Raw genomic sequence first — 110,660 nt, 5'->3', positions numbered from 1 at the left:
AGCAAACCCCATTGGCATCGGTCAATCCTGAAAGCAGTGCGGTTTACTTCGTCCATTCGTACATGGCTGTTCCTACCGATCCTTCCCACCGGATTGCCAATTGCCAGCATGACGATACTTTCGTTGCTGCTGTGATAGGCCACAATAATGTGTGGGGCGCACAGTTCCATCCCGAAAAGAGTGGCAAGGTAGGTCTTTCTATCCTTTCCAGCTTTGTGGCAATGCAATGAAGATTCTTGCAGTAGTACCGGCCAGAGGCGGCTCGAAGCGGTTGCCCGGAAAGAATATCAAGTTGCTGGGTGGGCGGCCGTTAATTGGCTGGACTATCGAGGCTGCGTTGCAAAGCGACGCGACCTGTGCAGTGCTGGTTTCGACCGATGATGCTCAGATCGGCGCTGTTGCGCAGGCCTTCGGCGCAAGCGTGCCGGGATTGAGGCCTGCGCACCTGGCCACGGATACAGCGACGAGTGTCGACGTTGTACTGCATGCTCTCGACGTATATGAGTCAGATCATGGTCAGGTAGATGGAGTGTTGCTATTGCAGCCTACATCTCCGTTTCGCACTGCAGAGTCGATACGCCGAGCGGTCGCACTGTTCCGGGAAGATGTCTCTCGCCCGCTGGTCAGTGTGTGTGCCGCCAGCACGCACCCCGCCTGGTGCTTCAGGCTCGAAGGCGATTCCATGGAGCCTTTTCTGGGGTGGGAAAATCTCTCCAGGAGGTCCCAGGACCTTGAGCCTGCTTGGACGCTCAGCGGTTCGATCTACCTGATTGCCCCCGATGTGCTACGTGAGCACAGGCGTTTCGTGCTGCCCGGCACGGTGCCGATGATGGTTTACGACAACCTCGAGTCAATTGATATCGATACCCCTGAAGACTGGAGCGCGGCGCTGCTGGCCTTGGAGAGCCTGTCATCGACGGAGCCAGTGGGCGCGCGAGGGGATTGAGTTGGTTTGGGCATGCTGGATTTATGCTCAATCAAGGCAGGCACGCAGCGCTGCTGTCTGAGCTGTGGGTGCGTTTTTGCGCGATGGGCTGTTCAAGCAGTCTGACCGCAGCAGTGTACAAGCAGATGGTCTTGCCCAACACGTTACAAAGTATTCGAAGGTGATATGGAACAGTTACGAGCCTCACTGTTGGCGCTGCCGAGGCGCCGCAAGCGCCTGCTTCAAATGCTTGTGGATGTACTGGTGGTGTGGGTTGCGCTTTGGCTGGCGTTCATCGTCCGGCTGGGTATTGATGAGTACGTTGCGCCGATCAAGGCGCACCTGTGGCTGTTTGCATGCGCCCCGATCGTGACCATCCCCCTGTTTGTCTACTTTGGCATGTATCGGGCGGTGATGCGCTATTTCGGCAATGACGCATTGGTCGCAATCTTCAAGGCCGTCAGCCTCTCTGCATTGGTGCTGGGGGTGATTGTTTACTGGTACAGCGATCACACACGCATCGTGCCGCGCTCGATCATTTTCAATTACTGGTGGCTGAGCCTGGTAATGGTGGGCGGATTGCGCCTGGCCGTTCGCCAGTATTTTCTTGGTGACTGGTTTGCCGCCACGCAACATGTGCCTTTTACCAATCGCAACGGTGGTCTGCCCAAGGTAGCCGTCTACGGAGCAGGCGCCGCAGGCAATCAATTGATTGCCGCTTTGCGCATGGGCAAGCTGATGCGACCTGTGGCCTTTATCGACGACGATGCAAGTATTGCCGATCGGGTGATCTCTGGATTGACGGTCTATACACCTGACAATATCGAGAAAATGATCGAGGTAACCGGTGTAGAGGAGGTGCTGCTTGCTATTCCTTCCGCGACACGTGCTCGCCGACGTGAAATCCTGGGCTTCCTCGAGGGGCTTTCGCTGCATGTGCGCAGCGTTCCCGGCTTCATGGACTTGGCCAGCGGCCGGGTAAAAGTCGAAGATCTGCAGGAAGTGGATATTGCCGACCTGCTGGGCCGAGATGCCGTACCAGCACAGGATGACCTGCTTGAACGTTGCGTCAGCGCAAAGGTAGTCATGGTCACGGGGGCCGGAGGGTCGATCGGATCGGAGCTGTGTCGGCAGATCCTGATGCTCAGGCCCAAGGTGCTGGTTCTGTTCGAGCATAGCGAGTTCAATCTGTACAGCATCCTCTCGGAGCTGGAGCAGCGTGTATCGCGAGGTTCGCTATCCACGCGGTTGCTGCCCATTCTTGGTAGCGTACGAAACCCGGTGCAGTTGCTCGACGTAATGAAGGCCTGGCATGTCGAGACGGTTTATCATGCGGCTGCTTACAAGCATGTGCCGATGGTTGAGCACAATGTGTCGGAAGGGCTGCTGAACAACGTAATCGGTACGTTGTATACCGCTCAAGCAGCATTGCAGGCGCAGGTTGCCAACTTCGTTCTGATTTCAACTGACAAGGCAGTACGCCCCACCAATGTCATGGGCAGCAGCAAGCGGTTGGCCGAAATGACGTTACAGGCGCTGAGTCGCGAGCTGGCGCCAGTCTTGTTCGAAGACAGCAGCAATGTGTCGCATGTCAACAAGACGCGTTTCACTATGGTGCGTTTCGGCAATGTGCTTGGCTCTTCGGGTTCGGTAATTCCGTTGTTCTACAGGCAAATCCAATCCGGTGGCCCGTTGACGGTCACTCACCCCAAGATCACGCGTTACTTCATGACCATCCCGGAAGCTGCACAGCTTGTTATCCAGGCAGGTTCAATGGGGCGGGGCGGGGATGTGTTCGTGCTGGACATGGGGGAGCCGGTGAAGATCGTCGAGTTGGCAGAAAAAATGATTCACCTCTCAGGCCTGAGCATCAAATCCGATGGTAATCCTCGCGGAGATATCGCTATCGAGTTCACCGGACTGCGCCCTGGGGAAAAGCTGTACGAAGAACTGCTTATAGGCGATGAGGTGGTCTCTACCCGCCACCCGATGATCATGAGTGCTCAGGAGGACCATCTGCCGTGGGACGAGCTTAAGGAGCGCCTTAGTGTATTGTTGGCGGCTCTTGCCGAGGATGATTACGCGCGAGTTCGTCAGCTGTTGCGCGAAACGGTAAGCGGTTACACGCCCGATGGTGAAATCGTCGACTGGATTCACCAGCAGCGCCGCCTGGAGCCGTGAACCTGTAGCCAGGCGCTTATCATCCCCTGGGCTGCAACATGATAGGCAGCTTCAGCCTTTTATGCGTAGTTGCACGGCGCTCAAAGCCCCATCGGGGAACGAGCAGCCGGTATCGACATAGACGACATTGCCCAGTTCCGTTATCCCCGGTACGGTCGAGTGCCCTACATACAGACGCTCGACTCCGCTGATCGGGGTCGGGTCCTGTCGAGTTATCCTGGTCCTTGAATACATGGCTTGCTGGTATGCCGCAAGGCGCGTGGGGGTGTGCTCGGAGCACAGCAGTGCCACAGCGCTGTTCCAGTCCAGTTGGTCTTCCCAGCCGGGCAGCTCGGCGTGAATCACGCCGATTTTTCGTTGATTACCCACTGCAACTTCAATGGCCATGGGCAGTTTAGCGAGTGCATCGATCACAATCTGCTGGCGCTTTGCGTCAAGCTGATAGAACCATGCGCCGCCATTTCGCGCATGTCTGGCGGCGTCGCCCGTGCCTGCTGCGTGATCGAGAACCATCTGTTCGTGATTCCCTCGCACCGCATGGAACCAGGGATGCTTCAGCCAATCCACGGCCTGTTCGGAAAAAGGGCCGCGATCAATGAGATCCCCGGTACAGAACACTCGATCGAGGCTGGGATTGAAGCGATGGCGCAACAGTAGCGCCTCGAGCTGCTCGAAGTGCCCATGGATGTCGCCTACGATGAAATCGCGCCCTGCGTTGTTGAGGTCAAATGAACGCAGGTGCGCACTGGTGGAGGTGTGGTGCAATTCGGTACTCGGGTGAAGGTTATCTGGCCTGCCATGCACTGATAGCAAGCATTTTAGATGCGAGGCCTGGTTGGTGACGAAACCGGGCCGAAGAAAAAACGACGCTCCTTGCGGCCCACGTCCAGGTGCTTGCTCTGCTTGTACACCTGTTCGAAACGGTTTGGGTCAACACCAGCGTATGCGGCAAGGGCTGATTCGACCAAGGCGTCATAGGCCGCTTCGGTGATGTACCTGTAAACCTCGCGTCTGTAGAAGAATCCGAATTGGAATCCAAGAGTTTCGCTAAGACACTCAGTGTTTTGCGCAAAGCAGTTCTCTAGATCGATCGCGTAGGTCGGGGCTGTCCCATCGTTGCTAATCATGACATTCGCCGCCCACAGGTCCATATGATAGATGCCGTTGCTGTTGAGCGAAAACAACAACTCAAAGGACGCTTCTATCACTCGGTGGATTTCTTCAGGCTTTGACTGCATCCACTGGAAACCATCCGTGTAGCCCTGCAGCATCTCGGTAATGATAAAGAAATCTTTCACCAGGCCCAGCCTGGATTTGGTGTAGCCATAGCCCACCACGGCTGGGACGCGCGCGCCGCGGCGATGCGCCTCCGAAGTGTTGAGCAGTTCTTCGATCGGCCAATCGTACATGCCGCAGCGTTTGCGCGCACCGCGGGCAAAGCGGAATTTTTTCGGGAAGGTCTCGAGTACTTGACGTTTGGCGAACAGAGAGCCAGCGCTGCCGGCAATCGGGGCGCTTGTGCGTTTCGCCAGATCGTTCAGGCTGAGCAGTTGCTCGAAAGCCTGGGCTACCACCGAATTGAACGGCACCTTCAGGTGGAAGGTTGAGCGCTGATGTTTAAAGGTAAATGGGTAACCATCCAGCAGGCTCTTGCTATCGTCAAGCACCAGTACTACACCCTGTGGCAAATTGCTATTAGGTCGCCGAAATGTAACATTTCCTACACATTTTTACATATTTTTCACATCTTGTTTTAATCGATTTGCTATTGACTCTGGATGTGCGAGCAACCACCCGCTAGGTTTTACAGGCAGCCAAGGAATCGCTGCCTTAGCAAGCTCACACACCAAGGAGTGCCACCGTTATGCGCAATACCTTTCTTGTTTCTCTGCTGCTCGCGCTGCTCAGCGCGTTCTCGCTGCCGTCGTTTGCGGCGGCCACCAAGGCCGCGGGCGACTTGCCAGTCACTACAGTCAGCGCAGCGCTCGCCTCAACCACCGTCAACCTGAACACTGCCGATGCGGCGACACTGCAGTCGTCGCTCGCAGGTATCGGCAAGGCCAAGGCTGAAGCGATCGTGGCCTACCGCGAAGCCAACGGCGCGTTCGAGTCAGTGGATGAGTTGCTGGAGGTGAAGGGGATCGGCCAGGCGCTGATCGAGCGCAACCGGGACAAACTGGCGGTCAAGTGACCTGAGGAGGGGCGGGTCGGGCAATGCTCGATCCGTTTTCATCATCAAATGGCATGGGCCCATCGCCGGCAATGCCGGCGCCTGCAGAAGGCGGGGAAGCGCCACGCTTATCGGTCTTGCGCGTCCTTGGCATCGGCTTCGGCATTGCGCTCATGCACGCGCTTGAGTTGCTCTTCGGTCAAGGGCAGCTTCTTCGCCGTATCACGCAGCATCATCAAACCACCGACAATCGAGCCGATGGCAACCAGCAAGATCAACCAGGCATACCAGGGCATGAGCTTCTCCTTATCGACGGCGAATGGCGCCGCCTCTGTGATGTTGGACTCGACACGAGCGTCGATGGTTCAAGTATAAGAGGCCCACCACCTGGGGGCGAATTCGCGATCACCGGCCCCCATTGGCACTGCGCATCGGCTACAATGCGCGCCGATTTCGACTTGCCCAGAGAGCCTGCCCATGTCCGCCTGTCAGACGCCTATCATCGTCGCCCTGGATTTCCCTACCCGTGACGCCGCCCTGAAACTGGCCGATCAGCTGGACCCCGCGCTGTGTCGGGTCAAGGTCGGCAAGGAGCTGTTCACCAGCAGTGCGTCGGGCATCGTTGAAACCCTGTGTGAAAAGGGCTTCGAAGTGTTCCTGGACCTCAAGTTCCACGATATCCCCAACACCACCGCCATGGCCGTGAAGGCCGCAGCCGAAATGGGCGTGTGGATGGTCAACGTGCACTGCTCTGGCGGCCTGCGCATGATGGCAGCCTGTCGCGACGTGCTGGACCAGCGCAGCGGGCCACAGCCGCTGTTGATCGGTGTGACCGTGCTGACCAGCATGGAGCGTGAAGACCTCGCCGGTATTGGCCTGGACATCGAGCCGCAGGAGCAGGTGCTGCGACTGGCCGCCCTGGCCGAGAAGGCCGGCATGGACGGCCTGGTGTGCTCTGCCCTGGAAGCCCCGGCCCTGAAGGCCGCGCACCCGTCGTTGCAGCTGGTGACTCCGGGCATTCGTCCTGCCGGCAGCGCCCTGGACGATCAGCGTCGTATCCTTACCCCACGCCAGGCGCTGGACGCCGGCTCCGACTACCTGGTAATCGGTCGCCCGATCAGTCAGGCGGCTGACCCTGCTCAAGCGCTGTCTGCAGTGGTAGCCGAAATTCGCGGCTAAGCGACCCGGTTTTTCGCCAGCAAGGCTGGCTCCTACAAGGAGGAGCCGGCCTTGCTGGCGAAGTCGTTCCTCTTATACCTTCAACACCAGCTTGCCAAAGTTTTCCCCGCTGAACAGCTTCAGCAGCGCTTCGGGAAAGGTCTCCAGCCCCTCGACAACATCCTCCTTGCTCTTAAGCTTGCCGCTGGCCAGCCAGCCGGCAATTTCGTTGCCTGCCGTGCCGTACTTGGCCACATGGTCCATCACCACGAAACCTTCCATGCGCGCGCGGTTTACCAGCAGCGACAGGTAGTTGGCCGGGCCCTTGACCGCCTGCTTGTTGTTGTACTGGCTGATGGCACCACAGATCACCACCCGCGCCTTGAAATTCAGGCGACTGAGCACTGCATCGAGGATGTCACCCCCGACGTTGTCGAAGTACACATCCACCCCTTTTGGGCACTCGCGCTTGAGTCCCTCCAGTACGTCTTCGGCCTTGTAGTCGATAACCCCGTCAAAGCCCAGTTCATCGACCAGGTAGCGGCATTTCTGCTCGCCGCCGGCAATCCCGACCACACGACAGCCCTTGAGCTTGGCGATCTGCCCGGCAATGCTGCCGACCGCTCCCGCTGCACCCGAGATCACCACGGTTTCGCCCGTCTTGGGCTCACCCACTTCCAGCAGGGCAAAGTAGGCCGTCATTCCGGTCATGCCCAGGGCGGAGAGATAACGTGGCAACGGTACCAGCCTAGGGTCGACCTTATGCAGGCCCTTGGGCTCGCCAATGAAGTAATCCTGTACACCAAGGGCTCCGCTCACCGTATCACCCGCGGCATAGTCAGGGTGCCTGGACGCCACCACTTCACCGACACCCAGTGCGCGCATGACCTCGCCGATACCTACAGGCGCAATGTAGGACTTGCCCTCGTTCATCCACCCGCGCATGGCCGGGTCCAGCGACAGGTACAGGTTCTTCACCACTACCTGTCCCTCGACAGGCTCGCTCACAGGCACGGTTTCAAAGGTAAAGTCATCACGTGTCACTGCGCCGGTGGGGCGCTTGGCAAGCACGAAGCGGCGGTTGGTCCTGTCGGTCATGGCAAGGTTCTCTCTGGAAGGCAAACCCTGTTGATAGGCCTGCATCGGCAAATCGGCAAGGTCCAGCCTTGTGGCGAATGGTGATTGATCCATCTGGATGATTGAGCCTAGCAGCTAAAATCACCCGGTTCGATGGTGTGTTCACTGCGTGCCTGATGATGCTGCCCAGGAGCCACCGCCGATGACTAGACTCCCGCCATTGTCCTCACTACGTTGCGGGAGTTATCGATGAGCATGACTTTTTCCGGCCAGGTTGCCCTGGTCACCGGGGCCGGCGCCGGCATCGGCCGGGCCACGGCGCTGGCATTCGCCGCACAAGGCCTGAAGGTTGTGGTGGCAGACCTGGACGTCGCCGGTGGCGAACACACGGTCGGGTTGATTCAGGCCGCCGGCGGCCAGGCACTGTTCGTACCTTGCAACGTTACCCGCGAGCAGGACGTGCAGCAGTTGATGGCGCGCACTGTCGAGGCATACGGTCGTCTGGACTATGCCTTCAACAATGCCGGTATCGAGATCGAGCAGGGGCGCCTGGCCGACGGCAGCGAAGCCGAGTTCGATGCGATCATGGGCGTCAACGTCAAGGGCGTGTGGCTGTGCATGAAGCACCAGTTGCCGCTGATGCTCGCCCAGGGCGGCGGTGCGATCGTCAACACCGCATCGGTCGCCGGCCTGGGGGCTGCGCCCAAGATGAGTATCTACAGCGCATCCAAGCATGCCGTGATCGGGCTCACCAAGTCGGCCGCCATCGAGTACGCCAAGAAACTGATCCGGGTGAATGCGGTGTGCCCGGCGGTGATCGACACCGACATGTTCCGCCGTGCCTACGAGGCCGATCCACGCAAGGCTGAATACGCCGCCGCCATGCACCCGGTCGGCCGCGTGGGCAAGGTCGAGGAAGTCGCTGCAGCGGTCCTGTACCTGTGCAGCGACGGTGCGGCATTCACCACTGGCCAGGCTCTGGCAATCGATGGTGGTGCCACCGCTATCTAGCGGGTGGGGCAGGGGAGGGCCAGGCCCTCCCGTACCGATCAGGCAGCCTTGCGCCAGTTCAGGATCATCAGCGTCAGTACCCCCGCCACAATCCCCCAGAACGCCGAGCCGATCGAGAACAGGGTAAAGCCCGAGGCCGTGACCATGAATGTGATCAAGGCTGCCTCGCGCTCCCTGGCCTCGCTCATCGCCACCGTCAGACCGTTCATGATCGAGCCGAACAGCGCCAGTGCGGCAATCGACAGCACCAGCTCCTTGGGCAACGCGGCGAACAGTGCCGCCAGGGTGGCGCCGAACACGCCGGCAATGCCATAGAAAATCCCGCACCAGACCGCCGCGGTGTACCGCTTGCTCGGGTCTTCATGGGCATGCGGCCCGGTACAGATCGCGGCGCTGATGGCCGCCAGGTTGATGCCGTGCGAGCCGAACGGGGCCAGCAGCAGCGAGGCCAGGCCCGTCACTGAAATCAGCGGCGAGGCAGGTACCTGGTACCCGTCCGCACGCAGCACCGCCACACCCGGCATGTTCTGTGAAGTCATCGCCACCACGAACAGGGGGATGCCGATGCTGATGGTCGCGGCCAGCGAGAACGACGGCGTGGTCCATACCGGTGTCGCCACCTCCAGGTGGAAGCCGCTGAAGTCCAGCAACCCCATCACTGCGGCGATCGCGGTGCCCACCACCAGCGCGGTCAGTACCGCATAGCGCGGCGACAACCGCTTGATCAGCAGGTAGCTGAAGAACATCCCCAGCACCAGGGCGGTCCGATGCTGGGCCGCAACAAAGATCTCGCTGCCGATCTTGAACAGAATGCCGGCCAGCAGGGCCGCGGCCAGCGATGCCGGAATGCGCCGTACCAGGCGTTCGAAACTGCCTGTGAGCCCGCAGATCACCACCAGTACGGCGCAGGTGATGTAGGCGCCGATTGCCTCGCCATAGCTCACGCCGCCCAGGCTGGTGATCAGCAAGGCTGCGCCGGGGGTCGACCAGGCGACCGTGATGGGCGTGCGATAACGCAGTGAAAGGCCAATGCTGCATACCGCCATGCCGATCGACAGCGCCCAGATCCACGAGGAAATCTGCGCGGTGGTCAGGCCGGCCGCCTGGCCCGCCTGGAACATCAGCACCAGCGAGCTGGTATAGCCCGTGAGCATGGCAATGAAACCGGCGACCACCGCCGAGGGGGAGGTGTCGGCCAGCGGACGCATTGGCGCAGAGGTGGCGTCAGGCATGCAGTAATCCTTGTGCGGGTGTAAGCGGGTTTTTCAGACTACGCTGCGATAGGGCGAGTTTTGCCATACAGCAACCATTGCATTTAACCGTACAGTCGCCAACTATGGACGGCGGTTTCGTTTCAGCTTTGGAGAGGGGGGAACAATGTACAAGGTCTACGGGGATTACCAGTCGGGCAACTGCTACAAGGTCAAGCTGATGTTGCACTTGCTTGATATTCCGTACACATGGTGTCCCGTGAACATCCTCAATGGCGAGACCGAGCGCCCTGAGTTTCTGGTCAAGAACCCTAACGGCAAAGTGCCGGTGCTGGAGTTGGAGGACGGCAGTTATCTGTGGGAGTCCAACGCCATTCTGAACTACCTCGCCGAAGGTAGCCTGTTCCTGCCGAGTGAGCCGCGTTTACGTACGCAAGTGCTGCAGTGGCAGTTCTTCGAGCAGTACAGCCATGAGCCCTACATTGCCGTGGCACGTTTCATCCAGTTCTATCTGGGCATGCCCGAAGATCGTGTCGATGAATACAAGTCGTTGCAGAAGGGCGGGCACAAGGCGCTGAAGGTGATGGAGAAACAGTTGCAGGAAACACCTTACCTGGTCGGTGACCAGTACTCGATTGCCGATGTGGCGTTGTATGCCTACACCCATGTGGCCCACGAAGCCGGCTTCCTGCTGAATGATTACCCGAAGATTCGCGCCTGGCTGGAACGCGTGGCCTCGCATCCGCGGCATGTGCCCATGATCGATTGATGGTGTTTTGCCGGCAGGGAGCAGCCCTGCCGGCCAAGCGCTGTCAGACCGCCGAGAACCGCTGGTTCAGGTAGTCGATGATCACCTTGGACTCGTACATCCAGGTGGTCTTGCCGTCTTCCTCGATGCGCAGGCACGGCACCTTGATCTTGCCGCCTTGCTCCAGCAGGGCCTGGCGATCCTGTTCGTTGTTCTTCGCGTCACGCAGTGCCACCGGCACGTTCAGGCGGTGCAGTGTACGGCGGGTCTTCACGCAGAAGGGGCAAGCGTGAAACTGATACAGGCTCAGCCCCTTGGCCTGCTGCTCGACATTCGCCTGGGCGGCCGCATCACGCTTGAGCTTGCTCGGGCGGCTGACCCAGTCGAGGAAGACGATCAGTTGGCCAAGGCCAACCCGCAGTGCTTTGACGATCATGGCAACTCCTCACAATGAAAAAAGCCGACCTGGGCAGGTCGGCTCGCAGAACCTCGGCCGATTACTTGATCAGGCTGAGGAACTCGCTGCGGGTGGCAGCATTGTCGCGGAAGGCGCCGAGCATCACCGAGGTGATCATCGACGAATTCTGTTTTTCCACACCGCGCATCATCATGCACATGTGCTTGGCTTCGATCACCACGGCCACGCCCAGCGCGCCGGTCACCTGCTGAACCGCCTCGGCGATCTCGCGGCTGAGGTTTTCCTGGATCTGCAGGCGGCGAGCGTACATGTCGACGATGCGCGCCACCTTGGACAGGCCCAGCACCTTGCCGCTCGGGATATAGGCGACATGCGCCTTGCCAATGAACGGCAGCATGTGGTGTTCGCACAGCGAGTACAGCTCGATGTCCTTGACCAGGACCATTTCACTGTTGTCGGAGCTGAACAAGGCGCCGTTGGTCACCTCTTCCAGGGTTTGGTCGTAGCCGCGGCAAAGGTACTTCATGGCCTTCGCAGCCCGCTTGGGCGTATCGAGCAGGCCCTCGCGGGAAACATCCTCGCCGAGTTGGCCGAGAATCGCGGTGTAGTGCTGTTCCAGGGACATGGATCTACCTGTGGGATTTATCGCAAAAGCGAAGGGTACGGCGGCTGTGACGGCGCTGCAAGCGCGGCGTTACTCGTCACGCCCTTCGAGCATGGTCCGCTTGAGCATGACATACACCGCGCCGGTGCCGCCGTGACGCGCCTGGCACGAGGTAAAACCCAGTACCTGGGCATGCTGGCGCAGCCAGGTGTTGACGTGGCTCTTGATCATCGGACGCTTGCCATCGAGCCGCACCGCCTTGCCGTGGGTGACTCGCACGCAGCGCACCTCGAAGCGCGTGGCCTCTGCCAGGAATGCCCAGAGGGTCTCGCGGGCTTTCTCCACGGTCATGCCGTGCAGGTCCAGGCTGCCTTCGAAACCGATCTGGCCAAGCTTGAGCTTGCGCATCTGGCTTTCCTGCACGCCATCGCGGCTCCAGTGCAGGTCGTCTTCCGGGCCCACGTCGATGACGAACTGATCGGACAGGCCGTCGATCACCGTCTGGTCGCTGCGCACGGTCGCGGCCTGGCGCAGGCTGGCCAGCTGCTTGCGGTCAGCCTTGGGTTTGCCGGTGTCGGCGCGATCATGCCGGATCGGCTTGACGCCGTGCATCTGGCTCTTGAACAGGGAAAAATCGTCGTCTTGCATGTAAGCCTCCGCCTGGGCGGCGCAGTTTACGCGACTCCCCACAGGGTTGCAGTCAATCGTGTTTCTTCATCAGGTGCGGCGACAGGTTCAGCCCCCTGGCACGGCGAAGGCGCAACCGGCTGCGGCGCCAGGACCAGACGCCCAGGTACAGCGACAGCAAGCCCAGGCCCAGCACCACGGCAGCGCCGGGGCGGTTGTTGTTGAGCTCGCCCAGCGCCTCGGCATGGCCCAGCAGGCCAGCGACGCCGGCCATGGTCAGGAGCACGCCGAGTATCGCCAGCAGTGCCGAGAACGCCGTGGCCAGGCGTGCGCCCCAGTTGCGTTGTTCGCGGGGACGCAGGCGCCTGGCGTCGAAACTGGATAACTTCATTCCGACTTTCCTCAAAGGGTATCCGGGGTTGGACCCGAACGCCCCAGAGTGGTTCCACTTGCCTGTCGGGTGGTCAGATCAGGCTGTTGACGGGTGCGACACAGGCAAAGTTGTCGGCCATGATCGCCATTTCGCTCTGCTGGATCTGTGCGGCCGGGATCACGCCGTCCTTGAACGGCAGGTCGCGGGTGGCGCAGCCGTCTTCGACCAGGGTGCAGCGATAGCCGTAGTCCTTGGCGCGGCGCACGGTGGTGCTGACGCTGGAGTGGCTCATGAAGCCGCACACGATCAGGTCCAGGTGGCCGTACTTCTGCAGCGTCTCGTGCAGGGTGGTGTTCTTGAAGGCGTTGGGCATGCGTTTTTCGATGACGACTTCATCGCCCTGCGGCTCCAGGCCCGGAATCCACTCGCCGCGCGAGCCCTGTGGGTCGAACAGGCCACCCACGGTGCCCAGGTGGCGCACATGCACCACGGGCCGGCCGGCCTTGCGTGCAGCCTCGAGCAGTTTGCCGATGTTGGCCACCGCTTCGTCCATGCCCGACAGCGCCAGGGGCCCGCTCAGGTACTCCTTTTGCGCATCGATAATCACCAGGCTGGCGTTGCTCAGCTTGGCCGGCGGATAACCGCGACCGCTGAGGTGGAACATCGTCGTTGGAACGGACATCAGGGGCTCCTTTGGATAGGGCTTTTCACCTATTGTCCCCTGCTTGGCGACTTATGTGAATGGCTTAGCGTGCATGCAGCGTGGATAGCGGCCTGCAGGCATGAGCACAATTGCGGCCAGAGGCGTATTGGCGGGCCCATTTGTGTTCCAGGCTGTTAGAATTGCCGGTCGTCTTTAAAGGAGTCTGCCCGTGATCACTTCCCGCCTGCGCACCCTGCGCGACCACATCCGTTGGGCTGTCAGCCGTTTTCATGAGCAGGGGCTGTTTTTCGGGCATGGCGCCGACAACGCCTGGGACGAGGCACGCCTGCTGGTGCTGGGTTCGGTGCATCTGCCATGGGAAGTGGCCGACGCCTATCTCGATTGCCGTCTTGAAGACGACGAGCTGGTCAAGCTGCAGCGCCTGCTCAAGCGACGTATCGAAGAACGCGTGCCGACCGCGTACCTGCTTGGCGAGGCGTGGTTCTGTGGCATGTCGTTCATCGTCGACGAGCGCGTGCTGATCCCGCGCTCCCCCATCGGCGAACTGATCGAAAAACGCTTCGAGCCATGGCTGGCTGCCGAACCCGCGCGCATTCTCGACCTGTGTACCGGTTCCGGCTGCATCGGCATCGTCAGCGCCGACGTGTTCCCCGAGGCCGAGGTGGTGCTGGCCGACCTGTCGTTCGAGGCGTTGGAAGTGGCCAACCAGAACATCGAGCGCCATGGTCTTGAAGAACGTGTGTTCACTGTGCAGGGCGATGGGTTCGAGGGGTTGCCGGGGCAGCGTTTCGACCTGATCCTGTCGAACCCGCCGTATGTCGATGCCGAGGATTTCGCCGACATGCCCCAGGAGTACCACCACGAGCCGGAGCTGGGCCTGGCCTGCGGCAATGACGGTCTGGACCTGGTACGGCGCATGCTGGCCGAGGCGGCGGATCACCTGACCGAGAAGGGCCTGCTGATCGTCGAGGTCGGCAACAGCCAGGTGCATGTCGAGCAGTTGTACCCGGAGGTGGATTTCGCCTGGCTGGAGTTCGAACGTGGCGGGCACGGGGTGTTCATGCTCACGGCCGAACAATGCCGGCAGCATCAGGCGCTGTTTGCTTCGCGGGTGTAAGGGATACAGATTTCAAGCCTGTCGCGGGTCAAGCCCGCCCCAACAGGGCCGCATTGCCGTGTTGGGGCGGGCTTGACCCGCAACGCTTTCAGCGGTTGGTGGCAATCCAGATCAGCAGCCCGGCCTGGAATACCGCAAAGGCCACCAGGCAGGTGATGGTGAAGCGCAACCCGCTGTCTTCGCGGCGGTACTTGTTGACCCGCTCATCGCGCTCGCGCAGTTGTGCTTCCTTCTCCTGCAGGTTCTGCTCGGCCTGCTGCAGCATGCCCGCAGCATCCAGGATGTCTACCTTCTGCACCTTGTCGGTATTCCAGCCACCCTTGAGCTGACCTGCCTGGACTTCCACGCAGCGCCCCTTCAGGTGCTGCGCATCGGCGTACTCGACCTCCAGGCCATGGCTGCGCAGCACCTGGTCGCGGCGCAGGCGTGTGTCTTCGTTGAGTGCGTCCTTGTTGGCCAGGGCCATGCCCTCGACCCGGTAGTGCGACCACTTGCGCTGTACCCAGTGCACCGCCTGCGACAACAGGAAGCGCCCCAGGCCACGGCTGACCGGCTCGATCTGCAAGCCACTGTCGGGGCCGATCTTGATCTGGTGCAACTCATGGTCCACCCAGATATCCAGGCGATTCTGCTCCTTGCGCACCTTCTGCCCAGGCAGGCGCACTTCCATGCGCAGCAGGCTGTGGGTCTTGTTGTGCCGTTCGGCATAACCGTACTGCACGAAGCGCAGCGGCCGCGCGCCGGTGTTGCGGTCGGTGGGCTGCGGGGACAGGCGCAGCATCTGGAAATGCTCGGGCACAACGTCCGCCCAGGGCAGCGGGGCCGCTTCCGGGGCTGGCGATTCGTCGGTCGCGTCTGGGGCGTCCTGGGGGGTGGCTTCAGTCATCACGGCGGTCCTTTTGTGCACAGCAGGCGGGTCGCAAGGGCGACGCCTGCACCGGCTTATCGGCCGCTTTGCGCAAGACTGGAGACACAATTTGCGCCAATTCGCTTCATGCCGCCGGCAATCGACGAATGAACTCGACGATCCGCTCGCCCAGGGCACTGGCCAGGGGCAGCTCGGGGTTGTTGTAGCTGTCGCGCTGCTGGCTCATTTCACGCGGGCTGATGCGCAGCATGTGGTTCATGCCGTCGATCAGTGCCAGTTCGGCGTCCGGCTTGGCAGCGTGCAGGCGCTCGGCATCCTTGACCTCGACCTGGACGTCGTTGCGCCCCTGCACGATCAACGCCGGCAAGTGGAGGCGGGCGAAGGCGGCGGCCGGGTCCTGGCGAAACAGCGAGATCAGGTACGGCTGCACACTGGGGCGAAACACGTCGCGCAGGTGCAGCGGTACCTGGGTGCTGGGCTGGCCGGCCTTGAGCTGCTCGATCAGGCGTACGGCCTGGGCTCGCTCGGTCGCCGGCAGGCGTTCACCCAGTTGCTCGCGCAGTACCTGATCGACCGGGCGCCCGCTGCCTGCCACTGAAATTACCGCGCTGGCGCCGGCCTGTTCGGCCGCGAGGCTGGCGATCAGTGCGCCCTCGCTGTGACCCAGCACGATCAGCGGGCCAAAGCGCGGGTCGGCCTTGAGCAGATGGCCCCAGGCAACGGCATCGGCCACATAGCGCTCGACGCTGAGGTTGCGCTCGTCGGGGGTTGCCGCGCGGCTGGCGGCCACCCCGCGCTTGTCGTAGCGCACGCTGGCAATGCGGTTGTTGGCCAGCAGCAGGGCCAGGCGCTTGAGGTTGTCGATACGTCCGCCGGCGGGATTGTTGCCGTCACGGTCGGTGGGGCCGGAGCCGGCGATGATCAGCACCACCGGTGGCGGCGTGTCGCTGCGCGGCAACAGCAGGCTGCCCTGCAGGGTGCCGTCGTCGGTCACCAGGCTGATCGGTCGTTGCAGTACCGTGGGGGCCGCGGCCTGGGCCAGGCCGGTAAACAGGAGGAACAACAGGGCGAACGTGCGCAGCATCATCAGGCCATTAGCGAGGAGGTGGCGTTTTGACTCGTCCGGCGGCATTAGGTTCGCGCCCGGAGGTGATCTAAGGGTATACCCTGCGTATACTGGTTGGCCTTGTTACCATCCAGTTAAAAATCAGGCTGAACGCGGAGCGCCCTGCATGTCCGGCAATACCTACGGCAAGCTGTTCACTGTCACCACCGCTGGCGAAAGCCATGGTCCGGCGCTGGTCGCCATTGTCGATGGCTGCCCTCCGGGCCTGGAGCTTTCGCTGGCCGATCTTCAGCAGGACCTGGACCGGCGCAAGCCCGGTACCAGCCGGCACACCACCCAGCGCCAGGAGCCCGACGAGGTCGAGATTCTCTCTGGCGTGTTCGAGGGCCGTACCACCGGCTGCGCCATCGGCCTGCTGATTCGCAACACCGACCAGAAGTCCAAGGACTACTCGGCGATCAAGGACCTGTTCCGCCCGGCCCACGCCGACTACACCTATCACCACAAGTACGGCGAGCGCGACTACCGTGGCGGCGGCCGCAGCTCGGCCCGCGAAACCGCGATGCGCGTGGCTGCCGGTGCCATCGCGAAGAAGTACCTGGCCACCCAGGGCATCCGCATCCGCGGCTACATGAGCCAGCTGGGCCCTATCGAAATCCCGTTCAAGACCTGGGAGTCGGTGGAGCACAACGCCTTCTTCAGCCCCAACCCGGACAAGGTGCCGGAGCTGGAGGCCTACATGGACCAGCTGCGCCGTGACCAGGACTCGGTGGGTGCCAAGATCACCGTGGTCGCCGAAGGCGTGATGCCCGGCCTGGGCGAGCCGATCTTCGACCGCCTCGACGCCGAGCTGGCCCATGCGCTGATGAGCATCAACGCGGTCAAGGGCGTGGAGATCGGTGCCGGCTTCGACAGCGTGGCCCAGCGCGGCACCGAGCACCGTGACGAACTCACCCCCGAAGGGTTCCTCAGCAACAATGCCGGCGGCATCCTGGGGGGCATCTCCTCGGGGCAGCCGATCATTGCGCACCTGGCACTCAAGCCGACCTCCAGCATCACCACCCCGGGCCGCTCCATCGATGTGGATGGCAACCCGGTGGAGGTCATCACCAAGGGCCGTCACGACCCCTGCGTCGGCATCCGTGCCACCCCTATCGCCGAGGCGATGATGGCCATCGTGCTGATGGATCACCTGCTGCGCCACCGCGGCCAGAACGCCGATGTGCGGGTAGCCACCCCGGTACTGGGCCAGCTGTAGTGCACCTGCCCGACGTCGACGCCATGGCCCGCTGAGCCGTGGCGCCGATTCCCTACTGGCGGCTGTCCAGCTTCTACCTGTTCTATTTCGCCTTGCTGGGTTCGACAGCGCCGTTTCTGGCGCTGTATTTCGATCACCTGGGGTTTTCCAGCGCGCGCATCGGCGAGTTGGTGGCCATCCCCATGCTGATGCGCTGCGTGGCACCGAACCTGTGGGGCTGGTTGGGCGATCGCAGCGGCCAGCGCCTGCTGATCGTGCGTCTGGGGGCCTTGTGCACCCTGGCCAGCTTCTCGTTGATCTTCGTGGCCAAGAGCTACGCCTGGCTGGCGCTGGTAATGGCCCTGCACGCGTTCTTCTGGCATGCGGTACTGCCGCAGTTCGAGGTCATCACCCTGGCCCACCTGCAAGGTCAGACTGCCCGCTACAGCCAGGTGCGGCTGTGGGGGTCGATCGGTTTCATCCTCACCGTGGTGGCCCTGGGGCGATTGTTCGAATGGTTGAGCCTGGACATCTACCCGGTGGCGCTGGTGGCGATCATGGCCGGCATCGTGCTGGCCAGCCTGTGGGTGCCCAATGCCCAGCCGCCAGGCCAGCACGAGCGCAGCGATGGTGGCGGCTTTCTCAGGCAACTGGCCAGCCCTGGCGTGGCCGCGTTCTACGTGTGCGTGGCATTGATGCAGTTGAGTCACGGCCCGTATTACACCTTTCTCACCCTGCACCTGGAGCGCCTGGGCTATGCCCGCGGCACCATCGGCATGGTGTGGGCGCTGGGGGTGGTGGCCGAGGTGCTGATGTTCCTGGCCATGAGCTGGATCCTGGCGCGGTTCTCGTTGCGTCGGGTGCTGTTGGCGAGCCTCTTACTGGCGGCCTTGCGCTGGTGGCTGCTGGGGACCTTTGCCGAGTATCCGGGCGTGCTGCTGTTCGCCCAGTTGCTGCACGCCGCCACGTTCGGCAGTTTTCACGCGGCCGCCATCGCCTTCGTGCAGCGCAGCTTCGGCGCTCGCCAGCAGGGCCAGGGGCAGGCGCTGTATGCGGCCCTTGCGGGTACCGGCGGTGCGCTGGGAGCCCTGTATTCGGGCTACAGCTGGAACGCCCTGGGCGCCACCATCACCTTTAGTATTGCCTGCGTCGCGGCGCTGGTCGCAGCCGTTATCATTGCGTTTCGAATGAAAGAGGAAAAGGCCCCATGAGCAGCCTGAGCGTGTTTCACCAGTCCACCCCGGACATTCCCAACAAGGTGCTGACCCACCTTGAAGACATCGCCGCGACACTGGCCGAGCAGGGAATAAGGTTCGAGCGCTGGACGGCGCAGTCGCCTGTGCAGGCCGATACTGGCCAGGCCGGTGTGCTGGCCGCCTACCAGGCGCATATCGACCGGCTGCAACATGAAGGCGGTTACCGCGCCGTCGACGTGATCAGCGCCAGTGGCGATCCGATGAGTGAACTGCTGGACGAACATGTGTATTCGGATGACCTGGTGCGTTTCTTCGCAGCCGGGCGCAGCCTGGTCAGCGTGCGGGCAGGGGAGTACGTGCATGCGGTGGTGTGCGAGAAGGGGGATCTGATCGTGGTGCCGGCGGGGTTGCGGGTATGGATCGATGGCGGGGACAACCCGCACTTCGTGGCGGTGCGACTGTTCAATCAGCCTGAAGGGGTGGTGGCGCAGTTCACGGGGGAGAAGCTGGCCGAGCGTTACGCGCGATTGGACGATTGATCACGCCGAGGCCACTGGCTTGCAAGCCAGCGCTCACAGGAACCAAGATGATCCTGTGGGCACTGGCTTGCCAGCAAAGGCCGCTACGCGATTCAGCGATAGGTCGGTAGTGCGAACCGCTGTTGGCTTTGCAGCATCGAGATCACCGGCAGCTCGCTGGCCTGCTCGGCCAGGTCGCGGCGGATCGCGCTGATCGCCCACGACAGTTGCTCGGCACTGTGCAGCTGGCCATACGAAATCGAGCGCTTGACCTGTTTGCCGTCGGCGGCGCGCAACGTCAGCAGTACACCGCCATCAGGGCGAGCCTGGGTGGTGACGTCGTAGGCGGAAAATACCGAGGCGAATTTTTGCTGGATGAGGTCCATATCAGCTCCTGACTGTTGTGTGGCAGACATGAAGTGATAGGTGCAGCGACCGTGCCAGTTTTCCTTGATTAAAAAAAGCTTATAAAACAATGACTTAAAGTTGTCGTGCGCACTGGGTGCCGTGCATTCTGCATGGTCGTGCAATTTGCACAGTGCATTTTGCAGTGCCTTGCGGCCAATAGATTCGCTCTGTCGTCCTCATGGGATTTGCGAGGTTGACCCAAAGCCTTCCCTGACAAAGACTTGGGCTCTACCGCAGCCAGGAGGTTCCCGATGACCGACCACCCAACCCCCACCCCGATGAACGACGATGAAGCCGCAGCCTTTGCCGAAGAAGTGTTCGATCGGGCGCGCAAGGGGGACGCCGACATGCTTGGCCGTCTGCTGGAGAAGGGCCTGCCGGTCAACCTTCGCAATGGCAACGGCGACACGCTGCTGATGCTTGCCAGCTACCACGGCCACCTTGAGGCGGTGAGGGTGCTGCTTGAGCACGGCGCAGACCCGCAGATTGCCAATGACAAGGGCCAGTTGCCGATTGCCGGTGCCGCTTTCAAGGGCAACCAGGCGATGATCGAGCTGCTGGTGGAGAAGGGCGCGCTGATCGATGGAGCGTCTGCCGATGGCCGTACCGCGCTGATGCTGGCTGCGATGTTCAACCGCACCTCCATCGTCACCTACCTGCTCGGCAAGGGCGCGAACCCCAATCACCGCGACGCGCAGGGCGCCACCGCACTGGTTGCCGCGCAAACCATGGGCGCACCCGACACCGTCGCCCAGTTGCAGGCGCTGGCCGGCTAACTGCCAGGGGGCTTTTGCGGCTATCCTTGGCGACTTTTTTCGCCTCGCAGGGCCCCCGCATGAAAAACCAACTGGTCGAACTCATCGGCAAAATCAGCTCCGGCTGCCTTCCGGACGCCGAAATCGAGCGCATCGCCGACGAAGCGGCGCAGGCCTATGCCGACCCGCAGGCGTTCCTGGCGGCCAACCCCGACATCAACTACGACGACACCTTTCCGATCCCGCTGGGGGAGTGGGTGGTGATCGGCAGTCTGCCCGATACCGTGCTGTTCCAGGCCGACACCTACAGTGACCTGTTCCAGCAGATCACCGACTCGTTCGGCAAGGACGTTGCCTTCAACATCAAGCCCAAGCAACTGGTCAAGGTCGAGCCGCTCACGGCACTCAACCGCATCCAGGTGCAGATGGGCAGCATGAACAAGGAAAACGGCGGCTACACCCTGGTCAACATCAGCCAGTTGCTGGACGACGAATTGCAGATGGTGCTGGTGTACGGCAACGACGTGCCGCGGGTGCTGGAGCTGTGCGCCGAGGTCGGCATCGCCGCGGCGCCTGCCCTGGAGGCGCTGCGGGTCGCGGTACACGTCTAGCCCAGCGCGGTATCCAGGAACATCATCACCGCGAAGCCGCCCATCAGGCCCAGGGTGGCCGAGGTCTGGTGGCCATTGCGGTGGGTTTCGGGGATCACCTCGTGGGATACCACGAAAATCATCGCCCCGGCCGCCAGGCCCATGCTCACCGGGTAGGCGATGGCAAAACCGGTGGAAATGCCCAGGCCGATCACTGCCCCGATCGGCTCCATCAGCCCCGAGCCGACCGCTACCAGCGCAGCCTTGAGGTTGGACAGGCCGGTGGCGCGCAACGCCAGTGCCACGGCCAGGCCTTCGGGAATGTCCTGGATGGCGATGGCGGTGGTCAGCGGCAGGCCCACGTTGAGGTCGCCGTTGGCAAAGCCCACGCCGATGGCCATGCCCTCGGGCAGGTTGTGCAGGGTGATCGCCAGCACGAACAGCCACACCCGGTTGATGCGTTCCGACTGTGGGCCGCAGGGGCCGGTGCTTTCGTGCTCATGGGGCGTGAAGCGGTCCAGGCCCAGCATCAGCAGCACCCCCAGGCCCATGCCGACCACCACGGTCAAGGCCGCGAAAGGCCCGTTGCCGGTGATTTCACGCGCAGCCTCCAGGCCCGGCAGAATCAGCGAAAACGAACTGGCGGCGAGCATCATGCCGGCGGCGAAGCCGAGCATCACATCCTGCGAGCGGGCGCTGACGTCGCGCAGCACCACCGCCAGTACCGCGCCCAGCGCCGTGGCGCCAAACCCTGCCAGGCCGCCGAGCAGGGCCATGTGCAGGTTGTCCTTGTTGTCGCCATGCACCGCGTTCCAGGCACTGGCGACCAGCAGGCCGAGCACGGCGAGCAGGCTCAGGGCCAGGCCGGCACTGAGCCATGGGGTGGCCTGAACCTGGTGCAGCCAGGCGCTGCGCAGGGAGGTCGGGTTGGCGTTGGCGGAGCTTTGGGCGGGTGGCATGGAGGCCTCTGTGGTACGGAGTCGATCAATCGAGTGTAATCACTGCGCGGCGTGTGCGACGAGCGGTTCGCCGCTATGGGGCCGATAGCCAGCTACGCTGAAGGCAGGTTCAATCATGGGAGTATCACCATGGGGTCGACGTTCAACGGGTTGGTGGGGCTGGTCATTCTGGCGCTGGATATCTGGGCGATCATCAACGTGATCAAGAGCGGCGCCAGTGGCGGGGCCAAGGTGCTGTGGATCCTGCTGATCCTGCTGCTGCCGGTGCTGGGCCTTATCATCTGGGCGATTGCCGGGCCACGGGGCAACGTAAGGCTGTAGCGCCAGTCCAGGCTCTTGTGGGCGTGGGCCTGCCCGGCGATGCGGCGGCTCAGATCAACCAGGCGCCCTCAAGCTGCAACAACTGCTGCTTGCGCTCCAGGCCACCTGAAAACCCGGTCAGGCTGCCGTCGCTGCCAATCACCCGGTGGCACGGCACGATCACCGCCACCGGGTTGGCGCCGTTGGCCGTGCCTACCGCGCGTATCGCCTTCGGCCGCCCGACGCGCTGCGCCAGTTGTGCATAGCTGGTGGTGGTGCCATACGGAATCTGCTGCAGCGCCCACCACACCGCACGTTGAAATTCGGTACCCCGTGGCGCCAGGGGCAGCTCGAAACGCTGGCGCCGGCCTTCGAAATACTCATCGAGCTGTCGCGCTACCGTATCCAGCTGCGCGCCCGCCGGCTGCCAGCTTTCGGCCAGTTGCCAGGGGTGGGCGCTGTCCATGTGCAGCAGGTGCAGACCTTGTTCATCACCGGCCAGCAGCAACTGGCCGATAGGGCTGGGGTGGTAGCGAAAGTACATGGTGAGTGGCTCCGGGCATGTCTGGCCCACACGATACCCGAACACTGAGCTATTGTTCGAGGCGCGGTCTTCAACATAATTTTCACATTCGATTGCTGACAATCCGCGCGCGAATTTCCGTTCGTCCAAGGGCCACGCAATGTCCCGGCCCTCATAAAAATCTGAACCCTAGGGATCTTCCTGTCCATGGCTAACACGGATGCCTTGAGTCATCAGCGAGCCGCTTCGCGCCCGTTGCTGCAACCAACGCTCAAATCACACCTCGCCTATACCTTGCTGTGCGGCCTGGTGATCATGCTGATGCTGAGCCTCGTGCGCCTGGCGCTGCTGCTCTACAACAGCGACATGATCGGCGACACCCCACTCTCGACCGTCGCCGAAGGCTTCCTCAACGGCCTGCGCTTCGACCTGCGCGTGGTGGTGTACCTGAGCATTCCGCTGCTGCTGGCGATCCTCAGCGCTCGCGCCATGGCCGCCCGTGGCCTGTTTCGCGTATGGCTGACCCTGGCTTCCAGCGTGGTGATGTTCCTCGGCCTGATGGAGATGGACTTCTACCGCGAGTTTCACCAGCGCCTCAACGGCCTGGTGTTCCAGTATGTGAAGGAAGACCCCAAGACCGTTCTGAGCATGCTCTGGTACGGTTTTCCGGTGGTGCGCTACCTGCTGGCCTGGGCCTTTGGCACCTGGGTGCTGAGCCTGCTGTTCAAGGGCATCGACCGTCTTACCCGCCCGCGCGGCGAGTACTCCAGCAACGTCGCCGGCCTGCGCAGCGTGGCGCCCTGGTACCTGCGTGGCGCGGTATTCGTGGTGATCCTGCTGGTGGCCGTGATCGCCGCCCGTGGCACCTTGCGCCAGGGCCCGCCGATGCGTTGGGGTGACGCGTTCACTACCGACTCCAATTTCGTCAACCAGTTGGGCCTTAACGGCACCCTGACCCTGATCGACGCCGCCCACAGCCGTTTTGGCGAAGACCGCGGCAACATCTGGAAGGCTACCCTCGACCAGAGCCAGGCCCAGCAGACCGTGCGCGACATGATCCTGACCGAGCACGACCAGCTGGTGGATGCCGACAGCGCGGCGATCCGCCGTGACTTCACCCCGCCTGCGGCCAACAGCCTGCCGATCAAGAACGTCGTGGTAATCCTGATGGAGAGCTTCGCCGGCCACTCGGTGGGCGCGCTGGGCAGTACCACCAACATCACCCCGTACTTCGACAAGCTGGCCAAGGAAGGTCTGCTGTTCGACCGTTTCTTCTCCAACGGCACCCATACCCACCAGGGCATGTTCGCCACCATGGCCTGCTTCCCGAACCTGCCAGGCTTCGAATACCTGATGCAGACGCCGGAAGGCGGCCACAAGCTGTCCGGCCTGCCGGCGCTGCTCAGCGCCCGGGACTATGACGACGTGTACGTCTACAACGGCGACTTCGCCTGGGACAACCAGTCCGGGTTCTTCGGCAACCAGGGCATGACCACCTTCATCGGCCGCAATGACTTCGTCAACCCGGTGTTCTCCGACCCGACGTGGGGGGTGTCCGACCAGGACATGTTCGACCGCGGCGCACAGGAGCTTGCGCACAACTATGGCAAGAAGCCGTTCTATGCCCTGCTGCAGACCCTGTCCAACCACACTCCGTATGCGTTGCCCAAGGACCTGCCGGTGCAGCCGGTGACCGACCAGGGCCGCCTGAACGAGCACCTGACCGCCATGCGCTACTCGGACTGGGCGCTGGGCCAGTTCTTCGAGAAGGCGCGCAAGGAGCCGTACTTCAAGGAAACCCTGTTCGTGATCGTCGGCGACCACGGCTTCGGCAATGCCCAGCAGGTCACCGAACTGGACCTGGGCCGCTTCAACGTGCCGCTGCTGCTGATTGCGCCGGGCATCCAGGAAAAGTTCGGTGCGGTCAGCCACACCGTGGGCACCCAGGTCGACATCGTGCCGACCATCATGGGCCGACTGGGGGGCGAAACCCGTCATCAGTGCTGGGGGCGTGACCTGCTCAACCTGCCGGCCGGCGATGAAGGCATCGGCATGATCAAGCCATCGGGCAGTGAGCAGATCGTCGGCCTGGTGCAGGGCGATCGCATTCTGATCCAGTCCAAGGACATGTCGCCGCGCATGTACCGTTACCAGCTTGGGGCCAACTTCAAGGCCGAGGTGATCGAAAGCCCGGACCAGGCACAATTGAGCCGCAAGCTGGAGTCCTACATCCAGACCGCGACCAAGAGCCTGCTGGACAACACTGCCGGCGTGACCCACAGCACGCCGCAATGACGCACGGGCTGTTGCACTGACCAGGACCCCGGCTTGCCGGGGTCTTGGCTTTTCGGGCCGTGGGTGCTCAAATCACGCGCCTCAGCAAGAGGGGCCGACAGCGGTCCCGCAAAAAGGATGTTTGCGTGCGTGTGTTCGTGTTGCTGGTTTGCCTGTGCCATTCGATCCAGGCGGTGGCTGATGCCGTATCGCCTGCGCCCGAGATGGCTCAGGAATGTGTAGGGCGCTCGCGCTTTGTGGTACCGGCCAGCCTGGAGTGGCAAATGAGCGGTCTTCGCCTGGGCGAGCCGTTCGCCCGCTTCATGCCTGGTGGCGATACGTGGCAGGCCGACTACGGCGCGCCGGAGTTCTCCGGGGAATCGCACCTGGTCACCATCGATGTGAGCCCGCTCACTACCCGTGAGCTGTACGACCGCCTCAAGGATCGTCTGGTCCTGAGCCGGGCCAATGCGCAGGGCGAGTTCATCATGGCCGAGCAGACACGCATCGGGAACCTGATGACCCCGTACCTCAAGGCCCAGAAGCCGAGCGAGTACTACGCCTTGAACGAACGGTACAAGGCACTAGCGCGCACCTTCGAGCGCATCGACAAGATCCCTGGTGAACGGGCGTCGCTCGAGGCGATGATCGCCGATTTCGCGGGCAAGGGCTGGCCAGTGGACACGCTGCAGGCGCGGCTTGAGCGGCTCAACCGTGAAGACGCGGGGTACCCCGTCTCCGATCGCTTCAAGTGGCAAGTCCTGCCGGACTTTGCCCTGGAGGATGGCTATGCGGTGTACAACGAGCATGGGTTGACCGTGGTGCTGTGGCGCCAGTCGCGCGTCTACAAGCTCAACTTCGGTTACATCGAACGTGGAGTGAGCAACGAGCAGGTGCTGCAGCGGCTGGACCCGCATGTGCGCCGTGTGCTCGCCGCCTTGCGTCCACGCGCCGCCTTCGAAGTGCCTCGGCAACCGGGTATATGCCTGCCGTTCGGCTTTCTGGCCGATGACGGCACAGCCCCCTATGTGGTGCGCGCCGCGTGGTTCGGGCGGCACCAGGAGGCGGTCCGCTACGACCTTCAGGTGGCCAGCCAGTCGCTGCGCGAGCAGTTCGAGGCCCGGCGGGCCGCCGACCTGTCGCTCGATCGCGCTGATTTCCCCGTACTTGAGCAACTGCCGGAACGCCAGTTCCGGCTGGGGCAGATGACCATCCTGCAAACCACCACGCTGACCAAGTGGTACCTCGAACACGAAACGGATCGCCGCGAAACATTCCAGCTGCGCGCAGCGCACCTGGGCGCCACGCCCGTTCCTTCGATGATCCTGCAAGTGGACCAGTTGCACAGCCGCGACGGCCTGAGCCTGAAGCTGTTGGAGACAGAAGCCGTCGAGATACTGGGGCAGGTACAGGCCCTGCCGAACGCACCGCAAGTGGCACAGAAAAGGAAACGTACATGAAGTCGTTACACATGAGCTGGATGTGGCTGGCGTTGCTGGCAGCGCCCCTGTCGGCGCTGGGTGAGCCGGATTACCAGACGCCGCCGGGTTGGCGTACCGAGTGCATGGGACGGGTGCAGTTCGATGTGCCCAAGGAGATTGCCTGGCACCTTGCCGGGGGCTACTGGCAAAAGCCGGACTTCGACCCCGTGCGCCCAACCATCGCCCCGGGTGGCCAGCAGATCATGTATGGCGAGGGCGTGACACCCGAGCAGGCCTACCTGGTGAAGATCGAAGTCAGCCCCGTGACGGATCGCAATGTCTTCGATCGCCTGCAGCTTATCCACGGGCCTAATCGCGGTTCGGCGCAAACACGCGTGGTACGTGCGCAGATCGACGCGCTGCAAGCCCAGATCGATGCAAAAAAGGCTGACGACGAAGACTATTCCGCGTTGCTTGAACAGCATCGCGCCCTGGACGACACCATTACGCGAATCAACTGGGTGAGCACCGAGTTGTTCGTACTCAACGACATGATCCGCGAGTTCTCGGCCACGGGGCGCCCCACCGTCAAACTGGAGGCTGAACGCGCAGCTTATCTCGAGGAACAGGCCAAGTGGCCGACCGACGCATTATTCGAGCAAGAGCGCTTTCTGGACCTGGGGATAGCAGATACGTTCGCCGACTGGGTGCCGGGTGAGATGACGGCCCATCTCTGGCGTAACCAGCGCATCTATCGCTTTGTATTTCATGCAGGGTCGGACGCTGCCGGCGTACCGGTCTCACTGGAACGTGTCGAGCCCAGGGCACGTGCCTTGCTGGCGGCCTTTCGAACCCGCGAGCAATACGAAATCCCGCAGCAGCGCGGCTTTTGCCTGCCGTTCGGGTTCATTGCCGACGATGGCGCCCCGCATCATTCGATAACGCTGGGCTTCAACCCCGTGGGCAACCCGAACCTGCTGCACCGCCTGAGCATGGGGCGCGAGATCAGGAAAGACGCCGATTTCATGCCGAAGCTGTTGGAGCAGGTGATCTCCAGGCGGTTTCCAACGCTCGTCCAGACCGACATCTTCGGCCCGCTGCGCGTGCTTGTCGGCGCCCTCGACGGCAACCTTCGCGGTGCGCGCTACAAGGCCTATGATGCGTACCACAAGCCGGTGGATTACGAAACGTTCACGCTCGACGGCGACGCTCCGCCCACTGGATACCAGCCTGGCGTGGGGCTGACGGTGCTCGATGATCATTCCCAGCCGCAGCTTGCGTTCGAGCGCACCCGCGTCGATATGCTGCAGACCCTGAAAAGCATCCGGGCGCTGCCGGGCGGCCATCGTTTTGCGCCGCAGGCCGACTGAACAACCGCCCAGGCGCGGGGTCAACGGAAGGTAAGGCTGATTCACCCTGAGTCGCGTTACTGAGGAGAATCCAATGAAAGCGTGGGTAATTACCTTTGTTGACCAGAAAGGCGAAAGGACCTCGCTGTCGTTTGACGCCGAGCAGCAGCCCAGTATCGAAGAGGCGGCTCGGGTGATTCGCGCCCACCTCTATCCTGTCGTGGACAAGGCGGACCTCAATGATTTCGAGGGCCGCGTGTCGATGCCCACTGCCGAATGGCTGAAGCAGGACAGCGGCGTGGAGATCAAGGAAATCAAAGAACAGCCCTGAGCGCTCGCGCTACTGGCATACCCTTATGATTGGCGCTAGTCTGCAGCCAGGGTCACGGGTTATTTACCCAGCCGGCCCTTTTCCCTTAAACCATCGCTGCATCCGCTACATCCGCTCGAGTTGCCCACCCACGTTTGGCAGGGTGGGTCAGTGCGTAATGCACTGAAAGTCTATCCATCGCGACGAGGAGGACGATTCATGAGCAGCCCGTATGAGGACATCAGCAGCACGGTTCTACGCCGCATGAAAGAAGGCGGTTTCGATTTTGCCCAGATCCATCCCATCGAGTTCTATGCGGTGTTCCCGGACGAGGAGCGGGCGCGCAGGGCCGCAGGCAAGTTTCGTGGTGAATCGATCAACACCCAGGTACGCGAAAGCGACGAGGGGTGGCAGCTGGAGTTGAGCAAACTGATGTTCGCCACCTATGGCGGCATCGGCGAGTTCGAGCATGACTTCGAGCTGGCAGTTTCCCCTTTGGGCGGCCAGATACAGGGCTGGGGCGTCAAGCAGGAGCGACTGCTCGCCTGAGCCTGTGTATCCGCGGGGCGGCCATGCCGCCCCCATCCATTTTCAGGGTACTTCCACCCCGGACCGCTTGCGGCTGGCCATGTGCGCCAGGTACCCCAGCAACTGGTCCAGTTCTGCGTCGCTGATCACCGTTTCGGCAAAGCCGGGCATGCGCGCCTGTGGCCACTGGCGCAGGCTTTGCGGGTTGCGGATGTATCGGCGCAAGAACGCCGGCTGGAAGTACTCGGTGGGGTTGAAGGGCATGTTCAGGTCGGGCCCGAACTGCGCATCGCCGGCACCGTTGAGTCGGTGGCAGGCCAGGCAGTTTTTCTGAAACACGGCAAAGCCCAGGTTGACCGGGTCGTTCTCACGCAGTTGCGGGTCTGGCAGCAGTGCCGGGAAGCGCGATGCCACAGGGGCCAGGCGGCGAATGGTGGCAAGCTGGAAAGGCCATTGTTCGGGGCTGATCCGGCCTGCCTGCGGTTGGGTCCACACCAGGTAGAAGGGCCCGGCGCTGCCTTTGCCCTTGCTCAGGGCTGGCCATGGGTGGGCGGGGTCCTCGATGGCCAGCCAGGCGCGTGCCGGGCCGTTGCCGAGCAACGGGGCAGCGGGCAGTTCGGCGGCAAAGCCATCCAGCGCCACGGCCTGCAGATGATCGCCGGGGGCTACGCCCTCCAGCAGCGCCACCATGGGCACGGCGCGGTAGTGCATGGTCTTCTTGTAGGAAACGTCACCGTCGATGCGGATATCCCGCGCCTGCGGGTGAGCCAGCAGTTGAGCGGTGCTCCACTGGCGCTCGGCGCCGCCCAGGTTCAGGGTCAGCTGTGCGGCGTGCAGGGGCAGGCTCAACAGCAGGATCAGGGCAAGGCAATGACGCATCGGGTGCTCTCCAACCATTCAGGCCGGCAGGATACACCAGCGTTGCGATGATGCCTGGTTACAGAACGGGTGGGCTTCAGCCGAACAGTCGTGTGAGGTTGGGCACGATCAGCAGCAGCGTCGTGGCGAAGAGGATGAGGCCGGCTTGACGTACTTTGGAGTGCTTGAACATGGCGGTCTGCCTTTTTGTTGTTATTCCTGAATGCCGTGTGGCGTCCTTGGCCAGGGTCCGTGATAACCCGCGAGCGCTGTCGAAATGTCCGCGTTGCCCCCGCATCGGACCTGCTTTGCTTCGATATACAACTAACCTTAGGGTCAACGTCACCCGTGTTTTAGAACGCTTTCGTATTAAATGGTGGGTTCTAAGGCCCTACTGCTATGAGGCCAAGGGCCATCCGGCGACCATCCCTTCAGCTAGACACGTGCGTGCGCTCCGGGGCATGGCCTGCACAGTGTGACCGTTCGTCCGAGTGAACACTTGCCTCCGAGCGCCATTCGCGGCAGGCTCTAGCGACACTTTGTGCCTCATGTCGTTCGGGACTAAATCTATGTCGTTACGCATCTGCATCCTGGAAACCGATGTCCTGCGACCCGAGCTGGTCGATCAGTATCAGGGCTACGGACGGATGTTCGAGCACCTGTTCACCCATCAGCCGATTGCCGCCGAATTTCGCGTGTACAACGTGATGAACGGTGAATACCCCGACGACGACGAGGTGTTCGACGCCTACCTGGTGACCGGCAGCAAGGCCGACTCGTTTGGCGACGACCCGTGGATCGCCAGGCTCAAGACCTTTCTGCTGGACCGCTACAAGCGCGGCGACAAGCTGCTGGGCGTATGCTTCGGCCACCAGTTGCTGGCCCTGTTGCTGGGCGGGCGCAGCGAGCGCGCGCACCAGGGCTGGGGGGTGGGAACCCACCGCTACGTGATGGCGGCCAAGGCGCCGTGGATGAGCCCGCAGGTGGAGGAACTGACCCTGCTGATCAGCCACCAGGACCAGGTTACCCAGTTGCCCGAAAACGCCACGGTGATCGCCTCCAGCGACTTCTGCCCCTATGCCGCCTATCACATTGGCGACCAGGTGCTGTGCTTCCAGGGCCACCCCGAGTTCATCCACGACTATTCCCGTGCCTTGCTCGAGCTGCGCCAGCAGCACCTGGGCCCGGAGGTCTACAGCAAGGGCGTGGCCAGCCTCGACCAGCAACACCAGGGCACCACGGTGGCCGAGTGGATGATGCGCTTTGTCGCGCACAAGCCACAGGGCAGCGCGGCCTGAGGCCTACAGCCAGCCGGAGCGCTTGAAGCTGGCGAACAGTGCCGTGCAGCCCAGGGCGATGACCCCCAGCACGGTGAAGTAGCCGTAGTGCCAGCTCAGCTCCGGCATGTTCTGAAAGTTCATCCCGTAGATGCCCGCCACGGCGGTGGGGAAGGCCAGGATCGCCGCCCAGGCGGCGAACTTGCGCTGGGTGATGCTCTGGCGTGACGACTCCAGCAGCATGCCGATCTCGATGGTCTGGCTGGCGATGTCGCGGATGCTCGACAGGTCTTCCATCTGCCGCGTCACGTGGATCTGCACGTCGCGAAAATACGGGCGCATGTTCTTGTCGATGAAGGGGAAGGCCAGGCGCTGCAGCTCTTCGCTGATCTCGACCATCGGTGCCACATAGCGGCGCAGGCGCAGGATGTCGCGACGCAGGCCGTGCAGGCGGCGGATATCGTCTTCCTGCAGCGAACTGCTGAGTACGTTGTTTTCCAGCTCTTCGATCTCGCTGTGAATCGCCTCGCTCACCGGCTGGTAGTTTTCAGTGACGAAGTCGAGCAGTGCATACAGCACGAAGTCTTCGCCGTGCTCGAGCAGCAGCGGCCGGGCCTCGCAGCGCTGGCGTACCAGGGCATAGGATTTGGAATGGCCGTTGCGGCAGGTGATGATGTAGCCGTTGCCGGCAAAGATATGCGTTTCGATGAACTCCAGCCTGCCGTCCTGGCGTACCGGCGAATAGGTCACGATGAACAAGGCATCGCCGAAGGTTTCAAGCTTCGGCCGGCTGTGCTTTTCCAGCGCATCCTCGATTGCCAGTTCATGCAGGTTGAACTGGCGCTGCAGATTGGCCAGTTCCTGCGCGGAGGGCTCTTCCAGCCCGATCCACACGAAGTGCCCCGGTTTGCTGGCCCACTCGGCGCCCTCGTCGAGGCTGATGTTGGTGACTTTTCTACCGGCGCTGTAGACCGCTGCCGCTACGACTCGACCCATGGTTGTGCCTTTCCCCCGTTGTCATGCCCCTAGCTTGGTATGACTACGACAAATCGGCAACTGCGCGGCTGGCCTGCAGTTCTTTTTCCATCAGGTCGATGCAGCGCTGCATCTGTTCGCGGCACTGCTCGGCCAGGGCGGGAACATCCTGGTGGGTCATGCCGGTGGTGGAGATCGGCGCCAGCGAGCGGATGATCACCTTCTGCTTGCGCCAGCCGTTGAGGTTCAGGCGCCTGGCGTAGCGGCTCACGCACACCGGCACGATGGGCACGCCGGCTTCGATGGCCATGTGGAACGCGCCCTTCTTGAAGGCCAGCAACCGATCGCCGGCGTTGCGCGTGCCCTCGGGGAATACCCAGATCGAGGTGTCCTGTTCCTGCAGGGTGCGGGTGGTGGTCTGCATGGCGCGTCGGGCCTGGTAGGCGTTGCTGCGATCGACCAGCACATTGCCGCCCAGCCAGAACAGTTGGCCGAACAGGGGGATCCATTTGAGGCTCTTCTTGCCGATGCACACCGTGCGCGGCGGCACCACGTGACCGAGCACGAACAGGTCATGGTTGGATTGGTGGTTGGCCACGATCACGCAGCCCGGGGGCTGGTCGAACAGCGGGCCGACTTCGGCCTGTACCTGCAGGCGCATCAGCCAGGTGGCGGGCCAGCCATACAGGCGCGCGAACACGCGGCTGTTGTCGGGGTTGAAAGGCCGACACAGGCCGATGAGCACACCCAGTATGCCTACCAGAACAAAATGCAGGCCCAGGAGGGGCATGCGGATCAGAAACAGCATTGTGGTTAACCCCGGACAAAACGCGGCGCAGTGTACGGTTGTGCACAGCCCGGGGCAAACTTAAAGCTTCGCCGGCAAGGCCGGCTCCTGCAACGGTTGCGTCCCCTGCAGGAGCTGGCCTTGCCGGCGAATGACGCGACCCGCTATCAGACCGGGTGTTCCTGGTCGCGAATGATCGCGTCGTCCAGCAGGTCCAGCAGCGCCTTGCGCACCTTGAGCTTGGTCTTCTTGTGCGCGTTCATGTTGATGGTCTTGAGTTGCTGCGCCGCTGCCAGGGCGGTTGCGTGCAACTGCTCCACCGGCACCACCTTGTCGAGGAAGCCGGCATCCACGGCACTGGCCGGGTCGAACATCTCGGCATTGATGACCGAGCGGTGGAAGGCCGAGCGACGCAGGCGATCACGCGCCAGCTCGATGCCGGCGTGGTGCATGGTCATGCCGATCTGCACTTCATTCAGGCCGATGCGGAACGGGCCTTCGACGCCGATGCGGTAGTCGGCCGACAGCAGCAGGAATGCACCCTTGGCCACGGCGTGGCCAGGGCAGGCGACGATCACCGGGAACGGATGCGACAGCAGGCGCCGGGAGAGCGTCGAGCCGGCGGTCACCAGCGCGATGGAGGCCTGTGGCCCAGAGGTCATCACCTTGAGGTCGTAGCCACCGGAGAGGATGCCCGGCTGGCCGGTGAGGATGACGACGGCGCGATCCTGCACGGCACGGTCCAGTGCATCGTTGAAGGCTGCGATCACGTCCGGTGAAATGGCGTTGACCTTGCCGTTGTTCAGGGTCAGCGTCGCGATGCCGTCTTCCAGTTGGTAGGTAACCAGCTCACTCATGACAGAGTTCCTTTAGGTGGAGTGGGGCTGACGTTACCCAGCTGCCGCGGTCAGGTAAAGCACCAAGGCTGACCGATGAGTCAGGCGCAGCACGCCGGCCCCGGCACCACGGGCTTCGTGCATGGACCACAGCCGAACCACGCCAGAGATTGGCAGCTTTGCCACTGCTGGCTTAAGCGCATGAATATTCTGAAAAAAACCTTTGCCATTCAAAGTGCTTTCGACTACATTAGCGCGCCTCGACAGGCTGAACAGCTTGGCGAGAACCGGTGAAGTGTCCGAGTGGCTGAAGGAGCACGCCTGGAAAGTGTGTATACAGGAAACTGTATCAAGGGTTCGAATCCCTTCTTCACCGCCATATTCAGATACGCGAAGAGCCCCCGAACTTGAAAGAGTCCGGGGGCTTTTTGTTGGGCCATTGAAAAGGAAGTTTCAGATGCTTGCAGAGTGCTTTTCCGAACAGCAGATTCTTGCCGCCGAGCAATTGATTGCTCTTGTCAGCCCCACGCCCGAAATGGCCGCCGAGCATCTTCAGGCGTTTCGCGAGCTGGAGCTGGACGAGGATGACATCGAAGAGTTCGAGGACGATCCCAAGCAACTGATGTGGATGGTCAAGGACATCGCCGACTGGGAGTCGGTGTTCTACGTCGACTGGAAGGACACCGAGTCGTTCGTGCAAAGCGTCCAGCAACTGGCAGAAGCACGTGACGCCCAGGTGACCTTTGGCGTGGATGACCCGGAAGATGAAGACTTCCTGGAAAACCACAGCGTGTCGCAACTGATGGTGCTGGCCCATGCCGAGCTTCAGAAGCAGGGCCTGGTGCTGTGGAACTGGTCGACGCTGGAGGACTGCTACAGCGGCTTCATCACCACTCCGGCCGCGGCGGCCGACCTGAGCGAAATCGCCGGGATACTGGAAGTGCAGTTCCGCGAGGGCAGCGAGCCGTTCTGATCGGCGGCGCGCTGTTCGCCAGCCAGGCTGGCTTCTGCAGGCAAGGCGAACGCCTGTGCAGGAGCCGGCCTTGCCGGCGAACGCATTCTCAGAAGCTCACAGCAGCCGACACCCGCGCAGTTCGCGGCGCGCCCTGAAACAGGTAGCCGTCGCCCAGATATTCCCCCGCGTCCCTCCAGTAGCGCCGATCGAACACGTTATCCACTGTCAGGCGCAGCACCGTGTCATACCCGCCGATGCGCGTGCGATAGCGGCTGCCAATGTCGAACACCGCATAGCCACCCACCGCCACCGTACCTGCCTGGTTGGCATACTTGCTCGCGCTGTAGCGCGCCCCACCCAGCAGCGCCAACCCCGGTACTCCCGGGAGGCTGTAGTCGGCCTGCAGCGCCGCGCGCAGGTTCGGCACATTCAGCGCCTGATGGTCGTCGTACGCCCGCGTGCCGCTGCCGCCGACCCGTGCACGAATGGCCGCGGCACTGGCGTTGATCTGCAGGTTCGACGTTACCCAGCCGCTGGCCGCCAGCTCCAGGCCAGTGTTCTTCTGCTGCCCCTGCTGCACGTAGGTGAAGTCACCGCTGCCGTCCGGCTGGGCATACTGATACCCCTGGCGCAGCTGGAACAGCGCCGCGCTCAGGCTCATGCGCTGCCATTCACGCTTGATACCCAGTTCGAGCTGGCGTGACGTGGTGGGGGCCAGGATGTCCTGGCTGTTGAGCGTGAACCACGGCGCGGCATTGCCCGACGACAGCCCCTTGCTGTAGCTGGCGTACAGCGAAATGTCCGCGCGCGGCTTGTAGATCAGTGCGGCGTTGGGCAGCAGTTCATATTGCCGGGTATGCCGGCGCAGGTTGCCGTCTTCACCAAAGGCCTGCTCGTCCAGGCGTACAACGCGCGCACCGAGTACCGTCTGCCAGTGTTCGTCGAAGCTGATCCGGTCGCTGGCGAACAGGCCGTACTGGCGGCTGTCGAGGCGGCGTTCGCGGTGGCCCGGGCTGCCGTCGAAGGGCTCCAGTGCCGGCGTAGGCTGGTAGATGTTGCCGCTGCCGATCCACTCGTTGAACGTCGGTCGCTGGTCGACAGTGCGCCGTTGCGCGCTGCTGCCGACCGTCAGCTCGTGCTCCAGGCCCGCCAGGGCAAACAAGCCGTTGAGAGTGACTTGTGCCTCGTCGGTGCGCCGGGTATCGTCCGGGCTGCGGTAGTCGTAGATGTCGTAGTCGCCCTCGGGGCTGAAGTAGTTCGGCACCTTCGAGCCTGCGCAGCTCGCCGCGCCGTAGCAGCCCCAGGCGAACGCGCTGTAGTCGTCGATCACCACGCGACTGCGCGAAGCGCTCACGCTGCCGGTCCAGGTGTCGCTGAAGCGGTATTCGAAGCGACCGCCCAGGTTCAGCGAGTCGATCTGCACCGGCTTGGCCCAGTGCTGATAGGCCAGGCGATCGTCGGGGTCGATGCCGTGGGGCAGGCGGTTGCCGCCGAGCAACTGGTAGCCGGGCACCGAGCGCTGCTCGCGCTGCTGGTACTCGACATCCAGTTGCAGCAGCGCATCCGGGTTCACTTGCCAGTCGAAGGCCAGCGAAGCGAAGTCGCGCTGGCCGTCGGCATGGTCGACGTAGGAGCGGATATCTTCATGGGCCAGGTTTGCGCGCAGGCCGAACTGGCGTTCGCTGCCAAACCAGCCGCCCAGGTCGGTGGCGATGTAGCGCTCGCCCAGGGCCGTGCTCGATACCGTGAGCGAACGGATGTCCTGCGGGCGCTTGGTCACATAGTTGATCAGCCCGCCGGGTTCGGCTACTCCGCTTTGCAGGCCCGACAGCCCCTTGAGCAACTCGACCTGCTGCTTGTTCTCGAGCGCCACGTTCTGCTCGCCGGCGATGGTCTGGCCGTTGATGGTGTAGCTGTGGGCGGCGTCCAGTTCGAAGCCGCGCACGTTGAAGTTCTCGTAGTAGCCGATGGGCGCATAGCTCTCGCCGACCGAGGCATCGCTTTGCAGCACCTCGCTGAGCAGGCGCACCTGGCGGTCCTGCAGCAACTGTTCGGTGAACACCGACACCGAGGCGGGGGTGTCGAGCAACGGCGCCGCGCCAAAGCCGGCCACCGAGGCCTGGCGTGGCTGGTAGCCGTCCTCGAGCACATCGGACACGCTCAGGGGCGCGAGGGTGATGCCGCTGTCGGCCAGGGTGGTGGACGAGCTCAGGGCCAGGCCGAGGCTCAGCAGCCCCAGGGGCAGGCGAGGGTGGTGCAGGGTCATGCGCAGGTTCCTTGAAGGCCAGCAACAGGCGCGCCGGCAGGCGGGGCGCCATGTTACCTGAAGGGGGCCTGCGGGTAGGAGCCAGCCTTGCTGGCGAACGCCGTTACGCGGCCTTCACCTGAGCCGAGCGGCGCTCCACCCACAGCCACACCACCAGCGCCACGCCGCCGATCACCAGCCCCGCCACCACGATGCCGTTCCAGCCGTGGGCCTGGAACAACTGCGTACCCAACAGCGAGCCCAGTGCGCCACCGATGAAGTAGCAGGTGATGTACCCGGCATTGAGTCGGTTGCGCGCCTCGGGGCGCAGGGCGATCACCGCGTTCTGGTTGCTCACGTGCACCAGCTGTACCGCCAGGTCGAGCACCAGCACGCCAATCAGCAGGGCGGCGAGCGACACCTGGGCGAAGGCCAGCGGTACCCAGGCCAGCACCAGGGCCAGCAGCCCCACGGTGGTGCCCAGCGAGCCCTTGCCGCGGTCGGCCAGGCGCCCGGCCCAGTTGGCGGCCAGCGCGCCGGCAGCACCGGCCAGGCCGAACAGCCCGATCACTGCATCTGAGTAGTGGTAAGGCTCGGCTGCCAGCAGAAACGCCAGGGGTGTCCAGAACAGCGCGAACAGGCAGAACGACAGCAGCCCCAGCAACGAGCGCAGGCGCAGCACCGGCTCATCCACGAACAGGCGGAACACCGAACCGATCAGTGCGGGGTACTTGAGCCCGGCGTGCTGGTGGCGCTCGGGCAGGGCCCTGGCCAGGGCGATGGCGCTCAGGGCCATGAGCGCAGCGGCCAGCAGGTAGATGCTGCGCCAGTCACCCAGGGTCGCCATGAACCCGGCAGCGGTGCGCGCCAGCAGAATGCCCAGCAGCAGACCGCTCATCAGCGTGCCGACCACTCGCCCGCGCTCGGACGGGTCGCTCAGGCCGGCGGCCATCGGCACCAGTACCTGCGCCACCACCGAGAACAGCCCGGTCAGGGTGGTGCCGATCAGCAGCCACATCAGGCTGGGGGCGAAGGCGCTGATCAGCAGGCCGACCGTGGCGATGGCGATCATGCTGACGATCAGGCGGCGTTGTTCGAACAGGTCACCCAGCGGCGCCAGCAGCAACAGGCCGGCGCCGTAGCTCAGCTGGGCGGCAATCACGATGCTGCCGGCGGTGGCGGTGGTCAGGCCGAAATGCTGAGCGATGCTGTGCAGCAAGGGCTGCGCATAGTAGTTGCTGGCCACGGCCAGGCCGGTGGCGGTGGCCATCAGCAGAATCAGGGCGCGGCTCAGGTGAGTTGTGGCGGGGGCCATGGACCGTCTCGTTGTCAGGGGGGAAGGGGAGTGCATTATCGAAAATGCGCTAGCATGACGCCAATGAATCGTTTAGATCCCATCAATCTCTTATGCAGATGGAAAGATGAACCTCAAGCAGATCGAATACGCGCTGGCGGTGGCCGATACCGGTAGTTTCACCCGTGCGGCCGAACGTTGTCATGTGGTGCAGTCGGCTTTGAGTCATCAGGTGGCGCGCCTGGAGTCGCAACTGGGCACCTTGCTGTTCGAGCGCAGCTCGCGCCGGGTGCGCCTTACACCTGCCGGCGAAGCCTTCGTGCTCAGCGCACGCACGGCGCTGGAGGCCACCCGGCGCATCGCCGAGGACGTGGCCGCAGCCTGTGGCGAAGTGCGCGGGCGCTTGTCCATCGGCGAGATCAGCTCGCTGACCGAGCTGGACCTGGTGGACCTGCTGGCCGGTTTTCACGGGCAGTACCCGCAGGTGGACATTCGCTGGCTGATCGGCAAGAGCGAGCTGCTGATTGCCGATGTGCGCGAACGGCGCCTGGATGTGGCGTTCATCGGCGTCTGGCCGGGGGAGCCGCTGGAGGGGGTGGCGTCGCGCCTGCTGGCGGCCGAGGAGCTGGTGGCGGTGCTGCCGCTGCAGCACCCGCTGGCAGGCATCGGGCGTCTGGCGCTGGAGCAACTGGAAGACCAGCCTCTGGTGGACTTCCAGGCTGGCAGCGGCGCGCGTCGACAGACCGACGAGGCATTTGCCGCCGCAGGGGTGCGTCATCGGGTGCAGTTCGAGGTGGGCAGTATCGGCCTGATCGAGAAGTTCGTGCAGCGTGGCCTGGCCCTGGGGCTGGTGCCGGCAAGGATCGCCGCAGGCTTCAAGGGCGTAGCCGCAGTACCGGTGTGCGATGCCCCGGTGCGCCACCTGTACGCGATCTGGTCGACCACCCCGACGCCGGCGGCGCGGGCCTTCGTCCAGTTGCTGGAGCAGAACCTGGCGGCAAGGGCAAGCCATTAGCCGTGGCAGCCTCTTTGCTGGCAAGCCAGCGAAGTGCTTCAGAGCACTTCCACCAGTTCGTAGACCTGGCGCCCATTGCCCAGTACCAGCACCACCTCGTCGCCCTCGAGCTTGCCCATCAGGCTTTGCCCCAAAGGTGAGCGCGGGGTGATCACCGTGATCAGCGCCTGCCCTTCGCCGATTTTCAGCCCTGCCGCTTCCGGCCCCAGGAACACGCGCTGCTGGCGATCCTGTTCGTCGGCCAGCAGCACCAGGTTGCTCAGTTGCACGCCGGCCTCGGGGTCGTAGTCGCGCAGGGTCAGTTGCTGGTACGCCAGCCGTGCCTGGCGAATCTCCTCCATGCGCCGGGCCTGCCCGGTGGCCAGGTACGAGGCTTCCAGGCCGAGGGTGTCGTACTTGTTCTCGGCGATGTTCTCCTCGGCAGTGGCCGCCTCATACGCGGTCTGCGCAGCACGTTGCGCCACGTCGAGGTCGACGCCCAGGCGCTCGATGATGCGCGCCAGCAGGTCGGTCTTGTTCATCTCAGTTGCAGAACTCAAGGACATTGGCGCGGCTTTTCTCGGTGGGGGCGGTACGGTTCTGTTGCAGCCAGAACTGGCATCTGGGGTTGGACAGGTTGCGCGGGCTGCCCTGGGCCTGCTCCTCGGCCTGCTGCACCGCCTGATCGTGCAGGATCTGCTTGTACTGCTCGAACATGCGGTTCTGCTCCGGCGACTGCTGCGGCGCCACGGCCGGCGCGGGCGGGGCGATCACCTCGTGCAGTGGCTGGCGCAGGTCGGGCAGGTACTGCCAGCCCAGCCACAGGGTCAACATGATGGCGACGAAACCCAGCCACAGGCCGATGGCCACGCACAGGATCAGTTGCAGCGGGTTTTGCGAAATTTTCAGTTCACGGCGACGCGCACGGTACGACATGGCAGCCTCCTGGCCAGGACAATGGCGGCGATTGTCGCATGCAGCGCGGGTTTTATTCAGCCTCGCTACTGTTGTCTGCAATGATTAACCCGGACAATCGGCGCTTTTTGTTTCCGGCTCAACGCGAGGTGCCTGCCATGAAACCGACCTGGGATATCTTCTGTTGCGTCGTCGACAACTATGGCGACATCGGCGTCACCTGGCGCCTGGCCCGGCAACTGGTGGCCGAACACGACGTGGCGGTGCGCCTGTGGGTGGATGAACTGGCGGCCTTCGTGCGCCTGTGCCCCGAGGCGGACGCCCAGGCCCGGCAGCAATGGCAGCAAGGCGTCGAGGTGTGCCTGTGGCCGGCCGACTGGCAGCCGACGGCAGTTCCGGACGTGGTGATCGGCGCCTTCGGCTGCCACTTGCCAGCGGCCTATGTCCAGGCCATGCGGGACCGCACCGTGCCGGCAGTGTGGCTGAACCTGGAGTACCTGAGCGCCGAGGGCTGGGTGGAAGGCTGCCACGGCCTGCCGTCGCCCCAGGCCAATGGCCTGCGCAAGGTGTTCTTCTTTCCGGGGTTCACGCCCGGTACCGGCGGGTTGCTGCGCGAAGCCACGTTGCTGACGCGGCGCAAGGCGTTCGAAGACGACCCGCAGGCCCGTCAGGCATTCCTGCGCGGCCTGGGCGTGAGGGTGCATGAGGGTGCACGGCTGATCTCGTTGTTCGCCTATGAGAACCCGGGCCTGGCCAGTTGGCTCGATGTGCTGGCCGCCGACACCCGCCCCAGTCACCTGCTGGTGCCCGAGGGGCGCATCCTGGGGGATGTGCAGGCCTGGCTGGGCGAGAGCGGGCTGGGGGTGGGCAGTGTGACGCAGCGTGGGGCGCTGACGGTGCAGATCCTGCCCTTCGTCAGCCAGGATGACTATGATCGGCTGCTGTGGTGCTGCGAGTTCAATGCGGTGCGCGGCGAGGACTCGTTCGTGCGTGCTCAGTGGGCCGGGCGGCCACTGCTGTGGCATATCTATGTGCAGGAAGAGTACGCCCACTGGGAAAAGCTCGAGGCCTTTCTGGACCATTACACCCAGGGCCTGTCGGCCCCGGCAGCCGCCGCGCTGGTGGCGCTGTGGCGGGCCTGGAACATGGATCGCGACATGGGCCAGGCGTGGCGCGAGCTGCTGGCGCACTGGCCGGAACTGAGCGCCCACGCCGAGCGCTGGTGCGCCGCGCAGGCCGCTCAGCCGGACCTTGCCACGGCGCTGGTACAGTTTTGTCGAAATTCGCTATGATATGCGGCCTCGATTTTTGTAAATCCATCCAAATTCGGATATCTCGCAATGAAAACTGGTAAAGAGCTGAAACCCGGTACCGTGATCCGTATCGACAACGACCCTTGGCTGGTTCAGAAAGCTGAATTCACCAAATCGGGCCGTAACAGCGCGATCATGAAGACCAAGCTGAAAAACCTGCTGACCGGCTACAAGACCGAAACCGTCTACAGCGCCGACGACAAGCTGGACGACGTGATCCTCGACCGCAAAGAAGCGACCCTGTCCTTCATCAGCGGCGACACCTACACGTTCATGGACACCACCGACTACACCATGTACGAGCTGAACGCCGAAGACATCGAAAGCGTTCTGCCTTTCGTTGAAGAAGGCATGACCGATGTATGCGAAGCCGTATTCTTCGAAGACCGCCTGGTTTCCGTAGAGCTGCCGACCACCATCGTGCGTCAGGTCGACTACACCGAAGGTTCCGCCCGTGGCGATACCTCCGGCAAGGTCATGAAGCCTGCCAAACTGAAGAACGGTACCGAGCTGTCGGTTGCCGACTTCATCGAGATCGGTGACTGGATCGAGATCGACACCCGCGAAGGTGGCTCCTACAAGGGCCGCGCCAAGGTTTAAACCTGGCGATCTGCGCGAACACGAAAACCCGGCCAAGGCCGGGTTTTTTTATGCCCTGCCTGCGCAGCTGCGGCGCCGTCAGAGGCTGTTCTGCAGGTTGTCGCGCAGCGCCAGCAGCTCGGCCTGCAAGCGTTGCAGGCGCTCCAGCGAGTGGCCGCTGGCGCCCAGGATGCACGGCGGGATCGAGCGTGCCTGTGCTTGCAGGGCACGCCCCTGGGCAGTCAGTTGCACGATCACCACGCGCTCGTCCTCGCGGCTGCGGGTGCGCTTGAGCAGGCCCTCGGCTTCCAGGCGCTTGAGCAAGGGCGTGAGCGAGCCGGGGTCGGTCAGCAGGCGATGGCTGATTTCGCCGACGGTCAGCCCGTCCTGCTCCCATAGCACCAGCATGGCCAGGTACTGCGGGTAGGTCAGGCCCAGTGCCTGCAGCAGTGGCTTGTACACCTTGGTCATGAGCAGTGATGTGGAGTGCAGGGCGAAGCACACCTGATTGTCGAGCAGCAGCTCATCGTAAACGGGCGCTTTGGAGGTGGCGTTCATGCGGCTCCTTTCTATCTGGTCCATGAAATGGTGGCGCGCATGCTATGCGCGCTATTGCCAGCGCAGCTCGCTCTGCAGTGCCAGGTCCCAGGGAGGGATGGGGCTGAAGCGGCTCTTGAGGAATTCGAGCAGCAAACGGCTGCGAGAGTTCGTTTCATGTTCAAGGCGCAATGCATAGACACCGCTGGTTTCGGCCGGGGGCAGCCCGTTCTCGCAGAACAGCGGCAGCAGGTCGCCGCGCAGCAGGTACTCGCTGATCAGCCAGGTGGGCAGGTGCGCGATGCCCAGGCCCGCCAGGGCGCCGAACAGCAGGGTCTCGGCGTTGTTGGCGCTCATGCGCATGCGCGAGGGGCGCAGCAGACGCATCTGCCCGTCCACCGCGAAGCGCCAGGCGAAGGGTGGGGCCAGGCCATCCCAGTCCAGCCCGTCGTGCTCTGGCAGGTCGCAGGGGCTGGCAGGCACGCCGCGGGCCTGCAGGTAGGCGGGGCTGGCGCAGGCAATGCGCACCATGTACGCCAGCGGTGTTGCCACCAGCCGGGTATCGGCCAGAGGGCCTGCACGCAGCACCAGGTCGACTTCGCCCAGGTGCGCGCCCTGCAGGTCGACGAAGCTGTCGATCAGGCGCAGTTGTACATCCAGGCCCGGGTACGCCACCAGAAAATCGGCGATGGCCGGTGCCAGGTGGCGGCGGCCGAACGCCGAAGGCGCATCGATGCGGATCAGGCCCTCCGGTGCATTGCTCAGCGACACGGCCTCGGCGCGGGCCAGACGCAGTTCTTCGACGATACGCCGGGCGCGTTCGGCGAATGCATTGCCGGCGGGCGTGGGGCGTACCGCATGGGTGCTGCGCACGAACAGGCGGCTGCCCACGGCGGCCTCCAGGGTATCGATGCGTCGGGCCACCGCCGAAGGGGTCAGCGGGTGGCGCCGCGCCGCGGCAGAAAAGCTGCCGCTTTCGAGCACATCGAGAAACAGGCTCAGGTGTTGGGTGAGGGCGTCCGGGGTCATGGTGATTGCTTGTGCGAATTGGGCACAGCCATTGTGCGTTGCTGTGCGTTTCCCCGCTAGCCCGCCATCGGTAGCATGGCGCTATTGCAGAGCAGAGAGGCGAACATGGTCGAGTGGTTGATGTACATCGTATTGGGAGCAGGGCTGGGTACCTTGGGCGGGCTGTTCGGGATCGGCGGCGGCCTGATCGCGATCCCCGTGCTGGGCGTGCTGTTCGGCCTTGACCAGCAACTGGCCCAGGGCACCGCGCTGGTGATGGTGGTGCCGAACGTGTTGCTGGCGCTGTGGCGCTATCACCAGCGCAATCGCATCGAGCTGCGTCATGCATTGCCCTTGTCGCTGGCCGGCTTCGTGTTCGCCTGGCTCGGCTCGATCTGGGCAGTGGGGTTGGATGCACAGGCCATGCGCGTCGGCTTCGTGGTGTTTCTGGTGGCGCTGACGGTGTGGAACCTGGTGCGCATGTTCACTCGCAACGCGCCGCCTTCGACCGAGTTGCGCCAGCCCTGGCCCTGGCTGGGTGTGCTGGGCGGGGGTGCCGGTGTGGTCGGCGGGCTGTTCGGGGTAGGGGGCGCGGTGGTCGCCACACCGGTGCTGACCAGTGTGTTCGGCACCACCCAGGTGGTTGCCCAGGGCCTGTCGCTGGCACTGGCGGCGCCCAGTACCTCGGTCACGCTGCTGACCTACGGGCTGCACCAGCATGTGGACTGGAACATGGGCATCGCACTGGCACTGGGCGGCTTGCTGAGTATCAGCTGGGGCGTGAAGCTGGCTCATGCGCTACCGGAAAAGGTCCTGCGCTCGTTGTTCTGTGTGTTTCTGGTGGTGTGCGCGTTGATGCTGGGCTTCAGGGTCTGAAGCCCGCCGCGGGTCGAGCCGGCACGGCCGTCGAGGGCCGTGCAGGTGTCAGCGCCGTACCTGCTTGAGCGTTTCGGCGATCAGGAACGCCAGCTCCAGCGACTGGTCGGCGTTCATGCGCGGGTCGCAGTGGGTGTGGTAACGGTCCGACAGCGCGTCTTCGGTGATCGGCCGGGCGCCGCCGATGCATTCGGTGACGTTCTGACCGGTCATCTCGATGTGAATGCCACCGGCATGGCTGCCTTCGGCCTGGTGCACCTGGAAGAACTGCTTGACCTCGCCCAGGATCTGCGCGAAATCGCGGGTCTTGTAGCCGCTGCTGGCCTTGATGGTATTGCCGTGCATCGGGTCGGAGCTCCACAGTACCTTGCGCCCCTCGCGCTCGACGCTGCGGATAAGCCCCGGCAGGTGCTCGCCGACCTTGTTGGCCCCCATGCGCACGATCAGGTTGAGCCGGCCCGGGTCGTTGGCCGGGTTGAGGATGTCGATCAGGCGGATCAGCTCCTCGGTGTTCATGCTCGGGCCCACCTTGACCCCGATCGGGTTGTTCACCCCGCGCAGGAACTCCACGTGGGCGCCGTCCAGCTGACGGGTGCGATCACCGATCCAGAGCATGTGCGCCGAGCAGTCGAAGTAGTCGCCGGTCAGGCTGTCGCGCCGCACGAAGGCTTCCTCGTAGTTGAGCAGCAACGCCTCGTGCGCGGTGAAAAAGCTGGTTTCGCGCAGTTGCGGCGAGCTGTCCATGCCGCAGGCGCGCATGAAGGCCAGGGTCTCGTCGATGCGGTCGGCCAGCTGGCTATACTTTTCGGCCAGCGCCGAGTTGGCGATGAAGTCCAGGTTCCACTTGTGCACCTGGTGCAGGTCGGCGAAACCACCCTGGGCGAAGGCGCGCAGCAGGTTGAGGCTGGCGGTGGACTGGTGATAGGCCTGCAGCAGGCGCTCCGGGTCGGGCACGCGGCTGGCAGGGTCGAAGCCGATGCCGTTGACGATGTCGCCCCGGTAGGCCGGCAGGGTCACCTCGCCGATGGTTTCGTCATTGGACGAGCGCGGCTTGGCGAACTGCCCGGCCATGCGCCCCACCTTGACCACCGGGCAGCCGGCGGCAAAGGTCATGACGATGGCCATCTGCAGCAGCACCTTGAAGGTGTCGCGGATTTTCGCTGCCGAGAACTCGGCAAAGCTTTCGGCGCAATCGCCGCCCTGCAGCAGGAAGGCACGGCCTTCGGTCACTTCGGCGAACTGGCGGCGCAGCTCGCGCGCCTCGCCGGCGAACACCAGCGGCGGGTAGCTGGCCAGGGTCTGCTCGACCTTGAGCAGGTGCGCTGCATCGGGGTAGTGCGGTTGCTGCTGGATCGGCAGGGCACGCCAGCTATCGGGACTCCAGGGTTGGCTCATCACAGGCTCGGTTTCTATCGGAAAAGGGCTGTGAACATGCTAACACCTGGACCCTGCCTTGTTGCATCGCCTGTATTGACGGACAATGGTCGTTTTTGCTTGGGCACATGCAGGTGTCGGGAGAGAGCATGACAGAGGAACGGGTAGAGCGGCTGCTGGCGCAGGTGCACGACGAGTTCGGCACCATCAGCGTGCTGGAAGTCGAGGACTACCGCTTTCTCGAGTTTGGCGAGGCCATCGAGCAGAGCTGCGTATTCACTGCCGACCCGAGCTGGCTGGAGTACGACTATACCCGCGCCATGCTGGTGGGCGCGCTGTGCCACTGCGAGCCTGAAAGTGCGCTGTTTCTCGGCCTGGGTGCCGGTACCCTGACCCAGGCCTGCCTGAAGTTCCTGCCCCTGGAGGACGTGGAGGCCATCGAGCTGCGTCCCGAGGTGCCGCGCCTGGCCATCGAGTACCTGGGGCTGGACGATGATCCGCGCCTGTACATCCGCGTGGGTGATGCGGTCGAGCTGCTGGAGACGGCCGAGCCTGCCGACCTGATCTTCGTCGACCTCTACACCGACCACGGGCCCGGCGTCGGCCACCTGGCCTGGAAGTTTCTCGAAGACTGCCAGAAGCGCCTTAACCCCGGCGGCTGGCTGGTCATCAACCAGTGGGCCACCGATGACGGCAAGCCGCTGGGCGCTGCGCTGTTGCGCGGGCTGTATCACCGCCATTACTGGGAGCTGCCGGTGAAGGAGGGCAACGTCATCCTGCTGGTGCCCGCCGACCTCGACCAGACCCTCGACCGGGAGGCGCTCACCGCGCGCGCCCGGGCTCTTGAACCGCGCCTGGGCTACTCCCTGCAGCGCCTGATCGAGGTGATCCGACCGGCATCTTGAATAAAACGTTTCAGCTCCGGCCGCGCCGCCAACAGACGCGTGGGCCTCGATCATCGGCAAGGGCTGTCGATTCGAGGCCTCCGGGCTTCTCTTCCCTGTAAAAAAGTCTCACGCGATGCAGGAAATCGGGTATAGTACGCGCCGGTCTTTTACCGGACCTCGTTCAGGTAGTGCAATTCCCCGAAGCCAGCTTCGGCTGCGCGTCCGCACCGCGGACTCTGCCTTGACGTTCCTTTTTTTCTTCAATCGTTTTCGCAAATCCCCGCCGACAAAGCTGCCAGGGTGACCTTCGGGTCTTACAAGGCATGTGCAGCTTTGGAGCATGGGTCTTTGCGGATGCACTTAGAGGCAGACCCATGACCCAGGAAACCGGCGGCTTCGCCGCTCTCGATCTTCATCCAAGTATTGTTGCCGCCGTTATCGCCACTGGCTACGAAGAGCCATCGGCCATTCAGCAGCAATCGATCCCGATTATTCTTGCCGGTCATGACATGATCGGTCAGGCGCAGACAGGTACCGGTAAAACCGCTGCCTTCGCTCTGCCAATCCTGCACCGCATCGACCCGAGCAAGCGCGAGCCGCAAGCCCTGATCCTGGCGCCAACCCGTGAGTTGGCGCTGCAAGTAGCTACCGCATTCGAAACCTACGCCAAGCAGATGCCGGGCGTTACCGTGGTAGCGGTATACGGTGGTGCCCCGATGGGCCCACAACTCAAAGCAATCCGTAACGGCGCGCAGATCGTCGTCGCTACCCCTGGCCGTCTGTGCGACCACCTGCGTCGCGACGAGAAGGTGCTGGCTACCGTCAATCACCTGGTGCTCGACGAAGCTGACGAAATGCTCAAGCTGGGCTTCATGGACGACCTGGAAGTCATCTTCAAGGCCATGCCGGAAACCCGCCAGACCGTACTGTTCTCGGCCACCCTGCCGCAGTCGATCCGTGCGATCGCCGAGCGTCACCTGCGTGACCCGAAACACGTCAAGATCCAGACCAAGACCCAGACCGTGACTGCCATCGAGCAGGCACACCTGATGGTCCACGCCGACCAGAAGGTCTCGGCGGTACTGCGCCTGCTGGAAGTCGAAGAGTTCGATGCACTGATCGCCTTCGTACGTACCAAGCAAGCCACCCTGGACCTGGCCAGCGCCCTGGAAGCCAAAGGCTACAAGGCTGCCGCGCTCAACGGTGACATCGCCCAGAACCAGCGTGAGCGCGTCATCGACTCGCTCAAGGATGGTCGCCTGGACATCGTCGTCGCTACCGACGTCGCTGCCCGTGGTCTGGACGTACCGCGCATCACCCACGTGTTCAACGTCGACATGCCGTACGATCCGGAGTCCTACGTTCACCGTATCGGCCGTACCGGCCGTGCCGGTCGCGAAGGTCGTGCACTGCTGCTGGTCACCCCGCGTGAGCGCCGCATGCTGCAGGTGATCGAGCGTGTGACCGGCCAGAAGGTTGCCGAAGTTCGTCTGCCCAACGCCCAGGCCGTACTGGACGCGCGCATCAAGAAGCTCACCAACAGCCTCGCGCCGCTGGTTGCCGATGCAGAAGCTACCCACGGTGATCTGCTCGACCGCCTGACTGCCGACATCGGTTGCAGCCCGCGTGCCCTGGCCGCGGCCCTGCTGCGCAAGGCCACCAATGGCCAGGCGCTGACCCTGGAAGCCGTCGAGAAAGAGCAGCCGCTGGTGCCGACTTCGGCCCCGCGTGGTGATCGTCCTGCCGGTGAGCGCTCCGAGCGTGGCGAGCGTGAGCGTCGCGCGCCGATGCCACTGGGTGAAGGTCGTGCACGTTGCCGTACCGCGCTGGGTGCGCGTGACGGTATCGCGGCCAAGAACCTGCTGGGTGCGATCCTCAACGAAGGCGGCCTGGCCCGCGAAGCGATCGGTCGCATCCAGGTGCGCGACAGCTTCAGCCTGGTCGAGCTGCCGGAAGATGGCCTCGAGAAGCTGCTGACCAAGCTCAAGGACACTCGCGTTGCCGGCAAGCAGCTGAAGCTGCGTCGTTATCGCGAAGATTGATCTTCGAGTGAAATGAAAAATCCCCGACTGGTTCGGGGATTTTTTTTGCCTGGGCGGCCTGTTTCGCTTGTAGGGGCCGGCCTTGCCGGGGAAAGGGCTGCCGCCTCAGTCGAACCGATAGATATCCATTCCCAGTGCTCCCAGGGTAAAGCCCTGGTGCTCGATCGCGAACCGCTCGCCCGCGCCGCGGGCAAAGTACAGCGGCAGCAGGTGCTCGTCGCTCGGGTGGTTGCGCACCGCAAACGGCGCCTGCCGGCGATAGTCATGCAGGGCCGGCGTGTCGCCCGCAGCCAGCTTGTCGATCATCCAGTCGCGAAACGCCAGTGCCCAGGGCTCTACGCTCTCGGGGCCGGCATGCCAGTCGAGTTCGCGCAGGTTGTGGGTAATGCTGCCGGAGCCGATCAGCAGCACGCCTTCCTCGCGCAGGGCCGCCAGTGCCTGGCCTACCTGTTGCTGGTACGCCGGGCCTTGCTGGCTGGGCAGTGATACCTGCACCACCGGTATGTCCGCCGCCGGGTACATCAGCGACAGGGGCACCCACGCGCCATGGTCGAAAGGCCGCTTGGCGTCGAGTGTTGTGGGCAGCCCGGCTTCATTGAGCCGTTGCCTTACCTGTTCGGCGAGCTGTGGGTCGCCGGGGGCAGGGTACTGCACGGCATACAAGGCGGCCGGAAAGCCGCCGAAGTCGTGCCAGGTGGGTGGGTGCGGGTTGCTTGTCACGCGCAGTTCGGTGGTTTCCCAGTGCGCAGACATCACGACGATCGCTCTGGGGCGCGGCAGTTGCGCCGCCAGGCGCGCAAGTGCCGGGCCGCTGGCACCCGGTTCCAGTGCCAGCATGGGAGAGCCATGGGAGATAAACAGGCTGGGCAGCATCGGGGTGGTCCTGAAGGTTAATATGCAGCCATCTTCAGGCAGATCATTGATCTAAATCTAATATAAGTTTTTGCGGTATTTAATCGAATTTATCGAGGTAAGGTTATGCAGCCCGCGTTCTGGCACAACCGCTGGGAGAACGATCTGATCGGCTTTCACCAGCAGCAGGTCAACCCGTATCTGCAGCAGCATTGGCCCGCACTGGGCATTGCGCCTGGTGCCCGTGTACTGGTGCCGCTGTGCGGCAAGAGCCTGGACATGGCGTGGCTGGCCGCGCAAGGCCACGACGTGCTTGGGGTGGAGTTGTCCGAGCGGGCGGTGAAGGACTTTTTTTCCGAGCATGAGCGGGAGCCGCAGGTTTCGCAGCAGGGGGCCTTCACGGTCTACCGCAGCGAGGGCATCGAGTTGTGGTGTGGCGATTTCTTCGCACTGACCGCGGGTGACGTGCGGGGCTGTACGGGCCTTTACGACCGTGCCGCGATCATCGCCTTGCCGCCTGCCATGCGCGAGCGGTATGTGGCGCATCTGCAGCAGCTCCTGCCGTCGCCTTGCAAGGGCCTGTTGATTACTCTGGACTACGATCAGGCGGTTACTGACGGTCCGCCCTTTGCCGTGCCCGATGAAGAGGTCGAGCGCCTGTTCGGCGAGCATTGGCAGTTGGCGATCGCCGCGCAGGACGACGTGTTGGCGCAGAGCCCCAGGTTCATCAAGGCGGGTGCTGATCGGCTGCTGGAGCGGGTGTACCGTCTGCAACGCTGAAATGAAAAAGGGCGACCCGTGGGTCGCCCTTCCTGTTTGCCTGCTGCTCGCTTAGCCGCGACGACGCAGGGCTTCGATACGATCTTCCAGCGGCGGGTGACTCATCAGCAGACCTGCCAGGCCCTGCTTGAGGCCACCATTGATGCCGAAGGCATTCAGGGTGTCAGGCATGTGCACAGGCACGCCCTGTTCAGAACGCAGGCGCTGCAGCGCGCCGATCATCGCGTTGGTGCCGGCCAGGCGGGCGCCGGCTTCGTCGGCGCGGAACTCGCGCTTGCGCGAGAACCACATGACGATGATGCTGGCCAGGATACCCAGGACCAGTTCGGCAACGATGGTCGCGATGTAGTAGGCAATGCCCTGGCCTTCTTCGTTCTTGAAGATCACCTTGTCGACGAAATTGCCGATGATGCGTGCGAAGAACATCACGAAGGTGTTGACCACACCCTGTACCAGCGCGAGGGTCACCATGTCGCCGTTGGCGACGTGGCCGATCTCGTGGGCCAGCACGGCGCGGACTTCATCACGCGAGAAACGCTCGAGCAGGCCCTGGCTGACCGCGACCAGCGCATCGTTGCGATTCCAGCCGGTAGCGAAGGCGTTGGCCTCGTAGGCCGGGAAGACACCCACCTCGGGCATCTTGATGCCTGCCTGGCGGGAAAGCTCTTCGACGGTCTGCAGCAGCCATTGCTCATGGTGGGTGCGCGGCTGGGTGATGATCTGGGTACCGGTGCTCATCTTCGCCATCCACTTGGAGATGAACAGTGAGATCAGCGAGCCGGCAAAGCCGAACACAGCGCAGAAAATCAGCAACTGGTCGAGCTTGAGGTCAACCCCGTTTGCCGCCATGAACCCGTTGAAGCCGAACAGGCTCAGGGTGATGCTGGCAATCAGCACGACCGCAAGGTTGGTGGCCACAAACAGCAAAATGCGCATCATGGTTGTTACGTTCTCCTGACGGATAGAAAGCTTGCGTATGCGGGGTATATAAGGTGCGCGCTCCGTGTATTCAACCGGGCGACTATTTCAAACTGTGTACTTGTGCGGGCAGGCGCGGAGAATGCCAGGTGCGCGAGCCAGAGCGGCAGGCTTGAGGTTGGCCCGTGGCCTGCGCCAGGGCTGGCGCAGGCAGGCATTCGGGCTTACTGCTGGTAGGTCTTGAGGAAATTGCCGATGCGACCGATCGCCTGCTCCAGGTCATCGACACGTGGCAGGGTCACGACGCGGAAGTGGTCGGGCCACGGCCAGTTGAAGGCGGTGCCTTGCACGATCAGCAGTTTTTCCGACAGCAGCAGGTCGAGGGCGAACTTTTCGTCATTGAAGATCGGGCAGACCTTCGGGTCGATGCGCGGGAAGGCATACAGGGCGCCCATCGGCTTGACGCAGCTGACCCCTGGAATGTCGTTGAGCAGCTCCCAGGTACGGTTGCGCTGCTCCAGCAGGCGACCTGGCGGCAGCACCAGGTCATTGATGCTCTGGTAGCCGCCCAGTGCGGTCTGGATGGCGTGCTGGCTCGGCACGTTGGCGCACAGGCGCATGTTGGCCAGCATGTCGATGCCTTCGATATAGCTCTGGGCGTGCTGCTTGGGCCCGGACAACGCCAGCCAGCCGGAGCGGAAGCCCGCCACCCGGTACGACTTGGACAGGCCGTTGAAGGTCAGGCAGAGCAGGTCGGGGGCCAGCGAGGCGGTGCAGATGTGCACGGCATCGTCGTACAGGATCTTGTCGTAGATCTCGTCGGAGAACACCACCAGGTTGTGTTGGCGGGCGATTTCCAGCATGCCCAGCAGCAACTCGCGCGAGTACACCGCGCCAGTGGGGTTGTTCGGGTTGATGATCACCATGGCCTTGGTGTTGGGGGTGATCTTGGCCTTGATGTCGGCAAGGTCGGGGAACCAGTCGGCCTGCTCGTCGCACAGGTAGTGCACCGGGTTGCCGCCGGCCAGGCTCACCGCAGCGGTCCACAGCGGGTAGTCCGGGGCCGGGATCAGCACCTCGTCGCCGTTGTTGAGCAGGGCCTGCATCGACATCACGATCAGCTCGGACACGCCGTTGCCCAGGTAGATGTCCTCGATGCCGACACCTTCGACCTGCTTCTGCTGGTAGTACTGCATCACCGCCTTGCGCGCGCTGAACAGGCCCTTGGAGTCGCTGTAGCCCTGGGCGGTGGGCAGGTTGCGGATCACATCCTGGAGGATCTCGTCGGGCGCCTCGAAACCAAAGGGCGCCGGGTTGCCGATGTTCAGCTTGAGGATGCGGTGGCCTTCCTCCTCCAGGCGTTTGGCGTGCTTGAGCACCGGGCCGCGAATGTCGTAGCAGACATTGGCGAGCTTGTTCGATTTGCTGACCTGCATGATGTGATCCCGATTAGAAAAGATCGCCGCGCATTGCGCTGTGAAAACGTTTGAAATGCGTGTAACGCGGGTGCCAGACTGACGTCTGATGAGGCGCAATAATACGTGCCACCCGCGTTGTCGAAAAGACGCAGTGCGGGGTTTTTAATTCAGCGAGGCCTGGTGATGGAAAAGATCGAGAAAACCCTGGAAGAATGGCGTGCGATGCTCGACCCCGAGCAGTACAACGTGTGCCGCCTGAAGGGCACCGAGCGCCCGTTCAGCGGCAAGTACAACAGCACCCGCACCGATGGCGTCTACCATTGCATCTGCTGCAACAAGCCGCTATTCGATTCCAGAGCCAAGTTCGACTCCGGCTGCGGCTGGCCCAGCTTCTACGAGCCTATCGCCGACAACGCGATGGTCGAGATCCGCGATACCTCACATGGCATGATTCGCACCGAAGTCACCTGCGCCACTTGCGATGCCCATCTGGGCCATGTGTTTCCCGACGGCCCGCCGCCCACCGGTCTGCGCTACTGCATCAACTCGGTGTGCCTTGACCTGGTGCCGCGACAGTAACCCACCCGAACGCAGGAGACGCGGTCATGGCCGACAACAGTTTGCTCAATATTCCCTGCACCACCCTGCGGGGCGAGCAGAAAACCCTGGCGGATTACCCGGCAAGGGCGGTGCTGGTGGTCAATACCGCCAGCCAGTGCGGGTTCACGCCACAGTACAAGGGCCTGGAGTCGCTATGGCAGCGCTATCGCGAGCGCGGCCTGGTGGTGTTGGGCTTTCCCTGCAACCAGTTCGGCAAGCAGGAGCCGGGCGATGAGCTGGCGATATCGCAGTTCTGTGAAGCCAACTTTGGCGTGAGCTTTCCCCTGTTCAGAAAGGTCGAGGTCAATGGGGCGGGAGCGCATCCCCTGTTCGCCGCGCTCAAGCAGAGGGCTCCCGGCCTGTTCGGTTCGCAGGCGATCAAGTGGAATTTCACCAAGTTCCTGGTCGATCCGCAGTCGGGTGCCGTGAGCCGTTATGCGCCCAGCACCAAGCCCGAGGCGCTGGCGGGCGATATCGAAAAGCTGCTGCGCTAGGTTTCAGGGGCTGTTGGCGGCACCCAGTGATCGATCAGCGCCAGCAACTCTTCGCGGCGAAAGGGTTTGGCCAGGTAGTCGTTCATGCCTGCCGCCCGGCAGCGTTCGCGTTCCTCGGGCATGGCGTTGGCGGTAAGTGCCACGATGGGCAGGTCGGGCCAGCGTCCGCTCTGGCGTATGCGTCGGCTGGCCTCGTAGCCGTCCATCACCGGCATGTTGCAGTCCATCAGCACCAGGTCGAAGGCGGCTTGCTCCAACTGCTCCAGGGCCTCCCCGCCGTGGGCGGCCACGATCACCTCGCAGCCCAGCTTGCCCAGCATGCCCTTGGCGACCAGCTGGTTCACCGGGTTGTCTTCCACCAGCAGGATGCGGGCACGACGCTCGCTGGTCTGGGTGCCCGCCTGGGCGACCGGGCCTGCATCGTCACTGCCCTGCAGAATGCGCTGCAAGGTCTGGTACAGGGCGTTGCGGGCCAGCGGGCGGGCCTGCTGCTGCAGCGGCGCCAGCTGGGCGGCTTCTTCCCCCGGCAGGAAGTTGCCATAGGCGGTCACCAGCAGGATTGGCGCCTTGAGTGACGGACGCAGGCCGAACAGGCCATCCAGGTTGTCGGTGACCAGCAGGTCGGGCTCCAGGTCGACCAGGCTGTCGATGCTGTCATGGCGCGAGTACGTCAGCCCCCAACGTGGCAGCAGGCTCTGCAGCAGTTCGGCAAGGCCGCTGCTGGCGCTGCTGATCGCCACCACCTTGCCGCGCAGGGGGGCGGGTGCAATCGCCGGGGTGTGGGAGGCCAGCGGCAGCTCGACACTGAACTGGCTGCCGAAGCCAGCTTCCGAACTGATGCTCAGGCGCCCCTGCATGGCTTCGCAAAGGTTGCGGGTCAGCGCCAGGCCCAGGCCGGTGCCGCCATACTGGCGGGTAATACCGGCACCGGCCTGGGTGAAAGGCTGAAAGATCCTGACCTGGGCTTCCAGCGGGATGCCGATGCCCGTGTCGCAGACTTCCAGGCGCACGCCGCCGGGGTAGGTGCCCAGGCGAACGTCGACACGCCCGAAACGGGTGAACTTGAGCGCATTGGACAGCAGGTTGCTGACGATCTGGCGCACCCGCGTGGGGTCACCCAGCACGCTGCTGGGAAACTGCGGATCGATCAGGCAGGTCAGCTCCACGCTGGGCGCCGCGTTCTGCGACAGCAGGTTGGCGGTGTCTTCCACCAGGGCGCCGAGGTCGAAGGGGATGCGCTCCAGCTCCAGCTGGCCGGCGTCGAACTTGGACAGGTCGAGAATATCGTTGAGCAGTTCCACCAGTACCTTGCCCGAGTCGTGGGCGATGGACAGCTGCTGGCGTTGTTCGGCGTTGAGCGGGCTGTCCAGCGACAGCGCGATCATGCCCAGCAGGCCATTGAGCGGGGTGCGGATCTCGTGGCTCATGTTGGCCAGGAATGCGGCACGGGCCTGGGCCATGTCCAGTGCTCGGCGTCGCGCCTGCTCCAGTTCCTCGTTGGACTGGCTCAGGCGGGTGTTGCTGGACTTGAGTTCGTTGGTACGGGCCGAAACGATGTTTTCCAGCTCGTTGAGGTAGTCGGTCAGGCGGTTTTCGGCGTTGCGCCGCTGCTGGATCTCGGTGGCCATGCTCACGAACTGCTGGTTGGCGACCTTGACCAGCACGCCGATCTCGTCCTGTTCGTGACCGGGCGGGAAGGCCAGCTTGTTCTGGTTGGGCGCGCGCGCATTGCTGTTGCTCAGGGCGCTGATCACCCGCACCAGCGGCTTGGTCAACATGAAATAGAACAGTGCCAGCAGGATGCCGGTCAGCACCAGGCTGCGCACGAACCCGTTGAGCAGCGTTACTTCGGCCCGCTTCAGAAAGCGGCTGCCGAAGGCGAAGGTGTCGACTTCAAGATACAGGGTGCCGAGGTATTCGCTGGGCATCTGGTCGAGCATCAGGCGATCCTGGAACTGCCGGCTCTGGCCGAAGAGAAAATCACTCACTACCCGATAGCTGCTTTGTTCGCGCGGGCGCTGCACATCGGACAACACGCTGTCGGTGTTGTCGATCAGGCGCGCACGGGTGATGGCGGGGGATTTGAGCAGGCCCAGGGTCAGTTCGTTGGCCAGTTCCGCGTCGAGGTTGTAGGCAATGCGCGAGGCGGGGTTGTGGCTGATTTGCAGCAGTGCCTGCATCTCGCGATTGATAGAGGCGTCTTCGCTGGCATAATCGATGCCGATCTGGATGAGACTGAGCAATGTTCCCAGGATGAAACCGACCAGGACCGTCAGCCGGGCTTGCTTGTAAGACAGGCGATTGGTGAACTTGATATCCATGTATCCCGAGCCAGTTCCACTTTCCGTGCGCTGCGCAAGCATAGCCGATCACCCCCGGTAGCTGGCAGGTACTGTCGCACATTCAGGCTTTCCCAAGAATCTGTGTCGAGGACATAACGTGGACTCTCGCTTGAATGCTTTCCTGGAGCGCGCCGAATCGGTATTGGCGCGTCTGGAACCGCTGCTGCCGGCATTGCGCCCCAGCATCGATTGGACCCAGTGCCTGGCTGCCCGTTGGCAGCGCGAAGGGCGCAGCGGTTTTCTGCTGCCGCTCGAGGTCAGCCTGGACATGCGCCTGACCGACCTGATCGGTGTCGACAGGCAGCGTGAACAACTGGGCCGCAATACCCGCCAGTTCATCGACGGCATGCCGGCCAACCACGCGCTGCTGTGGGGCTCGCGCGGCACCGGCAAGTCGTCGCTGGTGCGTGCCTTGCTGGCAGAGTACGCCCCACAGGGGCTGCGCCTGATCGAGATCGAGCGTGACCACCTGGCGGACCTGCCGCGGGTGGTGGAACAACTGCACAAACTGCCACAGCGTTTCGTGCTGTTCTGCGATGACCTGTCGTTCGAGGCCGGGGAGGGCGACTATCGCGTGCTCAAGAGCGTGCTGGACGGCTCCCTCGAGCAGGCGCCGGACAACGTTCTGCTGTATGCCACCTCCAACCGTCGGCACCTGGTGCCGGAAAAGCAGAGCGACAACGAGAACTGGAAGATGGTCGACGGCGAGCTGCACCCCAGCGAGGCCGTCGAGGACAAGATTGCCCTGTCGGACCGCTTCGGTCTGTGGCTGTCGTTCTACCCGTTCACCCAAGAGCACTTCCTTGATGTGGTCGAGCACTGGATCACCCAGTTGGCGCTGGCGCCAGGTCTGGTCTGGACGCGGGATGAAGAGCTGGACAAGGCCGCGATCCGCTGGGCAACCGGCCGCGGCAATCGCAATGGCCGCTGCGCCTATCAATTTGCCCGCTATTGGGTGGGCCTGAAACTGCTGGAGCAACAGTAATGATCGATTTGAATGCAGTGGGGGGCGGCCAGTGCGGCTATGACCTGCTGGCGGCGCAGTTGGAGGCACTACTGAACGGGGAGCGGGATTTCATTGCCAACGCTGCGCAGCTTTCCGCCTTTCTGTACAGCCAGGTCGAAGACCTGAACTGGGCAGGTTTCTACCTGGCGCGCGGTGAAGAGCTGGTGCTGGGGCCGTTTCAGGGGCAGGTTGCGTGTGTACGCATCCCGTTCGGGCGCGGGGTGTGCGGGGCTGCGGCGGCTACACGCCAGACCCAGCGTGTGGAGGATGTGCATGCCTTCCCGGGGCATATTGCCTGTGACAGCGCCTCCAACAGCGAGTTGGTGATCCCTCTGGTCAAGGACGGTGCGCTGATCGGCGTGCTGGACCTGGACAGCCCTGTACTTGCACGCTTCGGTGAGCAGGATCAGGCCGGGCTGGAGCGTCTGGCGCGGATTTTCCTGGATTCGACGGACTGCTGAGGCGGGTAGAGGCGTTGCGCCCATTCGCCAGCAAGCTCCTGTCGGGGGCTGCTGGCGAATGGGTTGTGTTGTAATCAGTCGTAGATGACTTTCTTCTTCCAGTCTTCTTCGGTGTCGGACTTCAGCCCTTCGGTCAGTGGGTTGACCTCGTCTTCGGTTGGCTGGTTCTGGCTCAGTACCATGGCGTTGGCGCGTGCCAGCAGTTTGTCCATATAGTCGAGCTGCTCGCGGTAGAGCACCGGATCAGGTTGCTTGCGCAGGTACTGTACGCCCCGTTCGAACGCCAGGCGGGCCTGCCCCGGCTGGTTCTGCTGCAGCGCATGCTGCCCCAGGTTGTTGAAGAACTCGATGTGCAGCAGCACCAGGATATGGCGAATTTCCTTTACCCAGTACTTGGCTTCGTTGGTCGGCAGGAAGCCTTCCTGGGAGGCGCGCACCACCTGGCTGTGCAGGGCTTCGAGCAGAAAGCGTACATCCTTGGCACGGGCTTCGGTCTGGATCGGGCCGGGAGGGTTGTTCACCGGTATGCCATCGCCCAGGGCAATCAGGCCCTGGAGCTCGCTGATGCGTGCCTGGATTTCACGGTTGTGCTTGTCCAGGGCCAGGCGGCGCTGGTTCAGGTTCAGTTCGAGGCGGGTAAGCAGCAGCTTGAGTGCCGGGGTCATCAACTGGCCGGGGAAGGTTTCGGTGATTTCGCCACAACGACGCAAGCGGTCGGCCAGCTCGATCTTGAGACGGGCTCGTTCCAGCTTGTTGCTCTCGACTACATTGTTCAGGTAGCCAATCACGATCAAGAGTGCGATACCCGCTACTATAAGCAGGGTGATCAGAAGTGGTGTCACCGTTAACGCCTCATACAGGAAGGTTTGCCGTTTGAGTGTAGTGGCTTCGCTTTTGCCCGGATAGAGCTGTTTGGCAGTTGAGCAGGGCGGATTGCTGGCATTTTGCCTTGAGGTGCCGCCAGCACTGGGCCGCGTCGCGTATGTGCGTCAGAAAATAATCGTCAAGGCTCAGGCGCGCTACGGCCCCCGTGGCAGCGTAAAGCAGGGCGAAGTCATTGATTTAAATAAATTTATATCTAGGGGTTGACGACTTCTCAAAGCACCCCTAGAATGCGCGCCACTTGCAGCGTAAAGCACACAGCGAAACGCGGCAGGGAGTGAATGTTGTAGTGTGTCCCCTTCGTCTAGTGGCCTAGGACACCGCCCTTTCACGGCGGTAACAGGGGTTCGAGTCCCCTAGGGGACGCCATTGCGGGAATAGCTCAGTTGGTAGAGCACGACCTTGCCAAGGTCGGGGTCGCGAGTTCGAGTCTCGTTTCCCGCTCCAATTTTAAGCAGCTTTGCTTCAGGGCAGGGCTGAGTGAAACCAGAAAGCATCTTCGGGTGTATTTCTGGAACTGAAACACTACACCATGGTGTTTCAGGCAGTGTCCCCTTCGTCTAGTGGCCTAGGACACCGCCCTTTCACGGCGGTAACAGGGGTTCGAGTCCCCTAGGGGACGCCATTTGCGGGAATAGCTCAGTTGGTAGAGCACGACCTTGCCAAGGTCGGGGTCGCGAGTTCGAGTCTCGTTTCCCGCTCCAAATTCAAAGAAAACGCCGTTCGTATGAACGGCGTTTTTTTTTGTCTCGATTAAAGTTCTTTTTTCGCAAGTCTGTAGGAAGGTGCTCCGATGCAGGTGGTGCGGGGCTGTCCGACACTTCGGATTGAGGTAGAATGCCGCTCTTATTTGTCGGTCGTGCGAACTTGCTCTGGTTGATTTTCAGCCCCCTCAATGCAGGTGAAGCCGATCACCCCGACAGGTGCCCGCTGCTTGTCTTGCGCCTGTTTGTTCACTCGAAAGATTAATGGACTTAATCATAGCGTCGAAAATCGTGGCCTCTATTTTCATATAGATCAGGCTAAACCCATTACTGGCACAAGGGAGCCTTAATGAAGCTTCTCATGATCACCAACTGCCCGCAGATGGCAGGTTTCGCTGTCGAGAATGGTGTAGATCGCATTTTCGTGGACACGGAAATCACTGGCAAAGAGGCACGTCAGGGCCACCTGAACACAGTTATCAGCAAGCACACCCTCGATGACGTGCGACGTGTCAGGCCCGCCGTGCCGTCAGGTCGTTTGCTTGTGCGCATAAATCCTGTCCACGAAGGCAGCCAGGCCGAGATCGATCAGGCTATTGATGCAGGGGCCGATATCCTGATGCTTCCCATGTTCAGGGGGCCTGACGAAGTTCGCACGTTCACTCAGGCGGTACGGGGCAGGGTGCGCTGCAGTCTGCTGGTCGAGACAGTGGGTGCGGCTGCAACGCTGGCAGAATGTGTGCGGGTGCCGGGCGTGGACGAGGTGCATATCGGTCTGAACGACCTTCACCTCGAACAGGGGCTGGACTTCATGTTCGAGCTGGTAGCCAACGGCACGGTAGATGGTCTGGCGGCGGTACTGCGCGATGCCGGCCTGCCGTTCGGTATCGGTGGTCTTGCGCGGGTGGGTGACGGCATGCTGCCGGCCGAATTGCTGGTGGCGGAACATGCACGGCTTGGCTCCAGCGCGGCAATTCTGTCCAGAGCCTTCCATCGCAATGCCTCCTCGGTGGAACAGATCCGGGCCGAGATGGATTTTGCAGGCGAAGTGCAGAAGTTACGCGACGTCTATGAGCACTATCGATGCGCAGCACCGGAGCAGTTGCAAGCCGCTCATGCTAGCGTGCAGACGGGTGTGCAGGCGATTGTCGCCGCGATCCGGGCTCGTCGGGTGAATGGTGAATGACGTCGCCAGGACAGCGTAGTTTGTTGAGCGCAGGGCTGTTCCTGAGTCTGGCATTGATGGCTGGGCGTCTGGCTGGCTTCGGGCGCGAGGTGTTGCTGGCATCATCATTGGGATTGTCCGAGCAGGCCGATATCGCCATTGTGCTGTTGACGGTGCCTGATCTGCTGGTCAACCTCCTACTTTCCGGTGGCATCGGTGTGGCTCTGGTCCCGGCGCTGCGCGCGGCAAGCCCGGCACAGGCTGCGGCCCTTTTCAGGCAGGCTTCACTGGCATTTGGCGCCTTGTTCGCAGTGTTCGGCCTGTGTTTTGCGTTGCTGCCGGGATTGTGGTTTTGGCTGTTCGCGCCAGGCTTGCAAGCGCCCACGCAATGGCTGGACAGCTGGATGATCTATGCCATTGCGCTGGCGATCCCGCTTGCTGCGCTCTCTGGCGTCAGCACAGCAGCACTCAACGCCCGTGACCGTTTCTTCGTGGCCGGATGCGGCACGCTATTCTTTAATCTGAGCATCATTGCCGCGTTACTGATGGCCATGTTCTGGTCCAGAAGTTACCTGTCGTTGCTCTGCGCGGGCATCCTGGCAGGAGCGCTGCTGCGCTGGGTCAGCCAGTGGATTGCGCTGCGTGGAGGCGCACCACGGGTAATGCAGGCACATCATGGTCTGCTGCTTGACCGTCGTCTGATACAGGGTTTTGTCGCCGGGCTGGCTTCGGCATCGTTGCTGATTCTGGTGCCGGTGGCTTTGCGTGCAGGGGCCAGTTGGCTGGGCAAGGGGGAATTGGCGGCGTTCAACTATGCAATAAAGCTGGTCGAGTTGCCGCTGGGCATCCTGATCACCACCTTGGCCACCGTGGCATTTCCACGCCTGAGTGAGGCTCACGATCACAACGACGCGACGGCCTTCGACGGTATCCTGAAGTCGGGCCTGCAGCGTGCGCTGGTGTTGTCTTTCGCCGTTGTGCTGTGCGGAATACCGTTTGTCGACGCGGTGGTGGCGATACTCTTTGGTGCGGGGCGTGTCGGTGTCGATGGGCTGGCGCACATCACCAGTCTGACCCAGATCGCCCTGCTGAGTGTACCGTGGGTGGGCATTGCCAGCCTGGCGGCAGCGGCACTCAACGCGCGCAGGCTGCCGGCGCAGGTGCTGCGCCGAACTGCCCTGATCATGCTGGTGTTCCCATTGTTGTGCCTGCCAGGGTTGCTGATGGCCGACCCCATCGCGCTGATGGGGGCACTGCCGGTGTTTCATTGCATCCTGGCGATCAGCCTTATGCAGGCCTTGGGCCGCGAAGGCGTGCGGTCTGCTCGTGCGCAGTTGTATAGAGTTTTGAGCTGTTTGTTCGCCATCGGCAGTGTCGCTATCGTCGGCTGGCTCACTGACGTTCTGGTAGTGAAACCATTTGCCGTGCTGTTGCCCGGTTCCCTTGATATTTGGCGCGTGCTGCTCGCGGGTGGGGTCTTTGCTGGCGCAGTGGCTGCGGGTCTATTGGTGTTGCGCTTTGCTGACAGGCGTAGGAGATAACGTGAAAAGGCTTTTTGACTTGTTCTGTGCTGGTGGGGCTATCGTGGTGTTGTCGCCGATTTTACTCGGGGTCGCGGCAGTCATCTATTTCTCCGACTTCGGACCAGTGCTGTTCAAGCAGCGGAGGGTCGGGCGTGCAGGGCGTGAGTTTTTCATCTACAAGTTCCGAAGCATGGTGCTCAACGCCGAGAGTCTCGGCGGGTTCTCCACTGCAGAAGGCGATCCGCGGATCACCCGGGTCGGTCGGTTCATTCGGCGTACAAGCCTTGATGAACTGCCGCAGTTGTTCAATGTATTGCTGGGTGACATGAGCGTGGTCGGGCCGCGCCCGGATGTGCCCGCGCAGCGCCCGCTATACACGGAAGAAGAGTGGCGCGTGCGACATAGTGTGCGACCAGGTATCACCGGGCTTGCGCAGGCGACATTGCGCTCGGCTGCAACCGAGCAGCAGCGCAAGCAATTGGATCTGCAATATGCCCAAGAGGCGTCGCTGATGAAGGACCTTGAAATCATCATGCTGACGTTCAAACAGGTTTTCGGAAAAGGCGGCAACTGAAATGTGCGGAATTTTTGGATATTTTAATCGCCGGGGCAAGTCGCTGGCCCCTGACACGGTGCGGTCGATGGGAGAGTCGATTCGTCATCGCGGACCAGATGATCAGGGTGTATTCAGTGCTCCGGGTGTGGCACTGGGCAATCAGCGCCTGTCCATCATCGACCTGGCTGGTGGGCATCAGCCGTTCATTTCCGATGACCAGAACATCGTCGTAGTACAGAATGGTGAAATTTTCAATCACCTTGAGCTGGCGCAGGAGCTGGAAGGCACACCATACGCTTGTCGCACGCATTCGGACACCGAGGTGCTGCTGCGCCTTTACGAGCGTGAAGGTATTGCCTTTGTCGAGAAACTCAATGGGATGTTCGCCATCGCCATCTACGATGCCCGCGAGCAGGCGCTGTACCTGGTGCGTGATCGGATCGGGGTAAAGCCGCTGTATGTACACGATGATGGCGAGCAGATCACCTTTGCGTCGGAAATCAAGTCGGTGCTCAAGGCTGGCATGCCACATCCGCCAATGGACGAAGAGGCTTTGCACCACTACCTCACGTTCAACTACGTGCCGGCGCCATTCACTTTGTATCAGGGTGTGCGTCATTTGATGCCGGGTCACCTGATGAAGATCACCTCGCAGGGTGTCGAGGTGTCGTGCTGGTGGGACCTTGCGGCGGTCCAGCCCGTTCACGGACGCAGCGAGGAGGAATGGATCGAAGAATTCAACGCCATTTTGGACGACGCCGTGCGCTTGCGGCTGCGTTGCGATGTGCCGTTCGGTGCGTTTCTTTCCGGCGGCGTTGATTCGAGCACCGTCGTTGGCTTGATGGCTCGACACATGACCGATCCGGTGAAGACCTTTTGTATCGGTTTCGACGACCCGCGCTACGATGAGTCAGCCTACGCGCAGGAAGCTGCCGAGCGTTTTGGGGCCGAGCACGTCATGGAGCGAGTAGAGCCTGACATGCTTGATCTGTGGCCAATGGCTACCTATCACTGCGACCAGCCCCACGGGGATGTTTCATTCCTGCCCACCTATCGCGTTTCAGCGTTGGCCGCCAAACATGTGAAGGTAGTGCTGACCGGTGATGGCGGCGACGAACTGTTTGCCGGTTATGATAAACATCGAGATTTCTTCGCGCGTCCTGAAGCGGCCACCTGGTCCGACGAAGAGTTTCAACGCAACTATTTCGACAGTATTTCGCTGTTTACCCACCACGGTAAACAGGCCTTGTACACGCCGGAGCGCGCGGCGCGGTTAGAAGCAATCGATTCCTTCGACGTAGCAGCGCCTTACTTCAAGGCGGTGGCGCACCAGGACCGAATCAACCAGGCCTTGTATCTGGACATGCAATTGCTGCTTTCGGGCAATAATCTGGTCAAGCCCGACCGAATGGGCATGGCCGTGTCGCTCGAAGCGCGTACGCCTTTCCTGGACTACCGCATGATGGAGTTCGCCTTCCGCATGCCGGGTTCGCTCAAGCTCAAGGACGGCATCACAAAGTATCTGTACAAAAAAGCGGTCGCGCCGCTGATCGGCGATAACCTGGCCTACCGCAAGAAGCAGATGTTCACGGTGCCAGTCGGCGAGTGGTTCAAGACCACCAAAGCGGATTACTGTCGTGAAAACATGCCTGTCGGAGTGTTTGACCAGGCAGCGATGTCCCGCATGAACGAGGCGCATATTTCAGGTGAGGAGAACAGGACGCGGGAAATTCGTGCGCTTATTGCTTTGAGCCATTGGCAGAAGAACTGCTAGGACCCGAAGCATGAAAGTACGTATCTCAACGCTCGTGATTCTGTTGCTGCTGTTGGGCATTACGTTGTCCGGTGTGAAGGAGTTTTCAGCGTGGCCGCAGGTCGTGGACCTGTGGCTGCAGCGGGCAACTCCGGCGACTCTCACCGGGCACCCGCATCTGTTCCGGTACATGGTCGCCTATCCGGGGTTGATGCTGGAGCGGGACTATCCGGGGCTTGGATTCTCACTGTACTGTTGCCTTTTCATGTTGCTCAATGCATCGGTGTGGTCGGCCATCGTGCGCAAGACTCACCAGGTCAGCCCGTCCTACTTGATCTGGGGATTGTTTTTCCTGGTCCACATGTTCATGAACGGGCGCGGTGTGATCGCCTGGAGCGCCTGGCTTTTGGGCGTCTCGTTGTGCATTGACATGAGTCGGGCGCAGGTTCCTATAAAATGGCCGGTCTTGCGAGGTGCCGTTGCCTGTTTCCTGGGGACCGTCAGTACAGGTGTATTCGTCATCGTGCTGTTCGCCATCTTCCTTTTCTTTCTCGAGCGCTGGAAAGCAGGCGGCGTCAAGCTCAGGAACTTCAGTGGGCTGGTGGCGTTGATACTGCTGATGCTCTGCGGCTATGTGTTCTTGTCCTACTTCATTGTGGCGATCGAGAAGAACCTGGACTTCTATGGAGGCGGTATACAGGGCCTGATGCTCATGCTCAAGCATGGGATGGGCAAGATCTTCTTTGCAGGCGGCGGTCTGGGTCTGATCCTGTTGCTGTTAGCCCTACCGATCGGTGCCCTTGGAGCTCTGATTTTCTTTTTCGGCCCTCGCATACGCCCTGTACGCAAGCTGTTGATCATCTCAATGGCGGGTGGGCTGTTCGGTTTTACCGTGCTTACTCTTGCCATACCGCTCTTGCTCTGTGAAGCCGGCAGCGCCATGCGGCGAGTACTGAGGTATCTCGGGCTGCAGCGTCAACCTGTTGTTCCAGTGATCAGTACCCGTGGTTTGAATGTGACTGATTGATTGCAAGGGATCCCATACCCTTTTAAGGTGTTTGCCTGATTGCATGCAGTATTCATGGGTAGCACAGCGTGAGTGATTGCAACTGTTTGGTTGAGGAGTCCTGTACCCGTGCATTGCACTAGGTCAGGCCGATCGTATTATGAGCACCCTAGATGACAAGTGATGACGTTGTAGCTGTTGACGATTTGCCTGTTGCAGAGAAAGGCCCGATTTTGATAGTTACCTATGGCGGCGGACACGTTGCCATGCTGACGCCGGTGGCACGTAGTCTTATAGCAAAGGGACATCCGGTGTTGGTTCTTGCTTTGACCACCGCTGTCGGGTATCTGGAGCGTGCGGGCATTCCATTTATTGGCTACCGGCACCTGCCGGATGCTGACCAGGCTGATGTCGTTGCATGGGGGCGCAAGCTGACCAGCGAACTACCGTCCGGTGGCAGCATTGAGCTGGCCGAATCGGTCGCCTACATGGGGCTGAATTATCGCGAACTGGTGGCAGAACATGGTCTGGAAGGTGCGGCACAATTGTTCGCCGAGAAGGGACGCCGGGTGTTCTGTCCGATCGGTCTGTTCAAGCGGTGGCTGGCCGAGCTGCGCCCGTCGCTGGTTATAGCGACCAGTGCCCCGCGTAGCGAGAGAGCCGCGCTCGAAGCCGCCAGCGCGCTGGGTATTGCATCGATCTGTGCCGTGGATCTTTTTGGTCTGCAGGAAATCCAGTGGATCAACCGCCCCGGGTATGCGAGTCGAATCTGTGTACTGAATCAGCAGGTACGGGATATGTTCGTGGAAAAAGGCTGTCACCCCGACGCGATAGTTGTCACTGGCAACCCGGCGTTCGATCGGTTGCAGCAGCCTCAGGTACAGGAAGCGGGACGTGCAATGCGTGCTGCCAAAGGTTGGGGCAAGGACGAAACCGTCATTCTGTGGGCTTCGCAAGTTGAACCCGAGCGCCATCCTTTCGATGGGCGAATCGGCGATCCGACATTGCCGCGCAGGATCGAGGCAGTCTTGCGGGAGTTTGTCAGCACTCATGCAAATTATCGATTGGTGTTGCGCTATCACCCCAGTGAAAGTGCCCAGTTCCACTCAGGCCAGGCGCGTGTCGAGCTCAGTCCACCCAGTGAAGACCTTGCAACTTTGCTGCATGCTCTCGATATCGTGGTCGTGACCAGTTCCACGGTGGGCCTCGAAGCGCATCTGGCCGGGCGTTGTGTTCTTTCTGTGGGTGGATCTGTTTTCAATCAGGATGCGCCCTACGGGAAAATGGGCATTGCCACCGAAGTGAGCTCACCTGAAGGGCTGGGCGCGGCGCTGAGCTGCGTCCAGCTCAAGTCTGAGCAGCGCCCGTCAATGGTTTCGGCTGGTCCCTTGATGGCTAGCGCCACGCATAACATCGTCGAGCTAGCCGAATCGCTGCTAGGGTCAGAAGGCACGGTTTCTCCCCTCTCGTAAGACGGGTCATGGCTTGGAGGATACCAAGCAGGTCGCGGGGGAGTACCCCTGGGTCGATCAATTGAAGAAAAGGAGTGTTGTGGTGTTGAGGCTTGCTGAACAGATGCGGCGTCGCTTGATTGATCTGCCCCGTAAGCAGAAACGGATCATTCTTGTACTGGTGGATGTCGTACTTGTGTGGGTCTCGTTGTGGCTGGCTTTTGTTGTGCGCCTCGGCGATGCGGACGAAATCGATGTGTTTGGCAAACATGCCTGGTTGTTTGCCCTTGCTCCGCTGTTTGCCATTCCGCTGTTCGGGTGCTTTGGCCTGTATCGGGTGGTGATGCGCTACATGGGGAACGATGCGCTGATCGCCATCGTCAAGGCTGTGTCCATTTCTGCATTGCTTCTGGCGCTGTCCATCTATTGGCACGTTGATGCACCCAAGCCATTGCCCCGTTCGATGGTGTTCAACTACTGGTGGCTGAGCATTTTTCTGATCGGTGGCGTACGCCTTGGGTTGCGCCAGTACTTTATCGGTGAATGGTTTTCCCCAGGCTCCCCCTTGCGCTTGAGAAACAGGGACGCTTGTCTGCCCAAGGTCGCGGTATATGGCGCAGGTGCGGCGGGCAATCAGCTGGTCGCCGCCCTGCGGTTAGGTCGGGTTATGCGCCCGGTGGCATTCATCGATGATGACCCCAGCTTGTACAATCGTGCAATTGCCGGGTTGCGGGTGTATTCAGCCAAGCATATTCAGCAGATGCTCGACGAAACCGGTGCACACCAGATCTTGCTGGCGATCCCTTCGGCGACACGGGCGCGTCGACGTGAGGTTCTGTTGGCGCTCGAGTCTTTCCCGCTGCACGTGCGCAGCGTGCCCGGTTTCATGGATCTGGCCAGCGGGCGGGTCAAGGTGGAGGATATCCAGGAGGTGGATATCAGCGACCTGCTCGGGCGAGAATCGGTTCCGCCACTGCAGGCCCTGTTCCAGCAATGTATTCGTGACAAGGTGGTGATGGTAACCGGGGCGGGAGGTTCGATCGGTTCGGAGCTGTGTCGGCAGATCCTGTTCAGCCAGCCGCGCGTATTGTTGCTGTTTGAACACAGCGAGTTCAATCTGTACGCGGTGCACATGGAGCTGGAGCGACGCATCTCCAGCGAGTCACTGCCTACCAGACTGATTCCTATCCTGGGGTCGATTCGAAACCCGTCCCGCATGCTCGATGTTCTGCATACCTGGGGTGTGGAGACGATCTATCATGCGGCTGCCTACAAGCATGTGCCGATGGTGGAGCACAACGTCTCCGAGGGAGTGCTGAACAATATCTTCGGTACGCTGCATACGGCCCAGGCGGCGGTGAAGGCAGGGGTGGCCAATTTCGTGCTGATTTCCACTGACAAGGCTGTGCGCCCGACCAATGTGATGGGGAGTACCAAGCGTGTAGCGGAAATGATCTTGCAGGCTCTCAGCCACGAGCAGGCACCGGTGCTTTTTGGGGATGATGAGGCTGTGCATCACGTCAATAAGACACGCTTCACAATGGTGCGCTTTGGAAATGTGCTGGGCTCTTCCGGCTCGGTAATTCCACGTTTCCATGAACAGATCCGCACGGGTGGCCCGGTTACCGTGACGCATCCCAAGATTACTCGCTATTTCATGACTATTCCGGAAGCCGCGCAGTTGGTGATTCAGGCGGGCTCGATGGGACAGGGTGGAGATGTGTTTGTGCTTGACATGGGCCAGCCGGTGCTTATCGCTGATCTGGCGCAAAAGATGATCCATCTCTCTGGTATGAGCGTGCGTAGTCACAAGAATCCGACTGGGGATATTGCACTGGAATTCACCGGATTGCGCCCCGGTGAAAAGCTGTACGAAGAGTTGCTGATCGGTGAGAACGTCAACTCCACCGAGCATCCCATGATCATGTGTGCCAATGAGGAACACCTCACCTGGGAGGCGCTCAAGGCGATACTTGCCAAGATGAACGCCGCGGTTGATGCCGATGACTATCCGCGCATTCGAGCCTTGTTGCTGGAAATGGTCAGTGGATACACGCCTGAAGACGACATAGTCGATTGGATCTATCAGCAGCGCTGTGGAGGTGGCGAATCACTTCATTGACGCCTTCCAGCTGAAAAAACGCCGTTCATGTGAACGGCGTTTTTTGTTTCGATAAAAAATTTGCTGTTGCAAGGCCGTCAATCTGGCAGCTCTCCCCGTATGTCTCGGCTGGGAAATGGCCAGCCTATCAGCGCAGACATGTCGCACTTTTGCTGCGCTTGAGGATGGGTAGCAGGCCATGCGTAGCAAATGTCTCAGTGCTTGCTGTCGTCGCCCGACATGCTCAACAACTGCTTCTCCTGGTTCCAGTCGAACGGTTCGTCGTTCTGCTCGGCTTCGTAGCGGCGTTCTTCCAGCTCCTGGTACATGGCCAGTTCTTCTTCCGGCATGTAGTGCAGGCAATCGCCGCCAAAGAACCACAGCAGGTCGCGGGGGATAAGGTGCGCGATCTGCGGGTAGCGCTGGATGACCTGGCAGATGAGGTCCTGACCCAGGTAGGTGCTCTCCGGGTCGACCGGCAACTGTTGCATCAGGTCGTCGAAACGCTCCAGAAACAGCGCGTGGCTTTCTTCCGGTACCTGTTCGGCCTCACCCAGGGCTGCAAGGATGGTGCGCAGGTGGGTGAGCAGGGCGAGGTGGTATTCCAGTTGAGCAGTGGCGTTGGCCATGCGGGCGATCCTCTAGAGCAAAATCGGGCGCGGGAGTATAAGGCTCCCCGCGCCCGATGTCCCGTTGGAGTGATGCTCAGCGCACCTTGCCCTCGGTGGGCAGCAGCTCGTCCTTGCTGAACGCATCCACGTCGATCACACGGCGCCGTGCGGCTTCGGCCTCGTGCAGGCTTTGAGCTTCGCCGGCCTGCAAGGTGTTGGCGTGCAAGGCTGCGTCGATCAGCGATTCGCCGGGAGCCGGCGCCAATTGGCCGCCCTTGTGGGCCTGGTGCAGCTTCTTGTGCAGCGGGGCGCTGGCCCTTAGCAGGTCGCTGGCCTGTTGCAACGCGCCCACCGGGTCGCTTGCATCGGTGGGGCGATAGCAGCCAGCCAGCAGTTGTTCGAGTGCCGGATCACCCTTGGCGCGACCCAGCAGCGCAGCAACCTCGGCATCCAGTTCGTCCGACGGGCCGGTATGACGGCGCCCGAACGGGAACACCACCAAGCGCAGCGCGCCACCGAGGAACCGATTGGGGAAGTTGTCGAGCAGGCGGTCCAGGGCTTTTTCGGCCTGGCCCAGGCTTTCTTCCATGGCCCAGCGCAACAGCGGCCGCAGGTACTCGGGCGAATCGAGATCGTGGTAGCGCTTGAGGGCTGCCGAACCCAGGTACAGGTTGCTCAATACGTCGCCAAGGCGCGCCGACAGGCGCTCACGGCGTTTCAGCTCGCCACCGAGCAGCATCATGCACAGGTCGGCCAGCAGGGCGAAGGCCGCCGCCTGGCGATCGAGTGCGCGAAAGTAGCCCTGGCTCAATGCATCGCCGGGTGCCTTTTCAAAGCGCCCCAGGCCCAACCCCAGGACCAGCGTGCTGGCCGCGTTACCCACCGCGAAGCCCACATGCCTGAGCAGCAGGGCGTCGAACTCCTTGAGCGCCTGGTCGTGGTCTTCACGTGCGGCCAGGGCCATCTCCTTGAGCACGAACGGGTGGCAGCGAATCGCCCCCTGGCCAAAGATCATCAGGTTGCGCGAGAGGATGTTGGCGCCCTCGACGGTGATGAAGATCGGTGCCCCCTGCCAGCTGCGACCCAGGTAGTTGTTCGGGCCCATGATGATGCCCTTGCCCCCGTGCACGTCCATGGCGTGCTGGATGCATTCGCGCCCCCGTTCGGTAAGGTGGTACTTGAGGATCGCCGACAGCACCGAGGGTTTTTCACCCAGGTCCACCGCGTTGGCGGTGAGCATGCGCGCGCTGTCCATCAGCCAGGCATTGCCGCCGATGCGGGCCAGAGCCTCCTGAATGCCCTCGAACGCGGCCAGCGGTACGTTGAACTGCTCGCGCACCTGTGCGTACTGGCCCGTTACCAGGCTGGTGTACTTGGCGGCACCGGTACCGACTGCCGGCAAGGAGATCGAGCGTCCCACCGACAGGCAGTTCATCAGCATCATCCAGCCCTTGCCGAGCATCTCCTGCCCGCCAATCAGAAAACTCAGCGGGACGAACACGTCCTTGCCGCTGTTGGGGCCGTTCATGAACGCGGCGCCCAGCGGCAGATGGCGCTGACCGATCTCGACACCTGGGGTGTCGGTCGGGATGAGAGCCAGGCTGATACCCAGCTCCTCCTTGTCACCCAGCAGGTGATCGGGGTCGTAGGCCTTGAACGCTAGACCCAGCAGCGTCGCCACCGGGCCCAGGGTGATATAGCGCTTCTCCCAGTTCAGGCGCAGGCCCAGTACTTCCTCGCCCTGCCACTGGCCCTTGCAGATGACCCCGGTGTCGGGCATGGCGCCGGCGTCGGAGCCGGCCAGCGGACCGGTGAGGGCGAAGCACGGGATGTCGTCACCGCGGGCCAGGCGGGGCAGGTAATGGTTGCGTTGCTCGTCGGTGCCGTAGTGCAGCAGCAGTTCGGCCGGGCCGAGCGAGTTGGGCACCATCACGGTGGAGGCCAGGTCGCCGCTGCGGGTGGCCAGTTTCATCGCGACCTGTGAATGAGCGAAGGCGGAAAAGCCCTTGCCGCCGTATTCTTTGGGAATGATCAGGGCAAAGAAGCCATGGGTCTTGATGTGCGCCCAGGCTTCGGCGGGAAGGTCCATGTCCTGGCCGATCTGCCAGTCGCTGACCATGGCGCAGAGCTCCTCGGTGGGCCCGTCGATGAAGGCTTGCTCTTCTGCGCTCAGTTGCACCTTGGGATAGGCCAGCAGGGTGGTCCAGTCGGGGCGGCCACTGAAGAGCTCGCCGTCCCACCAGACCGTGCCGGCATCGATGGCCTCGCGCTCGGTCTGCGACATCGGCGGCAAGGTTTTGCGAAACCAGCCGAACAGCGGGGCAGTCAGCCATTTGCGGCGCAGATCGGGCAGCACCAGGGGCACGGCAGTGGCCACCAGCAGCAGCCAGAAGATCGTCAACAGCCAGCCGGGGGCATGGCTGAATGCGCCCATCGCCACCAGGTAGACGGCAACCACGCCCAGTGCGGGCAGGGGGGCAACCCGCCGGTGCGCCAGGTAGGCAATACCGACCACCAGCACCACTAACCACAACAGCAACATATGCTTTCCTCCGTGAGCTCCAGAAATAGCTATCCGACAGAGCTTAGACCGCCTGTGCCAAACAACCCGTCAGAACAGTGACAGGACGTGACCCGTGGAAGTTCGCGTTTTCGGGCCGCGGGCCAGCGATTGTCAGCCTCGCCAGCTCGGGTAGACTGAGTGCCCACCGCCTATGTCAGGAGTCGTCATGCTGAAGATCTGGGGACGCAAGAACTCGTCAAACGTCAGGAAGGCGCTGTGGTGCGCCCAGGAGCTGGGCCTGGGTTACCAGTCGATCGATGCCGGTGGCGAGTTCGGCGTGGTCGACGAGCCGCACTACCGTGCCCTCAACCCCAACGGCCGGGTGCCGATGATCGAGGATGGCGAGCTGGTGCTGTGGGAATCCAATACCATCGTTCGCTACCTGTGTGGCCGGTATGCCCCAAACACTGACTGGTACCCCGCCGACCCGGCGGCCCGGGCCAGCGCAGACAAGTGGATGGACTGGACCACGTCATCGCTGGCTACGCCATTCCGTCCGCTGTTCTGGGGCATCCTGCGTACACCGTCTGACCAGCAGGACTGGGTGCAGATCAACGCCGCGCACAAGCAATGCGCCGAACTGCTGTCGATCGCCGATCAGGCCCTGGCCATGCAACCCTACCTGTCGGGGGAAGCGATCGGCATGGGCGACATCCCGCTGGGCTGCTTCGTGTATGCCTGGTTCGAGATGCCCATCGAGCGTCCGGAAATGAAGCACCTGCGTGCGTGGTACGAGCGCCTCAGGCAACGGCCGGCCTACCAGGCGGCGGTAATGACCGCGCTGACCTGAACCTGTCGATTACCCTGATAGTCAATATCGATACACTTCACTGTACTTGCGTGGCCTGGGCAAGCACCATGGCCACATTCGTCGCGGTCGGCCCTGTCTGACCGCCTGCCTTGTGAACCCTTCAACCTGGTGTGTAGACCTGCTATGAGTTCTGCTCTGTCCATTCGGCAGCTAACCAAGACCTACGGCAATGGCTTCCAGGCCCTCAAGGGCATCGACCTGGATGTCGCCGAAGGTGATTTCTTCGCCTTGCTCGGCCCCAATGGCGCCGGCAAATCCACCACCATCGGCATTCTCTCGACCCTGGTCAACAAGACCAGCGGCACGGTGAATGTGTTCGGCCATGACCTGGACCGAGAGCCAGCCGCGCTCAAGCGCTGCATCGGTGTGGTGCCCCAGGAGTTCAACTTCAATCAGTTCGAAAAGACCTTCGATATCGTCGTGACCCAGGCGGGTTACTACGGCATCCCGATGAAGGTGGCCAGGGAGCGCGCCGAGCAGTACCTGACCCAGCTGGGCCTGTGGGACAAGCGTGACGTGCCATCGCGCTCGCTGTCCGGCGGCATGAAGCGCCGCCTGATGATTGCCCGCGCGCTGATCCACGAACCGCGCCTGCTGATCCTCGACGAGCCTACCGCTGGCGTCGACATCGAGCTGCGCCGTTCGATGTGGAGCTTTCTGACCGAGCTCAACCAGAAGGGCATCACCATCATCCTGACCACCCACTACCTGGAAGAGGCCGAGCAGCTGTGCCGCAACATCGGCATCATCGACCACGGCACCATCGTGCAGAACACCAGCATGCGTCAGTTGCTGGGCACGTTGCATGTGGAGACCTTCCTGCTCGACCTCAAGCATGACCTGGCCCAGGCGCCGCAACTGGCCGGCTACCCGTGCCGGCTGATCACTCCGCACACCCTGGAAGTGCAGGTGGACAAGGACGTGGGCATCACCGCGCTGTTCGGCCAGTTGGCCCTGCAGAACATCGAGGTGCTGAGCCTGCGCAACAAGACCAATCGTCTCGAGGAGCTGTTCGTGTCCCTGGTGGAAAAAAACCTGGCGAAGGTGGCGGTATGAGTTCGGAACTGCGCGCCAACCTGGTTGCCCTCAATACCATCGTCTATCGAGAAGTGCGGCGGTTCACGCGGATCTGGCCGCAGACCCTGCTGCCCCCGGCGATCACCATGGTGCTGTACTTCGTGATCTTCGGGAACCTCATCGGCCGGCAGATCGGCGACATGGGTGGCTTCACCTACATGGAGTACATCGTGCCGGGCCTGATCATGATGTCGGTGATCACCAACTCCTACGGCAACGTGGTGTCGAGTTTCTTCGGCAGCAAGTTCCAGCGTTCGATCGAGGAGCTGATGGTGTCGCCGGTGTCGCCGCACACCATCCTCATCGGCTACACCCTGGGCGGCGTGCTGCGCGGGTTGGCGGTGGGAGTGATCGTGACCCTGCTGTCGCTGTTCTTCACCCATCTGCAGGTGCATCACATGGGCGTGACGGTGCTGGTGGTGGTGCTGACCGCGACGATCTTCTCGCTGCTGGGCTTCATCAACGCAGTGTTTGCGCGCAACTTCGATGACATCTCGATCATCCCGACCTTCGTGCTCACGCCACTGACGTACCTGGGTGGGGTGTTCTACTCCATCACCCTGCTGCCGCCATTCTGGCAGACCGTGTCGCTGGCCAACCCGGTGCTGCACATGGTCAACTCGTTCCGCTATGGCATCCTGGGCGTCTCGGACATCCGCATCGGCGTGGCCATCACCTTCATGCTGGTGGCAACCGCGGTGCTGTACATCGGCTGCGTGCGCCTACTGGTCAGCGGGCGAGGAATGCGCAGCTGATTTCTGCTTGCGCCTGCGCCACTGCCTGCCCACCCACCAGCGCCAGTAGAGCATGGTCAGGCAGTAGGCCAGCGCCCCCAGCAGCACGCCGCACACCACCGAGCCCAGCAGAAAGGGCTGCCACAGCGTCGACAGCTGGTCGGTGATCCATTCGAAGGTGAGTTCCTCAGGCAGCGTGCGTGGCGGTATCTGCATCAGCCATGCCCCCACCTGGTAGGTGCAGTAGAACACCGGCGGCATGGTGATGGGGTTGGTCAGCCACACCAGGCTGACGGCGATGGGCATGTTGCCACGCACCAGAACCGCCAGGCTGGCGGCCAGCAGCATCTGCATCGGGATAGGGATGAAGGCTGCGAAAAGGCCTACGGCCATGGCCCGTGCCACCGAATGGCGATTCAGGTGCCAGAGGTTGGGGTCGTGCAGCAGCCGGCCGAGAAAGCGTAAGGATTTATGTTCCCGAATGCTCGTCGGATCTGGCATGTAGCGTTTGAAAAGTCGACGCGGCATGTGGGCTCTCGGCGTTCTGAAGTGGCCAGTATGCACGGATTGTAAACAGCGCCAATTCAGACTTTGTGACAATTAATAAGCAAGGTGCGGGCCTGGGTGATCTAAGCCTCTGGGGTGAGATCTGCTCAGGAGCTTTACCCATGCGCACAAGGATGTTGGCGCTGGCCTTGGGGCTGTTGGCGCTCAACGTGCTACCTGCCTTGCCGTCGGTCGGCTGGCTCTGGGGCATCGGCATGACGGGAATGTTATGCCTGGTGTGTCGATGGGCAGTGCCCGGTCTGTTCCTGCTTGGTTTTGCCTGGGCCTGTTGCTCGGCGCAATGGGCGCTGGACGATCGACTGCGGCCCGAGCTGGAGGGGCGCACCCTGTGGCTGGAAGGTCGGGTAGTGGGCCTGGCGCAGCAGGGCCCACATTCGGTGCGTTTCGAGCTGGCCGAAGCCTCCTCGCGCCGCGCCCAGTTGCCGCAGCGGCTGAGCCTGAGCTGGTTTGGCGGGCCGCCGGTCAACAGTGGCGAGCGTTGGCGCCTGGCGGTACAGCTGCAGCGCCCCTCCGGCCTGCTCAACCCCCATGGGCCTGACCAGGAAGCCGCCATGCTGGCCCGGCGAATCGGTGCCACCGGCCGTGTAAGGGCAGGTGAACGACTGGCCCCGGCCAGCCATGCGTGGCGTGATTCGGTGCGCCAACGCCTGCTCGTGGCTCAGGCCCATGGGCGCGAAGGTGCGCTGGCGGCGCTGGTGCTGGGTGACGGCGGGGCGCTGGCACAGGAGGACTGGCAGGTGCTCCAGGCAACCGGCACGGTGCACCTGCTGGTGATTTCCGGTCAGCACATCGGCTTGCTGGCCGGTCTGGTGTACGGCCTGGTGGCCGGGTTGGCACGTGTGGGGGCATGGCCCAGGGGGCTGCCCTGGCTACCCTGGGCGTGCGGCCTGGCGTTTGCGGCGGCCCTGGCGTACGGCTTGATGGCGGGCTTTCAGGTACCGGTACGACGGGCCTGCATCATGCTGGCGGTGGTGCTGTTGTGGCGCCTGCGTTTTCGCCACCTGGGGGCCTGGATTCCCTTGCTGCTCGCCCTCAACGGTGTATTGCTGGTGGAGCCATTGGCCAGCCTGCAGCCGGGGTTCTGGCTGTCGTTCGCGGCGGTGGCGGTGCTGGTGTATGTGTTCGGCGGCCGGCTGGGGGCCTGGAACCCCTGGCTGGCGTGGGGCCGGGCCCAATGGCTGATCGCGATCGGCCTGTTGCCGGTGCTGCTGGCGTTGGGGCTGCCGATCAGTCTCTCGGCACCGCTGGCCAATCTGGTCGCGGTGCCCTGGGTCAGTATCGCGGTGTTGCCCCTGGCGCTGGCCGGCACACTGCTGCAGGGGCTCCCGTTGCTGGGGGAGGCCCTGTTGTGGCTGGCTGGAGGTTCGCTGGCAGCCTTGTTCTGGACACTGGCACAGGTGGCACATTGGCAACCGGCCTGGACACCGGTCGCCTTGCCGATATGGGCATGGTTGATGGTGGGCGGTGGCGCGGTACTGCTGCTGTTGCCGGGCGGGCTGCCGATGCGGGTGCTGGGCTGGCCCTTGCTGCTGCTGGCCGGCTGTGCGCCTCGCAACGAGATCGCCCATGGGCAACTGGAGGTGTGGCAGCTGGATGTCGGCCAGGGCCAGGCGTTTGTGCTGCGTACCCGTCACCATGCGATGCTGTATGACGCAGGCCCGGCCACCCGTGGCAGCGACCTGGGTGAGCGGGTGGTCGTGCCGACTCTGCGCAAGCTGGGGGTACGCGAGCTGGACCTGGCGCTGATCAGCCATGCCCATGCCGACCATGCCGGCGGCGCCCTGGCGGTGCAGCGCAGCGTGCCGCTGGTGCGCGTGGTGGGCGGCGACCCGGATGAGCTGCCCGGGCAACTGCAGGCCCAGGCCTGCGCCAGTGGCGAGCAATGGCAGTGGGATGGCGTGCTCTTCAGCCTGTGGCGCTGGCAGCAGGCCGGCGACAGCAATCAGCGCTCCTGTGTGTTGCATGTGGATGCCGGCGGGGAAACCCTGCTGCTTACCGGTGACATCGATGCCCAGGCCGAGCGCGCCTGGCTGCGCGAGTCGACAGCCGGCCCGGTCGACTGGTTGCAGGCGCCCCATCATGGCAGCCGCACCTCGTCGAGCCAGGCCTTTCTCGAGCGAACCCGGCCACGGGGCGTGCTGATTTCGCGAGGGCGCCACAATGCATTCGGGCATCCGCACGCACAGGTGATGGCGCGTTACCAGGCGCTGGGTATCACCGTGCACGACAGCGCCCTGCACGGGGCGGTGCGCCTGGTGCTGGGCAGCTTTGGCCAGGCGGTCGGGCAACGCAGCCAGCGGCGCTTCTGGCGGGAGCCGACATGACGCTGTTCGGCCCCGTGGCCCCCTATGGTAAAGTGGCGGACTTTTTCGAGGGGGTCGCTACTGTGTGGGAATTGGTCAAGTCCGGTGGCTGGATGATGCTGCCGATCATTCTGAGTTCCATCGCTGCCATGGCTATCGTCGCCGAACGCCTGTGGACCCTGCGCGCCAGTCGTGTCACCCCGCCGCACCTGCTTGGCCAGGTGTGGCGCTGGATCAAGGACAAACAGCTCACCAGCGAGAAGCTCAAGACCCTGCGCGCCGACTCGCCGCTGGGCGAGATCCTGGCCGCAGGCCTGGCCAACTCCCGCCATGGTCGCGAAATCATGAAGGAGTGCATCGAGGAAGCCGCCGCCCGTGTCATCCACGAGCTGGAGCGCTACATCAACGCATTGGGCACCATCGCGGCCATGGCGCCGCTGCTGGGCCTGCTGGGCACCGTGCTGGGCATGATCGATATCTTCAGTGCCTTCACCGGGTCCGGCATGACCACCAATGCCTCGGTATTGGCGGGGGGGATCTCCAAGGCGTTGATCACCACCGCAGCCGGCCTGATGGTGGGTATCCCGGCGGTATTCTTCCATCGTTTCCTGCAACGGCGCATCGATGAGCTGGTGGTGGGCATGGAGCAGGAGGCCATCAAGCTGGTGGAAGTGGTCCAGGGGGACCGTGATGTCGACCTGAGCGAGGGCAAGGCGTGAAATTCCGGCGCAAGCCACGGGAGACCGTGGACATCAACCTCGCTTCGCTGATCGACGTGGTGTTCATCCTGCTGCTGTTTTTCGTGGTGACCACCACCTTCACCCGTGAAACCCAGTTGCGTGTCGAACTGCCCGAGGCGGTCAGCGGCGCTCCGGCGCCCGACGCCGAGGCCAAGCAGCTGGAAATCACCATCAGCGCCGAAGGCGTGTACTCGGTCAACAACCACCTGTTGCCCAAGAGCGACCTGGGCACCCTGACCGAGGCCCTGCAGAAGGAATCACAGGGCGACACCAAGATGCCGCTGTCGATCAGCGCTGACGGCAAGACTCCGCACCAGGCCGTGGTCACCGCCATGGATGCCGCTGGCAAGCTCGGCTTCAGCCAGTTGCGCATGACCACGGTCGAGGCCGCCCAGGGGACACCTTGATGGCGCTTGCCGATCGCCTGTTGCATGCCTGGTATGCCGGCCACCCGGCATTGGTATTGTTGCGCCCGCTCGAGGCCCTGTATCGCCGGGTGGTGCGGGGCAAGCGCGAGCGTTTTCTGGCCGGGCAGGGCGACATCTATCGCGCACCGGTGCCGGTGCTGGTGGTGGGCAACATCACCGTGGGTGGCACCGGCAAGACCCCGCTTATCCTGTTTCTGATCGAGCACTGTCGCCAGCGCGGCCTGCGCGTGGGGGTGGTCAGCCGAGGCTATGGGGCCACTGCGCCGCAACTGCCGTGGCGCGTGCGTGCCGATCAACCGGCCGAACAGGCCGGTGACGAACCCTTGCTGATCGTGCAGCGCAGCGGCGTGCCGCTGATGATCGACCCCGATCGCAGCCAGGCCGTGCGGGCCTTGCTCGACGCCGAGCCGCTGGACCTGATCCTGTGCGACGACGGCATGCAGCACTACCGCCTGGCGCGTGATCTCGAGCTGGTGCTGATCGACGCGGCCCGCGGCCTCGGCAATCGCCGCTGCCTGCCTGCCGGGCCGCTGCGTGAGCCGGTGGAGCGCCTGGATGAAGTGGACGCCGTGCTCTACAACGGCGCCCTCAGCGACCGTGATGATGGATTTGCCTTCACCCTGGCCCCTACGGCACTGGTCAACCTGCGCAGCGGCGAGCGCCGAGGCCTGGAGCATTTTGCGCCGGGCCAGGCATTGCACGCGGTGGCCGGCATTGGCAACCCTCAGCGATTTTTCAACACCCTGCAGGGGCTGGGCTGGCAGCCTGTGCCGCATGCGTTTGCCGACCATGCGGCGTACAACGCCCAGGCCCTGAGCTTCACCCCGTCATTGCCGCTGGTCATGACTGAGAAGGATGCGGTGAAATGCCGTGCTTTCGCCGCCGATGACTGGTGGTATCTTGCGGTCGACGCACTGCCTTCGCCGGCCTTCGTGGCCTGGCTCGACGCGCAGCTGGCGCGTCTGCTGCCCGGGCCTCGCCAGCCCTGACATTTTCTTTTTCCGGCCACAGGCCTGAGGAATATCCATGGACACCAAATTGCTCGACATCCTTGCTTGCCCGATCACCAAAGGCCCGCTCAAGCTCAGCGCCGACAAGACCGAGCTGATCAGCAAGGGGGCCGGCCTGGCGTACCCGATTCGTGACGGTATCCCGGTGATGCTCGAGAGCGAAGCCCGAACCCTGACCGATGACGAGCGCCTGGACAAATGAGCCTGGATTTCACCGTTGTGATTCCAGCACGCCTGCGCTCCACCCGTCTGCCGGGCAAGCCATTGCTGTCGATTGCCGGCAAGCCGATGGTGCAGCACGTCTGGGAGCAGGCGCGCAGAAGCAGCGCCACCCGCGTGGTGATTGCCACCGATGACCCGAGTATCGTCGCTGCATGCCAGGGGTTTGGCGCCGAGGTGCTGCTGACCCGTGAGGACCATCAGTCGGGCACCGACCGCCTGGCCGAAGTCGCCACCCAGCTGGGCCTGTCGGCAGATGCGATCGTGGTCAATGTGCAGGGTGACGAGCCGTTGATTCCCCCGGCGATCATCGACCAGGTGGCGGCCAACCTGGCGGCGCATCCTGAAGCGGGCATTGCCACGCTGGCCGAGCCGATCGAAGACGTCGAAGTGCTGTTCAACCCCAATGCGGTCAAGGTGAGCACCGACCGCAACGGCCTGGCCCTGACCTTCAGCCGTGCGCCCTTGCCGTGGGCGCGTGATGCGTTTGCCCAGAGCCGCGAGCAATTGCCGGCGGGTGTGCCTTATCGCCGGCATATCGGCATGTACGCCTATCGCGCAGGCCTGTTGCAGGACTTCGTCGCCTGGGGCCCCTGCGGCCTGGAGCAGACCGAGTCGCTGGAGCAGTTGCGTGCGCTGTGGAATGGCGTGCGCATCCACGTGGCCGATGCCTTGCAGGCGCCGCCTGTGGGCGTCGACACACCTGAAGACCTGGAGCGCGTTCGGCGCTTGCTGGAGGCCTGATGCGCGTCCTGTTCGTATGCCTGGGCAACATCTGCCGCTCGCCGACGGCCGAGGGCGTGTTGCGCCATCAGTTGAAGCTGGCAGGCCTCGAGGATCAGGTCGAAGTGGCCTCGGCGGGTACGGGAGACTGGCATGTGGGCAAGCCGCCCGACAGCCGAACCCGCCGCACTGCGCTGGCGCGCGGCTACGACCTGTCCGCACAGCGTGCACAGCAGGTGAGCGCGCAGGACTTCAGCCGGTACGACCTGATCCTGGCTATGGACACCAGCAATCTCGGCCACCTCAAGGCGCTGCAACCGTCTGCCGGTACCGCCGAACTGGACCTGTTCCTGCGCCGCTACGAGGGTGAGCTGGATGAAGTGCCCGACCCTTACTGCGGCGGCGAAGAGGGCTTCGAACAGGTGCTTGATCTCATTGAGCTGGCTTGTAGCAAGCTGGTGGTCGAGCTGAAGGGCCGGCTATGAGCGTGCAGGTGCAATCGCAGGTTTCACTCAAGCCTTACAACACCTTCGGAATCGAGGTGAAGGCGCAGTATTTCGCCCAGGCACACAACGATGACGAAGTGCGCCAGCTGCTGGCGCACGCAGCCGAACAGCACCTGCCGGTGCTGGTGATCGGTGGCGGCAGCAACCTGCTGTTGACTGCCGATATCCAGGCGCTGGTGCTGCGTATGGCTAGTGTCGGTGTGCGGATACTGTCGGATGATGGCCAGCGCGTGGTGGTCGAGGCAGAGGCGGGTGAGCCCTGGCATCCCTTCGTGCAGTGGACCCTGGCCCAGGGACTGTCGGGGCTGGAAAACCTCAGCCTGATCCCCGGTACCGTCGGGGCGGCGCCGATGCAGAACATCGGCGCCTATGGCGTGGAGATCAAGGACGTGTTTGCCGGGCTTACGGCGCTGGATCGGGAAACCGGCCAGTTGCACGAGTTCGCGCTGGAACAGTGTGATTTTGCCTACCGTGACAGTGTGTTCAAGCGTAATCCCGGGCGCTGGCTGATCCTGCGGGTTCGCTTCGTGCTCAATCGCGCCGAGCACCTGCACCTGGACTATGGCCCGGTACGCCAGCGGCTGAGTGAGCAGGGCATCGGTCAGCCGACCGCACAGAATGTCAGCGATGCCATCTGCAGCATTCGTCGCGAAAAACTGCCAGACCCGGCCGAGCTGGGCAATGCCGGAAGCTTCTTCAAGAACCCGGTGGTGAGCGCCGAACTGGCGCAGCGCGTGCGCGAGGCGTATCCGGATGCGGTAGGTTATCCACAGGCCGATGGTCAGGTGAAGCTGGCGGCGGGGTGGTTGATCGAGCAGGCGGGCTGGAAGGGGTTTCGCGAGGGCGATGCCGGGGTGCACCGTTTGCAGTCGCTGGTGCTGGTGAACTACGGGCAGGCCAGTGGCAAGCAGTTGCATGCGCTGGCGCAGCGGATTCAGGCTGATGTGCTGGCGCGCTTCGGCGTCGCGCTGGAGATGGAACCCAACTTGTATTGACTGGGCGGCTTGTTTGCTGGCAAGGCCGATTCCTGCGGATTCGGCGTTGTCGGTGACACATCCACCACCAGGCAGCAGGCAATAAAAAGCCCCGCCAGTTTGCACTGGCGGGGCTTTTTAATGGCCGTCAGACGAGCGGTTTATGCTCTTCTGCAGCTTCCTGCGACTGCTCGGCAGCAGCAGCAGCAGCGGCCGCTGCGGCTTCAGCTTCGCGCTTGCGGCGACGCACTTCACGCGGGTCGTTCGGTGCACGGCCGTTGGCCAGCGTGACGACCGGTGCCTCAACCTCGGCAGGCTCGGCGATCGGTGCCTGTGCCTCGGCGACCGGTGCTGGCTCAGCGGCAATGACCGGCTCGGCTTCGACTGCAGCCGGCGCTTCAGGCTCGCTCGGCAGGGCGATGACCGGCTCGGCAGCTACAGGTGCCTCGACGGGCGCTTCGACAGCTGGCGCCTGCTCAGGGGCTTGAGCCGGTGCTTCCACCAGAGCCTCTACCTTGGCCTCGGCCTCGATCTGGGCCTCGACTGGTTGCGGAGCAACTTCGACGACAGGCTCGATGCTCGACTCGACTGCCTGCACCGGTGCTTCGAACGGTTGTTCGATCACAGGGGCGATGGCCGCTTGTTCAGCAACAGGTTCTTCGGCAGCGGGCTGTTGAACGGTTTCGTTCGACTCGGTGCTGGTTTCGACAACCACTGGCTCGACGGTGCCGGCCTCGAAAGGCGTTTCGGCCACGACGGCTGGGGTGTCATCGACAGCGGCAGTTGCACGCTCGGCCTGAGCGTTGGCCTGGGCCTCGGCGTCGGCACTGATGTTGCTGGTGGCAACGGCGGCAGTCACGGCCAGGCCGGCAGCAAGTTCCACGCCCGAAGGCTGCGCATTGCCTTCGCTGCGTTTTTCCGCAGCAGCAGGTTGTTCGCCAGCTTGTTCGGCGCCTTCTTCGGTGCCGTCTTCGCTGCCTTCGACCACATTGCCGTTGGCATCACGCTGACGCTCACGACGGTTGCTGCGACGACGCTGACCGCGCGAGCGACGACGTGGACGATCGCCTTCGGCGCCTTCCTGGTTGTCATCCTGCAGCAGCTCTTCGTTTGGCAGTTGCTCTTCGGCCGCATCCTCGACCGGCTCGGCCGGGCGTGGCTGACGCTCTTCGCGTGGCGGACGCGGTGCGCGCTCCTCGCGAGGGGCACGTTCTTCACGTGGTGCGCGCTCTTCACGCGGTGCGCGCTCTTCACGCGGTGCACGCTCTTCACGTGGCTGACGCTCTTCGCGCGGGGCGCGCTCAGGACGTTCTTCGCGGACGGCCGGGGCCGGGGTGGCATCCAGAGGCTCACGCAGTTCGCGTACCGGGCGATCTTCGCGTGGGCGACGGTCTTCGCGTGGGGCACGAGGCTGACGTTCTTCACGCGGGGCGCGTGGTGCGCGTTCTTCGCGGGTCGAGGTCTCTTCACGGGCTTCGCGAGGCTGGCGTTCTTCACGCGGCTCACGTGGCGCGCGCTCGGCACGCTCTTCGCGTGGCTTGCGCTCTTCATCGCGACGACCGTTGCGGTTGCGGCTCTGCTGGCGACCGTTGCGACGCTCCTCGTTGCGCTGAGGACGCTCGGTGGCAGGCTTCTCGGTTACCACCGGTGCGGCGGCCACAGGTTCTTCCTTGCCGGCGAACAGGCTGACCAGCGACTTGACCAGGCCCTTGAACAGGCTTGGCTCTGGCAGGGCGTGTACCGGGGCGGCTGGGGCAGCAGGGGCTTCCGGAGCCGGTACCGGAGCATTGGCGCGGGCCGGTGCAGTCTTGACCGCGGCTTCCTGGCGAACCAGGGTGCGGGTGGCGGCAGCCGGTTGCACTTCTTCGGTTTCGGTCGCAGCGATTTCGTAGCTGGACTGGTTGTTCAGGGCTTCCGGGCTGTCGTCGCGCAGGCGCTGCACTTCGAAATGCGGGGTTTCCAGGTGGTCGTTCGGCAGAATGACGATACGCGCCCGGGTGCGCAGTTCGATCTTGGTGATCGAGTTGCGTTTTTCGTTGAGCAGGAACGCGGCGACCGGGATCGGCACCTGGGCACGCACCTCGGCAGTGCGATCCTTCAGGGCTTCTTCCTCGATCAGGCGCAGGATTGCCAGCGACAGCGATTCGACGTCACGGATGATGCCGGTGCCGCTGCAGCGCGGGCAGACGATGCCGCTGCTTTCGCCCAGGGAAGGGCGCAGGCGCTGTCGGGACATTTCCAGCAGGCCGAAGCGCGAAATGCGGCCGACCTGTACGCGGGCACGGTCGGCTTCCAGGCACTCGCGCACCTTTTCTTCGACGGCGCGCTGGTTCTTGGCCGGGGTCATGTCGATGAAGTCGATGACGATCAGGCCGCCGATGTCACGCAGACGCAGTTGGCGGGCGATTTCCTCGGCCGCTTCCAGGTTGGTCTGCAGGGCGGTTTCCTCGATGTCGCTGCCTTTGGTGGCGCGCGCCGAGTTGATGTCGATGGACACCAGGGCTTCGGTCGGGTCGATCACGATCGAGCCGCCCGATGGCAGGTCGACGACGCGCTGGAAGGCGGTCTCGATCTGGCTTTCGATCTGGAAGCGGTTGAACAGCGGCACGCTGTCTTCGTACAGCTTGATCTTGCTGGCGTACTGCGGCATCACCTGGCGGATGAAGGTCAGGGCTTCTTCCTGGGCGTCGACGCTGTCGATCAGCACTTCGCCGATGTCCTGGCGCAGGTAGTCGCGGATGGCGCGGATGATGACGTTGCTTTCCTGGTAGATCAGGAACGGCGCTGCGCGGTCGAGGGACGCTTCCTTGATGGCGGTCCACAGTTGCAGCAGGTAGTCCAGGTCCCACTGCATCTCTTCGCTGCTGCGGCCCAGGCCGGCAGTGCGAACGATCAGGCCCATGTCGGCAGGGGCAACCAGGCCGTTGAGCGCTTCGCGCAGTTCGTTGCGCTCTTCGCCTTCGATGCGACGGGAGATGCCGCCGGCACGCGGGTTGTTAGGCATCAGGACCAGGTAACGACCGGCCAGGCTGATGAAGGTGGTCAGGGCGGCGCCCTTGTTGCCGCGCTCTTCCTTCTCGACCTGGACGATGACTTCCTGGCCTTCGCTCAGCACTTCCTTGATGTTCACCCGGCCTTCGGGCGACTTCTTGAAGTATTCGCGGGAGATTTCCTTGAGGGGCAGAAAGCCGTGGCGCTCGGAGCCGAAATCGACGAAGGCGGCTTCAAGGCTGGGCTCGATGCGGGTGATCTTGCCCTTGTAGATGTTGGCTTTTTTCTGCTCGCGTGCACCGGACTCGATGTCCAGATCGTAGAGGCGCTGGCCGTCTACCAGAGCAACACGCAACTCTTCGGGTTGAGTCGCGTTAATCAGCATTCTTTTCATGTAGTACCGTCGGTTTCCGGGCTGCCGGAAACGGCGTTCGGCACACACGACTTCTCACGGTCGGTGTCAGGGTGCGTCAGGGGTGGCGGACCATCCCGTGTCCAGCGGCTTGCGGTCGGACTGGTCGCCCAGTGCTGCCGAAGTCGCGACGACGCGTCCTGCTAGCTGTGGTGTCAAATGCACTCAGTCAGGAGGAGGAATCAGCCTTCGGCCGTGGACACCCTGGGGCATCTTGATCAAGACCGGGTCCGGTCGCGGGCCAGAGGGCCTGTGGACTGGACGCAGTGCTACACGGTCCGACGGTTGTGCATCTCCACCCTACACGTATCCCTGATAATTCGGGTGCTGCCGCGCGCTGAATCCGCAACGGGTTGCAGTTATCGCCAGCTCCATACGGGAGCCCGCGCTTTCTATGGCTAAGGCTGGTATTTCCGAAGCATTCGCCGTGACTGCGTGAAAGCGACTGCACTGAAGGAGTGGGCATCGAAAAAAACGTGCAGGAGGGTCAAACACCGCTCTTGTTGTTTTTTATCGGTCTTCTCTCATCGGCGCTGGTAGCGATTCCAGGCACTTCTGTAAACTGGCGAAAGCCCCGTCGGACGGCCTCGCGTCCTCGAGAATTGCGTAGGTCAGGGCCGGCTCAAAGCCATTGGTCCGCTGGCCAGCCGCTTTTGGCGGCGTTCGCGACTATAGCAGCAATCATTAAGTGCTTCAAATCCATAAAAAATTGTTATGATTCGCAAATGACGACTACTACCCCTCCGACCTCCGGCGTCCAGCTGATCGAGGTCGCGCCGGAACTTGCCGGCCAACGGATCGACAACTTCCTGATCACTGCACTCAAGGGCGTTCCCAAGACCTTGATTTATCGCATTTTGCGCAAAGGCGAAGTGCGGGTGAACAAGGGGCGGATCAAGCCCGAGTACAAATTGCAGGCCGGTGATATCGTGCGCGTGCCGCCCGTTCGTCTGCCTGAGCGTGACGAGCCGGTGCCGCTGGCACAGGGCCTGCTTCAGCGACTCGAAGCGGCCATCGTGTACGAAGACAAGGCCCTGATCGTGCTCAACAAGCCTGCTGGCATCGCCGTGCACGGCGGCAGCGGGCTGAACTACGGTGTGATCGAAGCCTTTCGTCAGTTGCGCCCGGATACCAAGGAGCTGGAGCTGGTGCATCGGCTCGATCGCGATACCTCCGGTCTGCTGATGATCGCCAAGAAGCGCAGCATGTTGCGCCATCTGCATGCCGCGTTGCGCGGTGACGGCGTCGACAAGCGCTACATGGCGCTGGTGCGTGGTCACTGGGCCACGGCCAAGAAGCAGGTCAATGCGCCGCTGCTCAAGAGCAACCTGCGTTCCGGCGAGCGGATGGTGGAAATCAACGACGAAGGCAAGGAGGCGCTCACCCTGTTTCGCGTGCTGCGCCGTTTCGGCGATTTCGCGACCATGGTCGAGGCACGCCCGATTACTGGCCGTACCCACCAGATTCGCGTGCATACCCTGCATGCCGGGCATTGCATCGCCGGCGACAGCAAGTATGGCGACGAGGATTTCACTCGCGAGATCCGCGAGCTGGGCGGCAAGCGCCTGTTCCTGCATGCCTATGCGCTGACCGTGCCGTTGCCCGATGGCGGCGAGCTGAAGCTGGAGGCGCCGGTGGACGACATGTGGGCCAAGACCGTGGAGCGTTTGAGTGCGCCGTGATTACGACCTGCTGATCTTCGATTGGGACGGCACGCTGGCCGATTCGATCGGGCGCATCGTCGAAGCGATGCATCGCTCGGCCGAGCGTGCCGGCTATGCGCTGTGCTCGGACGAGGCGGTCAAGGGCATCATCGGCCTGGCGCTGCCCGAGGCGATCAGCACGCTGTACCCGCATCTGGATCAGCCTGAAGTCATGGCGTTTCGTCAGCATTACGCCGACATCTATATGGCCCTGGATACCCAGCCGTCGCCGTTGTACCCCGGCGTGGTCGAGGCCCTCGAGTCGTTCAGGGCCGATGGCTATCGCCTGGCAGTCGCTACCGGCAAGGCGCGTCGCGGCCTGGACCGGGTGCTGGTGGCCAATGGCTGGGAAACGTTCTTCGACATTACCCGGGCTGCCGACGAAACCATGGGCAAGCCGCACCCGCGCATGCTCGAGGAGATCCTGGCCCATTGCCAGGTGCCGGCGAGCCGTGCGTTGATGGTGGGCGATTCGTCGTTCGACCTGCTGATGGCGCGCAATGCCGGCATGCATTCGGTGGCGGTGGGGCATGGGGCGCTCTCGCTCGAAGCATTGAGCGTTTACGAGCCGCAGTTGTCCATACAGCACTTTTCACAATTGCAGGCGTGGCTAGGCCGAACCGCTGCAATCGAATTTCCAGGGTAGGTGAGCATGACTGACGAGTGGAAGGCGCCTGACGCCGAAAAGAACGAAGAGCGCACCAGCTGGAAGCTGCTCGAGAAGACCTTGCTGGCGGGCGTGCAGGAGCAGCGTCGGGCCCGGCGCTGGGGTATTTTTTTCAAGCTGCTGACGTTCGTGTACCTGTTCGGCATCCTGGCCCTGTTTTCGCCGCTGATGGATATCGACAAGACCGCCGCCCGTGGCGCGAGCCATACGGCGCTGATCGAGGTGCGCGGGATCATTGCGGACAAGGAGCCGGCCAGCGCCGACAACGTGATAGCCAGCCTGCGTGCGGCCTTCGACGACGCCAAGACCAAGGCGGTGGTGCTGCGTATCAACAGCCCGGGCGGCAGCCCGGTGCAGTCTGGCTACATCTATGACGAGATTCGTCGTCTGCAGGCCGCCAAGCCGTCGGTCAAGGTGTACGCGGTCATCAGCGACCTGGGTGCGTCGGGTGCCTACTATATCGCCAGTGCGGCTGACCAGATCTATGCCGACAAGGCCAGCCTGGTGGGCTCGATTGGTGTGACGGCAGCTGGCTACGGCTTTGTCGGCACCATGGAGAAGCTGGGTGTCGAGCGTCGTACCTATACGGCGGGTGAGCACAAGGCCTTCCTTGATCCATTCCAGCCGCAGAAACCGGACGAAACGGCCTTCTGGCAGGGTGTGCTGGACACCACCCACAAGCAGTTCATCGCCAGTGTGAAGCAGGGGCGCGGCGAGCGGCTCAAGGACAAGGAGCATCCCGAGCTGTTCAGCGGGCTGATCTGGTCGGGTGAGCAGGCCGTGCAGCTAGGGCTGGTGGACGCCCTGGGCAATGCCGATTATGTGGCGCGTGAGGTGGTGGGGGAGAAGACCCTGGTTGATTTCACCGTCGAAGAGTCGCCGTTTGATCGCTTCTCCAAGCGCCTGGGTGCCAGCGTCGCCGAGCACCTGGCTATGTGGATGGGCTTTCAGGGGCCGGCACTGCGCTGAGTGTGCTGATTAATGAAAAACCGGCCAGATGGCCGGTTTTTTATTGCTGGTATTGGCTTGCCCTCACGGTATGCTCACCCCTTCCTTGAGCAGCATGTCGACCAGTCGGATCAGCGGCAGTCCCACCAGGCTGGTGGCATCGCAGCCGTGGGTGCTTTGGAACAGGCTCACCCCCAGCCCTTCGCACTTGAAGCTGCCGGCGCAGTCATAGGGTTGCTCGGCGTGCAGGTAGCGTTCGATGCGTGGCAGGTCCAGTTCGCGCATGTGCACGGTAAATGGAACGCAATCGACCTCGCAATGGCCGCTCTGGGTATTGAGCAGCGCCACGCCGGTCAGGAAGGTGACGTGATTGCCGCTCGCAGCCAGCAATTGCTCGCAGGCCTTTTCGAAGGTGTGTGGCTTGCCCAGAATCTGTTCGCCCAGCACGGCAACCTGGTCGGAGCCGATGATAAGATGCCCCGGATGGCTGGCAGCCAATGCCTCGGCCTTGTGCCTGGCCAGGCGCTTGACCAGCTCTGGGGCGGGCTCTTCGCCGATGCGCTGTTCGTCGATATCGGGCGCTGCCCAGGCAAAGGGCAGTTGCAGTCGCGCCAGCAATTCGCGCCGGTAGGGTGAGCTGGAAGCCAGTAACAAGGGCAGCATGATGAACTCCTGAGCAGGTGCGCCGATTCTAACATGTTGAACGGGGCCGAATTTCCTTTGACAGGGGCGGGGGGCATCCCTAGAATGCTGCGCCTATGTTGAATGACCCGATTCCACCTCACGTTGACCCGCGCAAATTGGCCGATCGTGGTGTTTCTCTCGAAGGAACGCTGCTACTCGCCGATTTGGAGAGACTCTGCGACCCGCTTTCCGACGATGTCGGTACGGTGCAGGCTAAATTCGATTTTGAGCGAGACGAACAGAAAACCGTGGTTATCCACAGTGCTCTGACCGTCGAGGTCAAGATGGTTTGCCAGCGTTGTCTTGAGCTGGTCACCCTGCCGATCCACAGCGAATCTACATATGCTGTGGTGAAAGAGGGTGCGAATACCCAGTCGTTACCGAAAGGTTATGACGTGCTGGAACTGGGCGAAGATCCTTTGGATCTGCAAGCATTGGTCGAGGAAGAGCTTCTGCTCGCCTTGCCCATCGTGCCTGCTCATCATCCGGAAGAATGCCAGCAGCCGGCGGGCGCCGATGAGCCCGAACCGAGCAAGGACGAGGTAACGCGGTCCAACCCGTTCAGTGTATTGGCGCAGTTAAAGCGTGACCCAAACGTTTAGGAGTTAATCAATTATGGCTGTTCAGCAGAACAAAAAATCCCGCTCTGCCCGTGACATGCGCCGTTCGCACGACGCTCTCTCGGAAAACGCTCTGTCCGTAGAGAAAACCACTGGTGAAGTGCACCTGCGTCACCACGTATCGCCAGAAGGCGTATACCGTGGTCGCAAAGTGATCGACAAGGGCGCTGACGAGTAATCCTTGTCCGCTCAGATCGCGATTGACGCAATGGGCGGGGACTTCGGTCCCCGCAGCATTGTTCAGGCCAGCATTGCTTGCCTGTCGGCTACTCCCTCGCTGCACCTGACCCTCGTCGGTCAACCCTCCCTCCTTGAAGATCTGATCGCTGGCCAGTCGGCAGCGGATCGCGCGCGCCTGCATATTGTGCCGGCCAGCGAAGTGATCGGCATGGACGAGCGGCCGTCCCAGGCGCTGCGTGGCAAGCCCGACTCGTCGATGCGCGTGGCCCTCGAACTATTGCGTGATGGCAAGGTGCAGGCCTGCGTGAGCGCCGGCAACACCGGCGCGCTGATGGCGTTGTCGCGCTATGTGCTCAAGACCCTGCCCGGCATCGATCGGCCTGCGATGGTGGCGGCCATACCGACCCAGACTGGCTATTGCCAGCTGCTTGACCTGGGGGCCAACGTCGACTGCAGCGCCGAGCACCTGTTCCAGTTCGCCGTGATGGGCTCGGTGGCGGCGCAAGCGCTGGGCATTTCCCGGCCGCGTGTGGCGCTGCTCAACATCGGTACCGAAGACATCAAGGGCAACCAGCAGGTCAAGCTGGCTGCGACGCTGCTGCAAAATGCCCGCGGCCTCAACTACATCGGCTTTGTCGAGGGCGATGGCCTGTACCGTGGTGAAGCGGATGTGGTGGTGTGCGACGGCTTTGTCGGCAATATCCTGCTCAAGTCCAGCGAAGGCTTGGCCACCATGATCGGTGGGCGCATCGAGGCGCTGTTCAAGCGTGGCCTGATGGCGCGGGCGGTGGGGGCCCTGGCGATGCCGCTGCTCAGTCGCCTGAAGGCCGACCTTGCGCCGGCGCGCCACAATGGCGCGAGTTTTCTCGGCCTGCAGGGCATCGTCATCAAGAGTCATGGCTCGGCGGGTGTGCAGGGTTTCCAGAGCGCGATACAGCGGGCGCTGATCGAGATCCAGGAGAACTTGCCGCAGCGCTTGCACGGCCGTCTGGAGGATCTGCTGCCTTAGGCATCGGCACAACGACGTGCATAAATGTGACCGCTTGGTTCTCGTTACCATCCAATTGTCAGTTTTCTCGCGCTCAGCCCCGGCTGGGCGCTATTTTCGACGACAAGATCATTAGGGGCTTGTTCAATGTCTGCATCCCTCGCATTCGTCTTTCCTGGCCAAGGTTCGCAGTCGCTCGGCATGCTTGCCGAGCTGGGCGCCCAGTACCCGCTGGTCATCGATACCTTCCGTGAGGCCTCCGAGGCTCTCGGTTACGACCTGTGGGCACTGACCCAGCAGGGCCCGGAAGAACAACTCAACCAGACGGACAAAACCCAGCCGGCCATCCTGACCGCCTCGATCGCCCTGTGGCGCCTGTGGCTGGCCGAAGGTGGCGCGCGCCCTGCATTCGTTTCCGGGCACAGCCTGGGTGAATACAGTGCGCTGGTGGCTGCCGGCAGCCTGAGCCTGGGTGACGCGGTCAAGCTGGTCAAGCGTCGCGGCGAGCTCATGCAGGAGGCCGTGCCGGCCGGGCAGGGCGCCATGGCTGCGATTCTGGGCCTGGATGACGCCGTGGTCGTGGACCTGTGTGCTCAGGCTGCGCAGGGTGAGGTGGTCAGTGCGGTCAACTTCAACTCCCCGGGCCAGGTTGTCATTGCCGGTGCCAAGGCTGCTGTAGAGCGCGCCATGGAAGCCTGCAAGGCCGCCGGCGCCAAACGTGCGCTGCCGCTGCCGGTCAGCGTGCCGTCGCACTGCGAGCTGATGCGCCCGGCCGCCGAGCGGTTTGCCGAATCGGTGAACGCCATCGACTGGCAGGCCCCGCAGATCCCGCTGGTGCAGAACGTCAGTGCGGGCGTGGCTGGCGATCTCGATACCCTCAAACGCGACCTGCTGGAGCAGCTGTACAAGCCGGTACGCTGGGTCGAATGCGTGCAGACCCTGGCCGCCAATGGCGCGGTGCAACTGGTCGAGTGCGGCCCCGGCAAGGTGCTGGCCGGCTTGAACAAGCGCTGCGCCGACGGCGTGAACACCTTCAACCTCAATACCCCGGATGCTTTCGCCGCCACCCGTGCGGCGCTGGCCTGATTTAGGAGAAACTTGCATGAGCCTGCAAGGTAAAGTTGCACTGGTCACCGGCGCCAGCCGTGGCATTGGCCAGGCGATCGCCCTGGAACTGGGGCGTCTGGGCGCCACCGTCATCGGTACCGCCACGTCCGCCTCCGGCGCCGAGCGTATTGCCGCGACCCTCAAGGAGCACGGCATCGCCGGTACCGGGCTGGAGCTGAACGTGACCAGCGACGAGTCGGTCACCGCCACCCTCGCTTCTATCCAGGTGCAGTTCGGTGCGCCGACCATCCTGGTCAACAACGCCGGCATCACCCGCGACAACCTGATGCTGCGCATGAAAGACGACGAGTGGTTCGACGTCATCGATACCAACCTCAACAGCCTCTACCGTCTGTCCAAGGGCGTGCTGCGCGGCATGACCAAGGCGCGCTGGGGTCGTATCATCAGCATCGGTTCGGTCGTTGGGGCCATGGGTAACGTCGGCCAGGTCAACTACGCCGCCGCCAAGGCCGGCCTGGAAGGCTTCAGCCGCGCTCTGGCGCGTGAAGTCGGCTCCCGTGCGATCACCGTGAACTCGGTAGCGCCGGGTTTCATCGATACCGACATGACCCGCGAACTGCCAGAGGCGCAGCGTGAAGCGCTGCAAAACCAGATTCCGCTGGGTCGTCTGGGCCAGGTGGACGAAATCGCGAAAGTGGTTGCGTTCCTGGCCTCTGACGGCGCAGCTTACGTGACCGGTGCGACTGTCCCGGTCAACGGCGGGATGTACATGTAGTTAAATGTGACGGATTGCTTCAAAAAAATGTCATACGAGCTGTCTAAAATCCGTTATAAAGCTGCAACCAAATTCTAGGCGGCAGGTGGGTGTGAAGTTCGAGGGATGCATTACGCTTGAAAAGCGGGCGTCTTTCTATAAACTTACACACCGGCCAGCTGCCTGACATATATCCATTAGGAGTGAAAACTAGGTATGAGCACCATCGAAGAACGCGTCAAGAAAATCGTCGCCGAGCAACTGGGCGTTAAAGAAGAAGAAGTGGTCAACACCGCTTCCTTCGTAGAAGATCTGGGTGCCGATTCCCTTGACACCGTTGAGCTGGTGATGGCTCTGGAAGAGGAATTCGAGACCGAAATCCCTGACGAAGAAGCCGAGAAGATCACTACTGTTCAAGCAGCCATCGACTACGTCACCAGCCACCAGGCTTAAGACTTTGTAGTCGTCGCTTCTTGTCATGGAAAAACCGCACTGCCGTTACTGGCGTGCGGTTTTTTCTTTGCATGAGATGTAGACCATAGAATAAGGAGAGTGCTGTGTCGCGTAGACGCGTCGTGGTCACCGGTATGGGTATGCTGTCGCCACTGGGCACGGATGTGCCAAGCAGTTGGCAAGGCATTCTGGCTGGCCGCAGTGGCATAGGTCTGATCGAGCATACTGACCTGTCTGCCTACTCCACCCGTTTTGGCGGCTCGGTAAAGGGCTTTGAAGTCGAGCAGTACCTGTCGGTCAAGGAAGCCCGCAAGCTCGATCTGTTCATTCAATACGGTCTGGCGGCCGGGTTCCAGGCGGTGCGCAATGCCGGGCTGGAAGTCACCGATGCCAACCGTGAGCGTATCGGCGTGGCCATGGGTTCGGGCATCGGCGGCCTGACCAATATCGAAGAAACCAGCCGGACCTTGCACGAGCAAGGCCCGCGGCGCATTTCGCCGTTCTTCGTGCCAGGCTCGATCATCAACATGATTTCCGGTTTCCTGTCGATCCACCTGGGTGTACAGGGGCCCAACTACGCCATTGCCACTGCCTGCACCACGGGCACGCACTGCATCGGCATGGCGGCGCGCAATATCGCCTACGGCGAAGCCGACGTGATGATCGCCGGTGGCGCAGAGATGGCGGCCTGTGGCCTGGGTATGGGCGGTTTTGGCGCTTCGCGTGCGCTGTCGACGCGCAACGACGAGCCAACCCGTGCCAGCCGGCCGTGGGACAAGGGCCGTGACGGTTTCGTGCTGTCCGACGGTGCCGGTGCGCTGGTGCTCGAAGAGCTCGAGCACGCCAAGGCGCGGGGCGCGACCATCTATGCCGAACTGGTTGGTTTTGGCATGAGCGGCGACGCCTACCACATGACCTCGCCTCCCGACAACGGCGCCGGTGCGGCCCGCTGCATGGCCAACGCCTTGCGCGATGCGGGCGTGAACCCCAGCGAAGTCGGCTACATCAACGCCCACGGTACCTCGACGCCTGCCGGCGACCTGGCCGAAGTGGCAGCGATCAAGTCGGTGTTTGGCGAGCACGCCTACAAGCTGGCCGTGAGCTCGACCAAGTCGATGACCGGTCACCTGCTGGGGGCTGCCGGCGCGGTAGAGGCGATTTTCAGCGTGCTGTCCATCAATGGGCAAGTGGCGCCGCCGACCATCAACCTCGATGAGCCGGATGAAGGCTGCGACCTGGACTTCGTGCCGCACCAGCCGCGCAACATGCCGATCGAGGTCGTGCTGTCGAACTCCTTCGGTTTTGGCGGTACCAATGGCTCGCTGGTGTTCCGCCGGTTCGCCGAGTGATGCACAGCTGGGTCGATGGCCTGCCGGCTGACGCCCTGACGTTGAGCAGCCGCGGGCTGGCCTATGGCGATGGTCTGTTCGAGACCATCGCCGTGCGGGCCGGGCAGCCCTCGCTGCTGGCATATCACCTCGACCGCCTGGCGCTGGGTTGCCAGCGCCTGGCGATCGACGCCGATCACCTACTCATCCGCGACGAGGTATGCCGTTATGCCGGCTTGCTGGGTGATGGCGTGCTCAAGCTCATTCTCACCCGTGGCGACAGTCAGCGCGGCTATGCCCCGGCTGCCGGTGCACCGCCGCGTCGCATTCTTCAGGCCAGCCCCGCCGCCAGCTACCCGCCGCAGAACGCCGAGCAGGGGATAAGGCTGTTTGCCTGCCAGACCCGCCTGGCCGAGCAACCCTTGCTTGCCGGGCTCAAGCACCTCAATCGCCTGGAGCAGGTACTGGCACGGGCCGAGTGGCAGGGCGCCGAGTACGCTGAAGGTTTGATGCGTGATGTTTCCGGGCGTGTGATCGAAGGTGTCTACAGCAACCTGTTCGTGGTGCGCGATGGCGTGCTTTACACCGCCGACCTGGCGCGTTGCGGCGTGGCTGGGGTAATGCGCGCTGCCTTGCTGGACGAGGCGCCGCGCCACGGTATCACGGCCCGTGTGGTCGACCTGGCGCTGGCCGATCTCGAGCAGGCCGACGAAGTGTTGCTGTGCAACAGCGTGTATGGCGTATGGCCGGTGCGTGCATTTGCATCGCTGAACTGGTCGCCGGGGCCGCTCACCCGTAAACTGCAGGCCATTGCCCGTACGCTACTGGATGCTTGATTCGTGAGACGTAAATTGTTGGTGCTGCTGGAGACCGGGTTGATCCTGGCCGGCCTGCTATTGGGCTTCTCGGCCTGGAAGGTGCACTCGGCGCTGGAGCAGCCGCTGCACCTGACCGGCGAGCGGTTGCTCGATGTTCCTACCGGCACCACGCCCAACCGCATGTTCTATCGCATGCAGCAGGACGGCGTGATTCGCGACGCCTTCTGGCTGCGCCTTTACTGGCGCTTCAACATGCCGAGCGTGGCTTTGCATACCGGCGAGTACCGCATGACCCCCGGCATGAACGTGCGCGACCTGTTCGAGGCGTGGCGGCGTGGTGACGTGGTGCAGTACAGCCTGACCCTGGTCGAGGGCTGGAATTTCCGCCAGGTGCGCTCGGCACTGGCCAGACATGAAAAGATCCGCCAGACCCTGGATGGCCTGAGCGACAGCGAGGTCATGGACAAGCTCGGGCACCCGGGCGTGTTCCCCGAGGGGCGCTTCTTCCCTGATACCTATCGGTTCGTGCGCGGCATGAGCGATGTCGAGTTCCTGCAGCAGGCGTACGCGCGCCTGGAGGAGGTGCTGGCCAAGGAGTGGAACGAGCGCTCCCCGGCTGCGCCCTATCGCGACCCTTACCAGGCGCTGATCATGGCCTCGCTGGTCGAGAAGGAAACCGGCGTGCCACAGGAGCGTGGTCAGATCGCCGGCGTCTTCGTGCGTCGCCTGCAGATCGGCATGCTGCTGCAGACCGACCCTACCGTGATCTATGGCATGGGCGAACGCTACAACGGCAAGATCACCCGCGCCGACCTGCGTGAGCCCACGCCCTACAACACCTACGTGATCGCCGGCCTGCCGCCCACGCCGATTGCCATGGTCGGGCGTGAAGCCATTCACGCGGCCTTGAACCCGGAGCCGGGCAGCAGCCTGTACTTCGTCGCCCGGGGCGATGGCAGCCATGTGTTCTCCGACGACCTGGGGGCGCACAATTCTGCCGTGCGCGAGTACCAGATCAAGCGGCGTGCCGACTACCGTTCAAGCCCGGCGCCAAGCGCCGGCGACACCCCGAACGAGGTTCCTGCGTCCGAGGCGCCCCAGGCTGCACCGCAGCCTGCCGAGCCCTCGGTGCAGCCGGATGTTCCCCCGGCCAGCGAACCTACCCCGCAATGACCCTGATTAAGGACTGCCTGTGAGCGGCTTGTTTATCACCCTGGAAGGTCCCGAAGGCGCGGGCAAGAGCACCAATCGCGAGTACCTGGCCGAGCACCTGCGCGCCCACGGGCTGGATGTGGTGCTGACCCGCGAGCCGGGCGGCACCCCGCTGGCCGAGCGCATCCGCGAACTGTTGCTGGCCCCCAGCGATGAGACGATGGATGCCGACACCGAGCTGTTGCTGGTGTTCGCCGCGCGCGCCCAGCACCTGGCCCAGGTGATCCGCCCGGCGCTTGCGCGGGGCGCCATCGTCCTGTGCGACCGTTTTACCGATGCCACCTATGCCTACCAGGGCGGTGGCCGCGGGCTGTCGGTCGAGCGCATTGCCACCCTTGAAACCTTCGTCCAGGGCGACCTGCGCCCCGACCTGACCCTGGTGTTCGACCTGCCGGTGGAGGTCGGCCTTTCGCGCGCAGCGGCGCGCGGGCGGCTGGATCGCTTCGAGCAGGAAGGTCAGGCGTTTTTCCAGGCCGTTCGCCAGGCCTACCTGGCCCGCGCAGCCGCCGACCCGGCGCGCTATCACCTGGTCGATGCCGCGCAACCGCTGGCCCGGGTTCAACTCGCCCTGGATGCGTTGCTGCCGCAGATACTGGAGCGTTGCCGTGGCTGAGGCCTACCCGTGGCAGGCGACGCTCTGGCAGCAACTGGCCGGGCGCACACAGCATGCCCATGCGTACCTGTTGCACGGCCCGCAAGGCATCGGCAAGCGGGCGCTGGCCGAGCGCCTGATGGCGTTTCTGCTGTGCCGCCAGCCCGAGGGGCTTGAGGCGTGCGGGCACTGCAAGTCGTGCCAGTTACTGAAGGCGGGCAGTCACCCGGACAACTACATCCTGGAGCCTGAAGAGGCCGACAAGCCGATCAAGGTCGACCAGGTGCGCGACCTGGTCAGCTTCGTGGTGCAGACCGCGCAGATGGGTGGACGCAAGGTGATTCTCATCGAGCCGGTCGAGGCAATGAACATCAACGCTGCCAACGCCTTGCTCAAGAGCCTCGAAGAGCCTTCGGGCGATACCGTGCTGTTGCTGGTCAGTCACCAGCCCAGCCGGTTGCTGCCGACCATCAGGAGCCGTTGCCAGCAACAGGCCTGCCCGTTGCCAAGTCAGGCGCAGAGCGAGGCGTGGCTGGCAGCCGCGTTACCCGACAGTGACGAGGCCGAGCGCCACGAACTGCTGAGCCTTGCAGCAGGTTCGCCACTGCTGGCTGTCAGCCTGCAGGCCCAGGGTGTGCGCGAGCAGCGCGCGCAGGTGGTCGAGGGGGTCAAGAAGCTGCTCAAGCAGCAGCAGTCCGCGACCCAGTTGGCCGAAGGCTGGAACAGCATCCCGCTGTTGTTGCTGTTCGACTGGTTCTGCGACTGGTCCAACCTGATCCTGCGCTATCAGATGACCCAGGACGAAGAGGGCCTGGGGCTGGCCGACATGCGCAAGGTCGTGCAGTACCTTGCCCAGAAGAGCCCGCAGGGCAAGGTGCTGGATATCCAGGACTGGATTCTTGTGCAGCGCCAGAAGGTGCTGAACAAGGCCAACCTCAACCGCGTGCTGTTGCTCGAAGCGTTGCTGGCCTCCTGGGCCCTGTTGCCGGGTCAGCGTTGAGCTGGCCTTTCGATCCTCCATTTTCAGTGTTGTCATTACGCCCATGCTTGTAGATTCCCATTGCCACCTCGACCGTCTCGACCTCGCCGCCCATGGTGGCTCCCTGGATGCCGCGCTGGATGCCGCGCGGGCACGGGGTGTCGGGCATTTCCTGTGCATCGGCGTAAGTGCCGACAATGCGGCCCAGGTCAGGGCGCTGGCAGCGCGCTACCCTGATGTGGACTGCTCAGTCGGCATCCACCCGCTGGACCTGGCGCCAGGCGAAGCGCCGGCGCTGGACTGGCTGCTCGGCGAACTGAACCACCCCGAGGTGGTGGCCATTGGTGAGACCGGGCTGGACTATCACTACGAGCCCGAGGCTGCACAGTTGCAACAGGCGTCGTTTCGCCTGCACCTGGAGGCGGCCAGGCTCACCGGCAAGCCGGTGGTCATCCACACCCGTGCGGCGCGCGCCGATACCCTGACCCTGCTGCGCGAGGCGGCATTGCCGCAGGCGGGCGTGCTGCACTGCTTCACCGAAGACTGGGAGATGGCCAAGGCAGCGCTGGACCTGGGGTATTACATTTCGTTGTCGGGGATTGTCACGTTCCGCAATGCCGACGCGTTGCGTGATGTGGCGCGGCAGGTGCCGGCAGATCGTTTGCTGGTAGAGACCGACTCACCGTACCTGGCGCCGATTCCGCACCGCGGCAAGCCGAACTTGCCGGAGTATGTGCGTGACGTGGCGGAGTTCATCGCGTTGGTGCGGGGGGAGCGTTACGAGCAGCTGGCGCAACAGACCACCGAGAACTTCAGGCGTCTGTTCCCCCTGGCGCGGGTGCGGGTGGCCTGACCCCGCTGCGCGGTCGCCGTGGCGGTCGCGCGGGCAAAAAAAACCCGGGTTCTGGGGGGGAATCCGGGTTAAGACCATTAGGAGTAAAACAAAGGCGAGCGGTCCGTGTTCACCCTTATCGGCGCGTCACTTGGGGGGATGCGTCGCGCCAACACCTCAAGTATTGGTCAGGTTCGCCGCGATTCCACCAAGGGTTGATCGTTTTTTAAACAGATTTGGAATACGTGCGGCCCTGCTGAGCACGCATTGCTCTGCCGTGCGCCTGACCGCCTGGATTGCACGTCTGGGGCAGGGGGAAGGGGAGGTCCGCTTCGGGCAACCGGGTCGCCGGCCTGTTCAAACTCATCAAGAAACATAGGCATGCGCGGATGATCCGTGCATTTTTGCGCAAGTTAGGCATAATAACGGGCTTCGATTTTGATCCAGTCCTTCTTATGCAGAAAGAACCTCGTAAGGTCCGTGAGTTTCGTCGCCGAGAGCAAGAGATTCTCGATACCGCGCTCAAGCTGTTTCTCGAACAGGGTGAAGACAGTGTCACCGTCGAGATGATCGCTGACGCCGTGGGTATCGGCAAAGGCACGATCTACAAGCACTTCAAGTCCAAGGCGGAGATCTACCTGCGCCTGATGCTCGACTACGAGCGCGATTTGAACGAACTGCTGCACTCTGCCGATGTGGATCGCGACAAGGAGGCCCTGTCGCGTGCCTACTTCGAATTCCGCATGCGCGACCCGCAGCGCTACCGCCTGTTCGACCGCCTCGAAGAGAAGGTGGTCAAAGGCAACCAGGTGCCGGAAATGGTCGAGGAGCTGCACAAGATCCGTGCCTCCAACTTCGAGCGCCTGACCCTGCTGATCAAGGGTCGCATCACCGAGGGCAAGCTCGAGGACGTGCCGCCGTATTTCCACTACTGCGCAGCCTGGGCCCTGGTGCATGGCGCGGTGGCACTGTATCACTCGCCGTTCTGGAGCAATGTGCTGGAGGACCAGGAAGGCTTCTTCCAGTTCCTCATGGACATTGGCGTGCGCATGGGCAACAAGCGCAAGCGCGACCCGGAGCCATCTGGCAGCTGAATGCTCGCTGGCGCCGTGCAGGCATATACTCAGGTAAGAGGCTTGCAAAAAACTGATTTCTGAGTCAGGTTTTGCAGGCCCGATTCACACTTGCCGGAGTGCTCCATGATCGTCGACCGTCAAGGCAGACGTTTTCGCAACCTGCGCGTCAGCCTCACCGCGGCGTGCAACTATGCCTGCACCTATTGCGTGCCGGACGGCAAGCGTCTGGTCGCAGCGCAGGATGAGCTCTCGGCCCAGGCCATGGTGCGTGGGGTGGCCTGGCTGATCGAAGCTGCCGGTATCGAGCGCCTGCGTATCACCGGTGGCGAACCCCTGGTCAGTCCCAAGCTCGAAGCCTTCCTGGCTGGCGTGTCGGTGCTCGGCCTCGATGACATCGCCCTGACCACCAATGGCCAGTTGCTCGCGCGCAAGCTGCCATTGCTGCTGGATGCCGGCATCCGGCGCCTGAACGTCTCCCTTGATACCCTCGACGCCGATGCCTTCCGCGGGATCTCCCGTGGCGGGGATCTGGCCAGCGTGCTCGATGGCATGCACAAGGCCAGCGACGCCGGCATGAAGATCAAGGTGAACATGGTGCCACTGCGCGGGCGCAACCTCGATCAGGTGCTGCCGCTGCTCGACTACTGCCTGGCCCGTGGCTATGAACTGCGCTTTATCGAACTGATGCGCATGGGGCACCTGGCCAGCGACCACAACGCTTTCCTGCAGCAGTTCGTGAGCCTGGAGCAGTTGTTGCAACTGATCGGCGAGCATCACGAGTACGCCCAGGCCGATGCGCCAGTGGACGCCACTGCATTGCGCTACCGGGTGCCGGGGCAAGGCCACTTCGGCGTGATCGCCAACGAAAGCGTGCCGTTCTGCCGAACCTGCTCGCGCCTGCGTCTGTCTTCTACCGGGTGGCTGCATGGCTGTCTGTCGTCGAGCAACCGGCATTTCATCGGTGACCTGCTCGACAAGCCGCGCCACCAGGCGTTGCCGGCCTTGCAGGGCATGTTGATGAAGGCCCTGGGCGACAAGCAGGCCGTGGCTTTTTCAGGCGGTGCCACGGTGATGAAGATCATCGGCGGTTGAGCCATACCCTCCAGCTGGCGCAAAACCTGCATCTGGCGGCTGTTCGCCGGTTTTCCGTCACCGGCTTCTGGAGGAAAGATGCGTAGCCTGGTTCTGCTGCTGGCGCTGATGGCGCTGGGTGGCTGCATGAATGTGAGCGATATGGGCGAAGGTGTGCGCTACCACATGAGCGACGCCGGCCTGCTCGACCATAGCGAAACCCGCCGTTCGTTGTCGGTGCGCCTGCAGCCCGACTCGTTCGTCTTCATCGGTCAGGGCGTGTTCGTGCCGCCGGGCAATGCCTATCCGCGGCCCAACGTGGTGGCCGAGGAAGCCTTCAAGGCCTTTGTCGAGTACTTCCCGCTGGTGCGACGTGCCGAGGGTCCGCTGGGGCTGGAGGATGCCTTGTCCCAGGCGCGCGACGTGGGCGCGCATTACCTGCTGTATGCGCGTTTTGCCAAGGCCGACAACCGTATCGGCAATGGTGACGAGTGGTACGACGAGCAGGCGGTGGACCGCCTGGGTGTCGACACCGGAAGAATTCAGCTGATGCTGATCGAAACCAGTACCCGCTATCTGATCGATACCGTGAGCATCCGCAGCCGTGGCGGTTTGCTGACGTTCCACGACAATCAGCCGCAGGATTTGATTGCGGCACCGCTTGAGGATTACGCTCGCAGTTTGTTGGGCATGAGCCGCTGAGGAGCAGATGATGGTGGATACCGGCAAGGCCAATGACCTGTTGGCGCAACTCCCTAAGGTCGGCAAAGGCCCGGCGCCGGTCCACCTGTGGAATCCGGACTTCTGCGGCGACATCGACATGCGAATCGCCCGCGACGGTACCTGGTACTACCTGGGCACCCCGATTGGTCGCAAGCCGATGGTGCGTCTGTTCTCCACCATCATCCGTCGCGACGGGGATGACTACTTTCTGGTCACGCCTGTGGAAAAGGTCGGAATCCAGGTCGATGATGCGCCGTTCGTGGCGGTGCTCATGGACGTGCAGGGCAGTGGTGAGCAGCAGGTGCTGCGCTTCACCAGCAATGTGGAGGATGTGGTCGAGGCCGGGCCCGAGCACCCACTGCGCTTCGTGATCGACCCGCTGACACAGGAACCTTCGCCTTACGTGCATATGCGCAACAACCTCGAGGCGCTGATCCATCGCAGCGTGTTTTACCAGCTGGTAGAGCTGGCTGTAACGCGTGACATCGATGGGCAGCCATGGCTGGGCGTATGGAGTGCGGGGCAGTTCTTTCCGATCGGGCAGCAATAGCCTGTCGCAGCCTTTATCGCCAGGCAGCCCTGGTCCGGGCTGAAGACCAAAACGAAAAAACCCGCCAAAAGGCGGGTTTTTCGAGTATTTCAGAAGCTGTGTAAGCACGCTCTGAAACGATGTTTGGCTCCGCGACCAGGACTCGAACCTGGGACCCAATGATTAACAGTCATTTGCTCTACCGACTGAGCTATCGCGGAATCTGGGGCGTATCTTACTGATTGCTAAGGGGAAGTCAAGCTCCCCCTGAGCAATCAGGTGTTACAGGACCTCGACGATCGCCTTGGTCACCACGTGAATGTTGTTCTGGTTCAACGAGGCGACGCAGATACGACCGGTATCCAGAGCATAGATCGCATGCTCGTCCTTCAGGCGTGCCACCTGCTCGACGGTCAGGCCCGAGTAGGAGAACATGCCGCACTGACGCCCGACGAAGCTGAAGTCCTGCTGTGCGCCGTACTGGGCCAGCAGCTCGACCATCTGCTTGCGCATGCCGTGGATACGCTGGCGCATCTCGGCCAGTTCCGCTTCCCACATTGCGCGCAGCTCGGGGCTGTTGAGCACGGTGGCGACAATGGTCGCGCCGTGGGTCGGCGGGTTGGAGTAGTTGGTGCGGATCACGCGCTTGACCTGCGACAGCACGCGAGTGGCCTCTTCCTTGGACTCGGTGACGATCGACAGGGCGCCGACGCGCTCGCCGTACAGCGAAAACGACTTGGAGAACGAGCTGGAGACGAAGAAGTCCAGGCCCGATTCGGCGAACAGGCGCACGGCAGCGGCGTCTTCGGCGATGCCCTGGCCAAAGCCCTGGTAGGCCATGTCCAGGAACGGGATGTGACCCTTGGCCTTGACCACCTCGAGCACGTTGTTCCAGTCGGCCGGGGTCAGGTCGACGCCGGTCGGGTTGTGGCAGCAGGCGTGCAGTACCACGATCGAGCCGGCCGGCAGCGCGTTGAGGTCCTCGAGCATGCCGGCACGGTTGACGTCATGGGTGGCGGCGTCGTAGTAGCGGTAGTTCTTGACCGGGAAACCGGCGGTTTCGAACAGGGCGCGGTGGTTTTCCCAGCTCGGGTCGCTGATTGCGACAGTGGCATTGGGCGACAGCTGCTTGAGGAAGTCAGCGCCGATCTTCAAGGCGCCGGTACCACCGACGGACTGGGTGGTGACCACACGGCCGGCGGCCAGCAGGGGCGAATCGGCACCGAACAGCAGCTTCTGCACGGCCTGGTCGTAGGCCACGATGCCGTCGATCGGCAGGTAGCCGCGGGAGGCGTGCTGGGCGGCGCGTTGGGTTTCGGCTTCGATGACTGCACGCAGCAGTGGGATACGCCCTTCTTCGTTGCAGTAAACACCAACGCCCAGGTTCACCTTGTGGGTGCGGGTATCGGCATTGAACGCTTCGTTGAGGCCCAGGATAGGGTCGCGGGGTGCCAGCTCGACAGCGGAAAACAGGCTCATTTTTACCTTGGCTCTGAATGGAGAGTGATAGAGGTCGCACGCTCCAGCCGAATGCACTGAAGCGGTGCACAAACGGGGAGTCAGTATAGTGATACCCATCGGTCACGGCGACAGTCTGTCGCAGCTTTTACTGCTGTTTTCGCGAATATTTTTCGACCGTCAGTCGCTTGCGCCGGTCAATACTGTGAAACAGGCCGTGGTTTGCCTTGAAACTGGCGCCGGGCACCACCAATTGGGTATAAGTACTGTCTATAAATACAGTTGCCTGTATCCGTTCATTTCCAGGGGTTCACCATGTCCGAGTTTCAACTCGTCACCCGTTTCCAGCCGGCGGGTGATCAGCCCGAAGCCATTCGCCTGATGGTCGAGGGGATCGAGGCCGGGCTGGCGCACCAGACCCTGCTCGGGGTGACGGGTTCGGGCAAGACCTTCAGCATCGCCAACGTGATTGCCCAGGTGCAGCGCCCGACTCTGGTACTGGCGCCGAACAAGACCCTGGCCGCCCAGTTGTATGGCGAGTTCAAGTCATTCTTCCCGAACAACGCGGTGGAGTATTTCGTTTCCTACTACGACTACTACCAGCCCGAAGCCTACGTGCCGTCCTCCGACACCTTCATCGAGAAGGACGCCTCGATCAACGACCATATCGAGCAGATGCGCCTGTCGGCGACCAAGGCGCTGCTGGAGCGGCGTGACGCGATCATCGTCACCACGGTGTCGTGCATCTATGGTCTGGGCAGCCCGGAAACCTATTTGAAGATGGTGCTGCACGTGGACCGTGGCGACAAGCTCGACCAGCGGGCCTTGCTGCGCCGTCTGGCCGACCTGCAGTACACCCGCAACGACATGGACTTTGCCCGCGCCACCTTCCGTGTGCGCGGCGACGTGATCGACATCTTCCCGGCCGAATCGGACCTGGAGGCCATCCGCATCGAGCTGTTCGATGACGAGGTGGAGCACATCGCGGCCTTCGACCCGCTGACCGGCGAGGTGATCCGCAAGCTGCCGCGCTTCACCTTCTACCCCAAGAGCCACTACGTGACCCCGCGCGAAACCCTGCTGGAGGCCATGGACGGGATCAAGGCGGAGCTCAAGGAACGCCTGGAGTACCTGCACAAGCACAACAAGCTGGTCGAGGCCCAGCGCCTGGAGCAGCGCACCCGGTTCGACCTGGAGATGATCCTGGAGCTGGGCTACTGCAACGGCATCGAAAACTACTCGCGCTACCTGTCCGGGCGTCCGGCCGGCGCGCCGCCGCCGACCCTGTACGACTACCTGCCGCCGGATGCGTTGCTGGTGATCGACGAATCCCACGTCAGCGTTCCGCAGGTGGGGGCCATGTACAAGGGGGACCGCTCGCGCAAGGAAACCCTGGTGGAGTACGGCTTTCGCCTGCCTTCGGCGTTGGACAACCGGCCCATGCGCTTTGACGAATGGGAGTCGGTCAGCCCGCAGACCATCTTCGTCTCGGCCACGCCGGGCAACTACGAGGCCGAGCATGCCGGCCGTGTGGTGGAGCAGGTGGTGCGCCCGACCGGCCTGGTCGACCCCCAGGTGGAGGTGCGTCCGGCCACGACCCAGGTGGATGACCTGCTGTCGGAGATTCGCAAGCGTGTGGCGGTGGAGGAGCGGGTGCTGGTCACTACCCTGACCAAGCGCATGGCCGAAGACCTCAGCGATTACCTGGCCGATCACGATGTGCGGGTGCGCTACCTGCACTCGGACATCGATACCGTTGAGCGAGTCGAGATCATCCGCGACCTGCGCCTGGGCACCTTCGATGTGCTGGTGGGTATCAACCTGCTGCGTGAGGGCCTGGACATGCCCGAGGTCTCGCTGGTGGCGATTCTGGATGCGGACAAGGAGGGCTTCCTGCGTTCGGAGCGCTCGCTGATCCAGACCATCGGGCGCGCGGCGCGCAACCTCAACGGCCGCGCGATCCTGTACGCCGACAACATGACTGGCTCGATGGAGCGGGCGATCGGCGAAACCGAGCGCCGCCGCGACAAGCAGATGGCCTTCAACGAGGCCAACGGCATCGTGCCCAAGGGCGTGGTCAAGGACATCACCGACATCATGGAAGGCGCCAACGTGCCCGGCTCGCGCAGCAAGAAGCGCAAGGGCATGGCCAAGGCCGCCGAGGAGCGCGAGCGTTACGAGGCCGAGTTGCGTTCGCCTGGCGAGATCGCCAAGCGCATCAAGGCGCTGGAAGAGAAGATGTACCAGCTGGCGCGGGACCTGGAGTTCGAGGCTGCAGCGCAGATGCGCGACGAGATCGCGCAGTTGCGTGAGCGATTGCTCACGGTCTGACGGGCCTTTCGCGGGTCAAGCCCGCTCCCACAGGATCACATTGACGCCAAGGGCAATGGAGTACCTGCGGGAGCGGGCTTGCCAGCGAAGACTTCAACGCGGTCTAGTGCGCCTCACCCGCCTTCAACCCCTGCGGCAGCTTCTTCGTCAACAGCACCGCCACCATGCTGATTGCCAGCCCGATGCCGACAAAATGGAAGGCGTCGTTGTACGCCATGATCATCGCCTGCTGATGGGTGATCTCGCTCAGCCTGGCCAGTGCTGCCCCTTCGCTGCCCAGCTTCTCGGTCAGCAAGGTCAGCCGCTCGGCCACTGCGGCATTGGTCGGTACCACCGCCTCGCGCAGGTAGTCGAAATACACCTTGGTGCGCGCATCCAGCAGCGTGGCCAGCAGCGCAATGCCGATGGCCCCGCCCAGGTTGCGCAGGATGTTGAACAGGCTCGACGCCGAGCCTGCGTCCTGCGGCTGGATATAGGCCGTGGCAATCAGCGAGATGGTCACCATGATCATCGGCTGCCCCAGCGCACGGATGATCTGGATATGGTTGAACTGGGTGCCGGCAAAGTCCGGGTTCAATACCCCCGAGCTGAAACTCGCCAGCCCGAACAGCCCGAAGCCGATGGTGCAGAGGATCTTCGGCGAAATCACCTTCATCAGTTGCGGGACCAGCGGGATCAGGAACAGCTGCGGCACCCCCATCCACATGATCACTTCGCCGATCTGCAGGGCGTTGTAGTTCTGGATCTGCGCCAGGTACAGCGGCAGCAGGTAGATCGAACCGTACAACCCCACGCCCATGCCCAGGCTGGCAATGCTCGACAACCCGAAATTGCGGTTCTGCAGGATGCGCAGGTTGATCAGCGGGTTGGGTTTCGAGAACTGCACGATCACGAAGGTAATGAGGCTGACCAGGGCAATGCTGCCCAGGGTGACGATCAGCCCCGACTCGAGCCAGTCCTTGCGATGCCCCTCCTCAAGAAACACCTGCAGGCAGCCAAGCCCGACGCCCAGCGTCAGGATGCCGGTGTAATCGGTGCTTTTGAGCAGCTCCCAGTGCGCTTCCTTCTTCTCCAGGCCGTACAGCAAGCCGCCGATCATGATCAGGCCGGGCGGGATGTTGATGTAGAAGATGTATTCCCAGCCCCAGTTCTCGGTCAGCCAGCCGCCCAGAGTAGGGCCGATGGACGGGGCGAAGGTGGCGGTCATGGCGAACATCGCCATGCCCTTGGCGCGGTGATGCTCGGGCAGCTTGATCAGGGTCAGGGTGAAGGCCAGCGGGATCAGGGCGCCGCCGGTAAAACCCTGCAGGGCGCGGAACACGATCATGCTTTCCAGGTTCCAGGCCATCGAGCACAGCAGCGACGACACCAGAAAACCCGCCGACACCCACACTGCCAGGCGCCGCGCCGACAGCAGCTGCACCAGCCAGGCGGTCAGCGGGATCATGATGATCTCGGCCACCAGGTAGGAGGTGGAGATCCACGAGCCTTCTTCCAGGGTCGCCGACAGGGCGCCCTGGATGTCCTTGAGCGACGAGTTGGTGATCTGGATGTCGAGCACTGCCATGAACGCGCCGAGCATCACGCTCATCACTGCGATCCAGTCGCGCCGGCTGGGTTCGCCGACGGGACGGATCAGTTGATCACCGGCCATCGGTACGGATATCGACGGTGGCGGTCACCGACATGCCCGGGCGGATCTTGCCGTGCAGCGGGTTGTCGGCGGCGAAGGTCAGCTTGACCGGGATACGCTGCACGACCTTGGTGAAGTTGCCGGTGGCGTTGTCGGGTGGCAGCAGGCTGAACTGCGCGCCGGAAGCGGCGAACAGGCTGTCGACGCGGCCTTCGATCGGCGTGTCGGGGTAGCTGTCGAACACCAGCTCGGCACGCTGGCCGGGCTGCATCTTGCCGATCTGGGTTTCCTTGAAGTTGGCCTGCACCCAGATGTCCTGATCGGGCACGATCGACAGCAGGTAGGCGCCGGCCTGCACGTACTGGCCGTTGCGTGCCGCGCGCTGGCCGATCATGCCGCTGATCGGCGCGCGAATTTCACTGCGGCTCAGGTTCAGCTCGGCCTGGGCCAGGTCGGTGCGGGCGGTGGCGATCTGGGCGTCCAGGCGCTTGAGTTCGGCAGCCAGTGCGTTGACCTGCTGGCGTTGACCCTGCAGGTCGGCCTGGGCCTTGCTCACCTGGGAGCGTGCCACGTTGCTTTCGGCCGACAGGGTGGTCACCCGTTCTTCCGAGACAAAGCCTGGCTTGCGCAGCGCCTGTGCACGGTTGAGGTCCAGCTGGGTACGCCCAAGCGTGGCCTGGTTGGCCGACACCTGTGCCTGGCCGGCGGCGATCAGGCTCGCCTGCTGCGTCAGGCGGCTGTCGGCTTGCAGGCGCTCGGCCTCGCGGGTGGCCAGGGTGGCGCGGGCGCGCTCCACGGCAAACTGGAAGTCGTTGCCTTCCAGGCGCACCAGCAGGTCGCCCTTGGCCACATGCTGGTTGTCCTCGACCAGCACCTGCTCGATGCGCGCGCCCAACTGGCTGGAAACCCGGGTGATCTCGCCCTGCACGTAGGCGTTGTCGGTGCTCTCGTAGAAGCGCCCCTTGAAGTACCAGTGGGCCAGAAAGCCCAGGACGATGAGCAGAACCAGGGTCAGGAAAATCAGCAGGCGACGCTTGAGTTGGGCAGGCATGGGTACGATCGTTCCAAAAATGTAAGCAAATTTAACAAGGTTTGCCTTGGCAAACACAAGCGCCGATCGTGCCCATTGCTGGAGCCGGGTGGCCCCGTGCTGTTAACATCCAGCCTTTGTTTCACCTCTTGTTCGAGACTCTCATGACCACCGTTCGCACGCGTATCGCGCCTTCGCCGACTGGCGATCCCCATGTCGGCACCGCCTACATCGCCCTGTTCAACTACTGCTTCGCCAAGCAGCACGGTGGCGAATTCATCCTGCGTATCGAAGATACCGATCAGCTGCGCTCCACCCGCGAGTCCGAGCAGCAGATCTTCGATGCCCTCCGCTGGCTGGGTATCGAATGGAGCGAAGGCCCGGATGTCGGCGGCCCGCACGGCCCGTACCGCCAGAGCGAACGCGGCGAGATCTACAAGCAGTACGCCCAGCAACTGGTCGATCTGGGCCATGCCTTCCCTTGCTTCTGCACTGCCGAAGAACTGGACCAGATGCGTGCCGAGCAGATGGCCCGCGGCGAAACCCCGCGCTATGACGGGCGCGCCTTGCTGCTCTCGCCTGAAGAAGTGCAGCGTCGCCTGGCCGCCGGCGAGCCCCATGTGATCCGCATGAAAGTGCCGACCGAAGGCGTGTGCGTGGTACCGGACATGCTGCGCGGCGACGTCGAGATTCCGTGGGACCGCATGGACATGCAGGTACTGATGAAGACCGATGGCCTGCCGACCTACTTCCTGGCCAACGTGGTCGATGACCACCTGATGGGCATCACCCACGTATTGCGTGGCGAAGAGTGGCTGCCTTCGGCGCCCAAGCTGATCAAACTGTACGAGTACTTCGGCTGGGAGCAGCCAACCCTGTGCTACATGCCGCTGCTGCGCAACCCCGACAAGAGCAAGCTGTCCAAGCGCAAGAACCCGACCTCGGTGACCTTCTACGAGCGCATGGGCTTCATGCCCGAAGCCATGCTCAACTACCTGGGCCGCATGGGTTGGTCGATGCCGGACGAGCGCGAGAAGTTCTCGCTGGCCGAAATGGTCGAGCACTTCGACCTGTCGCGTGTGTCGCTGGGCGGCCCGATCTTCGACATCGAGAAGCTGTCGTGGCTCAACGGCCAGTGGCTGCGTGAGCTGCCTGTCGCAGAGTTTGCCGCGCGCGTGCAGAAATGGGCGTTCAACAGCGACTACATGATGAAGATCGCGCCGCACGTGCAGGGCAGGGTAGAGACCTTCAGCCAGATTGCGCCGCTGGGTGGGTTCTTCTTCGAAGGTGCGCTCAAGCTCGACGCCAAGCTGTTCGAGCACAAGAAACTGTCGGCCGACCAGGTACGCCAGGTGATCCAGCTGATCCTGTGGAAGCTCGAGGGGCTGCGCCAGTGGGAGAAGGATCGCATCACCGGCTGCATCCAGGCGGTGGTCGAGGCGCTGGAGCTCAAGCTGCGTGACGCGATGCCGCTGATGTTCGCCGCGATTTCCGGCCAGGCCAGCTCGGTGTCGGTGCTCGATGCCATGGAGATCCTCGGGCCGGACCTGACCCGCTACCGCCTGCGCCAGGCGCTGGACCTGCTGGGTGGTGTGTCGAAGAAAGAAAACAAGGAATGGGAAAAGCTGTTGGGCACCATTGCCTGAGCATTTTTCCCGTAGGAGCCGGCCTTGCCGGCGAACAAAGCGCTGCGGTACCCGGTATTGCGCAGCGCCTGTTTCGCCGGCAAGGCCGGCTCCTGCAAGGGCGAGACCCCCGAGTTTGCGGGGGCTCTCCTGACCCAGGCCGGTAAGTGTTTGTTATCTCGGAAATTTCTTTTGGATTTTGTTGAAAATTTATTTGACAGGTCTTCAATCCGATCTTAATATGCGCCCCGTCCACAGCGATGAACGAAACGAAGCGCGAAGCACCCAGCCAAGCGATTCAGTTCAAAGCGACATTGTGGGGCTATAGCTCAGCTGGGA

General features: G+C 62.7%; 110 protein-coding genes, 6 tRNA genes and 1 pseudogene (1 of these 117 running past the window's edge). 77 read left to right on the top strand and 40 right to left on the bottom strand.

From position 1 onward, the window contains the following. The 3 genes from hisH to B4I46_RS21835 all read left to right on the top strand — a co-directional run. Positions 1-230, top strand: partial view of an imidazole glycerol phosphate synthase subunit HisH gene (hisH, locus tag B4I46_RS21845; protein WP_043862691.1) — the 3' portion only. 421 nt of this gene lie to the left of the window's left edge; 230 of the gene's 651 nt are visible here — the last part of the coding sequence; the start codon falls outside the window, past its left edge; its stop codon occupies positions 228-230. Then, positions 227-946, top strand: a complete 720-nt coding sequence (locus tag B4I46_RS21840; protein ID WP_054915850.1) for a cytidylyltransferase domain-containing protein — start codon at positions 227-229, stop codon at positions 944-946. Before hisH ends, B4I46_RS21840 begins: the two co-directional genes overlap by 4 nt. A 165-nt stretch (positions 947-1,111) precedes the next feature. Next, entirely contained in the window at positions 1,112-3,106 is a 1,995-nt protein-coding gene (locus B4I46_RS21835) for a polysaccharide biosynthesis protein (RefSeq protein ID WP_286901805.1), read from the top strand. Positions 3,107-3,157: 51 nt separating this feature from the next. Here B4I46_RS21835 and B4I46_RS21830 read toward each other — a convergent pair whose 3' ends face one another. Next, positions 3,158-3,871 carry a metallophosphoesterase gene (locus B4I46_RS21830; protein ID WP_235384284.1) on the bottom strand — a complete coding sequence of 238 codons (714 nt, stop codon included), beginning with the start codon at positions 3,869-3,871 and terminating at the stop codon, positions 3,158-3,160. A gap of 53 nt (positions 3,872-3,924) precedes the next feature. After that, entirely contained in the window at positions 3,925-4,773 is an 849-nt protein-coding gene (locus B4I46_RS21825; protein WP_258659541.1) for a lipopolysaccharide kinase InaA family protein, read from the bottom strand. A gap of 197 nt (positions 4,774-4,970) precedes the next feature. Here B4I46_RS21825 and B4I46_RS21820 point away from each other — a divergent pair, with 197 nt between their 5' ends. Next, entirely contained in the window at positions 4,971-5,297 is a 327-nt protein-coding gene (locus B4I46_RS21820; RefSeq protein ID WP_043862694.1) for a ComEA family DNA-binding protein, read from the top strand. A 107-nt stretch (positions 5,298-5,404) separates the two neighbouring features. Here B4I46_RS21820 and B4I46_RS21815 read toward each other — a convergent pair whose 3' ends face one another. Further along, positions 5,405-5,572, bottom strand: coding sequence for a DUF2897 family protein (locus B4I46_RS21815; RefSeq protein WP_078479756.1), 168 nt, complete (start codon positions 5,570-5,572; stop codon positions 5,405-5,407). Positions 5,573-5,753: 181 nt separating this feature from the next. Here B4I46_RS21815 and pyrF point away from each other — a divergent pair, with 181 nt between their 5' ends. Continuing rightward, positions 5,754-6,455, top strand: coding sequence for an orotidine-5'-phosphate decarboxylase (gene pyrF, locus B4I46_RS21810; protein WP_043862695.1), 702 nt, complete (start codon positions 5,754-5,756; stop codon positions 6,453-6,455). Between the two features lie 72 nt (positions 6,456-6,527). Here the strand turns inward: pyrF and B4I46_RS21805 are convergent, their stop codons facing one another. Beyond that, entirely contained in the window at positions 6,528-7,532 is a 1,005-nt protein-coding gene (locus B4I46_RS21805; RefSeq protein ID WP_043862696.1) for an NADP-dependent oxidoreductase, read from the bottom strand. Positions 7,533-7,760: 228 nt separating this feature from the next. Between B4I46_RS21805 and B4I46_RS21800 the strand changes: the two genes are divergently transcribed. Beyond that, complete coding sequence (locus tag B4I46_RS21800) at positions 7,761-8,522, top strand: SDR family oxidoreductase (RefSeq protein ID WP_054915845.1); 762 nt, start codon at positions 7,761-7,763, stop codon at positions 8,520-8,522. Positions 8,523-8,560: 38 nt separating this feature from the next. Here the strand turns inward: B4I46_RS21800 and B4I46_RS21795 are convergent, their stop codons facing one another. Beyond that, positions 8,561-9,754 carry a benzoate/H(+) symporter BenE family transporter gene (locus B4I46_RS21795; RefSeq protein ID WP_043862698.1) on the bottom strand — a complete coding sequence of 398 codons (1,194 nt, stop codon included), beginning with the start codon at positions 9,752-9,754 and terminating at the stop codon, positions 8,561-8,563. A gap of 145 nt (positions 9,755-9,899) precedes the next feature. Between B4I46_RS21795 and B4I46_RS21790 the strand changes: the two genes are divergently transcribed. Next, the gene (locus B4I46_RS21790) at positions 9,900-10,502 is read left to right on the top strand and encodes a glutathione S-transferase family protein (protein WP_043862699.1); all 603 of its coding nucleotides are present in this window, start codon (positions 9,900-9,902) and stop codon (positions 10,500-10,502) included. 43 nt (positions 10,503-10,545) lie between these two features. Here the strand turns inward: B4I46_RS21790 and B4I46_RS21785 are convergent, their stop codons facing one another. The 5 genes from B4I46_RS21785 to B4I46_RS21765 all read right to left on the bottom strand — a co-directional run bounded on the left by B4I46_RS21785 (position 10,546) and on the right by B4I46_RS21765 (position 13,185). Further along, entirely contained in the window at positions 10,546-10,917 is a 372-nt protein-coding gene (locus B4I46_RS21785) for a glutathione S-transferase N-terminal domain-containing protein (protein ID WP_043862700.1), read from the bottom strand. Between the two features lie 61 nt (positions 10,918-10,978). Next, the gene (gene folE / locus B4I46_RS21780) at positions 10,979-11,524 is read right to left on the bottom strand and encodes a GTP cyclohydrolase I FolE (protein ID WP_054915843.1); all 546 of its coding nucleotides are present in this window, start codon (positions 11,522-11,524) and stop codon (positions 10,979-10,981) included. 69 nt (positions 11,525-11,593) lie between these two features. Continuing rightward, positions 11,594-12,151, bottom strand: coding sequence for a Smr/MutS family protein (locus B4I46_RS21775; protein ID WP_043862702.1), 558 nt, complete (start codon positions 12,149-12,151; stop codon positions 11,594-11,596). Positions 12,152-12,203: 52 nt separating this feature from the next. After that, positions 12,204-12,521: a hypothetical protein gene (locus tag B4I46_RS21770; RefSeq protein ID WP_043862703.1), complete on the bottom strand. Its 318-nt coding sequence runs from the start codon at positions 12,519-12,521 to the stop codon at positions 12,204-12,206. A 73-nt stretch (positions 12,522-12,594) separates the two neighbouring features. Further along, entirely contained in the window at positions 12,595-13,185 is a 591-nt protein-coding gene (locus B4I46_RS21765) for a cysteine hydrolase family protein (protein WP_054915842.1), read from the bottom strand. A 190-nt stretch (positions 13,186-13,375) separates the two neighbouring features. On the opposite strand from B4I46_RS21765, the gene prmB reads away from it, so the two are divergent. After that, positions 13,376-14,284: a 50S ribosomal protein L3 N(5)-glutamine methyltransferase gene (prmB, locus tag B4I46_RS21760; RefSeq protein WP_054915841.1), complete on the top strand. Its 909-nt coding sequence runs from the start codon at positions 13,376-13,378 to the stop codon at positions 14,282-14,284. Positions 14,285-14,372: 88 nt separating this feature from the next. Here prmB and B4I46_RS21755 read toward each other — a convergent pair whose 3' ends face one another. Together B4I46_RS21755 and B4I46_RS21750 are read right to left on the bottom strand one after the other, a co-directional pair. Continuing rightward, positions 14,373-15,170, bottom strand: coding sequence for a hypothetical protein (locus B4I46_RS21755; protein ID WP_054915840.1), 798 nt, complete (start codon positions 15,168-15,170; stop codon positions 14,373-14,375). Positions 15,171-15,276: 106 nt separating this feature from the next. Continuing rightward, entirely contained in the window at positions 15,277-16,239 is a 963-nt protein-coding gene (locus tag B4I46_RS21750) for an alpha/beta hydrolase (protein WP_213606081.1), read from the bottom strand. Between the two features lie 145 nt (positions 16,240-16,384). Between B4I46_RS21750 and aroC the strand changes: the two genes are divergently transcribed. The 3 genes from aroC to B4I46_RS21735 are packed head-to-tail and all read left to right on the top strand — an operon-like array spanning position 16,385 to position 19,190. Continuing rightward, on the top strand, positions 16,385-17,476 hold the full coding sequence (aroC, locus tag B4I46_RS21745) for a chorismate synthase (protein WP_286901800.1): 1,092 nt from the start codon (positions 16,385-16,387) through the stop codon (positions 17,474-17,476). Between the two features lie 38 nt (positions 17,477-17,514). Beyond that, entirely contained in the window at positions 17,515-18,666 is a 1,152-nt protein-coding gene (locus B4I46_RS21740) for an MFS transporter (RefSeq protein WP_286901798.1), read from the top strand. Further along, positions 18,663-19,190 (top strand): acireductone dioxygenase, encoded by a 528-nt coding sequence (locus tag B4I46_RS21735; RefSeq protein ID WP_100634498.1) that lies wholly within the window; start codon positions 18,663-18,665, stop codon positions 19,188-19,190. Before B4I46_RS21740 ends, B4I46_RS21735 begins: the two co-directional genes overlap by 4 nt. Positions 19,191-19,282: 92 nt before the next feature. On the opposite strand, the gene B4I46_RS21730 is transcribed toward B4I46_RS21735, so the two are convergent. Next, complete coding sequence (locus tag B4I46_RS21730) at positions 19,283-19,555, bottom strand: DUF3509 domain-containing protein (RefSeq protein WP_043862711.1); 273 nt, start codon at positions 19,553-19,555, stop codon at positions 19,283-19,285. Between the two features lie 273 nt (positions 19,556-19,828). On the opposite strand from B4I46_RS21730, the gene B4I46_RS21725 reads away from it, so the two are divergent. Then, positions 19,829-20,353, top strand: a complete 525-nt coding sequence (locus B4I46_RS21725) for an ankyrin repeat domain-containing protein (protein ID WP_054915837.1) — start codon at positions 19,829-19,831, stop codon at positions 20,351-20,353. A 59-nt stretch (positions 20,354-20,412) separates the two neighbouring features. Continuing rightward, positions 20,413-20,943, top strand: a complete 531-nt coding sequence (locus B4I46_RS21720; RefSeq protein ID WP_043862713.1) for a hypothetical protein — start codon at positions 20,413-20,415, stop codon at positions 20,941-20,943. Here B4I46_RS21720 and B4I46_RS21715 read toward each other — a convergent pair. After that, the gene (locus B4I46_RS21715) at positions 20,940-21,881 is read right to left on the bottom strand and encodes a ZIP family metal transporter (RefSeq protein WP_043862714.1); all 942 of its coding nucleotides are present in this window, start codon (positions 21,879-21,881) and stop codon (positions 20,940-20,942) included. The two genes, B4I46_RS21720 and B4I46_RS21715, sit on opposite strands and share 4 nt — an antisense overlap. 129 nt (positions 21,882-22,010) lie before the next feature. Between B4I46_RS21715 and B4I46_RS21710 the strand changes: the two genes are divergently transcribed. Next, on the top strand, positions 22,011-22,202 hold the full coding sequence (locus B4I46_RS21710) for a PLDc N-terminal domain-containing protein (protein ID WP_043862715.1): 192 nt from the start codon (positions 22,011-22,013) through the stop codon (positions 22,200-22,202). Between the two features lie 49 nt (positions 22,203-22,251). Here B4I46_RS21710 and B4I46_RS21705 read toward each other — a convergent pair whose 3' ends face one another. Beyond that, positions 22,252-22,725: a methylated-DNA--[protein]-cysteine S-methyltransferase gene (locus B4I46_RS21705; RefSeq protein WP_054915836.1), complete on the bottom strand. Its 474-nt coding sequence runs from the start codon at positions 22,723-22,725 to the stop codon at positions 22,252-22,254. Positions 22,726-22,911: 186 nt separating this feature from the next. Here B4I46_RS21705 and B4I46_RS21700 point away from each other — a divergent pair, with 186 nt between their 5' ends. The 5 genes from B4I46_RS21700 (at position 22,912) to B4I46_RS21680 (ending at position 28,607) form a co-directional block, all read left to right on the top strand. Then, a complete protein-coding gene (locus B4I46_RS21700; protein WP_043862717.1) occupies positions 22,912-24,999 on the top strand; it encodes an LTA synthase family protein in 2,088 nt (695 codons plus the stop codon). A gap of 125 nt (positions 25,000-25,124) precedes the next feature. Further along, complete coding sequence (locus B4I46_RS21695) at positions 25,125-26,438, top strand: hypothetical protein (protein WP_286901792.1); 1,314 nt, start codon at positions 25,125-25,127, stop codon at positions 26,436-26,438. Beyond that, positions 26,435-27,769: a T6SS immunity protein Tli4 family protein gene (locus B4I46_RS21690; RefSeq protein WP_116055135.1), complete on the top strand. Its 1,335-nt coding sequence runs from the start codon at positions 26,435-26,437 to the stop codon at positions 27,767-27,769. Before B4I46_RS21695 ends, B4I46_RS21690 begins: the two co-directional genes overlap by 4 nt. Before the next feature lie 73 nt (positions 27,770-27,842). Beyond that, a complete protein-coding gene (locus B4I46_RS21685; RefSeq protein WP_043862719.1) occupies positions 27,843-28,079 on the top strand; it encodes a hypothetical protein in 237 nt (78 codons plus the stop codon). 198 nt (positions 28,080-28,277) lie between these two features. After that, positions 28,278-28,607: a ribonuclease E inhibitor RraB gene (locus B4I46_RS21680; protein WP_043862720.1), complete on the top strand. Its 330-nt coding sequence runs from the start codon at positions 28,278-28,280 to the stop codon at positions 28,605-28,607. Between the two features lie 42 nt (positions 28,608-28,649). On the opposite strand, the gene B4I46_RS21675 is transcribed toward B4I46_RS21680, so the two are convergent. Then, entirely contained in the window at positions 28,650-29,465 is an 816-nt protein-coding gene (locus tag B4I46_RS21675; RefSeq protein ID WP_286901788.1) for a c-type cytochrome, read from the bottom strand. A 548-nt stretch (positions 29,466-30,013) separates the two neighbouring features. Here B4I46_RS21675 and B4I46_RS21670 point away from each other — a divergent pair. Then, a complete protein-coding gene (locus tag B4I46_RS21670) occupies positions 30,014-30,742 on the top strand; it encodes an amidotransferase (protein ID WP_043862722.1) in 729 nt (242 codons plus the stop codon). A 3-nt stretch (positions 30,743-30,745) separates the two neighbouring features. Here B4I46_RS21670 and B4I46_RS21665 read toward each other — a convergent pair whose 3' ends face one another. The 3 genes from B4I46_RS21665 to B4I46_RS21655 form a co-directional block, all read right to left on the bottom strand. After that, positions 30,746-31,717 (bottom strand): magnesium and cobalt transport protein CorA, encoded by a 972-nt coding sequence (locus tag B4I46_RS21665; RefSeq protein ID WP_043862723.1) that lies wholly within the window; start codon positions 31,715-31,717, stop codon positions 30,746-30,748. Between the two features lie 43 nt (positions 31,718-31,760). Further along, complete coding sequence (locus B4I46_RS21660) at positions 31,761-32,504, bottom strand: lysophospholipid acyltransferase family protein (protein ID WP_043862724.1); 744 nt, start codon at positions 32,502-32,504, stop codon at positions 31,761-31,763. Positions 32,505-32,650: 146 nt separating this feature from the next. Next, positions 32,651-33,340 (bottom strand): crotonase/enoyl-CoA hydratase family protein, encoded by a 690-nt coding sequence (locus B4I46_RS21655; RefSeq protein ID WP_043862725.1) that lies wholly within the window; start codon positions 33,338-33,340, stop codon positions 32,651-32,653. A 75-nt stretch (positions 33,341-33,415) separates the two neighbouring features. Between B4I46_RS21655 and B4I46_RS21650 the strand changes: the two genes are divergently transcribed. The 3 genes from B4I46_RS21650 to B4I46_RS21640 all read left to right on the top strand — a co-directional run bounded on the left by B4I46_RS21650 (position 33,416) and on the right by B4I46_RS21640 (position 34,292). After that, positions 33,416-33,613, top strand: coding sequence for a hypothetical protein (locus B4I46_RS21650; RefSeq protein WP_143516616.1), 198 nt, complete (start codon positions 33,416-33,418; stop codon positions 33,611-33,613). Next, positions 33,609-33,698: transfer RNA gene (locus B4I46_RS21645), tRNA-Ser, on the top strand. The genes B4I46_RS21650 and B4I46_RS21645 overlap by 5 nt, the downstream gene beginning before the upstream one ends. Before the next feature lie 78 nt (positions 33,699-33,776). Beyond that, a complete protein-coding gene (locus tag B4I46_RS21640; protein ID WP_043862726.1) occupies positions 33,777-34,292 on the top strand; it encodes a DUF6630 family protein in 516 nt (171 codons plus the stop codon). A gap of 88 nt (positions 34,293-34,380) precedes the next feature. Here B4I46_RS21640 and B4I46_RS21635 read toward each other — a convergent pair whose 3' ends face one another. Both B4I46_RS21635 and B4I46_RS21630 read right to left on the bottom strand, forming a co-directional pair. Continuing rightward, the gene (locus B4I46_RS21635; RefSeq protein WP_286901785.1) at positions 34,381-36,540 is read right to left on the bottom strand and encodes a TonB-dependent siderophore receptor; all 2,160 of its coding nucleotides are present in this window, start codon (positions 36,538-36,540) and stop codon (positions 34,381-34,383) included. Positions 36,541-36,643: 103 nt separating this feature from the next. Further along, positions 36,644-37,834, bottom strand: coding sequence for an MFS transporter (locus tag B4I46_RS21630; protein WP_043862728.1), 1,191 nt, complete (start codon positions 37,832-37,834; stop codon positions 36,644-36,646). 106 nt (positions 37,835-37,940) lie between these two features. On the opposite strand from B4I46_RS21630, the gene B4I46_RS21625 reads away from it, so the two are divergent. After that, entirely contained in the window at positions 37,941-38,828 is an 888-nt protein-coding gene (locus B4I46_RS21625; protein WP_286901784.1) for a LysR family transcriptional regulator, read from the top strand. Positions 38,829-38,866: 38 nt separating this feature from the next. Here the strand turns inward: B4I46_RS21625 and B4I46_RS21620 are convergent, their stop codons facing one another. Together B4I46_RS21620 and B4I46_RS21615 are read right to left on the bottom strand one after the other, a co-directional pair. After that, positions 38,867-39,349 (bottom strand): GreA/GreB family elongation factor, encoded by a 483-nt coding sequence (locus B4I46_RS21620; RefSeq protein ID WP_043862730.1) that lies wholly within the window; start codon positions 39,347-39,349, stop codon positions 38,867-38,869. Position 39,350: 1 nt separating this feature from the next. Next, on the bottom strand, positions 39,351-39,743 hold the full coding sequence (locus tag B4I46_RS21615) for a hypothetical protein (RefSeq protein ID WP_043862731.1): 393 nt from the start codon (positions 39,741-39,743) through the stop codon (positions 39,351-39,353). Positions 39,744-39,880: 137 nt separating this feature from the next. On the opposite strand from B4I46_RS21615, the gene earP reads away from it, so the two are divergent. Together earP and B4I46_RS21605 are read left to right on the top strand one after the other, a co-directional pair. Next, complete coding sequence (gene earP / locus B4I46_RS21610) at positions 39,881-41,014, top strand: elongation factor P maturation arginine rhamnosyltransferase EarP (protein WP_213606066.1); 1,134 nt, start codon at positions 39,881-39,883, stop codon at positions 41,012-41,014. Between the two features lie 48 nt (positions 41,015-41,062). After that, positions 41,063-41,635, top strand: a complete 573-nt coding sequence (locus B4I46_RS21605; protein WP_043862733.1) for an elongation factor P — start codon at positions 41,063-41,065, stop codon at positions 41,633-41,635. Between the two features lie 78 nt (positions 41,636-41,713). Here B4I46_RS21605 and B4I46_RS21600 read toward each other — a convergent pair whose 3' ends face one another. Then, on the bottom strand, positions 41,714-42,172 hold the full coding sequence (locus B4I46_RS21600; protein ID WP_043862734.1) for a MarR family winged helix-turn-helix transcriptional regulator: 459 nt from the start codon (positions 42,170-42,172) through the stop codon (positions 41,714-41,716). A 51-nt stretch (positions 42,173-42,223) separates the two neighbouring features. Next, positions 42,224-43,180 carry a LysR family transcriptional regulator gene (locus B4I46_RS21595; RefSeq protein ID WP_054915829.1) on the bottom strand — a complete coding sequence of 319 codons (957 nt, stop codon included), beginning with the start codon at positions 43,178-43,180 and terminating at the stop codon, positions 42,224-42,226. Between the two features lie 105 nt (positions 43,181-43,285). On the opposite strand from B4I46_RS21595, the gene B4I46_RS21590 reads away from it, so the two are divergent. After that, positions 43,286-44,035, top strand: a complete 750-nt coding sequence (locus B4I46_RS21590) for a sulfite exporter TauE/SafE family protein (RefSeq protein WP_043862736.1) — start codon at positions 43,286-43,288, stop codon at positions 44,033-44,035. A gap of 48 nt (positions 44,036-44,083) precedes the next feature. Here the strand turns inward: B4I46_RS21590 and B4I46_RS21585 are convergent, their stop codons facing one another. Then, a complete protein-coding gene (locus tag B4I46_RS21585) occupies positions 44,084-45,430 on the bottom strand; it encodes a class II 3-deoxy-7-phosphoheptulonate synthase (RefSeq protein WP_054915827.1) in 1,347 nt (448 codons plus the stop codon). Positions 45,431-45,558: 128 nt separating this feature from the next. Here B4I46_RS21585 and B4I46_RS21580 point away from each other — a divergent pair, with 128 nt between their 5' ends. Together B4I46_RS21580 and B4I46_RS21575 are read left to right on the top strand one after the other, a co-directional pair. Beyond that, complete coding sequence (locus B4I46_RS21580; RefSeq protein ID WP_043862738.1) at positions 45,559-46,314, top strand: spermidine synthase; 756 nt, start codon at positions 45,559-45,561, stop codon at positions 46,312-46,314. Positions 46,315-46,636: 322 nt separating this feature from the next. Then, positions 46,637-48,338: pseudogene (locus B4I46_RS21575) on the top strand (DEAD/DEAH box helicase). A gap of 105 nt (positions 48,339-48,443) precedes the next feature. On the opposite strand, the gene B4I46_RS21570 reads toward B4I46_RS21575, so the two are convergent. Continuing rightward, complete coding sequence (locus B4I46_RS21570; protein WP_286901778.1) at positions 48,444-49,211, bottom strand: DODA-type extradiol aromatic ring-opening family dioxygenase; 768 nt, start codon at positions 49,209-49,211, stop codon at positions 48,444-48,446. 105 nt (positions 49,212-49,316) lie between these two features. Here B4I46_RS21570 and B4I46_RS21565 point away from each other — a divergent pair, with 105 nt between their 5' ends. Then, positions 49,317-49,970: a thiopurine S-methyltransferase gene (locus tag B4I46_RS21565; protein WP_043862741.1), complete on the top strand. Its 654-nt coding sequence runs from the start codon at positions 49,317-49,319 to the stop codon at positions 49,968-49,970. A gap of 51 nt (positions 49,971-50,021) precedes the next feature. On the opposite strand, the gene htpX is transcribed toward B4I46_RS21565, so the two are convergent. Together htpX and B4I46_RS21555 are read right to left on the bottom strand one after the other, a co-directional pair. After that, entirely contained in the window at positions 50,022-50,909 is an 888-nt protein-coding gene (gene htpX, locus B4I46_RS21560) for a protease HtpX (RefSeq protein WP_043862742.1), read from the bottom strand. A 203-nt stretch (positions 50,910-51,112) separates the two neighbouring features. Then, on the bottom strand, positions 51,113-52,324 hold the full coding sequence (locus tag B4I46_RS21555; protein ID WP_043862743.1) for a pyridoxal phosphate-dependent aminotransferase: 1,212 nt from the start codon (positions 52,322-52,324) through the stop codon (positions 51,113-51,115). A gap of 165 nt (positions 52,325-52,489) precedes the next feature. Between B4I46_RS21555 and msrB the strand changes: the two genes are divergently transcribed. Together msrB and B4I46_RS21545 are read left to right on the top strand one after the other, a co-directional pair. Continuing rightward, the gene (msrB, locus tag B4I46_RS21550; protein ID WP_043862744.1) at positions 52,490-52,885 is read left to right on the top strand and encodes a peptide-methionine (R)-S-oxide reductase MsrB; all 396 of its coding nucleotides are present in this window, start codon (positions 52,490-52,492) and stop codon (positions 52,883-52,885) included. A 26-nt stretch (positions 52,886-52,911) separates the two neighbouring features. Further along, entirely contained in the window at positions 52,912-53,400 is a 489-nt protein-coding gene (locus B4I46_RS21545; protein ID WP_043862745.1) for a glutathione peroxidase, read from the top strand. On the opposite strand, the gene B4I46_RS21540 is transcribed toward B4I46_RS21545, so the two are convergent. Then, positions 53,397-55,763, bottom strand: a complete 2,367-nt coding sequence (locus tag B4I46_RS21540; protein WP_104572092.1) for a response regulator — start codon at positions 55,761-55,763, stop codon at positions 53,397-53,399. The two genes, B4I46_RS21545 and B4I46_RS21540, sit on opposite strands and share 4 nt — an antisense overlap. A 76-nt stretch (positions 55,764-55,839) precedes the next feature. Here B4I46_RS21540 and B4I46_RS21535 point away from each other — a divergent pair, with 76 nt between their 5' ends. Then, positions 55,840-56,727, top strand: a complete 888-nt coding sequence (locus B4I46_RS21535) for an ATP-binding protein (RefSeq protein WP_286901776.1) — start codon at positions 55,840-55,842, stop codon at positions 56,725-56,727. Then, on the top strand, positions 56,727-57,209 hold the full coding sequence (locus tag B4I46_RS21530) for a GAF domain-containing protein (protein WP_286901774.1): 483 nt from the start codon (positions 56,727-56,729) through the stop codon (positions 57,207-57,209). The genes B4I46_RS21535 and B4I46_RS21530 overlap by 1 nt, the downstream gene beginning before the upstream one ends. A gap of 74 nt (positions 57,210-57,283) precedes the next feature. On the opposite strand, the gene B4I46_RS21525 is transcribed toward B4I46_RS21530, so the two are convergent. Beyond that, positions 57,284-58,051: a hypothetical protein gene (locus B4I46_RS21525; protein WP_043862749.1), complete on the bottom strand. Its 768-nt coding sequence runs from the start codon at positions 58,049-58,051 to the stop codon at positions 57,284-57,286. A 333-nt stretch (positions 58,052-58,384) separates the two neighbouring features. Here B4I46_RS21525 and B4I46_RS21520 point away from each other — a divergent pair. The 11 genes from B4I46_RS21520 to B4I46_RS21470 all read left to right on the top strand — a co-directional run bounded on the left by B4I46_RS21520 (position 58,385) and on the right by B4I46_RS21470 (position 68,371). Beyond that, positions 58,385-58,460: transfer RNA gene (locus tag B4I46_RS21520), tRNA-Glu, on the top strand. 2 nt (positions 58,461-58,462) lie between these two features. Next, positions 58,463-58,538, top strand: a tRNA-Gly gene (locus tag B4I46_RS21515). Positions 58,539-58,640: 102 nt separating this feature from the next. Then, positions 58,641-58,716, top strand: a tRNA-Glu gene (locus B4I46_RS21510). Positions 58,717-58,719: 3 nt separating this feature from the next. Next, positions 58,720-58,795, top strand: a tRNA-Gly gene (locus tag B4I46_RS21505). 349 nt (positions 58,796-59,144) lie between these two features. After that, on the top strand, positions 59,145-59,981 hold the full coding sequence (locus B4I46_RS21500) for an aldolase/citrate lyase family protein (RefSeq protein ID WP_043862901.1): 837 nt from the start codon (positions 59,145-59,147) through the stop codon (positions 59,979-59,981). Continuing rightward, on the top strand, positions 59,978-61,501 hold the full coding sequence (locus B4I46_RS21495) for a lipid II flippase MurJ (protein WP_080922904.1): 1,524 nt from the start codon (positions 59,978-59,980) through the stop codon (positions 61,499-61,501). The genes B4I46_RS21500 and B4I46_RS21495 overlap by 4 nt, the downstream gene beginning before the upstream one ends. A gap of 1 nt (position 61,502) precedes the next feature. Continuing rightward, positions 61,503-62,057: a sugar transferase gene (locus tag B4I46_RS21490; protein ID WP_052504286.1), complete on the top strand. Its 555-nt coding sequence runs from the start codon at positions 61,503-61,505 to the stop codon at positions 62,055-62,057. A gap of 1 nt (position 62,058) precedes the next feature. After that, on the top strand, positions 62,059-63,813 hold the full coding sequence (gene asnB / locus B4I46_RS21485; protein WP_043862899.1) for an asparagine synthase (glutamine-hydrolyzing): 1,755 nt from the start codon (positions 62,059-62,061) through the stop codon (positions 63,811-63,813). Between the two features lie 10 nt (positions 63,814-63,823). After that, on the top strand, positions 63,824-64,819 hold the full coding sequence (locus B4I46_RS21480) for a hypothetical protein (protein WP_286901771.1): 996 nt from the start codon (positions 63,824-63,826) through the stop codon (positions 64,817-64,819). Positions 64,820-64,971: 152 nt separating this feature from the next. Then, a complete protein-coding gene (locus B4I46_RS21475) occupies positions 64,972-66,270 on the top strand; it encodes a hypothetical protein (RefSeq protein ID WP_286901770.1) in 1,299 nt (432 codons plus the stop codon). 103 nt (positions 66,271-66,373) lie between these two features. Further along, positions 66,374-68,371 carry a polysaccharide biosynthesis protein gene (locus B4I46_RS21470; RefSeq protein ID WP_043862909.1) on the top strand — a complete coding sequence of 666 codons (1,998 nt, stop codon included), beginning with the start codon at positions 66,374-66,376 and terminating at the stop codon, positions 68,369-68,371. Positions 68,372-68,565: 194 nt separating this feature from the next. On the opposite strand, the gene B4I46_RS21465 is transcribed toward B4I46_RS21470, so the two are convergent. Continuing rightward, complete coding sequence (locus B4I46_RS21465; protein ID WP_043862897.1) at positions 68,566-68,979, bottom strand: PA2817 family protein; 414 nt, start codon at positions 68,977-68,979, stop codon at positions 68,566-68,568. 76 nt (positions 68,980-69,055) lie between these two features. Next, the gene (locus B4I46_RS21460; protein WP_213606054.1) at positions 69,056-71,503 is read right to left on the bottom strand and encodes an acyl-CoA dehydrogenase; all 2,448 of its coding nucleotides are present in this window, start codon (positions 71,501-71,503) and stop codon (positions 69,056-69,058) included. Between the two features lie 187 nt (positions 71,504-71,690). On the opposite strand from B4I46_RS21460, the gene B4I46_RS21455 reads away from it, so the two are divergent. The 3 genes from B4I46_RS21455 (at position 71,691) to B4I46_RS21445 (ending at position 74,167) form a co-directional block, all read left to right on the top strand. Further along, positions 71,691-72,314, top strand: coding sequence for a glutathione S-transferase (locus tag B4I46_RS21455; protein ID WP_054915819.1), 624 nt, complete (start codon positions 71,691-71,693; stop codon positions 72,312-72,314). A gap of 144 nt (positions 72,315-72,458) precedes the next feature. Continuing rightward, the gene (locus B4I46_RS21450; protein WP_043862894.1) at positions 72,459-73,391 is read left to right on the top strand and encodes an ABC transporter ATP-binding protein; all 933 of its coding nucleotides are present in this window, start codon (positions 72,459-72,461) and stop codon (positions 73,389-73,391) included. Further along, entirely contained in the window at positions 73,388-74,167 is a 780-nt protein-coding gene (locus B4I46_RS21445) for an ABC transporter permease (protein ID WP_043862893.1), read from the top strand. The genes B4I46_RS21450 and B4I46_RS21445 overlap by 4 nt, the downstream gene beginning before the upstream one ends. Here B4I46_RS21445 and B4I46_RS21440 read toward each other — a convergent pair. Then, entirely contained in the window at positions 74,135-74,674 is a 540-nt protein-coding gene (locus B4I46_RS21440) for a DUF2062 domain-containing protein (protein WP_043862892.1), read from the bottom strand. The genes B4I46_RS21445 and B4I46_RS21440 overlap by 33 nt on opposite strands. 140 nt (positions 74,675-74,814) lie before the next feature. Between B4I46_RS21440 and B4I46_RS21435 the strand changes: the two genes are divergently transcribed. The 8 genes from B4I46_RS21435 to murB all read left to right on the top strand — a co-directional run bounded on the left by B4I46_RS21435 (position 74,815) and on the right by murB (position 81,637). After that, on the top strand, positions 74,815-77,037 hold the full coding sequence (locus tag B4I46_RS21435) for a DNA internalization-related competence protein ComEC/Rec2 (protein WP_286901763.1): 2,223 nt from the start codon (positions 74,815-74,817) through the stop codon (positions 77,035-77,037). 62 nt (positions 77,038-77,099) lie between these two features. Then, positions 77,100-77,735 carry a MotA/TolQ/ExbB proton channel family protein gene (locus B4I46_RS21430; protein ID WP_162484877.1) on the top strand — a complete coding sequence of 212 codons (636 nt, stop codon included), beginning with the start codon at positions 77,100-77,102 and terminating at the stop codon, positions 77,733-77,735. Continuing rightward, positions 77,732-78,163 (top strand): ExbD/TolR family protein, encoded by a 432-nt coding sequence (locus B4I46_RS21425; protein ID WP_054915817.1) that lies wholly within the window; start codon positions 77,732-77,734, stop codon positions 78,161-78,163. Before B4I46_RS21430 ends, B4I46_RS21425 begins: the two co-directional genes overlap by 4 nt. After that, positions 78,163-79,173 carry a tetraacyldisaccharide 4'-kinase gene (gene lpxK / locus B4I46_RS21420; protein ID WP_286901762.1) on the top strand — a complete coding sequence of 337 codons (1,011 nt, stop codon included), beginning with the start codon at positions 78,163-78,165 and terminating at the stop codon, positions 79,171-79,173. Before B4I46_RS21425 ends, lpxK begins: the two co-directional genes overlap by 1 nt. Positions 79,174-79,210: 37 nt before the next feature. Then, positions 79,211-79,396, top strand: a complete 186-nt coding sequence (locus B4I46_RS21415) for a Trm112 family protein (RefSeq protein WP_003247142.1) — start codon at positions 79,211-79,213, stop codon at positions 79,394-79,396. Continuing rightward, positions 79,393-80,157, top strand: a complete 765-nt coding sequence (gene kdsB / locus B4I46_RS21410; RefSeq protein WP_043862888.1) for a 3-deoxy-manno-octulosonate cytidylyltransferase — start codon at positions 79,393-79,395, stop codon at positions 80,155-80,157. The genes B4I46_RS21415 and kdsB overlap by 4 nt, the downstream gene beginning before the upstream one ends. Continuing rightward, positions 80,157-80,621, top strand: coding sequence for a low molecular weight protein-tyrosine-phosphatase (locus B4I46_RS21405; RefSeq protein WP_286901760.1), 465 nt, complete (start codon positions 80,157-80,159; stop codon positions 80,619-80,621). The genes kdsB and B4I46_RS21405 overlap by 1 nt, the downstream gene beginning before the upstream one ends. After that, positions 80,618-81,637 carry a UDP-N-acetylmuramate dehydrogenase gene (gene murB / locus B4I46_RS21400; protein WP_043862886.1) on the top strand — a complete coding sequence of 340 codons (1,020 nt, stop codon included), beginning with the start codon at positions 80,618-80,620 and terminating at the stop codon, positions 81,635-81,637. The genes B4I46_RS21405 and murB overlap by 4 nt, the downstream gene beginning before the upstream one ends. A gap of 127 nt (positions 81,638-81,764) precedes the next feature. Here murB and rne read toward each other — a convergent pair whose 3' ends face one another. Continuing rightward, complete coding sequence (gene rne, locus B4I46_RS21395) at positions 81,765-85,001, bottom strand: ribonuclease E (RefSeq protein ID WP_286901758.1); 3,237 nt, start codon at positions 84,999-85,001, stop codon at positions 81,765-81,767. A 743-nt stretch (positions 85,002-85,744) separates the two neighbouring features. Between rne and rluC the strand changes: the two genes are divergently transcribed. Genes rluC through sppA form a run of 3 tightly spaced genes read left to right on the top strand, consistent with a single transcriptional unit; the run spans position 85,745 to position 88,358 of the window. Next, entirely contained in the window at positions 85,745-86,701 is a 957-nt protein-coding gene (gene rluC / locus B4I46_RS21390) for a 23S rRNA pseudouridine(955/2504/2580) synthase RluC (RefSeq protein WP_043862884.1), read from the top strand. Further along, positions 86,691-87,368 carry an HAD-IA family hydrolase gene (locus B4I46_RS21385; protein ID WP_054915813.1) on the top strand — a complete coding sequence of 226 codons (678 nt, stop codon included), beginning with the start codon at positions 86,691-86,693 and terminating at the stop codon, positions 87,366-87,368. Before rluC ends, B4I46_RS21385 begins: the two co-directional genes overlap by 11 nt. Positions 87,369-87,374: 6 nt before the next feature. After that, on the top strand, positions 87,375-88,358 hold the full coding sequence (gene sppA / locus B4I46_RS21380; RefSeq protein WP_058541100.1) for a signal peptide peptidase SppA: 984 nt from the start codon (positions 87,375-87,377) through the stop codon (positions 88,356-88,358). A gap of 63 nt (positions 88,359-88,421) precedes the next feature. Here sppA and B4I46_RS21375 read toward each other — a convergent pair whose 3' ends face one another. Further along, positions 88,422-89,000 (bottom strand): Maf family protein, encoded by a 579-nt coding sequence (locus B4I46_RS21375; protein WP_043862881.1) that lies wholly within the window; start codon positions 88,998-89,000, stop codon positions 88,422-88,424. A gap of 95 nt (positions 89,001-89,095) precedes the next feature. Here B4I46_RS21375 and B4I46_RS21370 point away from each other — a divergent pair, with 95 nt between their 5' ends. The 16 genes from B4I46_RS21370 to B4I46_RS21295 all read left to right on the top strand — a co-directional run bounded on the left by B4I46_RS21370 (position 89,096) and on the right by B4I46_RS21295 (position 102,265). Beyond that, positions 89,096-89,623 carry a YceD family protein gene (locus B4I46_RS21370; protein WP_054915811.1) on the top strand — a complete coding sequence of 176 codons (528 nt, stop codon included), beginning with the start codon at positions 89,096-89,098 and terminating at the stop codon, positions 89,621-89,623. 13 nt (positions 89,624-89,636) lie between these two features. Beyond that, on the top strand, positions 89,637-89,819 hold the full coding sequence (rpmF, locus tag B4I46_RS21365) for a 50S ribosomal protein L32 (protein WP_010223221.1): 183 nt from the start codon (positions 89,637-89,639) through the stop codon (positions 89,817-89,819). Between the two features lie 3 nt (positions 89,820-89,822). Beyond that, the gene (plsX, locus tag B4I46_RS21360; protein ID WP_078479736.1) at positions 89,823-90,830 is read left to right on the top strand and encodes a phosphate acyltransferase PlsX; all 1,008 of its coding nucleotides are present in this window, start codon (positions 89,823-89,825) and stop codon (positions 90,828-90,830) included. A 126-nt stretch (positions 90,831-90,956) separates the two neighbouring features. After that, on the top strand, positions 90,957-91,895 hold the full coding sequence (gene fabD, locus B4I46_RS21355; RefSeq protein WP_100634427.1) for an ACP S-malonyltransferase: 939 nt from the start codon (positions 90,957-90,959) through the stop codon (positions 91,893-91,895). 16 nt (positions 91,896-91,911) lie between these two features. Beyond that, positions 91,912-92,652 (top strand): 3-oxoacyl-ACP reductase FabG, encoded by a 741-nt coding sequence (fabG, locus tag B4I46_RS21350; RefSeq protein WP_043862877.1) that lies wholly within the window; start codon positions 91,912-91,914, stop codon positions 92,650-92,652. Between the two features lie 195 nt (positions 92,653-92,847). Next, a complete protein-coding gene (gene acpP / locus B4I46_RS21345) occupies positions 92,848-93,084 on the top strand; it encodes an acyl carrier protein (RefSeq protein ID WP_003175607.1) in 237 nt (78 codons plus the stop codon). Positions 93,085-93,188: 104 nt separating this feature from the next. Then, positions 93,189-94,433: a beta-ketoacyl-ACP synthase II gene (gene fabF, locus B4I46_RS21340; RefSeq protein ID WP_043862876.1), complete on the top strand. Its 1,245-nt coding sequence runs from the start codon at positions 93,189-93,191 to the stop codon at positions 94,431-94,433. After that, the gene (gene pabC, locus B4I46_RS21335) at positions 94,433-95,248 is read left to right on the top strand and encodes an aminodeoxychorismate lyase (protein WP_229590047.1); all 816 of its coding nucleotides are present in this window, start codon (positions 94,433-94,435) and stop codon (positions 95,246-95,248) included. Before fabF ends, pabC begins: the two co-directional genes overlap by 1 nt. 3 nt (positions 95,249-95,251) lie before the next feature. Then, complete coding sequence (gene mltG, locus B4I46_RS21330) at positions 95,252-96,403, top strand: endolytic transglycosylase MltG (protein WP_054915808.1); 1,152 nt, start codon at positions 95,252-95,254, stop codon at positions 96,401-96,403. 19 nt (positions 96,404-96,422) lie between these two features. Continuing rightward, on the top strand, positions 96,423-97,055 hold the full coding sequence (gene tmk, locus B4I46_RS21325) for a dTMP kinase (RefSeq protein ID WP_054915807.1): 633 nt from the start codon (positions 96,423-96,425) through the stop codon (positions 97,053-97,055). After that, complete coding sequence (locus tag B4I46_RS21320; RefSeq protein WP_286901743.1) at positions 97,048-98,034, top strand: DNA polymerase III subunit delta'; 987 nt, start codon at positions 97,048-97,050, stop codon at positions 98,032-98,034. Before tmk ends, B4I46_RS21320 begins: the two co-directional genes overlap by 8 nt. 43 nt (positions 98,035-98,077) lie before the next feature. Then, positions 98,078-98,866 carry a TatD family hydrolase gene (locus tag B4I46_RS21315; protein ID WP_054915805.1) on the top strand — a complete coding sequence of 263 codons (789 nt, stop codon included), beginning with the start codon at positions 98,078-98,080 and terminating at the stop codon, positions 98,864-98,866. A gap of 434 nt (positions 98,867-99,300) precedes the next feature. After that, a complete protein-coding gene (locus B4I46_RS21310; RefSeq protein ID WP_054915804.1) occupies positions 99,301-99,939 on the top strand; it encodes a TetR/AcrR family transcriptional regulator in 639 nt (212 codons plus the stop codon). A 105-nt stretch (positions 99,940-100,044) separates the two neighbouring features. Further along, positions 100,045-101,013 (top strand): GTP 3',8-cyclase MoaA, encoded by a 969-nt coding sequence (locus B4I46_RS21305; RefSeq protein WP_043862869.1) that lies wholly within the window; start codon positions 100,045-100,047, stop codon positions 101,011-101,013. A gap of 78 nt (positions 101,014-101,091) precedes the next feature. Beyond that, entirely contained in the window at positions 101,092-101,694 is a 603-nt protein-coding gene (locus B4I46_RS21300) for a DUF4823 domain-containing protein (protein ID WP_043862868.1), read from the top strand. A 10-nt stretch (positions 101,695-101,704) separates the two neighbouring features. Further along, positions 101,705-102,265, top strand: a complete 561-nt coding sequence (locus B4I46_RS21295; protein ID WP_043862867.1) for a DUF1285 domain-containing protein — start codon at positions 101,705-101,707, stop codon at positions 102,263-102,265. A gap of 124 nt (positions 102,266-102,389) precedes the next feature. Here B4I46_RS21295 and B4I46_RS21290 read toward each other — a convergent pair. After that, a tRNA-Asn gene (locus B4I46_RS21290) sits at positions 102,390-102,465 on the bottom strand. A gap of 61 nt (positions 102,466-102,526) precedes the next feature. Next, positions 102,527-103,723 (bottom strand): amino acid aminotransferase, encoded by a 1,197-nt coding sequence (locus B4I46_RS21285; RefSeq protein ID WP_078479732.1) that lies wholly within the window; start codon positions 103,721-103,723, stop codon positions 102,527-102,529. 294 nt (positions 103,724-104,017) lie between these two features. Here B4I46_RS21285 and uvrB point away from each other — a divergent pair, with 294 nt between their 5' ends. Further along, positions 104,018-106,033: an excinuclease ABC subunit UvrB gene (gene uvrB / locus B4I46_RS21280; RefSeq protein WP_286901739.1), complete on the top strand. Its 2,016-nt coding sequence runs from the start codon at positions 104,018-104,020 to the stop codon at positions 106,031-106,033. A gap of 103 nt (positions 106,034-106,136) precedes the next feature. Here the strand turns inward: uvrB and B4I46_RS21275 are convergent, their stop codons facing one another. Beyond that, complete coding sequence (locus tag B4I46_RS21275) at positions 106,137-107,627, bottom strand: MDR family MFS transporter (RefSeq protein ID WP_173925078.1); 1,491 nt, start codon at positions 107,625-107,627, stop codon at positions 106,137-106,139. 49 nt (positions 107,628-107,676) lie between these two features. Then, on the bottom strand, positions 107,677-108,717 hold the full coding sequence (locus B4I46_RS21270) for an HlyD family secretion protein (RefSeq protein ID WP_286901737.1): 1,041 nt from the start codon (positions 108,715-108,717) through the stop codon (positions 107,677-107,679). Positions 108,718-108,860: 143 nt separating this feature from the next. On the opposite strand from B4I46_RS21270, the gene gltX reads away from it, so the two are divergent. Continuing rightward, positions 108,861-110,342 (top strand): glutamate--tRNA ligase, encoded by a 1,482-nt coding sequence (gltX, locus tag B4I46_RS21265; protein WP_043862862.1) that lies wholly within the window; start codon positions 108,861-108,863, stop codon positions 110,340-110,342. Positions 110,343-110,660: the final 318 nt, after the last annotated feature.

The sequence above is a fragment of the Pseudomonas sp. UBA7500 genome (assembly GCF_002478435.1).
Classification (GTDB): domain Bacteria; phylum Pseudomonadota; class Gammaproteobacteria; order Pseudomonadales; family Pseudomonadaceae; genus Aquipseudomonas; species Aquipseudomonas palmensis.
This window is presented reverse-complemented; position numbering and strand designations above follow the sequence as displayed.

Coding starts and splice junctions, on each gene's coding strand:
- B4I46_RS21840 (WP_054915850.1), top strand. CDS start 227: ATGAAGATTCTTGCAGTAGTACCGGCCAGAGGCGGCTCGAAGCGGTTG.
- B4I46_RS21835 (WP_286901805.1), top strand. CDS start 1,112: ATGGAACAGTTACGAGCCTCACTGTTGGCGCTGCCGAGGCGCCGCAAG.
- B4I46_RS21820 (WP_043862694.1), top strand. CDS start 4,971: ATGCGCAATACCTTTCTTGTTTCTCTGCTGCTCGCGCTGCTCAGCGCG.
- B4I46_RS21815 (WP_078479756.1), bottom strand. CDS start 5,572: ATGCCCTGGTATGCCTGGTTGATCTTGCTGGTTGCCATCGGCTCGATT.
- pyrF (WP_043862695.1), top strand. CDS start 5,754: ATGTCCGCCTGTCAGACGCCTATCATCGTCGCCCTGGATTTCCCTACC.
- B4I46_RS21805 (WP_043862696.1), bottom strand. CDS start 7,532: ATGACCGACAGGACCAACCGCCGCTTCGTGCTTGCCAAGCGCCCCACC.
- B4I46_RS21800 (WP_054915845.1), top strand. CDS start 7,761: ATGAGCATGACTTTTTCCGGCCAGGTTGCCCTGGTCACCGGGGCCGGC.
- B4I46_RS21795 (WP_043862698.1), bottom strand. CDS start 9,754: ATGCCTGACGCCACCTCTGCGCCAATGCGTCCGCTGGCCGACACCTCC.
- B4I46_RS21790 (WP_043862699.1), top strand. CDS start 9,900: ATGTACAAGGTCTACGGGGATTACCAGTCGGGCAACTGCTACAAGGTC.
- B4I46_RS21785 (WP_043862700.1), bottom strand. CDS start 10,917: ATGATCGTCAAAGCACTGCGGGTTGGCCTTGGCCAACTGATCGTCTTC.
- folE (WP_054915843.1), bottom strand. CDS start 11,524: ATGTCCCTGGAACAGCACTACACCGCGATTCTCGGCCAACTCGGCGAG.
- B4I46_RS21775 (WP_043862702.1), bottom strand. CDS start 12,151: ATGCAAGACGACGATTTTTCCCTGTTCAAGAGCCAGATGCACGGCGTC.
- B4I46_RS21770 (WP_043862703.1), bottom strand. CDS start 12,521: ATGAAGTTATCCAGTTTCGACGCCAGGCGCCTGCGTCCCCGCGAACAA.
- B4I46_RS21765 (WP_054915842.1), bottom strand. CDS start 13,185: ATGTCCGTTCCAACGACGATGTTCCACCTCAGCGGTCGCGGTTATCCG.
- B4I46_RS21755 (WP_054915840.1), bottom strand. CDS start 15,170: ATGACTGAAGCCACCCCCCAGGACGCCCCAGACGCGACCGACGAATCG.
- B4I46_RS21750 (WP_213606081.1), bottom strand. CDS start 16,239: ATGATGCTGCGCACGTTCGCCCTGTTGTTCCTCCTGTTTACCGGCCTG.
- aroC (WP_286901800.1), top strand. CDS start 16,385: ATGTCCGGCAATACCTACGGCAAGCTGTTCACTGTCACCACCGCTGGC.
- B4I46_RS21735 (WP_100634498.1), top strand. CDS start 18,663: ATGAGCAGCCTGAGCGTGTTTCACCAGTCCACCCCGGACATTCCCAAC.
- B4I46_RS21730 (WP_043862711.1), bottom strand. CDS start 19,555: ATGGACCTCATCCAGCAAAAATTCGCCTCGGTATTTTCCGCCTACGAC.
- B4I46_RS21725 (WP_054915837.1), top strand. CDS start 19,829: ATGACCGACCACCCAACCCCCACCCCGATGAACGACGATGAAGCCGCA.
- B4I46_RS21720 (WP_043862713.1), top strand. CDS start 20,413: ATGAAAAACCAACTGGTCGAACTCATCGGCAAAATCAGCTCCGGCTGC.
- B4I46_RS21715 (WP_043862714.1), bottom strand. CDS start 21,881: ATGCCACCCGCCCAAAGCTCCGCCAACGCCAACCCGACCTCCCTGCGC.
- B4I46_RS21710 (WP_043862715.1), top strand. CDS start 22,011: ATGGGGTCGACGTTCAACGGGTTGGTGGGGCTGGTCATTCTGGCGCTG.
- B4I46_RS21705 (WP_054915836.1), bottom strand. CDS start 22,725: ATGTACTTTCGCTACCACCCCAGCCCTATCGGCCAGTTGCTGCTGGCC.
- B4I46_RS21700 (WP_043862717.1), top strand. CDS start 22,912: ATGGCTAACACGGATGCCTTGAGTCATCAGCGAGCCGCTTCGCGCCCG.
- B4I46_RS21690 (WP_116055135.1), top strand. CDS start 26,435: ATGAAGTCGTTACACATGAGCTGGATGTGGCTGGCGTTGCTGGCAGCG.
- B4I46_RS21685 (WP_043862719.1), top strand. CDS start 27,843: ATGAAAGCGTGGGTAATTACCTTTGTTGACCAGAAAGGCGAAAGGACC.
- B4I46_RS21680 (WP_043862720.1), top strand. CDS start 28,278: ATGAGCAGCCCGTATGAGGACATCAGCAGCACGGTTCTACGCCGCATG.
- B4I46_RS21675 (WP_286901788.1), bottom strand. CDS start 29,465: ATGCGTCATTGCCTTGCCCTGATCCTGCTGTTGAGCCTGCCCCTGCAC.
- B4I46_RS21670 (WP_043862722.1), top strand. CDS start 30,014: ATGTCGTTACGCATCTGCATCCTGGAAACCGATGTCCTGCGACCCGAG.
- B4I46_RS21665 (WP_043862723.1), bottom strand. CDS start 31,717: ATGGGTCGAGTCGTAGCGGCAGCGGTCTACAGCGCCGGTAGAAAAGTC.
- B4I46_RS21660 (WP_043862724.1), bottom strand. CDS start 32,504: ATGCTGTTTCTGATCCGCATGCCCCTCCTGGGCCTGCATTTTGTTCTG.
- B4I46_RS21655 (WP_043862725.1), bottom strand. CDS start 33,340: ATGAGTGAGCTGGTTACCTACCAACTGGAAGACGGCATCGCGACGCTG.
- B4I46_RS21650 (WP_143516616.1), top strand. CDS start 33,416: ATGAGTCAGGCGCAGCACGCCGGCCCCGGCACCACGGGCTTCGTGCAT.
- B4I46_RS21640 (WP_043862726.1), top strand. CDS start 33,777: ATGCTTGCAGAGTGCTTTTCCGAACAGCAGATTCTTGCCGCCGAGCAA.
- B4I46_RS21635 (WP_286901785.1), bottom strand. CDS start 36,540: ATGACCCTGCACCACCCTCGCCTGCCCCTGGGGCTGCTGAGCCTCGGC.
- B4I46_RS21630 (WP_043862728.1), bottom strand. CDS start 37,834: ATGGCCCCCGCCACAACTCACCTGAGCCGCGCCCTGATTCTGCTGATG.
- B4I46_RS21625 (WP_286901784.1), top strand. CDS start 37,941: ATGAACCTCAAGCAGATCGAATACGCGCTGGCGGTGGCCGATACCGGT.
- B4I46_RS21620 (WP_043862730.1), bottom strand. CDS start 39,349: ATGAACAAGACCGACCTGCTGGCGCGCATCATCGAGCGCCTGGGCGTC.
- B4I46_RS21615 (WP_043862731.1), bottom strand. CDS start 39,743: ATGTCGTACCGTGCGCGTCGCCGTGAACTGAAAATTTCGCAAAACCCG.
- earP (WP_213606066.1), top strand. CDS start 39,881: ATGAAACCGACCTGGGATATCTTCTGTTGCGTCGTCGACAACTATGGC.
- B4I46_RS21605 (WP_043862733.1), top strand. CDS start 41,063: ATGAAAACTGGTAAAGAGCTGAAACCCGGTACCGTGATCCGTATCGAC.
- B4I46_RS21600 (WP_043862734.1), bottom strand. CDS start 42,172: ATGAACGCCACCTCCAAAGCGCCCGTTTACGATGAGCTGCTGCTCGAC.
- B4I46_RS21595 (WP_054915829.1), bottom strand. CDS start 43,180: ATGACCCCGGACGCCCTCACCCAACACCTGAGCCTGTTTCTCGATGTG.
- B4I46_RS21590 (WP_043862736.1), top strand. CDS start 43,286: ATGGTCGAGTGGTTGATGTACATCGTATTGGGAGCAGGGCTGGGTACC.
- B4I46_RS21585 (WP_054915827.1), bottom strand. CDS start 45,430: ATGAGCCAACCCTGGAGTCCCGATAGCTGGCGTGCCCTGCCGATCCAG.
- B4I46_RS21580 (WP_043862738.1), top strand. CDS start 45,559: ATGACAGAGGAACGGGTAGAGCGGCTGCTGGCGCAGGTGCACGACGAG.
- B4I46_RS21570 (WP_286901778.1), bottom strand. CDS start 49,211: ATGCTGCCCAGCCTGTTTATCTCCCATGGCTCTCCCATGCTGGCACTG.
- B4I46_RS21565 (WP_043862741.1), top strand. CDS start 49,317: ATGCAGCCCGCGTTCTGGCACAACCGCTGGGAGAACGATCTGATCGGC.
- htpX (WP_043862742.1), bottom strand. CDS start 50,909: ATGATGCGCATTTTGCTGTTTGTGGCCACCAACCTTGCGGTCGTGCTG.
- B4I46_RS21555 (WP_043862743.1), bottom strand. CDS start 52,324: ATGCAGGTCAGCAAATCGAACAAGCTCGCCAATGTCTGCTACGACATT.
- msrB (WP_043862744.1), top strand. CDS start 52,490: ATGGAAAAGATCGAGAAAACCCTGGAAGAATGGCGTGCGATGCTCGAC.
- B4I46_RS21545 (WP_043862745.1), top strand. CDS start 52,912: ATGGCCGACAACAGTTTGCTCAATATTCCCTGCACCACCCTGCGGGGC.
- B4I46_RS21540 (WP_104572092.1), bottom strand. CDS start 55,763: ATGCTTGCGCAGCGCACGGAAAGTGGAACTGGCTCGGGATACATGGAT.
- B4I46_RS21530 (WP_286901774.1), top strand. CDS start 56,727: ATGATCGATTTGAATGCAGTGGGGGGCGGCCAGTGCGGCTATGACCTG.
- B4I46_RS21500 (WP_043862901.1), top strand. CDS start 59,145: ATGAAGCTTCTCATGATCACCAACTGCCCGCAGATGGCAGGTTTCGCT.
- B4I46_RS21495 (WP_080922904.1), top strand. CDS start 59,978: ATGACGTCGCCAGGACAGCGTAGTTTGTTGAGCGCAGGGCTGTTCCTG.
- asnB (WP_043862899.1), top strand. CDS start 62,059: ATGTGCGGAATTTTTGGATATTTTAATCGCCGGGGCAAGTCGCTGGCC.
- B4I46_RS21480 (WP_286901771.1), top strand. CDS start 63,824: ATGAAAGTACGTATCTCAACGCTCGTGATTCTGTTGCTGCTGTTGGGC.
- B4I46_RS21475 (WP_286901770.1), top strand. CDS start 64,972: ATGACAAGTGATGACGTTGTAGCTGTTGACGATTTGCCTGTTGCAGAG.
- B4I46_RS21470 (WP_043862909.1), top strand. CDS start 66,374: ATGCGGCGTCGCTTGATTGATCTGCCCCGTAAGCAGAAACGGATCATT.
- B4I46_RS21465 (WP_043862897.1), bottom strand. CDS start 68,979: ATGGCCAACGCCACTGCTCAACTGGAATACCACCTCGCCCTGCTCACC.
- B4I46_RS21460 (WP_213606054.1), bottom strand. CDS start 71,503: ATGTTGCTGTTGTGGTTAGTGGTGCTGGTGGTCGGTATTGCCTACCTG.
- B4I46_RS21455 (WP_054915819.1), top strand. CDS start 71,691: ATGCTGAAGATCTGGGGACGCAAGAACTCGTCAAACGTCAGGAAGGCG.
- B4I46_RS21450 (WP_043862894.1), top strand. CDS start 72,459: ATGAGTTCTGCTCTGTCCATTCGGCAGCTAACCAAGACCTACGGCAAT.
- B4I46_RS21445 (WP_043862893.1), top strand. CDS start 73,388: ATGAGTTCGGAACTGCGCGCCAACCTGGTTGCCCTCAATACCATCGTC.
- B4I46_RS21440 (WP_043862892.1), bottom strand. CDS start 74,674: ATGCCGCGTCGACTTTTCAAACGCTACATGCCAGATCCGACGAGCATT.
- B4I46_RS21435 (WP_286901763.1), top strand. CDS start 74,815: ATGCGCACAAGGATGTTGGCGCTGGCCTTGGGGCTGTTGGCGCTCAAC.
- lpxK (WP_286901762.1), top strand. CDS start 78,163: ATGGCGCTTGCCGATCGCCTGTTGCATGCCTGGTATGCCGGCCACCCG.
- B4I46_RS21415 (WP_003247142.1), top strand. CDS start 79,211: ATGGACACCAAATTGCTCGACATCCTTGCTTGCCCGATCACCAAAGGC.
- kdsB (WP_043862888.1), top strand. CDS start 79,393: ATGAGCCTGGATTTCACCGTTGTGATTCCAGCACGCCTGCGCTCCACC.
- B4I46_RS21405 (WP_286901760.1), top strand. CDS start 80,157: ATGCGCGTCCTGTTCGTATGCCTGGGCAACATCTGCCGCTCGCCGACG.
- murB (WP_043862886.1), top strand. CDS start 80,618: ATGAGCGTGCAGGTGCAATCGCAGGTTTCACTCAAGCCTTACAACACC.
- rne (WP_286901758.1), bottom strand. CDS start 85,001: ATGAAAAGAATGCTGATTAACGCGACTCAACCCGAAGAGTTGCGTGTT.
- rluC (WP_043862884.1), top strand. CDS start 85,745: ATGACGACTACTACCCCTCCGACCTCCGGCGTCCAGCTGATCGAGGTC.
- sppA (WP_058541100.1), top strand. CDS start 87,375: ATGACTGACGAGTGGAAGGCGCCTGACGCCGAAAAGAACGAAGAGCGC.
- B4I46_RS21375 (WP_043862881.1), bottom strand. CDS start 89,000: ATGCTGCCCTTGTTACTGGCTTCCAGCTCACCCTACCGGCGCGAATTG.
- B4I46_RS21370 (WP_054915811.1), top strand. CDS start 89,096: ATGTTGAATGACCCGATTCCACCTCACGTTGACCCGCGCAAATTGGCC.
- rpmF (WP_010223221.1), top strand. CDS start 89,637: ATGGCTGTTCAGCAGAACAAAAAATCCCGCTCTGCCCGTGACATGCGC.
- fabD (WP_100634427.1), top strand. CDS start 90,957: ATGTCTGCATCCCTCGCATTCGTCTTTCCTGGCCAAGGTTCGCAGTCG.
- fabG (WP_043862877.1), top strand. CDS start 91,912: ATGAGCCTGCAAGGTAAAGTTGCACTGGTCACCGGCGCCAGCCGTGGC.
- acpP (WP_003175607.1), top strand. CDS start 92,848: ATGAGCACCATCGAAGAACGCGTCAAGAAAATCGTCGCCGAGCAACTG.
- pabC (WP_229590047.1), top strand. CDS start 94,433: ATGCACAGCTGGGTCGATGGCCTGCCGGCTGACGCCCTGACGTTGAGC.
- B4I46_RS21315 (WP_054915805.1), top strand. CDS start 98,078: ATGCTTGTAGATTCCCATTGCCACCTCGACCGTCTCGACCTCGCCGCC.
- B4I46_RS21310 (WP_054915804.1), top strand. CDS start 99,301: ATGCAGAAAGAACCTCGTAAGGTCCGTGAGTTTCGTCGCCGAGAGCAA.
- B4I46_RS21305 (WP_043862869.1), top strand. CDS start 100,045: ATGATCGTCGACCGTCAAGGCAGACGTTTTCGCAACCTGCGCGTCAGC.
- B4I46_RS21300 (WP_043862868.1), top strand. CDS start 101,092: ATGCGTAGCCTGGTTCTGCTGCTGGCGCTGATGGCGCTGGGTGGCTGC.
- B4I46_RS21295 (WP_043862867.1), top strand. CDS start 101,705: ATGGTGGATACCGGCAAGGCCAATGACCTGTTGGCGCAACTCCCTAAG.
- B4I46_RS21285 (WP_078479732.1), bottom strand. CDS start 103,723: ATGAGCCTGTTTTCCGCTGTCGAGCTGGCACCCCGCGACCCTATCCTG.
- uvrB (WP_286901739.1), top strand. CDS start 104,018: ATGTCCGAGTTTCAACTCGTCACCCGTTTCCAGCCGGCGGGTGATCAG.
- B4I46_RS21270 (WP_286901737.1), bottom strand. CDS start 108,717: ATGCCTGCCCAACTCAAGCGTCGCCTGCTGATTTTCCTGACCCTGGTT.
- gltX (WP_043862862.1), top strand. CDS start 108,861: ATGACCACCGTTCGCACGCGTATCGCGCCTTCGCCGACTGGCGATCCC.